General features: G+C 68.7%; 96 protein-coding genes and 6 pseudogenes (1 of these 102 running past the window's edge). 58 read left to right on the top strand and 44 right to left on the bottom strand.

Annotation, left to right across the window (positions count from 1 at the left end; all coding sequences use genetic code 11):
* The 5 genes from ACWC09_RS11630 to ACWC09_RS11610 all read left to right on the top strand — a co-directional run.
* A protein-coding gene (locus ACWC09_RS11630) for a 2-keto-4-pentenoate hydratase (RefSeq protein WP_450850325.1) crosses the window boundary here: on the top strand, positions 1-86 show its 3' portion. The gene continues 703 nt to the left of window position 1, outside the view; 86 of the gene's 789 nt are visible here — the last part of the coding sequence; the start codon falls outside the window, past its left edge; its stop codon occupies positions 84-86.
* Positions 87-127: 41 nt separating this feature from the next.
* A complete protein-coding gene (locus ACWC09_RS11625) occupies positions 128-1,096 on the top strand; it encodes an acetaldehyde dehydrogenase (acetylating) (RefSeq protein WP_450850324.1) in 969 nt (322 codons plus the stop codon).
* Complete coding sequence (gene dmpG / locus ACWC09_RS11620; RefSeq protein ID WP_450850323.1) at positions 1,093-2,121, top strand: 4-hydroxy-2-oxovalerate aldolase; 1,029 nt, start codon at positions 1,093-1,095, stop codon at positions 2,119-2,121. The genes ACWC09_RS11625 and dmpG overlap by 4 nt, the downstream gene beginning before the upstream one ends.
* Positions 2,118-2,462 (top strand): HNH endonuclease, encoded by a 345-nt coding sequence (locus tag ACWC09_RS11615; protein ID WP_450850322.1) that lies wholly within the window; start codon positions 2,118-2,120, stop codon positions 2,460-2,462. The genes dmpG and ACWC09_RS11615 overlap by 4 nt, the downstream gene beginning before the upstream one ends.
* Before the next feature lie 282 nt (positions 2,463-2,744).
* The gene (locus tag ACWC09_RS11610) at positions 2,745-3,374 is read left to right on the top strand and encodes a TetR/AcrR family transcriptional regulator (protein ID WP_450850364.1); all 630 of its coding nucleotides are present in this window, start codon (positions 2,745-2,747) and stop codon (positions 3,372-3,374) included.
* A gap of 13 nt (positions 3,375-3,387) precedes the next feature.
* On the opposite strand, the gene ACWC09_RS11605 is transcribed toward ACWC09_RS11610, so the two are convergent.
* Positions 3,388-3,717, bottom strand: a complete 330-nt coding sequence (locus tag ACWC09_RS11605; protein ID WP_450850321.1) for a hypothetical protein — start codon at positions 3,715-3,717, stop codon at positions 3,388-3,390.
* 130 nt (positions 3,718-3,847) lie between these two features.
* Between ACWC09_RS11605 and ACWC09_RS11600 the strand changes: the two are divergent.
* Positions 3,848-4,012: pseudogene (locus ACWC09_RS11600) on the top strand (response regulator transcription factor); the annotation flags it as partial.
* A gap of 22 nt (positions 4,013-4,034) precedes the next feature.
* Here ACWC09_RS11600 and ACWC09_RS11595 read toward each other — a convergent pair.
* Positions 4,035-4,700 (bottom strand): TetR/AcrR family transcriptional regulator, encoded by a 666-nt coding sequence (locus tag ACWC09_RS11595; RefSeq protein ID WP_450850320.1) that lies wholly within the window; start codon positions 4,698-4,700, stop codon positions 4,035-4,037.
* A 176-nt stretch (positions 4,701-4,876) separates the two neighbouring features.
* Here ACWC09_RS11595 and ACWC09_RS11590 point away from each other — a divergent pair, with 176 nt between their 5' ends.
* Positions 4,877-6,385, top strand: coding sequence for an MFS transporter (locus ACWC09_RS11590; RefSeq protein WP_450850319.1), 1,509 nt, complete (start codon positions 4,877-4,879; stop codon positions 6,383-6,385).
* Positions 6,386-6,664: 279 nt separating this feature from the next.
* On the opposite strand, the gene ACWC09_RS11585 is transcribed toward ACWC09_RS11590, so the two are convergent.
* Genes ACWC09_RS11585 through ACWC09_RS11570 form a run of 4 tightly spaced genes read right to left on the bottom strand, consistent with a single transcriptional unit; the run spans position 6,665 to position 11,333 of the window.
* Positions 6,665-7,990 (bottom strand): amidohydrolase family protein, encoded by a 1,326-nt coding sequence (locus tag ACWC09_RS11585; protein ID WP_450850318.1) that lies wholly within the window; start codon positions 7,988-7,990, stop codon positions 6,665-6,667.
* 58 nt (positions 7,991-8,048) lie between these two features.
* Positions 8,049-9,578, bottom strand: a complete 1,530-nt coding sequence (locus tag ACWC09_RS11580; protein WP_450850317.1) for an FAD-dependent oxidoreductase — start codon at positions 9,576-9,578, stop codon at positions 8,049-8,051.
* A complete protein-coding gene (locus ACWC09_RS11575; RefSeq protein ID WP_450850316.1) occupies positions 9,575-10,480 on the bottom strand; it encodes an alpha/beta fold hydrolase in 906 nt (301 codons plus the stop codon). The genes ACWC09_RS11580 and ACWC09_RS11575 overlap by 4 nt, the downstream gene beginning before the upstream one ends.
* Positions 10,481-10,499: 19 nt before the next feature.
* Entirely contained in the window at positions 10,500-11,333 is an 834-nt protein-coding gene (locus tag ACWC09_RS11570) for an alpha/beta fold hydrolase (protein ID WP_450850315.1), read from the bottom strand.
* A gap of 381 nt (positions 11,334-11,714) precedes the next feature.
* On the opposite strand from ACWC09_RS11570, the gene ACWC09_RS11565 reads away from it, so the two are divergent.
* Entirely contained in the window at positions 11,715-13,874 is a 2,160-nt protein-coding gene (locus tag ACWC09_RS11565) for an ATP-binding SpoIIE family protein phosphatase (RefSeq protein ID WP_450850314.1), read from the top strand.
* A 172-nt stretch (positions 13,875-14,046) separates the two neighbouring features.
* Positions 14,047-14,259 (top strand): annotated as a pseudogene (locus ACWC09_RS11560) (glycosyltransferase family 1 protein); the annotation flags it as partial.
* On the opposite strand, the gene ACWC09_RS11555 reads toward ACWC09_RS11560, so the two are convergent.
* Positions 14,247-15,053 (bottom strand): IclR family transcriptional regulator, encoded by an 807-nt coding sequence (locus ACWC09_RS11555; RefSeq protein ID WP_450850313.1) that lies wholly within the window; start codon positions 15,051-15,053, stop codon positions 14,247-14,249. The pseudogene ACWC09_RS11560 and the gene ACWC09_RS11555 overlap by 13 nt on opposite strands.
* Before the next feature lie 170 nt (positions 15,054-15,223).
* Between ACWC09_RS11555 and ACWC09_RS11550 the strand changes: the two genes are divergently transcribed.
* From ACWC09_RS11550 to ACWC09_RS11485, 14 genes are all read left to right on the top strand, one after another.
* Positions 15,224-15,769 (top strand): quercetin 2,3-dioxygenase, encoded by a 546-nt coding sequence (locus ACWC09_RS11550; RefSeq protein WP_450850312.1) that lies wholly within the window; start codon positions 15,224-15,226, stop codon positions 15,767-15,769.
* A 1-nt stretch (position 15,770) separates the two neighbouring features.
* Entirely contained in the window at positions 15,771-16,718 is a 948-nt protein-coding gene (locus ACWC09_RS11545; RefSeq protein ID WP_450850311.1) for an alpha/beta hydrolase fold domain-containing protein, read from the top strand.
* Positions 16,719-16,831: 113 nt separating this feature from the next.
* Positions 16,832-18,355 (top strand): ABC transporter substrate-binding protein, encoded by a 1,524-nt coding sequence (locus tag ACWC09_RS11540; RefSeq protein WP_450850310.1) that lies wholly within the window; start codon positions 16,832-16,834, stop codon positions 18,353-18,355.
* A 52-nt stretch (positions 18,356-18,407) separates the two neighbouring features.
* Positions 18,408-19,349 carry an ABC transporter permease gene (locus tag ACWC09_RS11535; protein WP_232032781.1) on the top strand — a complete coding sequence of 314 codons (942 nt, stop codon included), beginning with the start codon at positions 18,408-18,410 and terminating at the stop codon, positions 19,347-19,349.
* On the top strand, positions 19,346-21,313 hold the full coding sequence (locus tag ACWC09_RS11530; protein WP_450850309.1) for a dipeptide/oligopeptide/nickel ABC transporter permease/ATP-binding protein: 1,968 nt from the start codon (positions 19,346-19,348) through the stop codon (positions 21,311-21,313). Before ACWC09_RS11535 ends, ACWC09_RS11530 begins: the two co-directional genes overlap by 4 nt.
* On the top strand, positions 21,310-22,308 hold the full coding sequence (locus ACWC09_RS11525; protein ID WP_232032783.1) for an oligopeptide/dipeptide ABC transporter ATP-binding protein: 999 nt from the start codon (positions 21,310-21,312) through the stop codon (positions 22,306-22,308). The genes ACWC09_RS11530 and ACWC09_RS11525 overlap by 4 nt, the downstream gene beginning before the upstream one ends.
* 50 nt (positions 22,309-22,358) lie before the next feature.
* Complete coding sequence (locus ACWC09_RS11520; RefSeq protein WP_450850308.1) at positions 22,359-24,788, top strand: beta-glucosidase; 2,430 nt, start codon at positions 22,359-22,361, stop codon at positions 24,786-24,788.
* Positions 24,785-27,460 carry a family 78 glycoside hydrolase catalytic domain gene (locus tag ACWC09_RS11515; protein WP_450850307.1) on the top strand — a complete coding sequence of 892 codons (2,676 nt, stop codon included), beginning with the start codon at positions 24,785-24,787 and terminating at the stop codon, positions 27,458-27,460. The genes ACWC09_RS11520 and ACWC09_RS11515 overlap by 4 nt, the downstream gene beginning before the upstream one ends.
* Positions 27,457-28,380 carry an alpha/beta hydrolase gene (locus ACWC09_RS11510; RefSeq protein ID WP_232032786.1) on the top strand — a complete coding sequence of 308 codons (924 nt, stop codon included), beginning with the start codon at positions 27,457-27,459 and terminating at the stop codon, positions 28,378-28,380. The genes ACWC09_RS11515 and ACWC09_RS11510 overlap by 4 nt, the downstream gene beginning before the upstream one ends.
* A 5-nt stretch (positions 28,381-28,385) precedes the next feature.
* Complete coding sequence (locus ACWC09_RS11505) at positions 28,386-29,315, top strand: alpha/beta hydrolase fold domain-containing protein (RefSeq protein WP_450850306.1); 930 nt, start codon at positions 28,386-28,388, stop codon at positions 29,313-29,315.
* The gene (locus ACWC09_RS11500) at positions 29,312-30,205 is read left to right on the top strand and encodes a dioxygenase family protein (RefSeq protein WP_450850305.1); all 894 of its coding nucleotides are present in this window, start codon (positions 29,312-29,314) and stop codon (positions 30,203-30,205) included. The genes ACWC09_RS11505 and ACWC09_RS11500 overlap by 4 nt, the downstream gene beginning before the upstream one ends.
* A complete protein-coding gene (locus tag ACWC09_RS11495) occupies positions 30,202-31,059 on the top strand; it encodes a fumarylacetoacetate hydrolase family protein (protein ID WP_450850304.1) in 858 nt (285 codons plus the stop codon). Before ACWC09_RS11500 ends, ACWC09_RS11495 begins: the two co-directional genes overlap by 4 nt.
* On the top strand, positions 31,056-32,648 hold the full coding sequence (locus tag ACWC09_RS11490) for an FAD-dependent monooxygenase (protein ID WP_450850303.1): 1,593 nt from the start codon (positions 31,056-31,058) through the stop codon (positions 32,646-32,648). The genes ACWC09_RS11495 and ACWC09_RS11490 overlap by 4 nt, the downstream gene beginning before the upstream one ends.
* 559 nt (positions 32,649-33,207) lie before the next feature.
* The gene (locus tag ACWC09_RS11485; protein ID WP_450850302.1) at positions 33,208-34,716 is read left to right on the top strand and encodes a family 43 glycosylhydrolase; all 1,509 of its coding nucleotides are present in this window, start codon (positions 33,208-33,210) and stop codon (positions 34,714-34,716) included.
* 207 nt (positions 34,717-34,923) lie between these two features.
* Here the strand turns inward: ACWC09_RS11485 and ACWC09_RS11480 are convergent, their stop codons facing one another.
* The 5 genes and pseudogenes from ACWC09_RS11480 to ACWC09_RS11460 all read right to left on the bottom strand — a co-directional run.
* A complete protein-coding gene (locus tag ACWC09_RS11480) occupies positions 34,924-35,592 on the bottom strand; it encodes a response regulator transcription factor (protein ID WP_330262894.1) in 669 nt (222 codons plus the stop codon).
* On the bottom strand, positions 35,589-36,950 hold the full coding sequence (locus tag ACWC09_RS11475; RefSeq protein WP_381334161.1) for a sensor histidine kinase: 1,362 nt from the start codon (positions 36,948-36,950) through the stop codon (positions 35,589-35,591). The genes ACWC09_RS11480 and ACWC09_RS11475 overlap by 4 nt, the downstream gene beginning before the upstream one ends.
* A 25-nt stretch (positions 36,951-36,975) precedes the next feature.
* On the bottom strand, positions 36,976-37,851 hold the full coding sequence (locus ACWC09_RS11470; RefSeq protein WP_387136959.1) for an ABC transporter permease: 876 nt from the start codon (positions 37,849-37,851) through the stop codon (positions 36,976-36,978).
* Positions 37,851-38,780, bottom strand: a complete 930-nt coding sequence (locus ACWC09_RS11465) for an ABC transporter ATP-binding protein (RefSeq protein ID WP_450850301.1) — start codon at positions 38,778-38,780, stop codon at positions 37,851-37,853. Before ACWC09_RS11465 ends, ACWC09_RS11470 begins: the two co-directional genes overlap by 1 nt.
* Positions 38,781-39,035: 255 nt before the next feature.
* A pseudogene (locus ACWC09_RS11460) lies at positions 39,036-39,460 on the bottom strand (TetR/AcrR family transcriptional regulator); the annotation flags it as partial.
* A 307-nt stretch (positions 39,461-39,767) separates the two neighbouring features.
* On the opposite strand from ACWC09_RS11460, the gene ACWC09_RS11455 reads away from it, so the two are divergent.
* Both ACWC09_RS11455 and ACWC09_RS11450 read left to right on the top strand, forming a co-directional pair.
* Positions 39,768-39,917, top strand: coding sequence for a hypothetical protein (locus ACWC09_RS11455; RefSeq protein ID WP_450850300.1), 150 nt, complete (start codon positions 39,768-39,770; stop codon positions 39,915-39,917).
* Positions 39,918-39,924: 7 nt separating this feature from the next.
* The gene (locus ACWC09_RS11450) at positions 39,925-41,274 is read left to right on the top strand and encodes a ferredoxin reductase family protein (protein ID WP_450850299.1); all 1,350 of its coding nucleotides are present in this window, start codon (positions 39,925-39,927) and stop codon (positions 41,272-41,274) included.
* 441 nt (positions 41,275-41,715) lie between these two features.
* Here ACWC09_RS11450 and ACWC09_RS11445 read toward each other — a convergent pair whose 3' ends face one another.
* The 6 genes from ACWC09_RS11445 to ACWC09_RS11420 all read right to left on the bottom strand — a co-directional run bounded on the left by ACWC09_RS11445 (position 41,716) and on the right by ACWC09_RS11420 (position 49,631).
* Positions 41,716-43,275 (bottom strand): carotenoid oxygenase family protein, encoded by a 1,560-nt coding sequence (locus ACWC09_RS11445; protein WP_450850298.1) that lies wholly within the window; start codon positions 43,273-43,275, stop codon positions 41,716-41,718.
* Positions 43,276-43,370: 95 nt separating this feature from the next.
* Complete coding sequence (locus ACWC09_RS11440) at positions 43,371-44,834, bottom strand: aldehyde dehydrogenase family protein (protein ID WP_450850297.1); 1,464 nt, start codon at positions 44,832-44,834, stop codon at positions 43,371-43,373.
* 814 nt (positions 44,835-45,648) lie between these two features.
* Complete coding sequence (locus ACWC09_RS11435; protein ID WP_232032798.1) at positions 45,649-46,437, bottom strand: IclR family transcriptional regulator; 789 nt, start codon at positions 46,435-46,437, stop codon at positions 45,649-45,651.
* Positions 46,438-46,481: 44 nt separating this feature from the next.
* Entirely contained in the window at positions 46,482-47,324 is an 843-nt protein-coding gene (locus ACWC09_RS11430) for a fumarylacetoacetate hydrolase family protein (RefSeq protein WP_450850296.1), read from the bottom strand.
* Positions 47,321-49,093 carry a bifunctional 3-(3-hydroxy-phenyl)propionate/3-hydroxycinnamic acid hydroxylase gene (locus ACWC09_RS11425; RefSeq protein WP_450850295.1) on the bottom strand — a complete coding sequence of 591 codons (1,773 nt, stop codon included), beginning with the start codon at positions 49,091-49,093 and terminating at the stop codon, positions 47,321-47,323. Before ACWC09_RS11425 ends, ACWC09_RS11430 begins: the two co-directional genes overlap by 4 nt.
* A 43-nt stretch (positions 49,094-49,136) precedes the next feature.
* On the bottom strand, positions 49,137-49,631 hold the full coding sequence (locus tag ACWC09_RS11420; RefSeq protein ID WP_398096643.1) for a VOC family protein: 495 nt from the start codon (positions 49,629-49,631) through the stop codon (positions 49,137-49,139).
* 111 nt (positions 49,632-49,742) lie between these two features.
* On the opposite strand from ACWC09_RS11420, the gene ACWC09_RS11415 reads away from it, so the two are divergent.
* The 12 genes and pseudogenes from ACWC09_RS11415 (at position 49,743) to ACWC09_RS11360 (ending at position 59,415) form a co-directional block, all read left to right on the top strand.
* Entirely contained in the window at positions 49,743-49,955 is a 213-nt protein-coding gene (locus ACWC09_RS11415; protein ID WP_450850368.1) for an MMPL family transporter, read from the top strand.
* 733 nt (positions 49,956-50,688) lie between these two features.
* Complete coding sequence (locus ACWC09_RS11410; RefSeq protein WP_450850294.1) at positions 50,689-50,883, top strand: hypothetical protein; 195 nt, start codon at positions 50,689-50,691, stop codon at positions 50,881-50,883.
* A complete protein-coding gene (locus ACWC09_RS11405; RefSeq protein ID WP_232032802.1) occupies positions 50,880-51,083 on the top strand; it encodes a hypothetical protein in 204 nt (67 codons plus the stop codon). Before ACWC09_RS11410 ends, ACWC09_RS11405 begins: the two co-directional genes overlap by 4 nt.
* 17 nt (positions 51,084-51,100) lie before the next feature.
* Positions 51,101-51,325: an aldehyde dehydrogenase family protein gene (locus tag ACWC09_RS11400; RefSeq protein WP_450850293.1), complete on the top strand. Its 225-nt coding sequence runs from the start codon at positions 51,101-51,103 to the stop codon at positions 51,323-51,325.
* Positions 51,222-51,437, top strand: coding sequence for an aldehyde dehydrogenase family protein (locus ACWC09_RS11395; protein ID WP_450850292.1), 216 nt, complete (start codon positions 51,222-51,224; stop codon positions 51,435-51,437). Before ACWC09_RS11400 ends, ACWC09_RS11395 begins: the two co-directional genes overlap by 104 nt.
* A gap of 170 nt (positions 51,438-51,607) precedes the next feature.
* Positions 51,608-51,868: a hypothetical protein gene (locus ACWC09_RS11390; RefSeq protein ID WP_450850291.1), complete on the top strand. Its 261-nt coding sequence runs from the start codon at positions 51,608-51,610 to the stop codon at positions 51,866-51,868.
* 330 nt (positions 51,869-52,198) lie between these two features.
* Positions 52,199-53,033 (top strand): annotated as a pseudogene (locus tag ACWC09_RS11385) (IS5 family transposase).
* A gap of 382 nt (positions 53,034-53,415) precedes the next feature.
* Positions 53,416-54,858: a carotenoid oxygenase family protein gene (locus ACWC09_RS11380; protein WP_450850290.1), complete on the top strand. Its 1,443-nt coding sequence runs from the start codon at positions 53,416-53,418 to the stop codon at positions 54,856-54,858.
* Positions 54,859-55,247: 389 nt separating this feature from the next.
* Complete coding sequence (locus tag ACWC09_RS11375; RefSeq protein ID WP_450850363.1) at positions 55,248-55,868, top strand: TetR/AcrR family transcriptional regulator; 621 nt, start codon at positions 55,248-55,250, stop codon at positions 55,866-55,868.
* Positions 55,869-55,988: 120 nt separating this feature from the next.
* Positions 55,989-58,175 (top strand): annotated as a pseudogene (locus ACWC09_RS11370) (MMPL family transporter); the annotation flags it as partial.
* A 48-nt stretch (positions 58,176-58,223) separates the two neighbouring features.
* Positions 58,224-58,610, top strand: coding sequence for a carboxypeptidase-like regulatory domain-containing protein (locus ACWC09_RS11365; protein ID WP_450850362.1), 387 nt, complete (start codon positions 58,224-58,226; stop codon positions 58,608-58,610).
* 346 nt (positions 58,611-58,956) lie between these two features.
* On the top strand, positions 58,957-59,415 hold the full coding sequence (locus tag ACWC09_RS11360; protein WP_450850289.1) for a hypothetical protein: 459 nt from the start codon (positions 58,957-58,959) through the stop codon (positions 59,413-59,415).
* Between the two features lie 254 nt (positions 59,416-59,669).
* On the opposite strand, the gene ACWC09_RS11355 is transcribed toward ACWC09_RS11360, so the two are convergent.
* The 9 genes from ACWC09_RS11355 to ACWC09_RS11315 all read right to left on the bottom strand — a co-directional run bounded on the left by ACWC09_RS11355 (position 59,670) and on the right by ACWC09_RS11315 (position 69,151).
* The gene (locus ACWC09_RS11355; protein WP_450850288.1) at positions 59,670-59,870 is read right to left on the bottom strand and encodes a hypothetical protein; all 201 of its coding nucleotides are present in this window, start codon (positions 59,868-59,870) and stop codon (positions 59,670-59,672) included.
* 122 nt (positions 59,871-59,992) lie between these two features.
* On the bottom strand, positions 59,993-60,820 hold the full coding sequence (locus ACWC09_RS11350; RefSeq protein WP_450850287.1) for an IclR family transcriptional regulator: 828 nt from the start codon (positions 60,818-60,820) through the stop codon (positions 59,993-59,995).
* Between the two features lie 365 nt (positions 60,821-61,185).
* A complete protein-coding gene (locus ACWC09_RS11345) occupies positions 61,186-62,388 on the bottom strand; it encodes an MFS transporter (protein ID WP_450850286.1) in 1,203 nt (400 codons plus the stop codon).
* A gap of 308 nt (positions 62,389-62,696) precedes the next feature.
* Positions 62,697-63,164 (bottom strand): DUF6069 family protein, encoded by a 468-nt coding sequence (locus ACWC09_RS11340; protein WP_232032810.1) that lies wholly within the window; start codon positions 63,162-63,164, stop codon positions 62,697-62,699.
* Between the two features lie 265 nt (positions 63,165-63,429).
* Complete coding sequence (locus ACWC09_RS11335; protein ID WP_450850361.1) at positions 63,430-64,821, bottom strand: aldehyde dehydrogenase family protein; 1,392 nt, start codon at positions 64,819-64,821, stop codon at positions 63,430-63,432.
* Between the two features lie 121 nt (positions 64,822-64,942).
* Positions 64,943-66,178 (bottom strand): M24 family metallopeptidase, encoded by a 1,236-nt coding sequence (locus tag ACWC09_RS11330; RefSeq protein ID WP_450850285.1) that lies wholly within the window; start codon positions 66,176-66,178, stop codon positions 64,943-64,945.
* Positions 66,175-67,524, bottom strand: a complete 1,350-nt coding sequence (locus ACWC09_RS11325; protein ID WP_232032812.1) for a Rieske 2Fe-2S domain-containing protein — start codon at positions 67,522-67,524, stop codon at positions 66,175-66,177. The genes ACWC09_RS11330 and ACWC09_RS11325 overlap by 4 nt, the downstream gene beginning before the upstream one ends.
* Positions 67,525-67,565: 41 nt before the next feature.
* Positions 67,566-67,919, bottom strand: a complete 354-nt coding sequence (locus tag ACWC09_RS11320; protein WP_232032813.1) for a hypothetical protein — start codon at positions 67,917-67,919, stop codon at positions 67,566-67,568.
* A complete protein-coding gene (locus tag ACWC09_RS11315; RefSeq protein WP_232032814.1) occupies positions 67,919-69,151 on the bottom strand; it encodes an aromatic ring-hydroxylating oxygenase subunit alpha in 1,233 nt (410 codons plus the stop codon). The genes ACWC09_RS11320 and ACWC09_RS11315 overlap by 1 nt, the downstream gene beginning before the upstream one ends.
* Positions 69,152-69,403: 252 nt before the next feature.
* Between ACWC09_RS11315 and ACWC09_RS11310 the strand changes: the two genes are divergently transcribed.
* Complete coding sequence (locus tag ACWC09_RS11310) at positions 69,404-70,843, top strand: carotenoid oxygenase family protein (protein WP_232032815.1); 1,440 nt, start codon at positions 69,404-69,406, stop codon at positions 70,841-70,843.
* A 583-nt stretch (positions 70,844-71,426) separates the two neighbouring features.
* Here ACWC09_RS11310 and ACWC09_RS11305 read toward each other — a convergent pair.
* Positions 71,427-72,134: a streptophobe family protein gene (locus ACWC09_RS11305; protein WP_450850284.1), complete on the bottom strand. Its 708-nt coding sequence runs from the start codon at positions 72,132-72,134 to the stop codon at positions 71,427-71,429.
* 562 nt (positions 72,135-72,696) lie between these two features.
* Between ACWC09_RS11305 and ACWC09_RS11300 the strand changes: the two genes are divergently transcribed.
* From ACWC09_RS11300 to ACWC09_RS11285, 4 genes are all read left to right on the top strand, one after another.
* On the top strand, positions 72,697-73,980 hold the full coding sequence (locus ACWC09_RS11300) for a bifunctional glycosyltransferase family 2/GtrA family protein (RefSeq protein ID WP_232033570.1): 1,284 nt from the start codon (positions 72,697-72,699) through the stop codon (positions 73,978-73,980).
* A gap of 151 nt (positions 73,981-74,131) precedes the next feature.
* Positions 74,132-76,294, top strand: a complete 2,163-nt coding sequence (locus ACWC09_RS11295; protein ID WP_450850283.1) for an ArnT family glycosyltransferase — start codon at positions 74,132-74,134, stop codon at positions 76,292-76,294.
* A 28-nt stretch (positions 76,295-76,322) separates the two neighbouring features.
* On the top strand, positions 76,323-77,066 hold the full coding sequence (locus tag ACWC09_RS11290) for a response regulator transcription factor (protein WP_232033572.1): 744 nt from the start codon (positions 76,323-76,325) through the stop codon (positions 77,064-77,066).
* Complete coding sequence (locus ACWC09_RS11285) at positions 77,063-78,598, top strand: sensor histidine kinase (RefSeq protein ID WP_450850282.1); 1,536 nt, start codon at positions 77,063-77,065, stop codon at positions 78,596-78,598. The genes ACWC09_RS11290 and ACWC09_RS11285 overlap by 4 nt, the downstream gene beginning before the upstream one ends.
* A 78-nt stretch (positions 78,599-78,676) precedes the next feature.
* Here the strand turns inward: ACWC09_RS11285 and ACWC09_RS11280 are convergent, their stop codons facing one another.
* Together ACWC09_RS11280 and ACWC09_RS11275 are read right to left on the bottom strand one after the other, a co-directional pair.
* Entirely contained in the window at positions 78,677-80,356 is a 1,680-nt protein-coding gene (locus tag ACWC09_RS11280; protein ID WP_232033574.1) for a sodium:solute symporter family transporter, read from the bottom strand.
* Entirely contained in the window at positions 80,353-80,628 is a 276-nt protein-coding gene (locus ACWC09_RS11275; protein ID WP_450850281.1) for a hypothetical protein, read from the bottom strand. The genes ACWC09_RS11280 and ACWC09_RS11275 overlap by 4 nt, the downstream gene beginning before the upstream one ends.
* A gap of 744 nt (positions 80,629-81,372) precedes the next feature.
* On the opposite strand from ACWC09_RS11275, the gene ACWC09_RS11270 reads away from it, so the two are divergent.
* From ACWC09_RS11270 to ACWC09_RS11240, 7 genes are all read left to right on the top strand, one after another.
* Positions 81,373-82,437 carry an alpha/beta hydrolase family protein gene (locus ACWC09_RS11270; RefSeq protein ID WP_232033576.1) on the top strand — a complete coding sequence of 355 codons (1,065 nt, stop codon included), beginning with the start codon at positions 81,373-81,375 and terminating at the stop codon, positions 82,435-82,437.
* 170 nt (positions 82,438-82,607) lie between these two features.
* Positions 82,608-83,279 carry an alpha/beta hydrolase gene (locus tag ACWC09_RS11265; protein WP_450850280.1) on the top strand — a complete coding sequence of 224 codons (672 nt, stop codon included), beginning with the start codon at positions 82,608-82,610 and terminating at the stop codon, positions 83,277-83,279.
* A 987-nt stretch (positions 83,280-84,266) separates the two neighbouring features.
* Positions 84,267-85,169, top strand: a complete 903-nt coding sequence (locus ACWC09_RS11260; RefSeq protein WP_450850279.1) for an SDR family NAD(P)-dependent oxidoreductase — start codon at positions 84,267-84,269, stop codon at positions 85,167-85,169.
* Between the two features lies 1 nt (position 85,170).
* Positions 85,171-86,067, top strand: coding sequence for an SDR family NAD(P)-dependent oxidoreductase (locus ACWC09_RS11255; protein ID WP_381334195.1), 897 nt, complete (start codon positions 85,171-85,173; stop codon positions 86,065-86,067).
* A gap of 94 nt (positions 86,068-86,161) precedes the next feature.
* Positions 86,162-87,292, top strand: a complete 1,131-nt coding sequence (locus tag ACWC09_RS11250; protein WP_450850278.1) for an LLM class flavin-dependent oxidoreductase — start codon at positions 86,162-86,164, stop codon at positions 87,290-87,292.
* 20 nt (positions 87,293-87,312) lie between these two features.
* Positions 87,313-88,272, top strand: coding sequence for an alpha/beta hydrolase (locus ACWC09_RS11245; protein ID WP_450850277.1), 960 nt, complete (start codon positions 87,313-87,315; stop codon positions 88,270-88,272).
* Between the two features lie 220 nt (positions 88,273-88,492).
* Positions 88,493-89,026, top strand: coding sequence for a flavin reductase family protein (locus ACWC09_RS11240; RefSeq protein WP_232033582.1), 534 nt, complete (start codon positions 88,493-88,495; stop codon positions 89,024-89,026).
* 672 nt (positions 89,027-89,698) lie between these two features.
* Here ACWC09_RS11240 and ACWC09_RS11235 read toward each other — a convergent pair.
* The 3 genes from ACWC09_RS11235 to ACWC09_RS11225 all read right to left on the bottom strand — a co-directional run bounded on the left by ACWC09_RS11235 (position 89,699) and on the right by ACWC09_RS11225 (position 93,435).
* Complete coding sequence (locus tag ACWC09_RS11235) at positions 89,699-91,027, bottom strand: DUF3500 domain-containing protein (RefSeq protein ID WP_450850276.1); 1,329 nt, start codon at positions 91,025-91,027, stop codon at positions 89,699-89,701.
* A gap of 165 nt (positions 91,028-91,192) precedes the next feature.
* Complete coding sequence (locus ACWC09_RS11230) at positions 91,193-92,710, bottom strand: sensor histidine kinase (protein WP_450850275.1); 1,518 nt, start codon at positions 92,708-92,710, stop codon at positions 91,193-91,195.
* On the bottom strand, positions 92,707-93,435 hold the full coding sequence (locus ACWC09_RS11225; protein ID WP_232033585.1) for a response regulator transcription factor: 729 nt from the start codon (positions 93,433-93,435) through the stop codon (positions 92,707-92,709). Before ACWC09_RS11225 ends, ACWC09_RS11230 begins: the two co-directional genes overlap by 4 nt.
* 59 nt (positions 93,436-93,494) lie before the next feature.
* Here ACWC09_RS11225 and ACWC09_RS11220 point away from each other — a divergent pair, with 59 nt between their 5' ends.
* Both ACWC09_RS11220 and ACWC09_RS11215 read left to right on the top strand, forming a co-directional pair.
* Positions 93,495-93,707 (top strand): RHS repeat-associated core domain-containing protein, encoded by a 213-nt coding sequence (locus ACWC09_RS11220; protein WP_450850360.1) that lies wholly within the window; start codon positions 93,495-93,497, stop codon positions 93,705-93,707.
* A gap of 29 nt (positions 93,708-93,736) precedes the next feature.
* Positions 93,737-93,970, top strand: coding sequence for a hypothetical protein (locus ACWC09_RS11215; protein WP_232033602.1), 234 nt, complete (start codon positions 93,737-93,739; stop codon positions 93,968-93,970).
* Between the two features lie 128 nt (positions 93,971-94,098).
* Here the strand turns inward: ACWC09_RS11215 and ACWC09_RS11210 are convergent, their stop codons facing one another.
* From ACWC09_RS11210 to ACWC09_RS11190, 5 genes are all read right to left on the bottom strand, one after another.
* Positions 94,099-94,959: a fumarylacetoacetate hydrolase family protein gene (locus ACWC09_RS11210; protein WP_232033586.1), complete on the bottom strand. Its 861-nt coding sequence runs from the start codon at positions 94,957-94,959 to the stop codon at positions 94,099-94,101.
* A gap of 127 nt (positions 94,960-95,086) precedes the next feature.
* Positions 95,087-96,724, bottom strand: coding sequence for a bifunctional 3-(3-hydroxy-phenyl)propionate/3-hydroxycinnamic acid hydroxylase MhpA (mhpA, locus tag ACWC09_RS11205; RefSeq protein ID WP_450850274.1), 1,638 nt, complete (start codon positions 96,722-96,724; stop codon positions 95,087-95,089).
* Positions 96,725-96,747: 23 nt separating this feature from the next.
* Positions 96,748-97,095, bottom strand: a complete 348-nt coding sequence (locus tag ACWC09_RS11200; RefSeq protein ID WP_361559661.1) for a hypothetical protein — start codon at positions 97,093-97,095, stop codon at positions 96,748-96,750.
* Complete coding sequence (locus ACWC09_RS11195) at positions 97,095-98,306, bottom strand: aromatic ring-hydroxylating oxygenase subunit alpha (protein WP_232033589.1); 1,212 nt, start codon at positions 98,304-98,306, stop codon at positions 97,095-97,097. Before ACWC09_RS11195 ends, ACWC09_RS11200 begins: the two co-directional genes overlap by 1 nt.
* 123 nt (positions 98,307-98,429) lie before the next feature.
* Entirely contained in the window at positions 98,430-99,353 is a 924-nt protein-coding gene (locus ACWC09_RS11190; RefSeq protein ID WP_450850273.1) for a VOC family protein, read from the bottom strand.
* 457 nt (positions 99,354-99,810) lie between these two features.
* Between ACWC09_RS11190 and ACWC09_RS11185 the strand changes: the two genes are divergently transcribed.
* From ACWC09_RS11185 to ACWC09_RS11160, 6 genes and pseudogenes are all read left to right on the top strand, one after another.
* A complete protein-coding gene (locus ACWC09_RS11185) occupies positions 99,811-100,599 on the top strand; it encodes a GntR family transcriptional regulator (protein ID WP_232033591.1) in 789 nt (262 codons plus the stop codon).
* A gap of 210 nt (positions 100,600-100,809) precedes the next feature.
* Positions 100,810-101,265, top strand: a pseudogene (locus ACWC09_RS11180) (fumarylacetoacetate hydrolase family protein); the annotation flags it as partial.
* A gap of 28 nt (positions 101,266-101,293) precedes the next feature.
* On the top strand, positions 101,294-101,836 hold the full coding sequence (locus ACWC09_RS11175) for a fumarylacetoacetate hydrolase family protein (RefSeq protein WP_361559751.1): 543 nt from the start codon (positions 101,294-101,296) through the stop codon (positions 101,834-101,836).
* A gap of 5 nt (positions 101,837-101,841) precedes the next feature.
* Positions 101,842-103,098: an FAD-dependent monooxygenase gene (locus ACWC09_RS11170; protein WP_450850359.1), complete on the top strand. Its 1,257-nt coding sequence runs from the start codon at positions 101,842-101,844 to the stop codon at positions 103,096-103,098.
* Complete coding sequence (locus ACWC09_RS11165) at positions 103,092-103,361, top strand: hypothetical protein (protein WP_450850272.1); 270 nt, start codon at positions 103,092-103,094, stop codon at positions 103,359-103,361. The genes ACWC09_RS11170 and ACWC09_RS11165 overlap by 7 nt, the downstream gene beginning before the upstream one ends.
* Complete coding sequence (locus tag ACWC09_RS11160; protein ID WP_232033593.1) at positions 103,346-103,753, top strand: lipocalin-like domain-containing protein; 408 nt, start codon at positions 103,346-103,348, stop codon at positions 103,751-103,753. The genes ACWC09_RS11165 and ACWC09_RS11160 overlap by 16 nt, the downstream gene beginning before the upstream one ends.
* Here the strand turns inward: ACWC09_RS11160 and ACWC09_RS11155 are convergent.
* The 4 genes from ACWC09_RS11155 to ACWC09_RS11140 form a co-directional block, all read right to left on the bottom strand.
* Positions 103,695-105,101, bottom strand: coding sequence for a tetratricopeptide repeat protein (locus ACWC09_RS11155; RefSeq protein WP_450850271.1), 1,407 nt, complete (start codon positions 105,099-105,101; stop codon positions 103,695-103,697). The two genes, ACWC09_RS11160 and ACWC09_RS11155, sit on opposite strands and share 59 nt — an antisense overlap.
* A 283-nt stretch (positions 105,102-105,384) precedes the next feature.
* Positions 105,385-106,602 carry a cytochrome P450 gene (locus ACWC09_RS11150; RefSeq protein WP_450850270.1) on the bottom strand — a complete coding sequence of 406 codons (1,218 nt, stop codon included), beginning with the start codon at positions 106,600-106,602 and terminating at the stop codon, positions 105,385-105,387.
* Between the two features lie 102 nt (positions 106,603-106,704).
* Entirely contained in the window at positions 106,705-107,661 is a 957-nt protein-coding gene (locus ACWC09_RS11145; protein WP_232033601.1) for a PDR/VanB family oxidoreductase, read from the bottom strand.
* Positions 107,662-107,799: 138 nt separating this feature from the next.
* Entirely contained in the window at positions 107,800-108,570 is a 771-nt protein-coding gene (locus ACWC09_RS11140; protein WP_450850269.1) for an IclR family transcriptional regulator, read from the bottom strand.
* 730 nt (positions 108,571-109,300) lie between these two features.
* Here ACWC09_RS11140 and ACWC09_RS11135 point away from each other — a divergent pair.
* Complete coding sequence (locus ACWC09_RS11135; RefSeq protein WP_450850268.1) at positions 109,301-111,613, top strand: tetratricopeptide repeat protein; 2,313 nt, start codon at positions 109,301-109,303, stop codon at positions 111,611-111,613.
* A 302-nt stretch (positions 111,614-111,915) separates the two neighbouring features.
* Here ACWC09_RS11135 and ACWC09_RS11130 read toward each other — a convergent pair whose 3' ends face one another.
* Positions 111,916-114,336, bottom strand: coding sequence for a Helicase associated domain protein (locus ACWC09_RS11130; RefSeq protein ID WP_450850267.1), 2,421 nt, complete (start codon positions 114,334-114,336; stop codon positions 111,916-111,918).
* A gap of 264 nt (positions 114,337-114,600) precedes the next feature.
* On the bottom strand, positions 114,601-115,044 hold the full coding sequence (locus tag ACWC09_RS11125) for a hypothetical protein (protein ID WP_232033599.1): 444 nt from the start codon (positions 115,042-115,044) through the stop codon (positions 114,601-114,603).
* Positions 115,045-115,343 lie beyond the last annotated feature (299 nt).

Raw genomic sequence — 115,343 nt, 5'->3', positions numbered from 1 at the left:
TGACCACCGCCCCCTTCGTCAGCGCCGGTCAGAAGATCGAGGCACGCTTCAGCAGCCTCGGCCCGGTGTCGGTGACCTTCGCCTGAGGTACTGCCCGCCCTAACCACATTCACTCGAGGACTCCTTCATGCCTGCTGCCCCCGCCCCGTGGCCGGTCGCCGTCATCGGCTCCGGCAACATCGGCACCGACTTGATGATCAAGATCCTGCGTGGCTCCGGCACGCTCACGATGGGAGCGATGGTCGGCATCGACCCCACCTCCGACGGCCTTGCCCGCGCCCGCCGTCTGGGCATCGCCACCACCGCCGACGGCGTGGACGGACTCCTGGCACTGCCCGAGTTCGCCGACATCAAGCTGGTCTTCGACGCCACCTCCGCCACCGCCCACCAGGCGAACTGGGCCAGGCTGGAGCCCACCGGCGTCCGCATCCTCGACCTCACGCCGGCCGCCGTCGGGCCGTACTGCGTGCCCGTGGTCAACCTCGACACCCACCTCGACGCCCCGAACCTCAACATGGTCACCTGCGGCGGCCAGGCCACCGTCCCGATCGCCGCCGCGGTCGCGCAGGTCGCCCCCGTCGCCTACGCCGAGATCGTCTCCTCCATAGCCGCCCGGTCGGCCGGACCGGGCACCCGCGCCAATATCGACGAGTTCACCGAGACCACCTCCCGCGCCCTGCGCGAGGTCGCCGGCGCGCAGCGCAGCAAGGCCGTGATCGTCCTCAACCCGGCCGAGCCGCCGCTGCTGATGCGCAACACCGTGTACTGCCTCATCGAGGGCGACTGCGACCACGCCGCCATCGAGACCAGCATCGTGGCCATGGCCGAGAAGGTGCACGCCTACGTGCCCGGCTACCGGCTCAAGCAGAAGGTCCAGTTCGACATGTACGGCCCGGAAAACCCCCTGCACATCCCGCACACGGGCAAGTTCACCGGCACCAAGGTGACGGTGATGCTCGAAGTCACCGGCGCCGCCGACTACCTGCCCGCATACGCCGGAAACCTCGACATCATGACCTCCGCGGCCGTCGCCGCCGCAGAGCGCATCGCCCAGCACGCCCAGTACGCGCAGACCCCCGCGGGAGCCGCCCGATGAGCCGCCTCTACATCAGCGACGTCACCCTGCGGGACGGCATGCACGCCATCCGCCACCAGTACACGGTCGACCAGGCGGTCACCATAGCCACCGCCCTGGACGCGGCCGGCGTGGACTCCATCGAGGTCGCGCACGGCGACGGCCTGGCCGGCTCCTCCTGCGTGTACGGCTTCGGCGCCCACACCGACCTGGAATGGATCGAGGCCGTCGCCGACGCCGTCACCCACGCCCAGGTCGCCACGCTCCTCCTGCCCGGCATCGGCAGCGTCCACGACCTGCGTGACGCCCACCGCGCAGGAGCCTCCGTCGTCCGCGTGGCCACGCATTGCACCGAGGCCGACATCTCCGCCCAGCACATCGCGGCCGCACGGGAGTTGGGCATGGACACCGTCGGCTTCCTGATGATGAGCCACATGACCGACCCGGCACACCTCGCACGTCAGGCGAAGCTCATGGAGAGTTATGGTGCCACCTGCGTCTACGTCGTCGACTCCGGCGGCGCCCTGACCATGCACGGGGTCGCCGAACGCGTCGACGCCTTGCGCCAGACCCTCGATGCGGTCACCGAGACCGGCATCCACGCCCACCACAACCTCTCCCTCGGCGTGGCCAACTCCCTCACCGCCGTCGAACACGGCGCTCACCGCGTCGACGCCAGCCTCGCGGGCATGGGCGCCGGAGCCGGCAACGCCCCGCTCGAGGTGTTCATCGCCGCCGCCGACAAATTCGGACACGCCCACGGCTGCGACCTGTTCGCCCTGCAGGACGCAGCCGACGACCTCGTACGACCGCTGCAGGACCGCCCTGTCCAGGTTGACCGCGAAACCCTCACCCTCGGCTACGCCGGCGTGTACTCCAGCTTCCTGCGCCACGCCGAGACCACCTCTGCCCGCTACGGCATCGACGCGCGTGCCCTGCTCCTCGAGGTCGGACGGCGCGGCATGGTCGGCGGCCAGGAAGACATGCTCACCGACGTGGCGCTCGACCTGCTCACCGCCCAGAAGGCCCAGGAGGACGCCTCATGACCGGAGCAGCGGCCCGGGTCGATGTCCACCAGCACATCGTCCGGCCAGGAGCCCAGTGCGTTCCGGTCCATACCGTGGCCACCTCGCCCAGCGCGGTGTGGCAGCCCCGGTCCGGCCGGGACCCGTGGGACCGGTCGGAGAACTGCGAGATCTTCAGCGCAAGAAGGGGACTTCAAGTCCACCATCTGCGGAAACTTGCCGACCTCAACAGGCCCGGTCGGCCAGATCGGCCGCCATGGATGACCCAGATGGCATCACGGCGACGCAAGACCCTGGTGGTCTGCTCAGCCTGCCACCACAACATCCATGCGGGACCGGGCTCAGCTCTTCCCCAGAGATAATCACTGGAGAGCCGTGTGCGGTCAAAGCCGCCTGCACGCTTCGGGGGGCGACGGAAAAGGACCCGATCCACGGGCACCTCGCCGACGGCCTACCTCACCCTCAACACTAACTTACAGTCCCGTGCTGGGAGAACGATCAGGCTCCTCGTCGGATCGCTGGGCTTCATATCGGTTACGGTGTTGCTGTTATGGCTGTTTGAGGAGGTGGGACGTTCCGTGGCAGAACCTGTTCCTGCGCGGGCGGGCGCTGCGTCGGCTCGGCGTTCTCCTGGGCGGCCGCCGGTGCCGTTGGAGCGCATCGTCGCTTCAGCACTGCGGATCGTGGACGAGGACGGATCCGACGCTCTGTCGATGCGGACGCTGGCTCAGCGTCTGGGCTCGGGCACGGCGACGCTGTATCGGCACTTCGACAACCGGGCGGCCCTGATCGCTCATGTCGTGGACCGCATGTTCGGCGTCGTGGAGCTGAACGGCGACGAGCTCCTCGCGATGGGCTGGGAGCGGGCGCTGCGGACGGTCGCGCACACCATGTTCGACGCCTTGGCCCGGCACCGGAACGCGGCGCGCTTGATGGTCGAGCAGATTCCGCTGGGGCCGAACGCCATGGCGCTGCGGGAGAGCTGTGTCGCGGTGTTGCTCGACAGTGGTTTCCCGCCGCGAGTTGCCGCGTACGCGTACGCGACTCTGGCCCGCTACGTCCTTGGGTTCGCCGTACAGGTCAACGGGCATGGCGGCGGCGCAGGACGACCCGACGACACACAGACGGAGGCCGCCTTTCGGAGCGTGGATCCGGACCTGTTCCCGGCCACCGTCGCCGTTGCCGGGGTGATGCCGGTTCCGATCGAGGACGAGTTCTCATTCGGCCTCGACCTGCTTCTCAGCGGGCTTGCCCGCCTGCGCGATGAGGTCTGACCGAGCGACGTGATCACTCGGACGAGTTCTGGAAACGGACCGCTCCTTCGGGCAGATCGCGCTCCGCGGTCAGTGGTAGCTCCACGGAGGTGAGCATGTCCCGGTAATGTTCCGCCAGTTGGGAAGGGAGCTTTCTGCTGAAAACCACCAAGTCCCGGAAGTAGCCGGACCCGATCCGCCGTGCATGGTGCGACCAGCGCAGCGGTACCGCGTTCTCCGGTGCCACCGTCACCCCGATCCCTTCGACCGCGAACAGAAGCGCGGCCGACACCGGGCCCGTGCGCGCCACGGCACGCGGAGTGAACCCGAAGTGGCTCGCCAGGCGGTCCACCACTTCGCTCATGCGGGGACGGTTCGAAGATCCCGACTTGGACCGGCTCGTCACCGACATCGACCATGCGCGCGTGGCCATCACGATCCCTCCCAAAGGCATCAGCGGCCGCCACCTCGACGAAGGGTGCAGCGGCACCTGCTGCGCGTCGGGCTGGACCAATGGCGAGATCGCCGCATGGCTGTCCATCGCTCCGACCACCGTGAAGTCGCACGTGAGCCACACCCTCGCCAAGATCGGAGTCCGGGCCCGCGTCCAAGCGGTGACGTTCGCCTACGAGTCCGGGCGGGTCCGGCCAGCCGCCTGACGAGCGCGGTGCCGTGTCACCCTCAGGAGGGGGCCGCCGTCCCCGTCGCGAGCAGGCCGTTGACCACTAGGGTCGCCAACGACTCCGCCGTTGCCATGAGTTGCTCCGGCGAGGCGGATTCCGGTCTGCCGAGGCGCCTCGCCAGCGGGGTGTCGAGCATGCCCGAGACGGGCGGGACGACGGCGAAGAACAGCACGTCCATCGGGACGGGTGCCATACGCCCGGCGGCCACGAGCCGCTCGATGCTGGGGGTCATGAGCCGCAGGGTCGGAGTGAAGTAGTGCTCGTACAGGTAGTCAAGCCGCTCGGTGTCCTGGGCGAACTCGACGACGACGACCCGTCCGATCAGGGGGGTGTCCACGGCGGACCGGTAGAAGCCGGTGATGACTCGCCGCAGGTACTCGGCGTCGTCGACCGATGTGTCCACCTGAGGCATGCTCGCCAGCTGCGCCCCCAGGGCGGTGTCCATCACCGCCCGCCAGAACGCGGCCTTGGACCCGTACCGGTCGTTGATGAAGTTATGGCTCACGCCCAGGCGGCGGGCCAACTCGCGCGCGGAGGCGCGGTCGTACCCGAGCTCCGCGAAGGCCTCCAAGCCGCGCAGCAGGATGCTCTCCTCGTCGGGTACCGCGGGAGTGTCCGCGCCGGGGCGGCCCGGGCGTCGAGTGGATTCGGCTCTTACGCCCACCCCTGCCTCCGATTCCTTCTGTGGACCCGGACTGTGAAAGGCCATCTTAGGGGGTCTCGGATCAGTATTTGACACCTGTCAGAATATCTGTAATCTGACAGGTGTCAAGATGTGTGTCGGCCCAGTGCGCCGAGCACGTAAGGCACTCCCCTCGCCCACGCTTCGGAGTTCTCGCCATGCCCAGGAAGCCCACTGACACGGCCGCCGGTCCGGCCGTCACCGCCTTGTCGTCAGGTCATCCGTCCTACCGCCACCGCTGGTGGATCCTTGCCGTCATCGGCGTCGCCCAGCTGATGGTCGTGCTGGACGCGACGATCGTGAACATCGCTCTGCCGTCCGCTCAGAAGGACCTGGGATTCTCCGACGGGGACCGGCAGTGGGTCGTCACCGCCTACGCGCTCGCCTTCGGCAGCCTTCTGCTGCTCGGCGGTCGGATTGCCGACCTCTTCGGCCGCAAGGTGACCTTCCTGGTCGGCCTTGTGGGCTTTGCCGGTGCCTCCGCGCTCGGCGGGGCCGCGAGCAGCTTCGAGATGCTCATCGTCGCCCGGGCCGCGCAGGGTCTGTTCGGCGCGCTGCTCGCCCCGGCCGCCCTGTCCCTGTTGACCACGACCTTCACCGACGCCAAGGAACGCGCCAAGGCCTTCGGCGTCTACGGTGCCATCGCCGGTGCGGGCGGTGCCATCGGGCTGCTCCTCGGCGGCGTGCTGACCGAGTACCTCGACTGGCGCTGGACCCTCTACGTCAACCTCGCCTTCGCAGGGGTCGCCTTCGTCGGCGGTGCGCTGCTGCTCCAGCGTGCCCGGCGCGACAAGAGCGTGACGATTGACGTCCCTGGTGCCGTTCTGGTCTCCGGCGGTCTGTTCTGCCTGGTCTACGGCTTCTCCAACGCAGAGAGCCACGACTGGGACTCCTCGGCCACCTGGGGCTTCCTGCTCGCCGGAGCCGCGCTGCTCTCCGCCTTCACCTGGTGGCAGACGCGCTCGGCCCACCCGCTGCTGCCGTTGCGGATCCTGCTCGACCGTAACCGGGGCGCCTCGTTCATCTCCGTGCTCATCACCGGCGCCGGCATGTTCGGTGTCTTCCTCTTCCTCACCTACTACCTCCAGCAGAGCCTGGCCTACACCCCCGTCAAGACCGGGCTGGCCTTCCTGCCGATGGTCGCCGGGCTCATGCTCGCTTCCACCCTCGCCTCCACCGCGCTGATTCCCCGGTTCGGGCCCAAGCCGGTGGTGCCGCTGGGGATGGGTATGGCCGCGGCCGCCATGGTCTGGCTCACCGCGCTGGATCTGGGCAGCGGCTACGCCACGGACGTCATGCCCCCGCTCGTCGTGGCGGGCCTCGGACTCGGTCTGGTGATGGCCCCGTCCATGAGCCTGGCCACGGCAGGCGTGGGCGCGGAGGACGCCGGTGTCGCCTCGGCGGCCGTCAACACCATGCAGCAAGTGGGCGGCTCCCTCGGTACCGCCCTGCTGAACACCCTCTCCACCAGCGCGGCCACGGACTATCTGGCCGGCAGGAACCCCAAGGACCCCGCTGTCGTCGCCCAGGCCAGTCTGGAGGCCTACTCCACTGCCTACTGGTGGTCGGCCGCGTTCTTCGTGGCGGGACTGGTTGTCAGCGTGCTGCTGTACCGGCGTGGGGCGCCCGCCGTGGACGCCAATGCCGCACCCGTGGTGCACATGTGAGGTCCCCTCACCGTGCGGAGCGGCTCGCCGGACCTCCGGCGAGCCGCTTTCCGACACCGGTGCGGTGGGCTCGTCGCTGAGCCGGGGGAGCAGGATCCGGAAGGTGGTGCCCTGGCGAGGGGCCGAGTCGACCTCGACGTGGCCATCGTGGGCGGCGACCAGGGAATGGACGATGGTCAGGCCGAGATCCGAGGGCTGGGGACGGCGGCCGTCGTGCCGGCGAGGACGGAGTGCTGTGCCCGCCATCACGCGGTTCCTGCTTTGAGCATGTTGGGGGTGTCAGGCCTGAGGGCCTGCGGGCCCGATGCTGCGCAGCAGCCGCTCTCCGGACTCGCGGAGCTTCTCCTTGACCTCGTCCAGGCCGGAGGTGAGCAGGGCATGGTCGCGTTTGCGCCAGGTGCCGGCGACCATCACCGCTTCGATGTTGGCGATGTCGGCGTGCAGGACCGTGGCGACGGGGTCGTGCGCCGGCCACAGGTTGAATGCCCGGGCATCGACGGCGACGAGGTCGGCTTGCATGCCCGCCTCGATCCGGCCCACCCGGTCGGCCAGGCCCAGTGCCTTGGCCCCTTCGACCGTGGCCCAGGCCAGTGCCTGCTTGGCGGTGATCGAGGCGGTGTCGGCGTGCATGCCGGTCGTCTGCCGGTGTCGGGCGTGGTCCAGGCCGCGTTGATGGGCCAGGGCGATGCGGGCTGCGGTGAGGAGCTTGCCGGGTACGGCTGTGTCGATGTCGGTGCCGAGGGAGGGGGCCGCCTGCAGGCGCAGCAGGGACCCGGTGATGGGTGTGCCGTGTCCTTGGCCCAGTTCGTTCTCCGGGGTGGTGGTGAAGGTGACGCCCGCTTCGAGGAGCATCCCCAGCCAGTCGTCGGGCAGGTCGATCCCGTGCGCGACGTTGGTCAGAGGGCTGAACAGCCCGGCGGCGCGCACGGCTTCCCAGCCGGGTGAGGGTTCGCCGCCGCTCTGGTGCATCGAGACGACGAGGCCGCGTTCCGCGCCGGCTCGGAAATCGGCTACGGCGGTGTCGGGCGAGGAGTACTGCGGCCCTTGCAGTGCCATGCCCAGGGTGAGGAGGGCGTGATCGCGCACGGGCCCGTCGAGCAGCCGGTCGATCTCGGCGAGGGGGTGGGCTGTGTCCGGCGAGCGGTAGGGCGTGCCGTGCAGGAACACGGCCCGGATGCCGGCCTGAACCAGGCCTTCGACGGCTGCGTCGGCGTGTTCGGGCGACAGGACGTTGTGACACCAGTCGCCGAGGGTGGTCGTACCGCAGTTGATCTGGTTCAGGGCGCCGGCGAGATTGCTGATGTGCATGTCGGCCGGGGTGTAGTGCCCGACGCACTCGCCGTGGAGGTGGGTGAGGTACTCCATCAGTGTCCAGTCGGCGCCCACGGAGCGCAGCGCGGTCTGCCAGGTGTGCAGGTGGGCGTTGACCAGGCCGGGGATGACGATGCGGCCGGAGAAGTCGACGATTTCGGTGTCGGGTGCCTCGATGTTCTCGCCGACGGCGGCGATACGGTCACCGTCGACGAGGACATCGGCGTGCTCGGCGTCCGGACGGCCCGGCACCATCGTGATGACCTGCGCCCCGCGCAGCAGTACGCGGCTCATGCGGTGGACCTCCAGCCGGGGGAGGTGTGGCTCTGCTGGGACATGGTGCGGCTCCTGCTCATGGCGTCATTGCCCGCGCGGCGGATTGTGTGGTGGTGAGGAAGTCCCGGGTGGCGATGTGCCCGATGTAGCCGTCGGGACGGATCAGCACCAGCGTGTCGCCGTCCAGGCCGTAAGCGTCCTTCAGCGTGTTCTCAGGGTCGGAAAGGGGGAGGTTGTCGGCGGCACGCGCCCCGACCGCCAGCCGCTTCAGCTGAGCGCCGGCTGTCGGCCAGGCGAGCACCGGGAGGTCGCGGGCGGCACCCGCGCCGTAGGCGATGGCGGTGAAGTGCGGCCCGCGGCAGACGTCGAACAGCCGGGTTCCTGTCCCGTCGGCGCGGAGCAGCTCGGCGTCCGGGGCGCGGTCGCCCACGCGCAGCGTCGAGGTACGCACTCCGTCGGCCGGGGCGAGCAGACCGCCGTAGTAAGTAAGGGCGAGCTGCTGCTCGTCCTTGCCTCGCTTCATGCTCGACGGGTCGAGCTTGGCGATGCCTCCCCACTTCTCCGCGGACAGCCCCAGGACCCCGGCGGCGACCGGCTGCCGCTCGGCCTCGTAGGTGTCCAGCAACGCCGGGTCCGCTCCGGCGAGGACCTGGCCCAGCTTCCAACCGAGGTTGTACCCGTCCTGCATGCCGGTGTTCAGACCCTGGGCACCGGCCGGGGTGTGGACGTGCGCGGCGTCACCGACGAGGAAGACGCGTCCTCGGCCATAGTTCTCCGCCAGGCGGATGTTCGGTCGGAACACCGACGTCCAGTGGATGCCGTGCAGCTGAATGCGCCGGTCGCGGGTGTGGGAGTGGATCCGCCGGAGGATGTCGTCCTTGTCCGAGGGCGGTTCCTCGTCGGGCCCGAGGCTGATCATCCACTGGAACATGTCGCTGCCGGGGAGCGGACAGGCGCCGATGCGCTTGCCGCCGCGGCCGAGCCACATGTGCCACCGGTTGCGGGCCAGCCCGGTCACGGTGGCATCGACGATGAGCATCCGGTCGCTCTCGTGCGTCGTCCCGACGAACCCGATGCCGAGTTGCTTGCGCACCGCGCTGGAACCGCCGTCAGCGCCTACGACGTACCGGGCGACGATCTCCTTGATGCCGTCCGCGCCCGCCACCTTGGCAACCACCGTGTCCTCGTCCTGCGTCAGCTCGGTCAGTTCCCTGCCGAACTCGATCTCACGGCCGAGTCCGCTGAGCCGGGCGTGCAGTGCGCGGTCCGTGCGGAACTGAGGGATCAGCCAGGTGTTCGGGTAGGGGACGTCTGGGGCCGCCTCCCTGTGGGTGAACATCTTCCAGGGCACGGCGAAGGGGCCCGCATGGATCCCGAGCTTGGGATAGGTGCTGCCGCCGGCCAGCACCTCGTCGAGGGCACCGAGGTCTTCTAGGATTTCGAGGCTGCGGGGCTGGACGCCCTTGGCCCGGGACCCCTCGAAGGCATGGGGAGACCTGTCGATGATCCGTACGTCGAGTCCCCGCCGTACGAGATCGATCGCCACAGCAGAGCCCGAAGGGCCCGCACCGACGACCAGGACGTCGATGACCTGCGGGTTGTTCACGAGTCGAGCCTCTCGGCGCGTGCGGCCACGAACGGGACGATCTGATCGGCGACGTGGCGCGGGCGTTCAAATGGGGCCATGTGCCCACACTTGGGAATGACATGACGATGCTGGGGCTTCAGCAGGGCGCGAGCCGTGTCGAGGTGGGCCAGGGGCGTGACGTCGTCCTCGGCGCCCCACAGGAGCAGCGTGGGAATGCCCAGCGCGCCCGTCTGCCGGAAGAGGTCGTCACGGCCGGAGACCGGCAGGTGTTGCAGCGTGTCGAAGACCGCGTACAGCGAACCCTCGAAGCGAAAGGCGTCGAGGACCATGTCCGTCAGTTTCGAGCCGATCTCAGGGTCGCGGACGTTGTGCCCGAGGTGCCCCTGGAGTATCCGGCGGCCGCGCCGCCGGGCGACGATACCGGCCAGCAGATCGTTGCCCAGTATCCGGTGAGGGGAGGTCGGCCGCGGTTTCGCGAGACCGGCGGGGCCGACGATGGTCAGGGTGGACACCGACGAGTGGTGCCGGGCGGCGTAGTTCATGGCGACCAACGCGCCCATGGAGGTTCCCACGAGATGCAGCGGGCGCGTGGTCAGGCCGAGCCGTTCGGTCAACTCGGTCAGCTGTCGCGCGAAGAGGGTTTCGTCGTATCGCGCCCGCACCCGGTCCGAGTAGCCGCGGCCGTACGCGCTGCAGGTCAGAGTCCGCAGCCCGCGGGCGTTCAGCTCGGTGACGAGGCCGTCCCAGTAGAAGAGCGGGATGGTCAGGCCGCCCGCCATCACGACCATCTCGCCGTCCTCGGGGCCCTTCAGTTCGTAGTGCGTGACGCCGTCGGAGAGTTCGACGAAACTGCCGCGCAGAGCTTGCCGCGATTCGGCGGTGAGCCGTCGGTCCTCGCCCTGTGCGACGAAGTACTTCATGGAACGGGCCTCCTTGGCCTCAGTGCGTGGGGGTGTCGGTGGAGGAGCGCAGGAACTTCGCGATCGCGTCCGAGACCCAGTGGGGCTCCTCTTCGGGCAGCAGGTGTCCGCCGTGGGGGTGCACCAGCTCTGCGGCGCCGGGGATGTCACGGGTGAAGTGCTGGCCGTCGATGCCCGCGCTGCGCAGTACGAGCGTGGGTGTCGTGATGCGGGGGATGTGCGCGCTGCGGTCGGGCTGGTCCGTGTTGCAGAAGTCGACGAAGGCCGAGCGGTTCCCGGGCCGGTTCATGAGCTGGTGGGCGCGGTCCACCATGGCGTCGTCCACGATCGTCGAGTGCGAGCCGACGTTCGAGCGCAGGTTGCGCCCGATGGCGCCGCGCGGCATCACCCGCCGCAACAGGGGGCGCAGTAGTGGGTTGCGTGTCAGGCGCATGCCTGCCGGTATCTCTTTCTCCGGGTATCCGGTGGCATTGACGAGCACCAGGCCGGTCAGCCGCTCCGGGTGGTCCAGCGCGAGGTTCCAGGCGATGTTGCCGCCCAGTGAATTGCCCGCCGCCGCGTAGCGCGGCACGCCCAACGTCTCCAGGAAGTCCGCCACCGTCGCGGCATAGGCCGGGATGCGGTAGTCGCGGTCCATGCGAGGGCCTGTCAGGCCGAACCCCGGCAGGTCGGGGCGGATGACGTCGAACGACTCCGACAGCAGGTCTGCCGCGCGGTCGAAGTGCTGAAGCGACGACGCGCTGCCGTGCAGCAGGACGAGTGCCGGGCCGCCGCCAGCGCGTTTGTAGTGGATCCGCAATCCACCCACCACGACGAAGCGGGAATCGGGCTGCGGCTCAGACCAGGTGCTCATAATGGATACACTGTTACCGATAAGGTAGTCGTGTCAAGCGCAGGCTCCCGGAAGTCACGGCCTTGCGGCCTGCGACATCGAGCGCGCTGCGGTAGCGGCTCACCTGGGTGGCGCCCGGAGCCACGTGGGACGGTCATCCCGGCATGGCCTCGGGCGGCGTCCGCCTGCGGTCTGCTCATGGTGGCTGGCACGGTGGTGCACCTGCGCCATGGCGACCCGCTCGCGCAGGCCCTGCCCGCCGTCGTGCTGCCCTGGCGGCGGTGGCGTACACCGGGGTGGCGATCGCCGAAGGCGGACGGACCGGGACGGGCGCCGCCTGGAGAGCGAAGCTGTCGATGCCCGACAGCTCACGGGCCTCTTGTGGGGCGTACCGTCGACAGTGTGCAGTACACGGCCGCACACCTCGTGTCCCGTGTCGCCGGCGACCTCAGGCCGAAGGCGGACGAGGTGATCGCCGACGTGTTGCGGTGCCTGCGGAGTGAGGTTCCTGAACTGTGGAGTAATCCGGATCTCGTCCGCATGACGTCTGAGAACGTCGCCGAGCATGTCGCCGGCGTGCTGGCCGGCCTGGAAAACGGCATCGACCCGCGCGAGATAGATCGGCCGGCCGCCGAGCTGGAACGCGCACGTCGACTGGCCCATTACGGCACGCCCGTCACAGCGCTGCTGCGGGCCTTCCGGCTCGGTCAGGGCATAGTCCTGGACAAAATGCTTGCCGAAATCGCGCGGGTGACGAAGGATGCGGAGTTGGTCAGCGAGGCATCGCGTCTCCTGCTCGTGATGGCGAACGGATACGTGGACGACGCGTCCGAGCAGGGTGTCACGGCGTTCCAGGAGGAGCGGGAACGGCGACTGCAGCGGCGTCTGTCCTTGGTGAACGAGGCCGGTCTGCGCATCGGGACCACCCTGGACATCGCTCGCACCACCCAGGAACTGGCAGACCTCGCCCTCGAGCACTTCGCCGAGCTGGTCACCGTCGACCTGCTCGACTCCGTGGTCCACGAGCACGGCACTCCGGCACCGGATCCCCTCGTACTGCACCGGGCCGCGCAGGCGTCGAGGGTGCAAGGAGGCCAGGAGCCGACGATTCGGGTGGGGGAGTGCCACACCTACCCGGACGGATCGGTCATGGCCCGCGCCCTGACCACCGGCCGGCCCTCCCGTCACCCGGCGACACCGACGGATCCGGCCGACGACTTCGGCACTCGCCCTGCATGCTCGACGCTGGTGGTGCCGCTGAGCGCACGCGGCGTCACTCTTGGCGTCGCGAGGTTCTGCCGTCAGAGCAACCCGGTCGCTTTCGACGATGAGGATCTGTTCCTCGCCCAGGAGATCGCGGCCAGGGCGGCCGTGGCCATCGACAACGCCCGCCGCTACACACACGCCCGTGCCACGGCCCTCACTCTCCAGCGCAGTCTGCTGCCACGGCGTACGGCGGAGCAGGCTGCCGTCGAAGTCGCCTGCCGCTACCTGCCGGCCGGTGCCCAGGCCGGTGTGGGCGGCGACTGGTACGACGTGATCCCGCTGTCCGGAGCCCGGGTTGCCCTGGTGGTGGGCGACGTGGTCGGCCACGGCATTCACGCCGCCGCCACGATGGGGCGCCTGCGGACCGCGGTCCGTACCCTCGCCGACATCGACCTGCCTCCCGAGGAACTGCTGACACACCTGGACGACGTCGTCATCCGCCTGTCCGCTGAAGCCTCGGCCGACCCGGACGCCGAAACGGCCGGGGACATCGGCGCCACATGCCTGTACGCCGTCTACGACCCTGTCGACGGCCGTTGCTCGCTGGCCCGCGCGGGGCACGTGCCGCCCGCCGTAGTGCACAGAGACGGAACCGTCGATCTCCTGACCATGCCGCACGGCCCGCCGCTGGGCCTGGGTGGCCTGCCGTTCGAGGCGACGGAGGTCGACCTTCCCGAAGGCAGCCTCCTCGCTCTGTACACCGACGGCCTGGTCGAAGCCCGCGACCACGATATCGAGGCGGGCCTCACCCTCCTTTGCCACGCCCTCGCACAACCCTCCGCATCCCTGGAGGCCGCCTGCGACAGCGTGCTCCAGGCCTTGCTGCCCGCAGCAGGTCTGCCTCGCGACGACATCGCCCTGCTGCTGACCCGCACCCGCGCCCTCGGGGACGGCCAGGTCGCAGCCTGGGACGTGGACGCCGACCCGGCAGCCGTCACCCAGGTCCGTAGGAGCGCAGCCCGGCAACTGGCCGCCTGGGGACTGGAGGACCTCGATTTCGTCACCGAACTGGTGATCAGCGAACTGGTCACCAACGCCATCCGCTACGGCCAGCCCCCCATCCGCCTGCGTCTCATCCGGGACTGCTCCCTACTGGTCGAGGTGTCCGACACCGGCAGTACCACCCCCCACCTGCGCCGTGCCCGCGCCTTCGATGAAGGCGGACGCGGCCTGCTGCTCGTCGCCCAGCTCACCGAACGTTGGGGAACGCGTCATGCCCGGCAGGGCAAGACGGTCTGGGCCGAGCTGGGCGAGGAGAATCACGCCGAGCCCTCGGAGCTGGCCTTCCGCCTGTAGCCGGCGCCGAGTGGGGCGAGCTGCGAGACCAGCAAATGGCCACGGCATGCATTATGGCGTTGCTGCGCTGACGGCGCCCGTTTGCGCGACGGGATGAGGAGCGGGTTCTCACCGAGGCTGTGCTCTCGTCAGCAGTCCACGGACACGCTCTGCTGGGAGTTGGCGTCTTCCTCGGGTCGATCCCCTGCTGCGGCTGTGGGAACGAGTCCGCCCGGTCACCGGCGGCCGGCTGGTCATCGTGGGTCACGGTCCCGAACGGCAGAGACTCCAGGCGCAGGCCGGGCCCGGCGTGGTCATCACCGGACGGGTGTCGGAAGAGCAGAAGCACCAACTGATTTCCAGCCGAGGTTTAGCCGTCCTGCATGCCGGTGTTCAGGCTCTGGGCGACGGCGCGGCGGGGACGGGGGCACCGAGGCCCCGTGACAGGGCGCGGGCTGTGGCCCGCAGAGCGGGAGAGATGAACCGTGGCTCTGTGTGGCCCGCCGGTACGACAACCGAGAGTGCCGCGACGACGTCTCCGGTCGCGCCGCGCACCGGCACTGCGGCAGCGAGCAGCGGGCGAGGTTCCTGTCGGTTGACGACGGCGATCCCGTTGCGGCGTACCTCGGCGAGGGCGCGGCGCAACGCGGCCGAGGAGAGGGGCACGCCTTCCGGTTCGTGGACCAGTGGTTGGGCGAGATAGGTCTCCTGGAAGTCCGGGTCGGCATGGGCAAGGAGAACGAGACCGACCCCGGTGGAATGCAGCGGCAGACGGCCGCCCACGCGGTACAGCACATCGATGGCCTCACGCGCCGACAAACGTTCGACCAGGAGAGCTTCCATGCCGTCCAGGACGGCGAACAGGACGTGCTGGTGCGTCGCCTCGTACAGGTCCTCCATGAACGGGAGCGCCACCGTGCGCAGGCCGTGGGCGCGCGGGGCGAGCGAGGCTACCTCCCACAGACGCAGGCCGACCACGAAACGGCCGTCGGGGTCCCGTTCCAGAGCCCCCCAGTGAAGCAGGCGCCGGGCGAGCCGGAGTGTCGTACTGGGCGGGGTGTCCGTGACCCGGCTCAGTTCGGCGAGAGTCATGGCGCGGCGGGTCTCCTTGAAGGCCGTGAGCAGAGCGAACGCCCGGTCGATCACCGGATCGCCCTGGGCTGGCCGGCGACCCCGAGAGACGCTGGGGGGGTTCGTCATGCCTGCAGTCTCACTCTTCGGGCCGCTCCTCGTACATTGCGGCAAGGTTTCGATCGCATGCCATTCAATGGAATTGCTGCTGGTGCCGATCTGGTCGATCTCCCACTGTTACCCCACACGTCGACGAGACGCCTCTCAGGTTCCGAGCCGAGCCGATTCCGAGGAGACCCATGACTGCGGAGTTCACCCAGAGCGGTGTGGTGCAATTCTCCCTTCCGGGCAAGCCTGTGCCCTTCTTCCTGGAGGCAGGTGAGGGGGAGCGGGCGCACCTGTACGACTCGCTGATCACCGTGCTGCTCAGCAAAGACGAGACCGACGGACAGTTCGGCGTGTTCACCTACTCCGCTCCCAAGGGCGACGCGATCCCCACACATGCGCACGCCGATGTCCACGAGACGTTCTTTATGCTCTCTGGGCGGGCTCGCGTGTGGATCCAGGACGCGCAAGGTGAGCGACACGAGAAGTTGCTGGGGACCGGCGACTTCGGCTACGTCCCGGCGGGCTGCCTGCACACCTTCCGTGTGGAGGCCGACGACACCCGGATCATGGGCGTGTCCAGTGGCGGTTTCGAGCGCTTCTTCGCCGCGTCCGGCACCCGTACAGACTCCCTGGAACTGCCGCAGCCGCCGTACGTCCCCTCGCCGGAGCAGATCGGCCGCGCGGCGCGCGAGTACGGCAACGACTTCCGGTTCGACCTGCGTCCCTTGGACGGCTGACGTGGCCGGACGCGCGACGCCGCTGCCCACCGAGGAAATCACGCCGGCGGGCACCCGGCTGTTGCGAGGGGTCGAGTACGCGACACCGGACGGTTTCCGCCCGCTCCTGCTCGATCTCCACCTCCCCGCCGCGCACCCTGCCGGAGGCCCCGTGCCGGTCGTTGTCTTCCTGCACGGTGGGGGCTGGCGGACCGGGAGTCGCGCTCGGTTCGGGTCGGCCTTCGAGGCGTGGGAGGTCAGTCCGTTCGACCTGCTCGCGGCGGCCGGCTTCGCGGTCGTCTCGATCGACTACCGGCTCAGCGCGGAGGCCGTCTTCCCCGCTCAACTGCACGACGGCAAAGCCGCCTTGCGCTGGGTGCGCGAGCACGCCGAGGAGCTGGGGCTCGACGCCGAACGGGTCGTGCTGTGGGGCGAGTCGGCCGGCGGCCATCTCGCCGCGCTGCTCGGACTGACGGTCTGCCGACCGGAGCCGGAAACCGACCACGTGGTGGCTGGTCCGTACGCCGGCGTCGTCGGTGTCGTGGACTGGTACGGGCCCGCCGACTTACGGACCATGCAAAGCCAGTCCCGCCCCGACGCCGTGACCGTGCCCGACGCGGCGGATTCCCGGGAGGCCCAGTTGATCGGGGCGCCCGTACCCGAGGCGCCCCGGCTTGCTGCGGAGGCGAGCCCGGTCACCTACGTCTGCTCTGCCGCTCCGCCGTTCCTGCTCGCCCACGGCACGGCCGACCGGTTCGTCCCGAGCGCCCAGAGTGAACAGCTCGCCCAGGCGCTGCGGGCCAGCGGCAGCGAGGTGACCTTGCGGCTCATCGACTCCGCGGACCACCTGTGGGCCGGTCTGCCCGATCCACGGACCGTCTTCGACGAGGCCCTGGACTTCGCCCTGCGCGTCTGCGCCCCGATCGCGGCACGCACCCCCCGCCGGCCCGCCGCCGTGCGCGCCTTCTGACTCCACCCCCCGTCCCCACCCCCGTCCCCGCACGCCGGCATCGACCCGCCCAGGTCGTAGGCAAAGGAGCCTCGGTAATGAATCGTTTCAAATTCTCCTCGGCAAGAAACAGCGTGCTCTTGGCAACCGCCGTCGCCCTCGCCTCCGCCGGTGTCACGGCCTGCAGCTCGTCCTCCGCGAGCGGGTCCTCGGCGTCCGCGTCGGATGCCCTCACAATCGGTATGGACGGCGACTCGGCCGCGAATGGCTACGACCCCGCGAAGTACACGGAGATGCGGCAGTTCTTCGAGAGCGTGTACGACTCGCTCTTCGTCAAGACCGCCGACGGCGGCGTCAAGCCGAGCCTGGCCACCAAGTTCGCGTACAACAAGGACAAGACGCAGCTGACCCTCACACTGCGCAAGGGAGTGACGTTCGCGGACGGCAGCACGCTCACCGCCGCCGTGGTCAAGAAGAACCTCGACCGGCGCAATGACGCCGCCCTGGTCGCGTACGGGAACATGGCCAAGGGCGGACAGGCCGAGATCAAGCAGGTCACCGCACCCGACGATCAGACCGTCGTCCTCACCTTCGCCAAGGCCCAGCCGACCTTCCAGGAACAGCTCGCCTCCGACGCCGGAATGATCGTCAGCGCCAAGGGACTCGCCGACAGCAAGGCCCTCGGCGTCGCACCCTACGGCTCGGGCCCCTACACCCTCGACAAGTCGGGATCGGTCAAGGGCAGCAAGTACACGATGGTGCGCCGGAAGGGTTACTGGAACTCCGCGGCCTTCGCCTACGACACCGTCGTCTACCGTGCCCTGCCGGACCCGCAGGCCAGAGCCAACGCCTTGGTGTCCGGTCAGGTGGACGTCGCCGCGGTCGCCGGATCGACCTCTTCGTTCGTCAAGTCGCGCGGCACGGGGCTGTCCTCCCTGGGCGGCACGGTGGTGACCCTGCCGGTCTTCGACAAGAAGGGCACGGTCTCCAAGCCGTTCGGCGACGAGAGGGTTCGCCAGGCCATCCAGGTCGCCGTCAACCGCCAGGACCTGGTGAGCGGTCTCCACAAGGGCGACAAGCCGACCTCCAACGCCTTCCCGTCCTCCTTCGACGGCTACGACGCCTCGCTCAACACCACCTGGGGCTACAACCCGGTCAAGGCCAAGAAGCTGCTCTCCGAGGCCGGATACGCCAAGGGCTTCTCCTTCACGGTGATCACCAGCCAGGCCAATCAGACCGACCTGGAAGCGATCCAGAAGCAGCTCAAGGCAGTCGGGATCGACATGAAGCTCAAGGCCGCCGCCTCCACCGAAGAGGCCTTCGCGGCCGTGAACACCACCCCGCTCGGCTACCTCGCGTTCAACTGGCCGGAACCGGTGGTAGCCATGCAGGCCGTCGTCCTCGGGGGGTTCCTGAACACCCAGAAGGCGACCGACAAGCAGCTCACGGAGTACACGGACGCCGCCGCGGGCGCCACCGGCGCGAAGCGGACAGAGGCTCTCACCAAGCTCAACACCCGTCTGGTGGAAGCGGGCTGGCTGATCCCGCTGTACGAGAGCTACTCCTACGCCGGTTACAACACCAAGAAGGTCAAGCCCCTCACCTTCGCGGGCAACGACGCATACCCGCTGCTGTCCTCGATCAAGCCGGCCTCCTGACGACCGGCCCGGTCGGGGACCACTCGAAGAAGAAGAGGAAGGAGGAGGCTCCGTGACCAGATTCCTCGCCCGGCGGGCCGCGATGGCGGTCCTGACGCTGCTGGCGGTGATCGTCCTGACCTTCGCACTCGTTCACTCCATTCCGGGCAGCCCGGGCGCGGTGATGCTCGGCCCGGGAGCCTCCGCGCAGGAGATCCACGCCCAGAACGAACTGCTCGGCTGGAACCAGCCGCTGGCCGTCCAGTTCTGGGACTGGATCACCCACGCGGTCCGCGGAGACCTCGGCACCTCCCTCACCGGCGGCAACGAGGTCGGCCCGGACCTGGCGTCCCGGCTCCCGGTGACCGCGGCCATCGCATTCGGCGCCACTGCCCTGAGCGGTGTGCTCGGCATTGTCTCGGGAGTGGTGGCGGCGGTCCGCGGCGGTCTCGTTGATCGGTTCATCACCGCTTTCTCCGGGATCGTGGTGTCCCTGCCGACCTTCTGGCTGGGCATCCTGTTGGTCTACATCGCCTCCATCCGGCTCGGCTGGCTCCCGGCGACCGGCTACACCCCCTTCACGGACTCTCCCGTCGACTGGGCCAAGAGCCTGGCCCTTCCGGTGCTCAGCCTGGCGATCGGCGGGGCTGCCCTCGTGGCGCGGCAGGCACGCGCCTCCATGGTCGAGGCCCTGGGGCAGGAACACATCAGGACCCTGCGCGCGACGGGGATTCCGCCCTGGCGGCTGCTGTACGTGCACGCGTTGCGCAACGCGAGTGTGCCCGTGGTGGCGGGGCTGGGCATGCAGTTCGTCGGGCTGTTCGGCAGCACCGTCATCGTCGAGCAGATCTTCGCTCTGCCGGGTCTGGGACAGGTCGCCCAGGCCGCGGTCACCTCCCACGACTTCCCGTCCGTGCAGGGAGTCGTGATCATCGCGACGGTCGTCGTCGTGGTCACCAACGTCGCGCTCGATGTGCTGATCAGCGCGCTGAACCCGAAGTTGCGTGCGGCATGAGCGAATACCTTCAGGCGAAGCCGGCACAACAACTGCTTGAACAACCCGAGCACACCGCCACCGAGGCGTCGCAGCCCGCCCGGCACCAGCTGCCCCGGCTGCTGCGCAGGCCGGGCGGCATCTTCGGACTCGGCTGGCTGGCACTGCTGGTGGTGCTCTCGCTCACGGCGTCCTGGTGGATCCCGTACGGGACGAACGACCAGCAACTGTCGGCCGCGTTGCAGGGCCCCAGTGCCCAACACTGGCTCGGTACCGACGAGTTGGGGCGCGATCTGCTCAGCCGGATCTTCGCAGCCGGGGCGAGCACCTTGGGGGCCTCCCTGCTGACCGTGGCGGTGGCCTACGCCATCGCCGTCCCCCTGGCGCTCGTCGCCGCCGAGCGCGGCGGGCACACGGAGACGGTCATCAGCCGCACCACCGAGATCATGATGGCCCTGCCGGGCACGGTGATCATCCTCGCGTTCATCGGGGTGTTCGGTGTGGACACCGTGCTCATCATGACCGTGCTGGGCGTGTTGATCTCCTCCGGGATGTACCGGGTGCTGCTGGGGGTGGCGCGCTCCCTGCGGGAGCAGTTGTACGTGGACGCGGCACGGGTCAACGGCCTCGGCTCCTGGCGGGTCAACCTCCGCCACGTGCTGCCGGGCATGCGGACGGTCCTGGCCGTGCAGGCGGCCCTGCTGTTCGGCATCGGCCTGTTGATCCAGTCCGGCCTCGCCTTCATGGGCTTCGGCCCGAAGCCGCCCGCGCCCAGCTGGGGCGCCATGATCGGTACGGCCTCACAGCACATCTACGACGCACCCTGGCTGATGGTGCCCTCCGGACTGGTGCTGTCCCTGACCGTGATCGCCGCCAACCTGGTGGCCGACGCCCTGACCGACCCGGAGGAAGCACCCCGGACCGCCCGGCGGGCCGGGAAGCGGGCCGGCGGGGCCGCCGCAGGGCCGGCCGAGCCCGATGGATCGGGAGTACTGGACGTACGCGACCTGACGGTGGCCGTCGACGACGGACCGGTGCTGGTCAGCGGTGTCTCCTTCCGGGTCGAGCCCGGCCGGGTGCTCGGCCTGGTCGGCGAGTCCGGCTGTGGCAAGACCATGACCGCGCTGGCCGCACTCGGACTGCTGCCCGCCGGAGTCGCGGTCACCGGCGGCGCGCTGCACTGGCAGGGCCGCGACCTGGCATACCTCGACGAGCGACACCTGCGCCCGGTCCGCGGACGCGAGATCGCCTACGTCTCGCAAGAGCCGATGGTCGCCCTCGACCCCATGTTCTCCGTCGCCTACCAGCTCACCGGACCACTGCGGCGACTTCGCGGGCTGTCCCGCGCGGAGGCGAGGGACGGCGCGGTGAGCCTGCTGAAACGGGTGGGAATCGTCGACCCCCAGGCCGTCATGCGCAGTTACCCCCACCAGTTGTCCGGCGGCATGGCCCAGCGAGTGGCGATCGCCCTCGCCTTGACCGGCGGCCCGAAACTGCTGGTGGCCGACGAGCCGACCACGGCCCTCGACGTGACCGTGCAGGCGGAGATCCTCAGCCTGCTGCGCTCACTCGTCAGCCAGTCGGGCACCTCGGTCGTGATCGTCACCCACGACCTCGGTGTCGTCGCCGACCTCTGCGACGACGTTGCGGTGATGTACGCCGGCGAGATCGTCGAATCCGGAACGGTGACCGAGGTACTGGACGCCCCCCGTCATCCGTACACCAAGGCGCTCCTCGGGGCGAACCCGCACGCGGGTGAGGCCGTGACGCCCTCGCACCGGCTGACGGCCATCCCCGGCCAGGTGCCAGCGCCCGGCAGCTGGCCGCAGGGATGCCGCTTCCGTGACCGCTGCCTCTACGCGGCAGACGCCTGTGGGCAGCCCGTGGCACTGGAAGCGGCCGACCGGGGCGGCACCGTTCGCTGTGTCAGGGCCACCGAACTCGCGGTGGCCGCCGCCCACCCGGACGAGAGGACCCCGGCATGAGCACCACCACGGCCCCGGCCGACACCCAGCAGGCCCTCGCCCTGGACGTGCGGGACCTGACCGTCCACTACGGCCGCCGCTCCCGGCGCAAGCCGGTGCCTCCGGCCGTCGACGGCGTGTCGTTCTCCATCGCCCCCGGCGAGACCATCGGCCTGGTCGGCGAGTCGGGCTCGGGCAAGTCGACCATCGGCAAGGCGGTCCTGGGCCTCCAGTCCGCGACCGGTGGATCGATCTCCTTCTTCGGAGACGACATCACCCATGCCGCCCCGGCCCGGCGGCGGGCCCTCGCGGCCCAGCTGCGGGTGGTGTTCCAGGACCCGTACTCCTCCCTCAACCCCGCCATGACCATCGGCGAGACCCTCGCCGAACCGCTGCGCCTGATGGGCGTCGGCAAGGCGGAGGCGGCCCGGCGGGCGCGCACCGCCCTGGAGCGCGTGGGGCTGCCCGCTTCCGCCGCCGAGCGTCGGCCCCGCCAGTTCTCCGGCGGCCAACGGCAGCGCATCGCGGTGGCCCGTGCCCTGGTGTGCGACCCGAAGGTCGTGGTGTGCGACGAGCCGGTGAGCGCACTGGACCTGTCAACCCAGGCGCAGGTGCTCAACCTGCTCGCCGACCTGCGTGACGAGCGGGGTCTGTCGTACCTGTTCGTCGCCCACGACCTCGCGGTGGTCCGTTTCCTCGCTCAGCGGGTGGTTGTCCTTTACCGCGGCCAGGTGATGGAGACCGGTGCCGCGGCGGCCGTGGTCGAACAACCCCGCCACCCCTACACACGGGCCCTCACCGCCGCCGCCCCGGTGCCCCGCCCCGCCGAACAGGCGGCCCGGCGCGCCGCGCGTGAGGCGATGGGCATCGGAGCGGCCGGACTCGGAACTCCCTCCGCCGCCGGCTGCCCGTTCGCGTCGCGTTGTCCCCTCGCCACCGACGTGTGCCGCGCCGAGCGGCCCGCACTGCGCAGGGTCGGTGACAGCGATGTCGCCTGCCATCACGCCACCGACTGACCTCCCTCCTCGACGACTGCCCCACGCTCACGACCCCAGGAGCTCTTCCCATGGACCCCACACTCGACGATCTCGTACGCAAGCTCGACCTGGAGACCAAGCTCCGGCTGATCTCCGGCGCGGGCGCTTGGGCCACTCAGGCCTGCGAGGAGATCGGTCTGCGGCCGATCAGCGTCTCCGACGGGCCGGTCGGCGTCCGCGGCCCGGTCGAGGACGAGCGGGACTGGTCGGCCAACCTGCCCTCCTCCAGTGCGCTGGCCGCCACCTGGGACGAGGAACTGCTCCACCGGGTGGGCGCCTTGCTCGCCGCGGAAGCGGTACGCAAGGACGTCGACGTGGCGCTCGGCCCCACGGTCAACCTGCACCGTTCCCCGCTGGGCGGCCGGCACTTCGAGTGCTTCTCGGAGGACCCGCTCCTGACCGGCCGGATGGCGGCCGCATATGTCCGCGGCCTCCAGGACAACGGGGTCGGCGCCTGCCCGAAGCACTTCGTCGCCAACGACTCCGAGACCGACCGCACCACGGTCGACATCCGGGTGGACGAACGTACCTTGCGCGAGCTCTACCTCGCCCCCTTCGACCACCTCGTCACCGAGGCGGACCCCTGGACCGTGATGGCCGCCTACAACGGCGTCGACGGCGCGCCCATGACGGAGAGCCCACTGCTGCGTGACGTCCTGAAGGACGAGTGGGGCTGGGACGGTCTGGTCGTCTCCGACTGGGGCGCCGTCTACGGCACCGAGGAGTCCGCCTCCGCCGCGCTCGACCTGGCCATGCCGGGACCGTCGGAGCACTGGGGCGAGCCGCTGCTCGCCGCGGTACGCGAGGGCCGTGTCCCAGAGGCCGCCATCGACGACAAGGTGCGCAGGCTGCTACGGCTGGCGGCCCGCGTCGGCGCTCTCGACGGACACCCCGCCGCCGCCGGACGCCCCGGTCCCGGCACGGTCGCGCAGGGCGGGGCACTGGCGCGTGAGGCCGCGACCGCCGCCATGGTGCTCGTCCGCAATCACGGGGACCTGCTGCCTCTCGCGACCGACAGGCTGTCCCGCGTCGCCCTGCTGGGCCCCGGAGCGCTGGACGCCCGGCCGCTGGGCGGGGGCAGCGCGACCGTCTTCCCGCCGTATGTCGTCAGCCCGCTGGAAGGACTGCGCTCGGCACTTGGCGACCGCGTCGAACTGGTCACCGCGCCGGGGGCTTCCCTCAGCGACGACCTGCGCACCCCCCGCCCCGGAGAACTCTCCCAACCCGGCACCCTCCGGTGGCTCGACGCGACCGGAGCGTGCCTCAAAGAGGAGCCGACGGCGGGCACGTGCTTCGTGCGCGACCTGAAATCTGTCGAGGAGGGCACCGTCTCGTTCGAACTGCGCACCGTCTTCACCGCCGACACCACCGGCGACTGGCAGCTCGGCATCAGGGGCGTCGGCGCGTTCGTCCTCGACCTCGACGGTGAGACGGTCATCGACACACACATCGTCCGCGACCCACTCGACATCGGCTCGGTGGTCGGCGCCGCGCCGCAGGAGTACATCACCCGGCGGCTGAGGGAAGGCCAGAAGGTCGACGTGCGGCTGCGGTTCACCTGGGGCCAGGACATCATGCTGTTCTGGGTCGGCCTGGTGGTCGGCGAACCCAGGTTGCCCGCCGACCAGCAGCTCGCCCGCGCCGTCGAACTCGCCGCCGCCTCCGACGTCGCCGTCGTCGTCGTGGGCACCACCGAGGCCGTCGAGAGCGAGGGCTTCGACCGTACGACCCTGCGGCTGCCCGGTGACCAGGACGCCCTGGTACACGCCGTGGCCGCCGCCAACCCGCGCACCGTCGTCGTGGTCAACTCCGGTGCTCCCGTGGAGATGCCCTGGCGGGATGAGGTCGCCGCCGTGCTGCTGGCCTGGTTCCCAGGCATGGAACTGGGCAACGCGCTGGCGGACGTACTGCTCGGCGTCGCGGAGCCCGGCGGCCGCCTGCCCACCACCTGGCCGACCCGCGACGAGGACGTCCCGGTGTGGAACACCACCCCCCGGGACGGAGTGCTGGAGTACACCGAGGGCCTGCACATCGGCCACCGCGCCTACCTGCGCGCGGGCACCGAACCCGCGTACTGGTTCGGCCACGGCCTGGGCTACACCACCTGGGATTACGAGGCCTTCGACGTACCCGCCCACGTGCACCCCGGCGAGGACCTGACCGTCACCGTGCGCCTGCGCAACAGCGGGGAGCGGCGCGGCAAGGAGGTCGTACAGGTCTACGCCGCCCGACCAGACTCGGCCGTCGAACGCCCCGAACTGTGGCTGGCCGGCTTCGCCGTCGCCGAGGCCGGCCCGGGCGAGGCCATGGACGTCCCCATACGCATCACCGCGCGAGCCCTCCAACACTGGTCGGTGACCCGTCGTCAGTGGCGGACCGAGAGCGGCGCGTTCCTTCTCTCCGCCAGTCGATCAGCCGGCCGGCCGATCCTCACGGACGAAACGGTGGTCTCAGAATGAACTCGCCCACCTGTCTGCGTGCCGAACAGTTGGAACACGCCCTGGGCATCGGCACGCGACGGCCCCGGCTCTCCTGGCGGCTTCCGGCCGACTCCCGCGTGCAGCTGGCCCATCGGATCAGAACCTGCGAGGGCTGGGACTCCGGCCGCGTCGAGGGGGCCGACAGTGTCCATGTGCCGTACGGCGGCCCTCCGCCGGGCTCCGGCGAACGGATCACCTGGCAGGTCAAGGTCTGGACCGACGTCGGCGAGAGCGACTGGTCCGAGTGGGCCTGGTTCGAGACCGGGCTGCTGGACCCCTCCGACTGGCAGGCCCTGTGGATCGAGCCCGTCGAGACCGAGGTGCCGCCCGCCGGACACCGCCCGGCCCATGTGTTGCGTACCCCCTTCTCGACGACGTCCCCGGTCCGCCAGGCCCGCCTCTACGCCACCGCGCAGGGGCTGTACGAGGCGTTCCTCAACGGCGAGAGGATCGGGGACGCCGAACTGACGCCGGGCTTCACGCAGTACGACGTACGGCTTCAGGTCCAGACGTACGACGTCACCGCACTGGTGCGGGAGGGCGACAACGTCCTCGGGGCACTCCTGTCCGATGGCTGGTTCCGCGGCCAGATCGGCATCACCCGCGCCCACGACCAGTGGGGGAAGCGGGTGTCATTCCTGGCGCAGCTGCATCTGGAACATGAAGACGGCACCACGACCGTCGTGTGCACCGGGAAGCACTGGCGCTCGGCCACCGCGCACATCGTCGAAACCGACCTCATCACCGGCCAGTTCAGCGATCTGCGCCGGACACGCACGGGATGGGACGTACCCGGGTACGACGGCCAAGAGTGGGGACCGGTCGACGTCGCCGACCACGGCTACGCCGGACTGGTCACCTCACCGGCCCCGCCCGTGCGACGCGTCGAGGAACTCGCCCCCGTCTCGGTGACCCGGCCGCGTCCCGACCGGCAGGTCTTCGATCTCGGCCAGAACATCAACGGCTGGGTAAGGCTGCGCGACCTCGGCCCCAAAGACACCCGCCTCACCCTCACGCACGGCGAATCACTCGACCACGACGGTGACGTGACGACGGACCACCTCCGCGTCGACCTGTCCTTCCTGCCCGAGCCCCTCCCGGCCGGCCAGGTCGACCACGTCGTCTCGGCGGGCCGCCCGGGCGAGACTTTCGAGCCCCGGCACACCACACACGGCTTCCGCTATGTCCGCATCGAAGGCCACCCCGGCGAGCTGACCACTGACGACCTGCGGGGCGTAGTGGTCCACACCGACCTGCGGCGCACCGGCTGGTTCGACTGCGGAGACGAGCGGATCAACCGGCTGCACGAAGCCGCCGTGTGGAGCATGCGCGGCAACGTCTGCGACATCCCCACGGACTGCCCCACCCGCGAACGCGCCGGCTGGACCGGGGACTGGCAGGTGTTCGCCCCCACCGCAGCCTTCCTCTACGACGTCGCCGGGTTCTCGGCCAAGTGGCTGCGCGACGTCGCAGCCGACCAGTGGCCGGACGGCACGGTCTCCAACATCTCGCCCGCCTGCCGCACCGAAGGCCCGAACGGCCCCGTGGCCCACCTCAACGGCTCGGCCGGCTGGGGCGACGCCGCGATCATCGTGCCCTGGCAGATGTACCGCGCCTACGGAGACCGGGCCGTGCTGGAGGAGCTGTGGCCGACCATGACCGCATGGCTCGGGCGGACCGAACGCGTGGCACGCGAAGCACGCCACCCGGACCGGGTCCTGCGCTCCGCCGAACCCGCCCCGCACGAGCGGTATCTGTGGGACACCGGGTTCCACTGGGGCGAATGGCTCGTGCCCGGCGAGCACATCGGCGATGACCTGCCCCAGTACGCGCAGCGCGACAAGGCCGACATCGCCACCGCGTACTACGCCCACTCCACCCGGCTGGCAGCGCGCATCGCCCGGGTGATCGGCCGAGACGAAGAGGCGGCGGCCTACGAAGAGTTGAGCGAGCGGATACGCGAGGCCTGGCGAACCGAGTTCATCACGCCCGACGGCTCACTGCGCCCGGACACCCAGGCCAACCACGTGCGCGCCCTCGCCTTCGACCTGGTGCCGAAAGAACTGCGAGCCCGGACCGCGGAGCGGCTCGCCGAGCTCGTACGGGACGCCGGCACGCATCTGGGCACCGGCTTCCTCGCGACCCCGGACCTGCTCCCTGTGCTTGCCGACACCGGGCACCTCGACGTGGCGTACGAGCTGCTGCTCCAGGACAGCGCACCGTCCTGGCTGCACATGATCGACCGAGGCGCGACCACGATCTGGGAGAGCTGGGAGGGTGTGGCCGACGACGGCACACCACGCGACTCCCTCAACCACTACTCCAAGGGCGCTGTCGTCTCCTTCCTGCATCGCTACACCGCCGGAATCGAGCCGGACGCGGACTTCCCGGGCTATCAGCGATTCACCGTGGCACCGCGCCCGGGCGGCGGCCTTGCTTGGGCACGAGCTGAACACCACTGCCCGTACGGACAGATTGAATCCGCCTGGGAAGTCGACGGCGACCGTTTCCGGCTCGACGTCACCGTGCCACCGGGCACCACCGCCGAGGTCGTCCTGCCTGACGGCACGCGGCGCACCGCCATTCCGGGCACGCATACCTACCATTGTGCTGCGCCCGCCGCCCTGACGACGACGGGAGCCTCCCGATGACCCACAGCACCGAGCGGGAACGAACCGATTCCGAGCCTCCTGAGTGGACTCCACCCGGCTTCCTGCCACCTGCCGGCCCCGTTGCGCGCGAGGACGGCTCGCTGCACTATTCCGGGATCAGCTATGCCCTCCCGCCCGGCTTCCGCCCCCTCCAGTTGGACCTGTGGGTACCGGCGGGAGGGGGCAGGCATCCGGTGGTGGTGTGGATCCACGGCGGAGCGTGGCAGTTCGGTGATCGCCGCTATCTGCCACCGACCCTTGAGACCGACGCCGTCTACCACGCGCTGCTGGAGGCCGGGATCGCGGTCGCCTCGATCGACTACCGCCTCGCGGGCGAGGCCGTCTTCCCTGCACAACTGCAGGATGCCAAGTCCGCCGTCCGCTATCTGCGCCGGCACGCCGCTCAACTCGGTCTGGACGCCGAGCGGTTCGGTGTGTGGGGCGAATCGGCCGGTGGACACCTCGCGGCACTTCTCGCCCTCACCGCGGGTCGCACCGCACAGGAGGGAGACCCCGTCGTCGCCGAGCCTCTCGACTCGGTGCGGGCCGTCGTGGACTGGTACGGAGTCAGCGACCTGGCCACCATGCCCAAGCTGGAGGTTCCCCCGGACCTGCCGCCGGGTACAGCCGATCCGATCGAGCAACTGCTGGGCGGCACCACCCCGGAGCGGGCCAGATCAGCGAGCCCCATCACCCACGTGAGCGCCGACGCACCGCCCTTCCTGCTCATCCACGGCACCGACGACATTCCCGTACCACTGGAACAAAGCAGCCTTCTGCACGCGGCGCTGCTCGCGGCGGGGGCGCAATCCGAACTGGTGACGGTCGAGGGCGCCGGTCACATCTTCGTCGGCGCAACCGACATCCCCGCTCTGATCGCCCGCTCGGTCGCCTTCCTGACCAAGCACCTGCAGGAGTGACCGCGATGACAGAACAGCACCAGGACCAGCCACAAGCGTGGACCCCACCTCGCTTCCTGCCTCCGGCCGAACCCCTCCGCCGCGCGGACGGCTCGCGGCACTATCCAGGGATCAGTTACGCCACCCTGCCCGGCTACCGCCCCCTCAAGCTCGACCTGTGGGTGCCCGAGGGCGAGGGACCTCACCCGGTTGTCGTCTTCGTCCACGGTGGTGCCTGGGCGCTCGGCGACCGCGGCGACCTGCTGCCCGCACAGGACACCTCCGCCGTGATCGACCTGCTGCTGGCAGCCGATTTGGCTGTCGCGTCCCTCGACTACCGGCTCTCGCGCGAGGCGACCTTCCCCGCGCAGCTCCACGACACCAAGTCCGCAGTGCGCTACCTGCGCCGCCACGCGGATCAACTCGGCCTGGACAGCAGGCGGACAGCCGTGTGGGGAGAGTCGGCCGGCGCGCACCTCGCCGCGCTTCTCGCCCTCACCGCAGACCGTGTGGAACTGGCGGGCAACATCGGTGTCACCGGGCCCGACAGCACGGTCGTGGCCGCCGTCGGCTGGTACGGCATCTACGATCTCGCCGCCCTGCCCACGTTTGTGCTCCCCCTGGACATCACCCTGCCCGCGGACACGGCACAGGACTTGATCGAGCAACTGCTCGGCGGAGTCGCCGATCGGGAACTGGCCATGCCGGCGAGCCCTGTCACCTATGTCACCGCCGCCGCGCCGCCCTTCCTGCTGATCCACGGCACAGCCGACAGGCTGGTGCCGTTCGAGCAGAGTCTTCTCCTGGAAAAGTCCCTGCTGGCCCACAGTGCCGAAGTCCAGTTGGTACCCGTCGACGACGCCGACCACGGACTGTTCGGGGCACCGGAACTCGCCACGCTGCTCCAGCAGACCGTCGCCTTCCTCAGCACGCACCTACGGGAGGAAAACCGATGACGACCACTTCCCCCGACCGGCAGCTCGACGAGCTGCTGGGCCAGGTACTCGGATCCCTCCAGGGCGAGGACCCACGGCTGCGCGAGCTGGCCGGTGGCCTGGTCACTCACCTGCACGCCTTCGTACGGGAAGCCCGGCCCACCGAAGTCGAGTGGCAGCGGGCCATGGACTTCCTGGTCCGCACCGGAGCCGCCTGCACCGACCGCCGCAACGAGTTCATCCTGCTCTCCGACATGCTGGGCCTCACCTCCGCGGTGGACGAGGTCAACCATGCCGGGCCGCCCACGATGACACCCAGCTCCGTCGAGGGGCCCTTCCATTCACCCGCACCGCCGCGCCCCATGGGCGCCTGGATCGCGGAAGGTCCTGAGCGGGAACGCGGCGAGGCCGCGGTCGTGCACGGCAGGGTCACCGACTGCGACGGAGTGCCCCTCGCCGACGCTGTGCTGGACATCTGGCAGGCCAACGACACCGGCCTGTACGACAGCCAGGACGACGGGCAACCCGACGGCAATCTGCGGGCCTTGCTCACCACCGGCCCTGACGGCGCCTACTGGTTCCGTACGGTCAGACCCAGCAGCTACCCGGTGCCGACCGACGGCCCGGTCGGCGAGCTGCTCCGTGCCCTGGGCCGGCACCCGATGCGCCCCGCCCACGTCCATCTCAGGGTCGAGGCGCCCGGCCACCGGCCGCTCACCACCCACGTCTTCGTCGACGCGGACCCCTATCTCGGCTCCGACGCGGCCTTCGCCGTCAAGGACGCCCTCGTTGTGCCCTTCGTACCGTGCACCGACCCGGAGACGGCCCACCGGTTCGGCATGAGCGGCCAAGGTGCGTTCCTGCAGGCCCGGTTCGATATCCGGCTCGCGGCGGAAGGACCCGTCCAGTGAAGCTCATCGGATTGCGTCCGCCGTCGGCACGGCGCGGCAGACAGCAGGTCATGGTCGGTGTCGTCGTGGACGACCGGGTGACTCCCCTCGTGGAGGCCGTCGACTTCTACGAGGACCTGCCGCGATGGCTGGAGCGGGCGCGCAAGGTCCGTCGTGGCTCGGTCCGGCTCGCGGATGTGATGCCGGAGCCGCCGGTACCGCCGTCGGCACGGGTCCTGTGCATCGGGCTCAACTACCGTGCGCACGCTGCCGAGGGCGCCTTCCAGGTGCCCGAGCATCCGACCGTCTTCGGACGTTGGACGGCCTCGCTCTCGGTGGGCGGACGTCCGGTGCCGGTACCCGCCAACGAACCGGGGCTGGACTGGGAGGGCGAAGTCGCGGCCGTTGTCGGCGCCCGGCTCAGCGATGCGGACGAGAGCGAAGCGGAGGCAGGAGTGCTGGGGTACGCCGCCTTCAACGACCTCACCGCCCGTACGGCGCAGAAGCTCACCGCCCAGTGGACTCTCGGCAAGAACGCCGACCTCAGCGGCCCGCTCGGCCCCATCGTCACGATCGACGAGACGGGCAGTCTCACCGACGGTCTGCGCCTGGTCACCCGGGTCAACGGCGAGGTCATGCAGGACGGGAACACCCGCGACATGATCTTCGCCGTGCCGGAGCTGCTTTCCCGGATCAGCCGCACCATGACACTCCATCCCGGCGACATCATCGCCACGGGCACACCGGAAGGAGTCGGCTACGTCCGCAGGCCACCGCGTCTACTGACCCCTGGCGACGTCGTCGAGGTCGAGGTCGACCGGCTCGGCCTGCTGCGAACCCCGATCACCGACGCCTCGGCGAGGTCCAGCGCGTGACGGACACGAGAGCACAGGTGCTGATAGCGGGTGGCGGGCCGGCCGGACTCGCGGCCGCCATCGAACTCGGCCGGCGCGGGGTGCGCACCTGCCTGGTGGAACCCCGCCTCACCGTCGACGACGGCAGGCCCCGTGCCAAGACGACCAGCATCCGGACCATGGAGCATCTGCGCCGGTGGGGCCTGGCCGACCGGCTGCGTGCAGCAGCGCCGATGCCCGTCGCATGGTCCCAGGACGTCATCTTCTGCACAGCCCTGCTCGGCACCGAACTCACCCGCTTCCGCAACGCCTTCGGGCTCCATGAGGGCCGCAGCGAACACTGGGCAGAAGCCGGTCAGCAGGTGCCCCAGCCGATCGTCGAGCGAGTGTTGCGCAAGGCGGTCTCCGAACTCGCCGCAGTGGACGTGCTCATCGGTCACACCGTCACCTCCGTCGATCACGACGCGGCCGGGGTGCGCGCCACCGTTACCTCGGGTGACGGATCGTCCAGCGTCGTCGAAGCCGACTACCTGCTGGGGTGCGACGGCTCGGGCGGGATCAGCCGTGCGGCGATCGGCGCCACGTACACCGGGACGTCCGGTGAACGCCCGAACCTCAACATCGTCTTCCGCGCACCCGGACTGGCCCGGCGGATCACTCTGGATCGGGCCGTGCAGTACTGGATCGTCAGCCCCGAGGCCTCCGGGCTGATGGGCCGACTCGATCTGGAGGACCAATGGTGGGCGATCGTCCAACACGCCGACACGCGGGCGTCCGGACCTGCCCCCGAGGCGCTGGTGCGTTCGCTCATCGGAGGCCCCGCTGACGATCTGGATGTACAGGTCGTCGCCACTGACCGCTGGGTCGCCCGGATGATGCTCGTCGACCGTTACCAGTGCGGGCGGGTCTTCCTTGTCGGCGACGCGGCCCATCTCAACCCGCCATGGGGCGGTCACGGCTACAACACCTGCGTGGGCGACGCGGTGAACATCGCCTGGAAACTCGCCGCCGTCATCCATGGCTGGGGCGGCCCGGGGCTCCTGCAGAGTTACGAGCCCGAGCGTCGGCCGGTCGCCGCGCAGACCATCGCCGACAGCGCGGCCCAGGAGCGGCTGCTCGCCCCGTCCTTCACAGACGCCGACGACGCTCAGTTGGCCACCGCACTTCAGGCCAAGCGCAGTGAATTCCACAGCGAAGGCCTGGTACTCGGTTACCACTACGCCGGTTCACCTGTCATCGTCGACGACGGCTCACCGACACCGGCCCACCAGCTCACCACTTACCACCCCTCATCACGCCCCGGCACCCGCCTGCCCCACACCTGGCTCCCCGACGGACGCTCCCTCTACGACCTGCTCGGCGAGGGCTTCACCCTGCTGCGCCTGTCCGAGACTGCCGATCCTGCTCCGCTGCAACAGGCGGCCCGTACCCGGGGGGTACCGCTCACCACCGTCGACCTCTCGGCACTCGAGCTGGCCGAGCGGTACGGCGCACCACTGCTCCTGATCCGGCCCGACCAGCACATCGCCTGGCGCGGCGCTACTGCGGCGCACGCCGGACGACTGATCGACACCGCACGTGGAGCACTTGTCGACGTCCTGACAGAGTGAAAGTTCTTCAGCCGCCAGCCGGCGAATGATGCCGCAGGCCAAGCTGAGGCTGGCGTCGCAGCCGACCTCGGGAGAAGGCTCCCAGCCGCCCTTCCGCAGGGCTCAGTCCGCAACGGGGCGCGATGTCGAAGCACCGGCTGCCCGACTACCGCGCTGCGAACACGACCGTCGCGTCGAAGACCGGCGTGACCCGGCAGAGGTTACGGATGACCGACGTGCCCAAGCCCAAGTCGGTGATGGGAAGGCGGCGGCCGTCATCGCCGGGTCTTCGCAGCGGGAGAGTCCCGTGCCCGTGTCGGTCAGGAGCAAGTACCGACAGCAGGATTGGAGCGCCTGGAGCGATGACCGCGCGCGACCTCCTCACGAGCAAGCAAGAGGGCACGCTCGTACGAGTGCAAGACCTCGGGCGGCCAGGCGTCACCGCTGTAGGCGTCGATGTGGGCTGCGTCGGCTGGTCCGCCGTTCCTGGCTGCGCCTCTGCCCGCGCGTGGTCGGTCCAGGAGCGTGCATGGCGGCCCGAAGCCATGGGTGATTTCCCGAACAACACCAAGGAGAAGCAATGGTCGGTTCCCATGTGCACCTCGCACAGCGTCCAGTCATTCCCGGCTTTCACCCCGACCCGAGCGTCTGCCGAGTCGGCGACATCTACTACCTCGCAACGTCGTCGTTCGAGTACGCTCCCGGCGTCCCGATCTTCACCTCAACCGATTTGCGGTCGTGGACCCAGGCGGGGAACGTGCTGAGCCGGCCCGCGCAGCTGGCGGTGTCCGGAGCCGAGGCATCGCGTGGCATCTTCGCCCCCACGCTGCGGCACCACGACGGCCGGTTCTGGATGATCACCACAAACCTCTCTGACGGTGACGGTCACCTTCTGGTCACCGCCGACGATGCGGCAGGCTCCTGGAGCGATCCCGTACGCGTCACTGGTGCTCCGGGCATCGACCCGGACCTTGCGTGGGACGACGACGGCACCTGCTTCCTGACCTGGTCCCAGTACGGACGTATCACGCAGGCTGTGCTTGACCCGGAGACAGGGAAACTGCTCACCGAGCCGCGCGCACTGTGGCAGGGCACCGGCGGCCAGTTCCCCGAGGGACCGCACCTGTACCGCGTCGGCGAGCACTGGTACCTGCTGATCGCGGAGGGAGGCACCGGACAGGGACACGCGGTCACCATCGCTCGCGGCCCCGGCCCTTGGGGGCCGTTCGAGCCCTGCCCGCACAACCCGGTGCTCACCGCCCGGGGCACTTCGGCCGCCGTGCAGAACACCGGCCACGCCGACCTCGTGCAGCGCCCCGACGGATCCTGGGCGATGGTGCATCTCGGAGTGCGCGCGCGGGGTGCCTTTCCCAGCTGGCACGTCGTGGGCCGGGAGACCTTCGCCGTCGAGATCGACTGGGACGCCGGGTGGCCGTATGTCACAGGCCCCATCGAACCGGCAGAGTCGCCTTCGGCTGTGGTCGTTGAGAACATCTCCGCCGGCGACACTGCGGCGCTGCCGCCGACTTGGGTGCGCCCAGGCGGCTTTCCCGGGGAAGTTCTGAGCAGCGGTCAGGGGTGGCTGCTGCGAGCGCTGGCGGACGGTTTGAAGTCGCGTCAGGACGATGTCGCCTTCATCGGCCGTCGACAGCAGCACATGCTAAGCAGGTTTCGCGCCGTCGTGTCCGCTCCGCAGGGCACCATCGGCGGCATCAGCATCCGCATCGACGCGCGGCACCACTTCGATCTGGAGGTCGAGGGTGACGAGGTGCGGGCCGTGGTCCGGATCGGTCCGGCCCGTTCGGTTCTCGGCCGGTGCCCCGTCTACCCAGGTCAGGACGTGACACTCGAGCTGCGAACTGAGCCTGCCCGAGGTGAGATTCTGAGCTCCGAGCGCGGCCCGGACCGCGTCGTGGCGGCGCTTGTGCAGGGCGCCGAGGTCCTGAATCTGGGGGACATCGACGGCCGCTACTTGTCCACAGAGCTTACCGGGGGCTTCACGGGGCGCCTCTACGGGATCTGGTGCGCGCGCGGCGAACTCGTCATGTCCAGCACCCGCTACAAGGGTACGGACGAGACGGAGGCGTGACACCAGCCGGTCGGTGCCCACGGCTAGTCAGCCGGTCACGCGGATGTGTTCCGGCCCTGCAGCGGATATCGACGAGGACAATCATGGTCGGTGCTGGATGCCGTCGCGGTACACGGTTCAGGGGGCTGGCCAGCGTGGAGAACGGCGAAGTCCGCGTGGGCCCGTTCCACTGGCAGGGTGCTGCGCGTGAAAGTGGCCCTCCTCAAGCTATTGCTTGGCCCTGACCAGCCCGATGTCGTACGCCGCGATCACGGCCTGGATGCGGTCGCGGGCCCCGATCTTGGTGAGGACGCGGCCGACGTGCTTCTTCACGGTGGACTCGGTGAGGACGAGTCGTTGGGCGATCTCGGTGTTCGTCCAGCCCCGGCCGATGGCGACGAAGACCTCACGTTCGCGGTCGCTGAGAGTCTGCAACCGGGGGTCCTCGGCGGTGGGGGCTTCGGCCGGGGCGAGGACGTGGTGGGCGTAGGCGTCCAGTAGACGGCGGGTCAGGCGGGGGGCCACCACGGCGTCGCCCGTCGCGACCGCACGGATACCCGCGACGAGTTCCTCGGGGCGGGCGTCTTTGAGCAGGAATCCGCTGGCGCCGGCCCGCAGGCCCTCGTAGGCGTACTCGTCGAGGTCGAAGGTGGTGACGATGAGGACGCGGGTGCGACCGCCGGTGGCGATGATGCGGCGAGTGGCCTCGATGCCGTCCGTTCCGGGCATACGGATGTCCATGAGAAGGACGTCGGGGCGCAACTCCGCGGCCAGGCGGACGGCCTCCGCACCGTGCTCGGCCTCGCCGACCACGTGCAGGCCCGGGGTGCCCTCAAGGAGCATGCGCACGCCCATGCGCTGCAGGGGCTGGTCGTCGGCGATCAGCACGGTGGTCATCGCGGGAGTTCTCCCGATGCTTCCGGCGCGGGCGTCGCCTCAAGTACGACGTCAACGACCCAGCCGTGGCCGGTGTCGCGCGGTCCGATGATCACCGTGCCGCGGTACATGGCGGCTCGCTGGCGGATCCCGACCAGGCCGTGGCCGGGTGCGTGTTCATGTGCGGCCGGCTTCGGTGGCGGGGGAGACCCGGGGGGTCTGCCGGTGTCGGCGACTCGGATCCGTACCTCTCCCGCCTCTGCGGTGATGTCGACCTCGGCGGTCGTGGCGGTCCCCGCGTGCCTGAGCGTGTTGGTCAGCGACTCCTGCACGATGCGGTACACGGTGAGCTGTACGCCGCTGCCCAGCGAGTCGAGATCGCCCACCGTCCGGTAGGCCGCGCGCAGGCCTGCTGCGCGCACCCGTGCCAGTAGGGGGTCCAGATCCCGGATGCCGGGCTGAGGGCTGAGCGTCCTTTCACCGTCCCGTTCCTCACGCAGGACCCCTAGGACCCGGCGCAGTTCGCTCATGGCCTGGCGGCCGGTGTCGGCGAGGATGCGCAGGGCGTCGGTGGAGTGCTCGTTCCGGTTGGCGGCGAGGGTCGCGGCGCCGTCTGCGAGGCTGACCATGACGGAGAGGTTGTGGCCGACGATGTCGTGCATCTCGCGGGCGACTCGGGAGCGTTCGGCGGCCGCGGTGAGTTGCATGCGTTGGTGCTGCTCGATCTCCAGCCGTCGGGCGCGGTCCTCCAGCGCAGCCAGGTACATCCGTCGGATGCGGAGTGTCAGGCCGACGGCGATGGCCGCCGTGACCGTGGCCAGCAGGAAGAAGCTGCCGACGAATGGATGTTCGGTCGACGCCAGGAAGAAGACAACCAGGATCCCCTCGACGACGGTCAGAGCGGCTGCCCAGCCCAGCGCCCGCAACGAACCGTTCCGGGCCAGGGTGTACAGAGCGATGAGTGCGCTGGCGCTCGTCGGCAGCCAGAGACCCATCGTCCATTGGGCGAGGGAGACCGCCGCGATCACGAAGTACGTGAGCGCCGGGGCCTTGCGGCGCCACCACAGCGGAACGATGAGAGCGGCGTGGCAGCCGAACAGGGCGCCGGAGGTCAGTTGGTCACGGGTGGTGGTGTCCCCGAAAGGGGCGTTGCCGTCGCCCCGGAGCAGGACCGGCAGGCTGAACAGGACGACGGCCAGCACCACTGTGGTGTCGAGCAGCCACGGATGCCGGCGGTCCAGCCGCTGTCGGCGACCCTGGTCGCGCAGCAGCCTGCCGAGCAGCGGATGCGCCCAGGCGGCACCGAACCCGAGGGACGGCGTGACCGCTGCCGTCCCCCGGGTGCCGGCCCCGGCGGCTGCCGAACGATGCGAACTCATGGACACCAGTGCCTCCGTCGCCGGATCAGGCGTCGGACTTGACGAGGCGGTAACCTGCCCCGGCGAGTGTCAGGGCCACCCAGCCGGCGAAGACCGCGAGGCCCGTTGCTGGTGAGAGGGAGCCCGAGGCCTCGTGCAGGGCGTAGACGGCCGAGCCCGCGTTGCTGGGGAAGTAGGGGTTGATGTTGTCGTACAGCGAGTCCGGCAGGAGCGAGGCCAGGCCGGGCAGGATGAGCAGGATACCGACCAGGACTGCGATGGCTCCGGCAGAAGAGCGGATCAGAACGCCCAGGGCCACGCCGAACACGGCGACCAGGCCGAGGTAGACACCGGCGCCGGCCAGACTGCGCAGGACGCCGTCGTCCCCCAGGGACAGAGCGATGTTCTCGCCGTCCAGCCCCGGGGTGCCCAGCAGGAACGCGGCCAGGGCGCCGATGCTGGTGAGGACCAGGGCGATCGGGCCGATCACGGCGGCCTTCGACCACAGGACGGGCAGCCGGCGTGGTACCGCGGCCAGGGTGGAGCGGATCATGCCGGTGCTGTACTCACCCGCGGACAGCAGCACCCCGAGTACGCCGACGGCCAGCGAGGCGAACGTGACACCAGTCAGGGCCAGGCTCACCGCGGTGCTGTCGACGCTGGCCCCACCCGGCGGCCCGCCGGTCGCTGCGCCCGGACTGTAGGTGTAGGAGGCGATCGTCCCGAAGAGGACCAGCAGGAACACGGCGACACCCAGGGTGATCCAACTGGAGCGCAGTGACCAGAACTTGGCCCACTCCGAGCGCAGCACCCGCAGACCGGTCACCTTGTAGGCAGTAGCGGACGTGGGGGCGTCGGGCGCCGTGGAGAGTTGGGTGTGCCTGCCAGGGCGCCGATTGGGACGGAGTGAGGTGGTGGGCATCAGGCGGCCTCTCGTTCGGTGTCGGCCGGAGCACTCTGGTACTCCACGGCGTCGCGGGTGAGTTCCATGAACGCCGCCTCCAACGAGACGGACTGCGGGGTGAGTTCGTACAGCGCCACCCCGTGCCGGGCGGCGATCGCTCCGATCTCACGGGCGTCGTGACCCAGCACCAGCAGCTCCTCGGTGGAGGAGGAGGTGATCGTGACATCCGGGCCGGACAGCAGCGAGCGCAGCTTCGCGGTCTCGGCGGTGGCGACCTTCACACCGCCGCCGCTCGCCTCCCGGGTGAAGTCGTCGACGGTGGTGTCGGCGAGCAGCCGACCGCGTCCGATGATCACCAGGTGGTCGGCGATCAGCGCGGTCTCGCTCATCAGGTGCGAAGAGAGCATCACCGCCCGGCCCTCGTCGGCCAGCGAGCGCAGCAGGTTGCGCACCCACAGCACGCCCTCGGGGTCGAGGCCGTTGACCGGTTCGTCGAGCATGACGATCGCGGGGTCGCCGAGCAGGGCCGCCGCGATGCCGAGCCGCTGGCCCATGCCGAGCGAGAAGGCCCCCACCCGCTTGCCGGCCACGCTGGTCAGGCCGGCCAGCTCGATGACCTCGTCCACCCGGCTGCGCGAAATGCCGTGGGTGTACGCGAGCGCCATCAGGTGGTTGAACGCACTGCGCCCGGGGTGGACGGACTTGGCCTCCAGCAGGGTGCCGATCTCGTGCAGCGGTGCGGACTGCATGGCGTAGGGCCGACCGCCCACGGTGACCGAGCCTTTGGTGGGGGAGTCCAGGCCGACGATCATGCGCATGGTCGTGGACTTGCCCGCGCCGTTGGGGCCCAGGAAGCCGGTCACCTCCCCGGGCTTGACGGTGAAGCTCAGGTTGTCGACGACCGTCTTGTCGCCGTACCGCTTCGTCAGCTCGTGTACGTCGATCATGGGGGTGGGCCTTTCCTGCCGTGGAATCGGCCGCGGATGCGCCGCGGTGTCTGCATTCGAAGGTACGAGCGCGGCAGGGCCGGACCATGGGCCCAGGGGGGAATCTTCGGCGTCCCTGTGGTACCCCGGTACCACAGGGACCGCTCGCGCCGACGGCTCTCAGCGAGGCCTCCGCGGACTCCGCGCGAAATCCCGGCCTGGTGTCGAGAAGTTCCCGCTCGGGGCGCGAAGGTTCTGTACATCTCGGTCTCGGTCGGCGAGACCACGTACCGCGGGTCGCACAGGGCGCCAGGAGCGACGTCGCGCTCCGGGTGCATGCAGGCCGCGGTGGCTGAGGATCTGCACCGGCTTCGGGTGCGAGTCGGCCATGCGCGCCATGAGGCGGAAGCCCGCCGCCACCAACTCCGCGGGGTCATCGACAAACCCCCGCGGACGCTCGTCGATGGCCCGGCTGAACTCGTCCAGCGCGTCCGCCACCGCCGCGTCGAACAACTCCGTCTTGGTCCGGCGGTGGTTCTGGAAGGACCCGAAGCCGACGTCGGCGCGGTCGGCGATGGCTTGGATGCTCGCGCCGGTGTCCCCATGCTCGGTTGGAGCTCGCGGGCCGCGCGGATCAGAGCCTTGCGGGTCCCGGCATGTCGCCATTCGGAGCGGTTGCGCGGCGGGGCGGGCGTCGGCATGGGAAGAGCACAGCAATGATCACCACTTCTGATGGATCAGTCAATTTTCCGCAAGTCGACTATTGACGATCTGACGAGCGGAGTTGATGATACCGTCACTGATCGCAGTGTTTGTGGGAGCACATCATGGTCCGGAACTTGGGCCGATGAGGTCGACCGCGCGGACCTCGCAACACCTCATCAAGACCTTCGCAGCGAGCAGAGCAGCCTAGCTCTCGGCCTTCCGCGCGCGGGACCGCCGTACGACGACTACTTCTGGACCGAGATTGCCGGGCTCGCCCGCGAAGTGGTCGGTCCCTTGCCGCCCGTGGGTGAACCCACCGCCGTGGAGGGCGGCGTGGCGGAGGGACGCGCCCTGCTCTCCTGGACACCCCCCGACGGCCGTTCGGCGATCGTCGCGTACGGCATGCCCAAGCCGGCACTCCGAGCCCTGGCAGAAGCCGCCTCGAGTCAGTGAGGTCACCATGCCCTTTCTAGTGCTGATCGCCATTTACGCGGCCCGGATCATGCGCAGCCCGCTGGACACCCGACTGAAGAAGAGCCATGTCGGACCCCTGACGGTGGCCGCTCTCTTCGTCGTGCTGTCCCTGGCCTGGGACTGGCTCAGGCCGGACGGCATCGGCACCGTCTACTTCCTCGGTGAATTCTGCGGCGTGAGCGCGCTCTACCTGATGACTTGGGCCTTGGTGCTGGCCACGAGGCTGCGGTGGCTAGAGCAGTGGTTCGGCGGTCTGGACCGCATGTATCGCTGCCACAAGAACTACGCCCTGTGGTCCATTCTGCTGCTCGTTCCCCACAGCGTGTTCGCTGACACCGAAGCGGGAAGGACGGTGAGGGAGTCCCCACAGGCGGTCGGCCTCGGGCGCGCGCTGGGCCTCGCCACCGCTCTCGGCCTGCTCGTGCTCGTCGTCGTGTCCCTCGCCCGCGTCGGCCGTATTCTGCGTCTGCCCCACGAGCGCTGGCTTGTCGTCCATCGCCTCATCGGACTCCTGGTCGTCTCCTCGCTGGTGCACGGCTGGGTGCTGGACCACATCATCGGCCGGTCCAGCGTCCTCAAGATCGTGTACGTCGTCATGGGCGTCGTCGGAACGGCCGCCTACGCCTACGACGAACTCGTCATGCGACGCAGGGCCCCGCGTGCCGACTACACCGTCCACGCCGTCAAACGTCCGGCGCCCGACATCGTCGACCTCACCCTCGCACCGGCCGGACACGCGCCGCTGCAAGTGAAGGGCGGTCAGTTCGTCTACCTGCGCGTCGGCGGTCACCGCGCCTGGCGCGAACATCCCCTGAGCGTAGCCGGAGTCCAGCACGACGGTTGCGTTCGTCTCACCGTCCGCGCCGTCGGCCGAGGCACCCGCAGGCTCTACGCCGACCTGCGCGAAGGCGCCCCGGCCACACTGAGCGGTCCGTACGGCATGTTCGACCACACGGTCGGCGGGCAGCGCCAGATATGGATCGCGGGCGGGATCGGCATCGCCCCCTTCCTGGGCTGGATCACCCACGAAGACGCAGAGGCCCTGCCCAGCGCGGACCTCTTCTACTGCACCAGTACCGCCACTGACGCGCCATTCCTACCAGAGCTCACCGAGGCAGCCCGACGCCACCCGGCTCTCAGACTCCACTCCGTGTACAGCCGCCGCCAAGGCCGACTCACCGTCGACAAGATCCTGGCCGCCACCGGGCCCCTCACCCCGGACACCCATGTCTTCCTCTGCGGACCCGCCTCGATGGTCGAAAACCTCACCATCGCCCTCCGCGGCCGGGGAATCTCCCGGCACCACCTGCACGCCGAGCACTTCGCCTTCCGCTGACCTTCGGCTTGTCGTCGACCAGGCCGTGCAAAGCCCGGCTTTCACCATGGGTGTACGTGACAAAGGACGCTCAAGGACTACCCCCCACAGAGGACTCCCCGCACAGCCTCGTCACACGCACGCTCCGCTTCCATCCTCGGCTCAGCCCGCCGCACCCACTCGTCGGTGGCCCGCGGGATCGCGCCCGAGCACGCTCTCGACGCGTACTCTCCGCCCGGCCGTACAACGCCGCCCGAACGGCAGCTCCCAGAGATCGGCATCGTCCCCAAAACCTCAGCTCGGCATGTCAGCGGCCGAACCCGTCGACGCCGAGGGGTTCGGCCGGGACCGACATCACCGTGATGGCTGCCGGAGGCCGGGGTGACGGAACTGCTTCCGGCGATGGAAGTGCTCACCTGCTGGTGGCTACGGCACCGAGGCCGTCCGATCCGGCAGCTTCCATCAGGCGGCGCCGCCGCGCGAGGCCGAGACGGCACGGTCCAGGGTTGCGTGATCGGCCCAGTTGCCATGGAAGCCGAACGGGACGCGGCTCGGGAGTTTGACCCGGGCGAGCGGGGTGCGGCGCAGGTCGGCGGCGTCATGGACGAGCAGCTCGGACAACCCGGTGAGGCGGTTCCACCACAGGGTCAGCAGGTAACCATCGTCCTCCGAGGTGGCGTTCTGGCGGGCCACAAAGACGGGTTCACCAGGGCTGGTCAGCGCATCGGGCCCCTCGACCACGGTCGTGGCGTCGCTCAGGAAGTCGTGCTTGGCCAGGCCGTCGCTCATGGTGTCCTCGGCCAGCGCGCGCGTGGTGACGAAGTAGCCGTAGCGGTGCTCCCGGCCGGTGTACGCGTCGTTGATCCGCGGAAACTCACCGGCGACACCGCTGGTCATCTCCTCCGTCGCCGATCCGGTGGCCAGGTCGACGCGCCAGCGGTGGGGCAGGGACGGCGGGAACCAGGAGTGGGAGGTGACGGGGGTGTCGAGCCGGCCGGCAGGAGTGCCCAGGCGGGTGATGCGGTGCCCGTCGACGATGACCTGCCCATTGCACTCGTAGGCGTTGTAGAAGTGGGTGTTGGCCCAGTGGCCGCCCACCTCGTGCCAGGTGACGGTGTGGGTGCGGCGGTCCATGAGCACGATCTGTACGCCGTGCGGGAGCGATGCCTCGTCCCAGACGACTCCCGGCTTTCCCTGCATGATGTGGTCCAGCCGGAACTGGGCCGGGGTGACGAAGAAAATCGCGTAATGGTCGCTGACGGCGAAGTCGTGCATCAGCACGGGCACTTTGATGTCGAGACTGTGGCTTTCCACGATGTGCCCGGTCTTCATGTCCGCCCGATACCAGGTGATGACCGGCCCGGTCGCGGCGAAGAAGAGCATGTCGCCGCTGTCTGGGTCGATCTTGTAGTGGGCGGTGCACAGTACGTCGATGCCACCGTGGAAATCGTGGGTGCCGTACGTCTCCAGGGTCTCGGGGTGCATCGCGTACGGCAGACCGCCCTCGTAATAGACGAGCAGGTGGTCACCGAAGACGCCGACGTTGGTGTTCGCCACGTTCTTCGCGGGTGGAGCGCCCTGGGGGAGTGGACCGGGTGTGCCGCCGTTGGCGAATCCGCTGTAGACGGCCATGCCCTGCTCGACCTCGAACTTCATGGAATCGGTCATCACCCAGCGGGTGCGGAACGCGGCCCGGCCCTCGCGCAGATAGATTCCGCACACCATGCCGTCGCCCTCCCACCAGTGATAGCGACCGGGATCGCGAGGCTGGAAACGGGGGTTGGACGAGACCCGGAACAGAGCCCCTGCGAGGTCGGCCGGGATCTCCCCGTCCACCTCCAAGTCGTAGGCCTCGGTCTCCTCCGTCCAGGGGGTGAAGGGGCCGTCGAGGAACTTGTTGTGGTGCGCCCAGCCGGCGGCGTCCTGTGCGAGCCGTGGGACCGACGGCCGGAGCGCGGCACGCGGCGCGATCGTCATCGGGTCGGGTGGAATCAGACCCGGGCCGGAGGTGACTGAGGTCATCGGAGTGCTCCAGGTGCGGGTGGGAGAGAGAGTCGGTCTGCGGGAGCGGGAGCGGGAGCGGCCCTGGCCGGGCCGCCCTGTCTGGGAGGCCATGGTCAGAACGGGTAGAAGGGGATCTCCTGGCGGACGGTGACCCACTGCTGCTCGGTGAATGCCTCGAGGTTGGCGGCAGCGCCTCCGTGGCGGGAGCCGTTGCCGGAGTCGCCGACGCCGCCGAACGGGATGGTCGACTCGTCGTTCACTGTTTGGTCGTTGATGTGCACAAGGCCGGTCGGGATGCGCTCGGCCAGCGCCAAGCCCTTGGCAACATCGCGCGTCAGGATGCCGAGAGAGAGCCCGTACTCGCTGTCGGAGGCCAGCCGGGCGGCCTCGTCGAGATCCTGGAAGGTCACTACGGGCGCGACAGGGCCGAAGATCTCCTCCGCGTAGGCGCGGGCGGTGAGCGGGACGTCAGCCAGGACGGTGGGCCGGTAGAACAGGCCTTCATGGGTACCACCGGCAGCGAGCCGTGCTCCCGCGGTGACACTGTCGGAGACCACGGCGTGGGCGGCCCGCAGCTGACCCTCGTCGATCATGGGGCCCATGAGGACCGTGCCGGTCATCGGATCACCCACGGGTGTGGCGTCGGCGTGCTCGGCGAGGCGGGCTGTGTACTCCTCGGCGATCGAGGAGTGCACGAGATGACGGCTGGCGGCCATGCAGACCTGCCCGGCGTTGAAGAAGGAGCCGAAAGCGCCCGCGGACACGGCCTTGTCGAGGTCGGCGTCGTCCAGGACGACCAGCGCCGAGTTGCCGCCCAGCTCCAGGTGGACCCGCTTGAGCCGCTGCGCGGCTGCCGCCGCGATGGCCTTCCCGGCCCGGGTGGACCCGGTGAAGGCGATGACGGGCACGCGCGGGTGCTCCACCAGCGCCGCGCCGACGGCGGCGCCACCGGGCAGGACGTGCAGGACGCCCTCGGGAAGCCCTGCCTCCTCGAAGACCCGCGCGATGGTGACACCGCCGCAGATCGCGGTGCGCGGATCGGGCTTGAGGACGACCGCGTTGCCCAGGGCCAGCGCCGGGGCCACCGCACGCATGGCCAGCAGCATCGGCGCGTTGAACGGGGAGATGACACCGACTACGCCCACCGGGCGCCGCCGCGAGAACGACAGACGGTCCTGGGCTGACCGGAGCACTTCACCAAAGGGAGCCGCAGCGAGTGCGCCGGCCTCGTAGCACTCCTCGGCCCCACCATCAGTCGCCTGGGTGTCCGCGAACAGCCGTGGGGCGCCCGACTCGCGCACGATCCACTCCGCTATCTCCGCCTGGTGCCGCTCGAAGAGGGCCGCGGCGCGCCGCAGCACCCGTGCACGCTCCAGGTACGGCACCGCCGCCCATGCGCGTTGGGCCTGCTGCGCGTGCGCCACGGCTCGGTCCAGATCGGCGGGAGATGCTGCGCCAACGCGGCCCAGCGTCTTTCCGGTCGCCGGCTCGGTGGAGTCGTACGGCTCACCCGAGCCCTTGACCCATCCGCCCGAGAAGATCCGCTCCTGCCAGTCGGCTGCATCGAGAAGGGTCATGGTGTTCCGTTCTGCGTAGATGACACAGGAAGGCGCACCGTCTGCGCCGCCCCTCGGTCCCGGAGGCATCGCGCCAGGTGGCGCTGGTCACTCGGTCGGAACCCGGCCTCGGCCCCGCTCGGGAATAGTGAGATGTCCCGTCGGGCAGGACTCGCATCTTGATTAACAGGACATTGCTGTTGAATGTCAAGCGGTATGTCCAAGGTGGCGGCGACAGGTCGTCGTGCCGGCATGCCCAGGGTGGTGCTGCAGTGTCGGCTCTGGAGGAGCGCCGGGACGCGGCAAGCTTGCAGAAAGCACAGTATTTGCATGAAATATGGCGAATTGCACGATGATGAAGGTGAGTCAGGGACAGGTCTCATCCGCTGATCCACAGATCGAGGGAGGACGGCCCTGGGGTGCCAATGGGCAACGACGCATTGGACCCACGCTTCGGGGCGCTCAACTGTCACACCGGCGTGTCCAGTGGATCGAGGCGTCCGACGGCCTCGCCCCGACTCACTTCTTCAACGCCTACCAGGGACGACAGGGCGCCCGGCGCCATGGGATGGCGGCCTGCGACTGCGGCCTGGACGGGGCCTCTCCGGTGGCGTGGCCACAGTCGGCGCCTCGGCCCGGAGACAACCGCCGGATGCCGGGACCGCTGCCAGCGGCCCCGGCATCCGCCATGGGCGGGACACTTGCTTCAGCAAGGGTAGGAGGCCGCCACGCCTGGGAAGGAGTGCAGCGCCACGGGGGAAAGACCCCCGTTGGCCCTTAGTTCGAGCCCGAACCGCCACAGCGTCCGTACACCTCGTTCGGCACCGCCCGGGTGTCAGCCCCCGACGGCTGTCAGTCGCTCACCGATCTCCCGTGCCGTCTCCTGAACCTTCCGGGCCAGCTCCGCCTCCGCCTCGGGGAACACACGAGAGGCCAAGGCCGCGATGCTCACCGCTGCCACTACCTGCTGCTGCTCGTCACGGACGGGAGCGGCGACCCCCATCACGTCGGCGTCGAGTTCGCCACGAGTGACCGAGTAGCCGCCGCGCCGGATATGGGCCAGCCTCTGCATGAGAGTGTCGACGTCCGTGAGGGTAGCGGGAGTGAAACGGCGCAGGTCTGCTGATTCAAGAAGCTGGCGGGCTTCCTCGTCGGGGATCCAGGCCAGCAGGACGAGTGCCGCCGCACCCGCGTTGAGGGGGAGAGTGCTGCCCCTCTCGTAGGAGATGCGCACGGCGCCCGTCCCTGCTTCGGCCCGATCGACGCACACGACCAGCTCTCCGGTCCGCCTGGTGAGCAGGACCGTCTCCCGCACGTCCTCGGCGAGCGCCGTCATCGCCGGGAGGGCGACTTCGGACAGGCCGTAGCTGCGGCGTGCCAGCCGTGCGATCTCCATGACGCGCAGCCCCAGCCGGAAGCCCCCACCCGGCGCCTCCTCGAGGAAGCGGCTGCTCACGAGGCTCTGGAGGTACCGGTACGCGGTCGAGCGAGCCACGCCGAGTCGCTCGGCCACAGCGGTGCCGGAGACGACGAGGTGGGTGTCGGTGAACATGAGCAGGATGTCCAGGGCCCGGTCGGCCGTGGAGTTACGCTCGCGATAGCTGGTGGACGCTGTTCCTGACATGCGAGACATCGTAACGGGTGTCGCGGCGTCTCGGGCACCGGGCGTCACAATCGGTCCTTGACCACTGTATTGCGCAGTTCGCCGATCCCCTCGACGACCGTGACGAGTTCCTGCCCCGGCCGGAGAAAGACCTTGGGGTCGCAGCCGGCACCCACGCCCCCCGGGGTACCCGTGGCGATGAGGTCGCCCGGCAGCAGCGTGATGATGGTGCTGACGTACGCGATGATCGTGGCGACGTCGAAGAGCAGGTCCGCCGTGTTGGACTTCTGCATCGTGGTGCCGTCCACGAGGCAGCTGATCGTCAGTCCGGACGCACCGCGCGGCAGTTCGTCCGGTGTGACGAGCGAGGGTCCTACCGGGGTGGTGGCCTCGAAGGTCTTGCCGGACAGGAACTCACGGGTGCGATGCTGCCAGTCCCGGACGGTGACGTCGTTGAGGACGGTGTAGCCCGCGACCTGCGCCAGCGCCTGGTCCGGCGACACGTGACGTGCGCAGTGTCCGATCACCACACCGAGCTCAGCCTCCCAGTCCATGTCGTCGCTCACCGGCGGAATGTGCACGTCGTCGTAGGGTCCGATCAAGGAGCCGTCGTACTTGGCGAACAGCGTCGGATGGGCCGGGGTCGCCCGGCCCATCTCCTTGATGTGCGTGGCGTAGTTGAGGCCCAGACACACGATCTTGTTCGGGTGAGGGACGACGGGAGCGAGGGACGCGGTCGACAGGGAGATGCGGTCGCCGCCCTCGGCGGCCGCGCGTTCAGGCCAGTCGTCGCCGCTCGACAGCAGTTCGCCGACGTCGGAGTAGGGCAGCAGAACGAACTCGTCCCCTTCCTGGCGGGCAGCGGCTGTGCCGCGCTCGTCGTGCAGCCGGACGGTGCTGAGCCTCATCGGGGCCCTCCTTGGGGCTTGGAAACACTCTTGGTGACGGGGTGTGCGGTCGGTGCGGGCCGCGGCCGGACGACCCCGTGACTGATCTCCGCCGGACCGTCTGACGCGGCAAGGGAGAGATCGCGCCCTGGAGCGGGCGCGAAACGACGCAGGCTCTGCGAGACACGCTCTGCCTGGTCGGCTGGGAACACGGCCGCGATCAGCCGGTCAGGGCGCACCAGCAGGAAGTGTCCCGTGAGCCCGCCGAACAGCGCCTGAAGTCGGCCGTCGGCGTCGGCTACGGCAGTGCGCCCCGGGCGGTCGCGGGGGTAGCGGTCATCGAGGACGACCGACACCCGTGTGCCTGCGGGAAGACCGGCGTGCGCGGCAGTGTTCCAGTCGGCGTCGGTGAGGCCTACGCCCAGCAGGCTCCAGCCGCGGCCGAGCACGTTGTCGAGCCGGGTCACCTGGAGCTGCGGACCGTGCAGGACGCGTGGCTGCGGAAGAAACGTGCCCACCGGTGACCCTTTCTTGCCGTCGAAGGGGACGACGGCGCCCGAACGAACGCGGGTGTTCGGCCGGTACCGCATCTCGGTGAGGTACCGGCGCCCCTGCGGGGTGTGCATGGCGATGCGCACCAACAGGTCGCGCAGCCGCGCGCGGCTGCGGCTGGTCGTCATGACGATGCGGCCGAGCCGGACCGAGAGGTCGATGACGGCCTGAGCGTGTGGGCGGCGTTCGGTGTCATAGGTGTCGAGGAGGGTGTCTGCCGAGCGTCCGGCCAGGACGTCGGCGAGCTTCCAGCAGAGGTTGGCCGCGTCTCGCACGCCGGAGTTGAGTCCCTGGCCCGCGAAGGGCGGCATCATGTGGGCGGCGTCGCCCAGAAGAAAGCAGCGTCCGTCGCGCAGGCGGTCGGCCAGCAGTGCGTGGAACGTGTACGACACGGCGCGCTCGACCTGGTCCGGGGTGATCTCGCGGTACGGCCGCAACAGACCGCGTACCAGCTCGAACGGTGGAGGATCGCCGGGCAGGCCCTCCCCGGGGTGCAGCAGGAACTCGTAGCGGCACCGGCCGTCGCGCCCCGGAACGATGACCGTGGGGCGGCTGGGGTCTCCCATGTGCATGCCGTAGCGCTGGTCGTGGGGATCTTCCACTGTGTCGGCGACCAGCCACACGTCGGGAAAGCTGCGCCCCTGCATGGGGATGGACAGCAGTTCCCGGACGGTGCTGCGTCCGCCGTCGCATCCGAGGACGTACGAGACGTCGAAGTGCTCGGCCGGTTCCGTGCCATCGCTCGGCCCGACTCCGACCCGTACCCGGTCGGAGTGCTGTTCTAGCGAGAACAGCCGTGTGTGGAAACGGGTTTCGACATCGGGGCTGTGGCGCAACTCTTCGACCAGTACCCGCTCCAGGTCGGGTTGGGCGAAGGGGTTCTTGAACGGGTGCCCGAACCGCTGGTCGCCGAGGCCGCGGGCGTGCACGAGGGGTCGGCCACCGACGTCGAAGTACTTCGTTCCCGTGCCGGGCACGATGATCGGGTAGACCGCCCCGTCGATGCCGGCCGACTGCAGCGTGCGCAGCGACTCGTCGTCCAGACTGATCGCCTTGGCGTCGTCGCTCGTTGTCGGATTGCGCTCGACGAGCAGGACGCGTATGCCGAGTGAGCCGAGCAAATGGGCGGCCGTGAGCCCCGTCGGACCGGCGCCGACCACGAGCACGTCGGCTTGCACCGGGGCTGCCGAAGCGAATCTTCGCCGCGGTTCCGGATGCGGTGGCTGGGGGTTGCTCATGGGTGGGACTCCATCGGTCGGCGGCGTGTGAGGGCGCGGTGTGCTACTGGACCGGCTGATAGGCGGGACCGCCCTCGGTCAGCAGCCGCTCCACGTCGGCCATGACGTCGGCGGGCTCCTGGTCGAGGTTGAGGGTCTTGCGGAACGGCTGTCGCACGTCGCGCTCCACCCGCAGATACACCTCGTTGCGGTTGCCCTCAGGATCGAAGAAGTAGATACCGATCGCGTTGCCGTGGGTGACTTCCTGCTGTACCTCGATGCCCTCGGCGCGGAACCGGTGGTGGAACTCGATGACCGACTCCAGAGAGTCCACCCGCCAGGACACCTGATGCGTGAGCTTGGCGCCGTCGTGGGCGGTCCGTCCGCGCTGCAGGACGAACTCGTGGTGCTCCTCCTCAGGGCAGGAGGAGAGGAAGACGATGCCCAGCTCCTCGTCCTCGTCGGTCACGGTCAGGCCGAGGACCCGCGTGTAGAAGTCGCGCATCGCGTCGAGGTCGTGAACCCAGAAACCGGTGTGACCGAGACCAGTAATCGCCATAGCGTGTCTCCTTTTTCAGGATTAGAGTCTTGTTTTACAGGACGATAGGTGGATGCCGAGCTAGACGTCAACTGTTGACTGTGGGACGTGCGCGGCGCGTGGCCTGATGTCATGGCGAGGAGCGGACCGGCCGAGCGCGTGGCGGTCGAGGAATCCGGCATCGGCCTGGCCGCCGCAGTGGCCCTCGACGCGTTCATCGTGCGCACGGTGCTGGTGCCCGCGTGTATGCAGATGCTCGGCCGTGCCAATTGGTGGATCCCAGGCTGGCTAGACCGCGTCCTGCCGCACCTGTCCGCCGGACTCAGGCCAGGGACACGGCCATGATTCCGAGTCGGCTCAGACGGCCGCACTCGTCAGCGAGGCCGACCCCGGATCGCATGACCGCGCCGCGCAGACTGCTGTCTCGGGCGACATGTCGCGCTGACACGCGAACTCCTGACGAATCGGGGCCCGGACGCTTTGTCCGGGCCCCGATCATTCCGTCGCATTTTCCGCCGGCGACCTCGATCCCGCCGGATGGCGATCATGACTCCGCCCGTGCGATGCGCTCAACGATCTCGCGCTGCGCGGCAGCGAAGTCGTCGGCCGCACGCACTGTGACCTCTTGCAGCCGGCTCCAGGGGAGCGCGCGCCAAGCGCAGCTGCATCTCCGCGCCGGATCCGATCCCGCTCTTGGCCCCGAGCTTCGCGCAGGTGCGCCCGACGAGCGCCGACCCAGTTCGCGCCCGATTGCGCTGTGAGCACGGGTATCTGCCCGGCGCAGATCGCGACTGGGCAGGCCCGATCGATACAGCAGTACCGGCGCGCGGCGACCTCGGTCAGGGAGCGCGACACGCGATCGGCGGGCTGCCGTCCGCGGACCCGCTTCGAGCGGGCCGCCTACTCGGTCCTGGTCCCAGGGGCAGCGGTTGAGCTGCAGGGCGGCTTGTTGACCTCGATACCGCAGGAGCGTTAGTGTCCTCTTTAGCAAGACGGTAGTCCTGCTTTGCGGAAATTGAGTATGGGTCCACGTCGGGTTGCTCGCGGGTCTGACCGGAACGCCGACGAGGCCTGCCCTGTGCAGCTTGGCGTAGTCCCCTTCGGCCGCTGCGGCCTGCTCCAGCTCATGCAGGACCCAGGAACGGTCCGGGCCGCAGCGACACGGACGGGCCCCATCCACAGCAGCCACGGAGGCACCATGGCGATCACCGGACTCGGCCACACCGGTTTCTGGGTCAACGGCCTGGAGAAGATGCGTGAGTTCGGCCCGTGACCGACGAGGACGAGGAACTCGGCATCGTCTTCCCGTCCGCGCAGCCCGAGCAGGAGCACCATGAATTCGTGCCGCAGCGCGGCCGGACCGCGTCCGACGGAGGCAAACTCACCCCCCAAGTCTGCTGGCGGGTCGACTCGCTGGAGACAGGTGGCCGACGCATGGATGGCGACGGCTACTTCTTCGCACCACCATCCTGACGGACCTCGATGAACGGATGCGGGTCGTCGCTGAGGAACAGTTCGGGCCTGTACTGCCGGTCATGGCGTACGGCGATGTCGAGGACGCGCTCGCGCGGGCCAATGACACCCACTTCGGGCTGAACGGCTCGGTGTGCGGTGTGGAGCGCGGATCCGGAACGGGCCGCGGCGCTCGCTACCCGGCTGGAATGCGGTACGTCCTGGGTCAACACCCACGCCGTGCCTACACCGGGCGGGAGTAAGTGGAGTGGGCTAGGCGGGGAGGGTGGAATGCCGGGCTTGTTGTCGTTCACCAACACCAAGGTCCTGCACACCATCCGGGGAGGGGCACCGAACGAAACCACGCTTCGTTAAAGCTGAGTGTGCATGCCGACTGAACCAGACGGCTTCGAACACCAGCCACGGCAAGCCGTGAATCTGAGTGCTCATTTGCGAACCTTCGTTCGCGTCATCCAGTGAAGATTGAGAAAGGTTGCCAGACATTGAGCGTCAACGGAAGCTGGGACATTACTATGAAGACCCCGATGGGAACCCAGGTGCTGCAGCTGGAACTGCGGTCTGACGGGCAAACGTTGACCGGCACACAGTCGTCCATGGGCGAGACCACCGAGATCCAGGACGGCTCGGTCAACGGCGACGAGGCGACGTGGAAGGTCGACGCGACCAAGCCGGTGGCCGTGAAAGTCACGTTCACCGCCAAGGTCGACGGAGACGATATATCCGGCCACGCCAAGGCCGGATTCTTTCCCAAAACGCCGTTCAGCGGCCGTCGGGCGGCCGCGTAGCGGCATACAGCAATCCGATCGGCGGCTACCGCCCGGTTCGTAGCGGTGGCCGTCAAAAGATCTGCTGCTGTAGTACTGGACGGCCTACGGGCCGAGCTCAAGCAGGGCTCGTTCCGGCCGTTACCTGTGCGGGAGCGCAAGATTCCCAAACCGGGTGGGGCGGGAAAGGTTCGGCGGCTGGGGATTCCCGTGATCGCCGACCGGGTCGTCCAGGCCGCGCTGAAGCTGGTTCTGGAGCCGGTCTCCGGGGTCGACTTCAGGCCGGAATCCTACCGGTTCCGGCCTAAGAGGTCCTAACAGAAGTTGTTGATCATGTGACTTTCGGTGTGGATGGTCGTTGGTGTGGTCGTGGGGAAACGACAGTCGCGGCCGTGGATCGTGTCGGATGAACTGTGGTCGCTGATCGAGCCGTTGCTGCCCGAGCCGGGGCCGAAGCTGGTGGAGGGCCGACCCGGGTGCCGGACCGGCAGGCGCTGTGCGGGATCTTGTTCGTGCTGCACACCGGCATCCAGTGGGAGTACCTGCCCCAGGAGCTGGGCTTCGGCTCGGGGATGACGTGCTGGCGGCGGCTGGCCGCGTGGAACGAGGCCGGCGTGTGGGACCAGCTGCATCTGGTGCTGCTGAAGAAGCTGCGGGCGGCGAAGAGGCTGGACTGGTCGCGGGCGGTGATCGACTCCTCCCACGTGCGGGCGGCACGCAGGGGCCCAAAAGCGGTCCCAGCCCGGTCGACCGCGCACGCCCGGGCAGCAAGCACCACGTCCTCACCGACGGCCAGGGCATCCCGCTCGCGGTGTCGCTGACCGGCGGCAACCGCAACGACGTCACCCAGCTGCTGCCGCTGCTGGACAAGGTCCCGGCCGTGGCAGGAGTGGTCGGCCGGCCCCGCAGACGGCCGGACACGCTGTTCGCCGACCGCGGCTACGACCACGACAAGTACCGGCGACTGCTGTGGCAACGCGGCATCCGCCCGGCCATCGCCGAACGCGGCCAGCCCCACGGCTCCGGCCTGGGCATCTTCCGCTATGTCGTGGAGAGAACCATCGCCTGGCTGCACGGCTTTCGCCGCCTGCGCATCCGCTGGGAACGACGCGACGACATCCACGAGGCCTTCCTCGGACTCGCCACCTGTCTGATCACCCACCGCCACGTCCAACGCCTTTGTTAGGACCTCTAAGCGGCGGGCTCGGGACGCACTTGCTACCCGCAGGCCGGCGAACGAAGTGGGCCACGACAAGGTCTTGCCGGGGGTGCGGAAGCGGCGCTGACAGTGGCATCGGTCATAGGGAATCCACAGATGAGGACGATGGCCTTGCCGAGAGGGACGGTAGGCCCAGAAAACGGCACCTGGCAATAGACGTGGCTACTGGATTCACATTCACAGGAATCACTCGGGAATTACTCAGGAATTACTCACTCCACCTCGAACCTTGCGGCTGTGAAGGGATTGACCCTTTCGAGCTACCGGCTATACGGTCACTACCAGTCCCAAATATTGGGATGATGTTCTGACATTCAGGATCGCATGGTCATGACAAGGAGGGGTGTCCATGTGGGACTCCAACAACATGTTTCTCAACGGGCCTTACGCACCCTGGCGAGAAGAGGGTGAGGCATTCGATCTGGAGATCGATGGCCAGCTCCCGGACGAGCTGAACGGTGCGCTGTTCCGGGTGGGCGCGAACCCTATGTACCGGCCTAAGGATCCGAGCCGCTACCACTGGTTCGAGGGTGACGGCATGGTCCACGCCCTCTTCCTGCGCGACGGCAGGGCGAGCTACCGCAACCGCTACGTGGAGACCGTCGGCCTGCAGCGGGAGAGGCAGGAGGGCCGGTCCCTCTACGGCGGTTTCATGAACCCCAGTGAATTCCCCCTGCCGCCCGGTACCTTTCCGAAAAACCTCGCCAACACGCACGTGAGCCTCTTCGATAACCGCCTGCTGGTCTTCTGCGAGGCTGACGTTCCGCACGAGCTGCGGCCGGACACGTTGGAGACGGTCAGTCAGCGCTACGACTTCCACGGCGGGTTCAGCGGACCCCCCTTGACGGCCCACCACAAGATCGATCCGGCCAACGGTGACATCCTCACCTTCGGCAACAGGGGGGGCACGGTCACCTGGTTCCGGGCCGACCGCCACGGGCGGGTCCTCGACCTTCACACGGTCGATCTGGGCGTCCCCACCTTCACCCATGACTACGCTGTCACCACCGACTACGCGATCTTCCTGGTGAATCCGGCGATGGTCCGCTTCGAGCACTATCTCAAGGGTGTCCCGTCCACGGTTTGGGAGCCGGAAACGCTGGACACGTGCCGCTGGGCTGTCCTGCATCGCAGGACAGGCGAGGTGACGTGGGTCGAGGCGCCCGACGCCTTCACGGAGACCCACTTCCTCAATGCCTACCAGGACGGCTCCAAGATCGTCGTCGACGGGCACCGCACCCCCCGTTTCGGCCCCACCTGGAAGGAGCTCGAGTCACCGCCGCCGGGCGGCGACTGGAACTGGTGGTTCAAGAACATTGTCGCCACCCCCTGGCGCTGGGAACTCGACCTTGCCACAGGGAAGGCGACGGACAGTCAGGTCAACGACGTCCTCGGTGAGTTCCCCCGGATCAACGATCAGCGCACCGGCCAGCGCCACCGATACGGCTACTACGCGACGACGCGGGGAACCGGCGACTGGTTCATCGACGGCCTGGCCAAGCACGACTACCTCACGGGCGAGACGTCGATGCAGACAGCCGACGGTGTGCTGACCTCCCCCAGCGAACCTGAGTTCGTGCCCCGCCCCGGAGCCACGGCCGAGGACGACGGCTGGCTGCTGTCGACTTGGTGGGACCCCACCACTGACCGCAGCGAGGTCATCGTTCAGGAGGCCCAGGACTTCACAGCCGCGCCCATCGCCCGGATCAAGCTCAACCACCGAGTTCCCCTGACAACCCACGGCAGTTGGTCGGACGCCGCTGATCTCGACGCCGCCATATGCGGCTCCTGAGCCCCCGGCATCCCGCTGGCCGGCGGGGCGACGACGCTTCCCGCCGGCCAGCGGATGCCCCACCCACGGCCGTCCCGGTGCCTGACATCTACGACCCCCCAGGGCCGGGGAAGTGCTGTTCGCGTTCTTCGCGGCGATGTAAGTCCGCGGCATCGTCCCACTGGCGGCATGCTGCGTCCCACGTCAGACCCGATACGGCAAGGTGCTGAGGTTCGAGTCCGCTCGGGCGCGGCGAAGCCTTGGCCCCGCGGTCCATCGGGAGGGGCGCCATGGCTCACGTAGGCCTGAACGCGTTTCGCGTACGAAACGGTTTCGTTTTCATCGGATGGGCGGTATGGTCATGGCTGTGCGGTGATCCGTACGAAACCGTTTCGTTCCTAGGGGGTGTGATGGTCGAGGTTGCAATGTCGCGTCGCGGTCGGATCACGCCCGAGCGCGAGGCCGAGCTGTACGTGGCTGTGCTCGATCTGCTTCGTGAGGTCGGCTATGGCTCGCTGACCATGGACGCCGTGGCCGCACGCACCCGCTGCAGCAAGGCGACGCTCTACCGTCAGTGGGGTGGCAAGGCCGAGCTGGTCGTCAAGGCGATGCGTCACAACAAGCGCGCCAGCGTCAGGGGTGTCGACACCGGATCGCTGCGGGGAGACTTTCTGGCTGCGCTGTCCATCGAGGACGACTCCGGCATGGAACGGAACTCCGCGCTGATGCGTGGCCTGATCATGGAGATGCACCACAACCCTGACCTCGGGCGGGCGTTCCGGGAACTGCTCATCGAACCGGAACGGGCCGAATTCAACCGGGTGTTGCAGCGTGCCGTTGACCGAGGCGAGATCCGTGCGGACAACCCTGCGTTGGATTATGTGCCGCACGTACTCATCGGCGGCTACTTCGTCCGCACTCTGATCGACGATCGCCCGCCGACGCGGGCGTTCCTGGCTGCGTATGCCGACGCCGTGCTTTTCCCCGCCCTCGGCGTCCGGCTCTCCTCTTCTTCCAGTCCCCAGCAGTAGGCCGCTCTCCAGCCGTACTTGGCGCAACCTCCCCCCTGCCTCCAGGGCATGTGGGGCCCCCATCGTTGTCGGGCCTGCTCGCTGCCCTGAACCATCCACGACTGACCCGGAGCACGTCCCGTGGCTACCTTCCTGTACAAACTCGGCCGATTCGCCTTCCGGCGACGGCACTACATCGCCCTGTTCTGGGCCGCCCTGCTGGCCGCCGCCTGCGTCGCGGCCTTCAACGCGCCCGCCGCAGGCTCATCGTCCTACTCGATCCCCGGCATCGAGTCCCAGAAGGCCTACGACCTGCTGGCGCAGCGTTCGCCTGGCTCGAGCGCCGACGGAGGGAACGCGAACGTCGTCTTCAAGGCTCCCGCGGGCGAGAAGATGACAGACGCCGACAACAAGGCCCTCGTCGAGCAGACCGTCAAGGACCTCGGCAAGGGGCCCGAGGTCGATTCCGTCACCGACCCGTTCACACAGCACAACGCGGTGAGCAAGGACGGGACGATCGCCTACACGCAGGTGAAGTACACCGCCCCGGCCAAGGAACTGAAGGACTCCACCAAGGACTTCCTGAAGAAGACGGTGGAAAAGGCCCGGCACTCCGGGGTGACCGTCGAGATCGGCGGTGACGTGCTCGACGACTCGCCCTCGTCGGGTGCCGGAGAGCTCATCGGTGTCGCCGTCGCCGCGGTCGTCCTCGTCGTCACGCTGGGCTCGCTCGTCGCGGCCGGGCTGCCGCTGCTGACCGCCCTCATCGGGGTGGGTATCGGCTTCGCCGGCATCACGGCCCTCGCCAACGCGCTCGACCTCGGCGACACCACCTCCATCCTGGCCATGATGATCGGCCTCGCCGTCGGTATCGACTACGCCCTGTTCATCCTCTCCCGCTACCGGTCCGAACTGGCCGAGGGCCGCGAACGCGAGGACGCGGTCGGACGGGCCACGGGCACGGCGGGCTCGGCAGTGGTCTTCGCCGGGCTGACGGTCGTGATCGCACTCGTCGGCCTCTCGGTCGTCGACGTCCCGGTGCTGACCAAGATGGGTCTCGCGGCGGCGTGCACGGTCGTGCTCGCGGTGCTGATCGCCCTCACGATGATCCCCGCGATGATCGGCTACGTGGGCCGGAAGATCCAGCCGACAGGCAAGAAGAGCAAGCGGTCCGTTGGCAGGAAGGCGCAGGAGAACACCGAGGGCAAGCCCAACATGGGTACCCGCTGGGGAAGCTTCGTCGTCCGCCGTCCCGTCGCCGTCCTGGTGCTGGGCGTGGTCGCCCTGGGGGCCATGGCCCTCCCGGTGACCCAGCTGCAACTCGGGCTGGGCGACGACAGCACGAAGCCGGCGTCCACGACTCAGCGAAAGGCCTACGACCTCCTCTCGGAAGGCTTCGGCCCCGGCTTCAACGGCCCGCTGATGATCGTCGTCGACACGAAGGACAGCAGCGACCCGAAGGCGGCCGCCAGCTCGGTGACCGACGAAGTCGAGGGTCTGAAGGACGTCGCGACGGTCACCCCCGCGATGTTCAACAAGGCTGGCGACACGGCGACGATCACCGTCATCCCGGACTCCAAGCCGTCCTCGACGCAGACCGAGGACCTGGTGCACGCCATCCGTGACAAGGCCGACGGCATCAAGGCCGACACGGACGCCCGGGTGCTGGTCACCGGCACGACGGCGATGAACATCGACTTCTCGCAGAAGCTGACCAACGCGCTGATCCCCTACCTGGCGCTGGTGGTCGGCCTCGCCTTCCTGCTCCTGATGGTGGTCTTCCGCTCGATCCTCGTCCCGCTGAAGGCGGCCCTCGGCTTCCTGCTGTCGGTGCTGGCGGCGCTGGGCGCCGTGGTCGCGGTCTTCCAGTGGGGCTGGCTGGCCGGTCTGCTCGGTGTCGAGGAATCCGGCCCGATCATGTCGCTGGTGCCGATCTTCATGATCGGCGTGGTCTTCGGCCTGGCGATGGACTACGAGGTGTTCCTCGTGACCCGGATGCGTGAGGCCTACGTCCACGGCGAGGAGCCCAAGGAGGCGGTGGTGACCGGCTTCAAGCACAGCGCACGCGTGGTCACGGCCGCCGCGATCATCATGATGTGCGTCTTCGCCGGCTTCATCAGCTCCAGCGAGTCCATGATCAAAATGATGGGCGTCGGGCTGGCGGCCGCGGTCTTCTTCGACGCGTTCATCGTCCGCATGGCCATCGTCCCGGCCGTCCTCGCACTGCTCGGAAAGAGCGCCTGGTGGCTCCCCAAGTGGCTGGACCGCGCCCTGCCCAATGTGGACGTCGAGGGCGAGCGGCTCCGCGCACAGGACCAGCACCAGAGCGGGAACACGCAGGCCCCGCCCACGGAGCCGCAGACGGAGCGGCAGCCGGTGCTAGTGGGTGCTCTGCGGAAGTCGACGGAGGCCGAGCCACAGGCGGCGTACGCCTCCACCGAGAGCGCGCCTGCCTCCGTTCCCGCGACGAGCGGGCCGTCCATCGAGGGCCAGGTGCGCGACGCGGAGGGTACGTGCGTCGAAGGCGCCACGCTGACACTGACCTCCCTGACTGGGCGTCAGCTCGGCAGTACCGTCACCCGGCTCGACGGCCGGTACTCGATGCCGACGCCGGCCTCCGGCTCGTACGTCCTGACCGCGGCGGCCGACGGCCATCAACGGCGGGCCGCCACCTTGGAGGTGGGCGAGGAGCCGCTGGCGTACGACGTGCTGCTAGCCGGGACCGGCGGGCCGGACGACGCGGGCCTGCCGAGGGCGCGTTGATTGTTGTCACCGATGTGCACGGAGATGTGCCGGCGACGGTCAGGTCCGTTCCTCAGCTTGTCTGCTCCGTCGGCGAACCGTCGACAGTGACCCCACCGCGCGCCACTTGCTGATCGTCAAACAGCCACTTCACCCGGGGACCGGTCCCCGGGTGAAGTGGCTTACCCGGTGCACCTGGCTGCATCACTGGGATTGCGAGCATGATGAGGAAGAACCTGCTCGTCGGCATCGTGCTCTTCAGCTCGGTGGCGCTTTAGTGGGGCGACGAAGCCAGCTGAGCTCGCCGACCAAACTGTCGACAGGGCCGAATCAGAGCCGATCAGTTCTGTGTCTCAACGCGTGGTCGATGCTCTATCTGGCCAGGCAGACGAAGGTGGCCATCGGGCAGGCCAAGGTGAGCAATGCCGTGGCGGCTGCGTCGGCGAACGACACGGTACTTGGGTCCCTGCGCGAGGTGCACATCCTCATGCTGGAGCGGGAGGGTATGCGGGAGCACTTCTACGGCGGTGAGCCGCTCCCCGAGGCCGGCCCCCAACGTGAGGCCGTCATCACCCTTGCGGAACTGCTCGCTGACGTGATGACCAGCGGAGTGCATGTGCACCAGTTGATCCCCGAAAGCGGCAGCGCCGGCCCGTGGGCGGACTACTGCCGCCATACCGTTGAGAACAGCCCCGCTCTCCGCCATCTGCTCCGAGCGCATCCCACGTGGTGGCCACCCCTGCTGTCGGTACTGCCCGACCCTCTCCTGCGCGCCGACGACCATGTCCGCGTGCCCGCACATGGCAGCGGTCGGGCAGACGCTTGAGCTCTCGCTGACGTCACTGTCATATCAGTCGTTGCGTTCGTGGAACGGTCACCGCGACCGTTCCACGAACGCTTCCATGAAGCTCTCGTTTCGGGCCTGCGGTCTCTGGTCTGCTGATACGAGGTTCAGAAATAGGTTCTCATGGGACTGGCGGCCAGCGGCACGGCGCCAAAAAAACCGGCGACCCCAACGCGACCTGGCAGGACGTCACTTCGACTCTGCGAGCGGGCCTCTCGCTCTCCTTCCTTCTGGAGTCACGACATCGGCGGTTTCCACGGCATGACGTCCCGGCTGCCCTGGGACTTCGGCGAGGAGGAGTACGCGGCCGTCCTGCGCCCCGGCTGCGCACCGGCCTGTTGCTGTACGTCCACCGGGCCGCCGCCGACGCGGTCCGCACCGGCGAGCCGCTCGCCCGACCCGTGGCCCTGGGCCAACCGGGCTGCCCGGACGCCCACGCACCCGCGTCGTCGAATGTGCGGTCGCTCGACCTCGGCGAGCTGCGGAAGCCTGCGAGTTCACCCAGGCGCGGATCGCTGTGCCGGCTGTTGACTGCTGGGCCGGTAGGCGCTGTTCGCAGTCATGAGGGAGGCGATGCGTCGTATGTGTCGGATCCGGGCAGCGTGTCGGACTGCACCGACGAGACCTGCTCCCGTGCCGTGTTGAGTGCAGCGACGATGTCTTGCTCGCGGCCATGAAAGCGAATGGCGGGGATCGGCACGGAGAGCGCCGCCAGTCTGCCGTAGGTGTCCTGGGCGGCGATGGCGACGGCACACACGCCGGGAGTGCTCTCCTCCAAATCGAAGGCCATGCCTGTTCGCCGAACCTGCGTGAGTTCCTCCACGAGGGCGGCCCGTCGCGTGATCGTGGAGGGGGTGAGCCGAGTCAGTCGTGCCGGGAGCAGGCGCGCGATCTCGGCGTCGCTCAACTTCGCGAGGACGGCTTTGCCGTTGGCGGTGCAGTGCAGCGGCAAGCTGCTTCCCACCACCGATACGGCACGCAATGTGTGCTGCCCCTGTATCGAATCGGTGATTCTCAGTCGGCCCGATTCCAGGACCGCGAGGTCGACGGTTTCCTCCAGGGTCTGGGCGAGGTGCTCCATCGTCGGCCGGAGCAGGGCGCGAATCTCCGGTCGGCCGGCCTCGGCCAATCGCACCAATTCGGGACCGATGCGGACGCGGCCCGTAGCAGAGGCTGCGACCAGCACGCCCTCGACCTCCAGGGCAGAGACCAGCCGGTGAATCGTCGAGCGCGGGAGCCCGGTGCGTTCAGCGAGCTGGGAGAGGCTGAGTCCCTCCCGCTCGCCGGCGAGGGCGCGGAGCACCGCGACAGCCCGCCCGATGATCTTGATTCCGGCTTCGCCGCCGTCCTGCGCGGCGGCTTCCTTGTGCGTAGCGTCAGGTGTCACTCGCCCAGTATGCGACTGCCGGGCGGGACAACGGCGTCTCGCGTAGCGGGCATTGCTGGTTGACGGGCTAGGCCTTCTTCGTTCACCTGTAGTGTTCGGGCATGCCCACGTCCTGGCGAACAACGCGGGATCAGGACCGTACGACGATCAGCACGTTCTCGTCTCTGACCGGATGAGCGACCTGTTGAGCGACTGGGGCCGACCCGCTACGGTGCTGCCTCGCGCAAGAGGGCCAGGAGGGTGTGCGGCTGCGGGGCGCCCGCGTCCAAGAACTGCGTGGCCAGTGCGGGTGGCACGGCGGTTCCATGCATGCGGACTTCGTGGCAGCTGAAGCAGAACGCCGCCTCGAACAGCGCCAGGTCGAACTACGGCAGGTTCGGGCGGGGTGGTGTCGTGAACTCACCGTCACATTTCGGGCCCGGGTGAAACGGTGACGGCAGCGGGGTGATGTGCCCGGCGTCCGCGATGGTGCCGACGTGCTCCTGAAGGGCGGGGTGAGGACGGCCGTCGAGCACGCGCGGTGCCGTACAGAGCGTCAGCGACCGAAGGTAGCCGTCGGCTATCCACACACCGATCAGCGGCATGACGAAGGAGAGGGGCTGGCCTGCGAGGAGGCTCAGCACCACAGCAGCGGTCAGTACCGTGACCGGCGGATAGAGCAGGATGAAAGCCATGGTGGCCCGGGCGGTCTCCGAGCGGGAGGTGGACGTCCCGTTCCGATGGATCGCCATGCACGCCACGACGAAGATCGCCACAACCGGGCCCGCGCTCAGCGCGGCGTTGAAGCGCAGGTCGACGGAGGCGAGTCCCGTCAGGCCTGACCAGGCGATCAGGTTCGCTCCGATCACGAGGGCGCCCGTCCACACGATGACCCGCCGGCCCGGCTCGCGGTGTCCGTCCTGGCCAGGGGCCAGGACGGACACGTCGGTACCGCGCGGCAGTAGCCACAGGCACAGGGCAACGGCGATGATTCCCAGGCCCGCTCCCATGGCCGTGATCAGGCGCCACGCGTTCTCGACCGGCAGCGCGCCCGCCGTGTTCTGGGCGACGAATCCCGCGATGGGTATTCCTAGCGGAACTATTGCGAGTGAACGCCTGGCGCGGGTGGCCGCGTCCGCGCGGGCGCGCCTGCCTTTGGGGGCGGCGTTTTGGCGCGCGGTCCCGATCCTGGTGGCGGAGTCCTTGACGAGACTCAGGGTCAGGGGAAACGCGACGCCTGTGCCGATTCCGGCGAGCATGCTGAAGAGTCCCAGTTGCCAAGGGGCGGTTGCGAGTGCGCAAGCCCCGGACCAGAGCGTGAGCCACAGGAGTGCGGCGAGCGTCGCCTGCCGGAGCCCGAGGCGCCGGGCCAGCGCCACTGCGGCGTGGACGCCTGCCAGAACGCCCAGAAAAGCCGTGCTCCCGATCAGTCCCGCAGTGCTCGGTGACAGGTGCCAGCCGGGCTCGGTCTGCAGGGAATCGAGGAAGTTGGGGAACGCGACGAGCTGGTAACTCTGTGCGGCCAGGAGGAACAGTCCGAGTGGAACCAGACTGCGGCCAACAGGGGGTGTGACGGTATCGGACGGCATGCCGGCCTCCAGATGGGGAACGGAAGGAAGGGACCAGCGCCCGGGATGGAACCGGGGCCGCGGTTGCGGGGATCTCGCGGTCGGATGTCTTCTGCCGAACGCGGGGAGCGCGCCGGCCATGATTCGGCGGCGTCGAATCATGCGAGTTATTGCATGAGCAGAGCGCGCCGCCGGGGAACCTTCACGCCCCACCAGCGAATGTCCTGATAGGCGGGACATTATTCTGTTAATTGGGACTATGTTGGACCGTATGGCCGCACCCTGAAGAGGTCAAGTGGTGTGTGGGGTGATGGATGGGCGGCTGTGAGTCAGCTTCGGGGCGTGTCGTTCAGGGGCAGGGCGCGGTGGTAGGCGGCGACGGCCACCGCGGCGACCGCGACGTGCATGAGCACCAGTCCGATGATCCCGGCGGCATCGGCGTGCGGAATGTAGTCGCTGACGAGCATCAGCAGGTCGGGGACGAAGGAGATGACCACGACCGCGGGTACCAGCCAGGACAGCAGGGCGCGCGGCCGGGCCGACCACCTGCGGATCACCGCCCATCCGACTGCGCCGATGATGACGCCCAGGACAGTGAAGGTGACGTATGGCCCGGGCTGGAGGGGCTCGAAGTCGTCGGAGGCTCCGGCCGCCCGGGAGACAAGGGCGATCAGCGCGTCGGCGATGATCGCGGCCACGGTGCCCGCGATCAGCCATCCCGCGGCGGCGGCCCGGCTGGGCGCGGAGCGTATGGACCGCGCCGGTGCAGGGGTGGCGGAGGAAGGCGTGGTGGACATGGGAAGACTCCTTCGGTGACGGGCGGTCGGCCGCTTGGGGCCCTGTGTTCCGCCCGGGCGTCAGGCGGTTTTCGGAAGCGGCTGTCTGCACCACCCGCCACCTACAGAGCATGTGCGGGTTCAAGAGCCGGATCGACTACGGGAACGAGTACTGGGCCGGACCCACCGTGGGACTGGCCGCACAGGATGGGCTCCACACTTCGAGAGGATTGACAGGCGCCGGCTGCTCATGGGCATCGGGCATGCACGCGGACGCCGGTGCTCATCAACTGCGCACGACGTGCAGCACCTTGGTCTCGGTGTAGGACAGCAGGCCGGCCAGTCCGCCGGCCACGCCGAGGCCACTCCACTTGTGCCCGCTGAAAGACACGCCCGGTGCTGGCATGCCGTGCGTGTTGACCCAGGAGGTTCCGCATTCCAGCCGGGCCGCCACCGCCGCGGCCCGCTCCGCGTCCGCGCTCCACACCGAGCCGTCGAGCCCGAAGTGCGTACTGTTGGCCCGGGCCACCGCCTCTTCGACGTCGTCGTACGGGATCACCGGCAGAACGGGCCCGAACTGTTCCTCGTCGACGACGCGCACGCCGTCCTCGAGATCCCTCAGGATGGTCGGCGCGAAGAAGTGGCCGTCACCGTCCAGGCGCCGGCCTCCGGCGACCGCGGTGGCACCGCCGGCCAGCGCGTCCGACACCAGCTCCTGGACCCTGGCGAACTGCGGCGCGGTGGCGAGCGGGCCCATCTGGACGCCGGGGAGCATGCCGTCACCCACTTGGACCGACCGTGCCCGGTCCGCCAGGGCGTCGACCACCTCGGTGTACCGGGCGCGTGGTACGTAGAGACGTTTCAGCGCCATGCAGATCTGCCCGCAGTTGACGAACGCGCCCCAGAACAGCTTGTCGGCCATGGCGTCGAGGTCGACGTCGTCGAGGAGGATGCCCGCGTCGTTGCCGCCCAGCTCCAGGGTGATGCGCTTGAGGTCGGGCGCAGCCGACGCCGCCACGTGCTTTCCGGTGGCGACCGAACCCGTGAACGTCACCTTGCGGACCAGGGGGTGTTCGGCGAGCTGTGCACCCAGCGGGTCCCGGCCGCTGATGACGTTCAGCACTCCCGGCGGCAGTACGTCACGCAGAACGACTCCGAGTGCGAGCGAGGAGAGCGGCGTGAAAGGAGACGGTTTCAGTACCACGGTGTTGCCCGCCAGCAGGGCCGGCGCGAATTTCATCGCGGCCTGGATCAGTGGGACATTCCACGGGGTGATCGCCGCGACCACGCCCATGGGCTGGTGCAGCACCTCGATCCGCTCCTCGTCGTCGTCCCGGATCACCTCCCGGGGCACGTCGAGGGCGGCCGTGCCCCGCAGGGTCATCGCGGTCACCATGACCTCGAATTGGGCGTCGGCCAGGGGCTTGCCCTGCTCCAGCGTGAGCAAGGTGGCGAGCTCCTCGGCGCTCTCCTCGATGCGTGCAGCCGCGGCCAGCAGCGCGCTGCGGCGAGCGTCCATGTTGTCGCGCCAGAGCGGGAAGGCGTCGGCGGCGGCTTGCGTCGCGTCGTTCAGCTGGGCTGGCGAGCAGTCGGGCGCCTGGGCGAACACCCGGCCGGTGGCGGGGTTGTGCACCCCGAAGGTATCGACAGTGTGGACGTCCTTGCCGCCCACTGTCATCGGGTGGTTGTGCTCGGACACGGTGTCTCCTGGAGTGAGGGGCGGCCGGTGCCGTCAGGAAGGTGAGGAACGGGGCGGTGAGATCAGCGAGTACCGCGGGCGGAACGGGCCCGGAGTTCCGTCAGGACACGACGTGCATGCGGCAGGGAACGGTGTTGAGCTCGTCCGGTCCGTTCTCGCCCACGACGACGGTGCCGCCGATGTTGACGCGGTGCTGTCCTGTACAGGCGTTGGGTTCGAAAGCGAACGCCATGCCGGGGACGAGTTCCAGGTCGGAGATCGGCTCGACGGTACGGAAGACACGGCGGCTGTCCTGGCCGGGGATCTGTTCGGCGTTCAGCGCTATGTGCCCCGCGAAGGCCGCGGGAGTGAGACTGTGCACCAGGGGGGTCATGTTGTAGTGGCCGGCCTTCAGGAGGGGCTCGCTCATGGCCCGGGCGACGTCGAGGAAGGCGGCTCCCGGACGAAGGGCCCGGAGGCCGGCGTCGTAGCAGTCACGGGCGACGTCATGGAGCGTGTGCAGCACCTTCGGTACCGGCTCGACCGCGACGGACATCTGGACCTGTGTCTCGAATCCGCCGTAGCAGGACATGATCTCGGCCTGGACCAGGTCGCCGGGCTGGACTGTCCGGGAGGCGCCGCCGGCGTAGGTCCAGTAGGGCGGCGCCCAACCCGGGTCGTCCGCGCCGACACTCATGATGACGTGGGGATAGGTGGTGGTGCACGAGTTGCGGTGGAGGACCTCCACGGCTGCCGCGTAGATCTCGGCCTCGCGCACGCCGGGCCGGATCATCTCCAGCATGGTCTGGCAGGCTTCCTCGGCCGCCTGGGCGGCGAAGCGGACCAGTTCCAGTTCCTGCGGCGTCTTGGGCAGCATCGTCTGAGCGAAGTCGAGGGACATGTCCTCGAATTCGGCCTCAGGCAGGTTGTTGAGGACGTAGTCCCACATCATGTGGGTGATGAGGCCCTCCATTTCCCCCGCCGAGCTCCCGGTCATGCCGACCACACCGATACGACTGGACGTCAGTCCCTCTTCGGTGAGTGCCTGGACCACCCCGCGGCCGAACGGACCGATGCGTACATCGTCGATCCAGAAGCGCACGTCCCGCATGTTCGCGGCCAGGCGGCGGGTGTAGCGGTGGTGGGTCCAGGTGAGGTGGACGGGGTCGCGTTCGGCGAAGAAGACGACGACGCCGTCGAGGACCTCGTTGGCGAGGTAACCCTCGTACCGTTCGCGGCCCTTGAGGCCGAAGACGAGCAGACAGTCGAGGTCCTTGTCCCGCATGAAGTCACGCGTGCGCTGCCAGCGCAGTTCGCGGGCGGCGAAGGGAAGGACGGGATACTGTTTCGCGGTCATGCCCCTACCCCCTCGGTCGCCTCGACGAGATCGCTCTCCAGGATCCGCGGATCGGCGCCCGCCGCCTCTGCCACGTCCCGGTAGTACTGCAGCCAGTCGGTGCCCTCGGGGACATGACCGCCGCCGGCCATGAGGCCGCGGGTGAGCTCGGTGTCGTCCAGGGTGGCCGGGAGGTCCCCGGTTGTTGCGTACGCGTCGACGGCCTTCAGGAGGCGCCGCCGTGTCCGGCTGACCATCAGGTCCGAGGCGGACAGGTGCTCGTGGGTTCGGTCCACGACTGGTCCCATGCTTTCAGTGATCATCTTGTCCTGGATCTGGATGCCTTGCACTCCGGTGTAGTTGCCCTTCGCCTGGGCGTCCCGGTCGAGGAAGTAGTTGTTCTCCTCGGAGGGAGTGAGCCGCCACCTGCCGTACCAGTCCTGGTCGTTGTTGGGCTGGAGCAGGTCTGCCATGCGGACCTTGACGCCCGGCAGCTCCGCGACGCCGGCGTGGAACGCCGACCTGCCGTCCACCAGCGCTCGAGGCCGGCTGAGCTGGAAGATCATGGAGTGGGTGTCGTCCATCGGCAGCCAGAACCGCACGACGGGCTCTTCGACCTCGAAGGGGTTCTGGCCGGGGATGGTCCAGGACGGCAGCAGCTGCTGGGTGTAGTGCCAGTAGTCGGGGGCGAAGCTCTTCGGCCTGCGGTGGCCCTCCATGGTGCCCCCGGCCGTGTTGACGACCTTGGTCTCCACGGCCCTGCCACTGGTGACCCACTTGAGGACGAAGTGCTCGCCGACGTCCTCGGGGTCATGGCCGCCGTGGTGGAGGAAGGCGAGATGGGCCGCGTCGATGTCCCCCTCCATGCCCTGGAGCCAGTTGCACTCGCGCAGCCACATCTGGATCTCCAGCTCCTCGTCGTCGGCGACCACGCCGATCACGGGCAGCGGCGGCGGGGTCTCGCGCGACCCCATGTAGATCCAGACGAGGCCGTTGCGTTCCCGCACCGAGTAGGCCCTGGCGCGCACGCGGGTGGGCACGCGTCCTCCCGCACTGCTGGGAATGTCGGTGACGCGGCCCTCCACGTCGAACATCCAGCCGTGGTAGGAGCAGCGCAGCCCGCCGTTCTCGTTGCGGCCGAAGAACAGGGAGGCGCAGCGGTGCGGACAGCGGTGGTCGAAGATGCCCATCCGGCCGCCGCTGTCGCGGAAGCCGACGAGGCGCTCGCCCAGGGCCATCAGGCGGATCGGGGCACCATCGGCCTCGAACTCGGAGGACCGGGCTATCGGCAGCCAGAACTGGCGGAAGAACTCTCCGGTCGGACTGCCGGGGCCGACGTGTGTCAGCTTGGCGAAGGGGTCGGTCATGGAGCGATCCATCTCTGTACGAGGTCGATGGTTCATCCGGATCACCAGGCGCGTGCGGGCCCGACCAGGTTCATCCCGTCCAGCGGATACAGGTCGCTGACCTCTGGTGTGGCCCATCCGAGGTCGACCGGGTGAGTGACCTCGGCGAAGGTCAGAGCGAGCTCGAAGAGGGCCTGCTCCCGCGGGGGCATGTCGTCGAGGGGGAAGGCGTTCAGATGGTTCACGACCGCTTCGATACGGGGGAGTATGGCGGCGCACAGGTCACGCAGCTCCTCGATGTCGGCAGCGACCATCGCCTCCATCCGCTCCTGTGCGTCGCGCAGGCGCCACCGCTCCAGGAAGCGCTCCAGGTCGGCAAATCCTTCGGGAAGTCCGGCTTCTGCGGAGAGCTCCATCACTTGGCTCCGATCAGTTCGTCGACGAGTCCGTAGCGGTGCTGGAGCGCGAACTCCTGCAGGGAGAGGTACAGGTCGCTGATGGCACCCGACTCGAGGCCGCGCTGCACGTCCTCCATGGCGGCCAGGTCCTCCCGGGACACCGTGTACTGCAGGGCCCGGCTGTACGCCTGGGCCAGGCGGTCGCCGGCGTGCCGGGCCTTGCGGCCATAGACGTCGAAGACGACGCGGGAGTGGTTGCGGTCGATCGGCCAGACGGTGACGGTGCTGTACCAGTGCGAGCCGTTGAGGACGGCCACGTTGGGGAACTGCCACACGATGTCGAAGAACCAGGGGTGGTAGCGGGTGCGGTTCACCGCAGGCGGCAGCATGGAGAAGTCGGTCTCGACCGCCGGTGTCTGCTTGTACCCGAGGCCGTACAGGGCACCCTCGACGGGCGGGCTGACGTAGTCGGGGTTGGAGGGGTTGCTGGAGCGGATGTGGCGGTCGTACATGTCGACCACGGGCTTGTGCCGCATCGGGTTGCTCTTGCCGGCCAGCTTCGGCTGGGTGCGCCGATGCAGGAAGACGGTGTGGTACCCCTCCGAGAAGGCGTCCATGGCGATGTTCCAGTTGGCCCGGACGTCGATGGACCAGCAGCTGACCTTCTCCATCTCGCTGTAGTAGCCGTCGAAGCCCTCGGCGAGCTCCCCCAGCCAGTCGTCGAGCGGCTCTGGGTTGTCGCTGAAGTTGGCGTAGATGAGGCCGGACCGGACCTCGACGCGGATCGGCACCAGCCCGAGGCGGGACTTGTCGACGGAGCGGAACTGCTTCTCGTCCGGCACCGAGCGCAGCTTCCCGTCGCCGGTGTACGACCAGCCGTGGAGCCAGCAGGTGTGCGCGGACGACGTCCCCTCGGCGAAACCGCAGTCCGTGGGGATCACCTTCTTGCCGCGGTGGCGGCACACGTTGTGGAACGCACGCACCTCCCCGTCCCGGCCCCGCTGGACCAGCACCGAGATGTTGAAGGTGGGCACGTCCAGGACGTAGTAACTCCCCGGCTTGGGAAGGTCGTTGACGTTTCCGACCAGGAACCAGGACGGACGGAAGACCTTCTCGACGACTGCGTCGTGATACTCCTGCGTCAATTTGTCCTTGACGGACACGACGTCACGCAGGCCGGCGAACGGGTTGGGCGGGGGCGGGGTCCCGCCGGTGAGTGGGGAAGCAGGGCTGACAGCGGCTTCAGACATATGAACTCCATAAGTTAGGACGCTAGTCCTGTCACATGGGACCGTATGGGAAAGGGGCTCGCCTGGCAAGCGGAGTGGCCCGGGACGCCTTTTCCTGCAGGAAGGTTGACTGTGCCTGGCGTCCGGACTGCACTCAAGTCCGACTTGACCTCTGCTTGGTGCGGCTATACGGTCCCCATAGTGTCCCAATAATGCAGGTTTAATTCCTGACTATCAGGACACGCTCAGGTACATGGCAAGGAGGAGGCGTCCATGTGGGACCCCAGCAACATGTTTCTCAACGGGCCGTACGCACCCTGGCGAGAGGAGGGCGAGGCCTTCGACCTGGAGATCGAGGGCCGGCTCCCCGACGGGCTGAGCGGTGCCCTGTTCCGGGTCGGCCCCAGCCCGCTCCACCGCCCGCAGAACCCGAGCAGGTATCACTGGTTCGACGGCGACGGCATGGTCCACGCCATCTTCCTGCGTGACGGCCGTGCGACCTACCGCAACCGCTACGTGCAGACCGCGGGCCTGAAGGAAGAGATGGAGCTGGGGCGGGCGATCTACGGCGGTTTCATGAACGGCAGGGACACCCCCCTGCCGCCCGGCAAGTTCCCGAACAACCCCGCCAACACGCACGTGCAGCTGTACGGCAGCCGTCTGCTGGCCTTCTGTGAGGGCTACCCTCCGCGCGAGTTGCGACCGGACACCCTGGAGACGGTCAGCGAGCAGTACAACTTCCGCGGCGGACTCGTCGGTCCCCTGACCGCGCACCACAAGGTCGATCCGACGAACGGCGACTTCCTCACCTTCGGCAACATGGACGGCGCGATCACGTGGTACCGAGCCGACTGCGACGGGAACATCCTCGACCGTCACTCGGTCGACCTGGGGTTCCCCGCCCTCACGCATGACTACGCCGTCACCACCGATTACGCGATCTGGCTGGTCAGCCCGGCGACGGCACGCTTCGAGCGCATCATCAACGGTCAGCCTTCGACGGTCTGGGAGCCGGAGAAGCTGGACACATGCCGCTGGGCCATCCTGCATCGCAGGACAGGCGAGGTGACGTGGGTAGAAGCCTCCGACGCCTTCTCCACGTCACACTTCCTCAACGCCTACCAGGACGGCACGAAGATCATCGTCGACGGGCACCGCGTCGGCCAGTTCGGTCCCACCCTCAAGGACCTGGAGTCACCGCCGCCCGGCGGGGACTGGAACTGGTGGTTCAAGGAGATCATCACCACCCCCTGGCGCTGGGAACTCGACCTCGCCACGGGGAAGAGCAGGGACATCGAGGTCACCGATATCCAGGGAGAGTTCCCCCGGATCAACGATCAGCGAACCGGGCTGTCCCACCAGTACGGCTACTACACGACGACACGCGGAGCCGGCGACTGGTTCACCGACGGCCTGGCCAAGCACGACTACCGCACGGGCGAGACGTCGATCCAGGCACTCGACGGTGTCCTGACCTCCCCGGGCGAGCCCGTCTTCGTGCCCCGCCCCGGCGCCCAGGCCGAGGACGACGGCTGGCTGCTGTCGGTCTGGTGGGACCCGACCACCGACCGCAGCGAGGTCATCGTCCAGGAAGCCCAGGACTTCACCGGCACGCCCATCGCCCGGATCAAGCTCAACCACCGGGTCCCCCTGGGCTTCCACGGCAGCTGGTCCGACGCAGCCGAGCTCGACGCCGCGGTGCGCGGCGCCTGAGTCATCGGTGGTCCCTGGTCGGCGGGGTGCTACGGCTCCCCGTCGGTCATCGCATGCCCGCACTCGGCCCAGCGACTCACCCGCAGGACTATCTGAAGGCTCGGCATGTCGTCCGGCACGCGCTCCAGTCCGGAAGGGGCACGGCTCGACGGGCTGCTTCACGCATTCCTGACCCCCCTGCCGAGTACCGCGGTCCCTGTCCGGTGCGGCCGGAGTGGCGGAGCTGCACGCCTGCGGGGGAGCGGTTTGTGCCTGCTTGCCGGGGAATTCACCGGGTTTCGGCTCGCCGGACGCGGCCGGCCCTGAGTGCAAGGGGCCCGACCGGGGCGCGGCGTGAGGCGCGCAGCGCGTGCAGGCGGCTGCCGCCGTACGCGCACACGCCAGCCACTACGAATCCGCTGAGTCCGAACAGACGGACCGCCGAGTGGAGCCCGGCCGTCATGCCTCCCATCTCGCTGCCCCCCCATGCTCATTCCGATCTGAGCGGATGCCTGTGCCGTCATGCAGAGGAGCATCGTCGCCATGCCGACCGCGATACCCGAACGCAGTGCGAGCTCCACATGGCTGCCCAGCAGTGCGTCCGCTACGAAGGCGGCTGAGGGCAAGAGGGCGAGGAAGCGTCGTTCGCCGGGCCGCGAGACAGTCGATCCCGACGACGAACCACCCACAGAAGTGCGAAGAACGCAGTGGAGACGACATCGGTACGGAACCCCACCGAGGACAGACCGTTTCCGGGGATGCCACCGTTCCCGCCGCCCGAACCACCCGTTCCCGTCCCCATGCTCTGCATCAAGCCCTTGGGTAGACGTACGGTGCCGTGGCCGAGCAGCGCCGATGCCGTGAACAGGACCAGGGTGGCGGCGAGTGCCCCGCCGAACCGCGCCCAGAGCAGATCGGGTGTCGGGCGGGCCCGGCGACGCAAAGGCCGGAGGAAGCCGACCGCGAGCACTATGGTCTCCAGGAACGTCAGGGGCAGTGGTAGCGCGGACACCTGCCCGCCCAGTTCGAGGGTGAGACCATCACCTGGCATATCGCCCGGCGTCCCGGTCTGACCTCCGCTGGTCGCGGCCGAGCCGGAGTCGAGTGTGAGGTGACCGCCGACGGCCATGCTCAAAAGGGCCGGCACCAGCCGGGACAGCGCAATGCTGTTCTGGGCACCGAGCGCGAGTGCCGCGGTGACGCCGCAGGCCGACATCATCGCGGCCGCGGCGGTGACGGCGGCGCCGCCCTCCAGGGCGTGGCGACCGACGCTGCCGCGTGGTGCGGGGACAGGCGAGGACGAAGCGGGCATCGGAAGGCTCCTCCGAGGACGGGGGACCGGCTCATGGCCATGCCGAACGGCGCTTGACGGGCCGGAATTCATAGAGGTCGTGCAGGGCACCCTCGTCCGGATGGACGAGGCGGTACCGGAGTGACAGCCGACAGTGGCAGTTGCTGCTGGTTGTTCACCGGGAGATCTGTGGGAGTTGGCCGAGAGGCGGAACGGCGGCGGTGTCGGATTCGTGCCGAGACGAGGGCTGGCGTGGTCCGGGATCCGCTGCCGCCTCCAGCTGAGGTTCGCCGGCTGCCGCGACATTCCCAGGGCAATGATCAGCAGAACATTCCAGCCACTGGCGGTCAGGCACCGTGCCCTGGGTTGCGACGGACCCTGTATGGCAGCAAGGGGGGTAGAGGCAGCGCCGACCGAGGCTGCGAAGCCTGCCGTAGCGCTGTGATCAGGCCACCGTCACCTGACTCTCTGTCAGTTCTCGCATTTCTCTCCCGGGTCTCCCAGTGGAGTGGGTGAGAGTCGGGCTCTGCTCGCGTCCCCCTATGGAGCCGCACCCCATGTCCCGTCTCCGCCTGAGGAAGCCATGTCACCCACCCCGCACGGCACGGCTTTCACGCACAGCCCCGGCCGGACCGTCGCCTTCCAATCCCCTGGCGGGACCGCCCACGCCGGCTCCGGGAAGGCGAGCGTGGAGATCGTCGTGCCCGTCTACAACGAGGAACGCGCTCTGCCCGGCTGCCTGCGTACCCTGCACGCCCGGCTGACCGAGGGCTTTCCGTTCCCCTGGCGCATCACCGTCGCCGACAACGCCAGCACAGACGGCACGCTCACCGTCGCCCGCCGCCTCGCGGAGGAACTGCCTGGCGTTGATGCCGTGCACCTGGAACGCAAAGGCCGGGGCCTCGCCCTGCGCATCGTGTGGGGGTGCAGCGACGCGGACATCGTGGCCTACATGGACGTGGACCTGTCCACCGGTCTCGACGGGCTGCTGCCGCTCGTCGCCCCGCTCGCCACGGGGCACTCCGACATCGCGATCGGCAGTCGGCTGGCCCCGGGTGCGCGTACCGTGCGCGGGCCGCGCCGCGAGTTCGTCTCCCGCTGCTACAACGGAATCATCCGGCTCACCCACGGCGTCCGCTTCACTGACGCCCAGTGCGGCTTCAAGGCCGCCCGTACGGAGGTGCTGCGCCCTCTGCTGAAGGTGACCCGGGACGACGCCTGGTTCTTCGACACCGAACTCCTGCTGCTCGCCGAGCACAACGGGCTGCGCGTCCACGAGGTGCCGGTCGACTGGGTGGAGGACGTCGACACCAGGGTCGACGTGGTGAGCACGGCTACCGATGACCTCAAGGGCCTGTGGCGGATGGCGCGGCTCAAGGCCTCCGGCGCCGCCCGTGTCGAACTGCCCCGCCGCCCCGCACCGGCCGCCGAGCACCCGGACGCCGTTCTCGCGCCGCCCACGGGGCGGGGCGTGCTGTCGTGGGAGGTCGGCTGCTTCATCGCGATCGGCATCGCCTCCACCATCGGGCAGGCGCTGCTGTACTGGTTGCTGCGCGGCTGGTGGCAGCCCGCTGCCGCCAACCTGGTGTCGCTGCTGATCCTGACGGTGCTGAACACCGAGGCGAACCGCCGTCTCACCTTCCGGAAGGCCGCAACCCGGCCCGCGCGGGCGCATCTGGGCGCGGGCGCCCTGTTCGTACTCGGCTACCTGGTCACCTCCGGAGCGGTGCTGTGGTTCAAGCACACCGACCCCGGGGCCTCGGCGGCCGCCGAGACCGCCGTCCTGGCCGCCGCGTCCGTCGCGGTCACCGCCGTCCGCTTCGCCGTGCTGCGGCTCGCTGTCTTCCGCCGCAAGACCACCGCCTGACCCAAGCTGCGCCATCGAGACTTCTGACGAGAGCTGATTCCCTTCCATGAACGAGTCCCACCGGGCCCTGTCCGTCACCCCAGTGTCTGACGGTCTCTCGGAAACTCCTCCTCGCTCCCTGCCCGCCTGGGCGGCGCCGGCCGCTCTCGGCGTGATCCTGCTCGTCGCAGCCGTGCTGTACGGCTGGGCGCTCGGCTCGTTGGGCTGGGGCAACAGCTACTACTCCGCGGCCGTGAAGTCGATGGGGAAGAGCTGGACCTACTTCCTCTTCGGCTCCTACGACCCGGCCGGGGTCGTCACTGTCGACAAGCCACCGGCCGCGCTGTGGCCCCAGGTCATCAGCAGCAAGATCTTCGGGCTGCACGGGTGGGCGCTGATCCTTCCGCAGGTGATCGAGGGCGTGGCCGGCGTGTTCGTGCTGCACCGCACCGTGCGCCGCTGGGCAGGGGAGCAGGCCGCACTGCTCGCCGCCCTGGTGATGACCCTCACCCCCATCACCGTGGCCATCAACCGGGACAACAACCCCGACACGCTGCTCGTCCTGCTGCTGGTGTCGGCGGCGTACGCGCTCACCCGTGCCCTGCAGGCAGAGGGCCGGGCGGCGACCTGGTGGCTGTGCGCGAGCGGGTTCCTGATCGGGTGCGGCTTCCTCACCAAGATGCTCGCGGCCTGGATGGTGGTGCCCTCGTTCGCCCTCGCCTGGCTGGTGGCGGGGAGCGGTGCCTGGGCCGCGAGGGTCGGGCGGCTGCTGGGCGCGGGAGCCGTCCTGGTGGCGTCGTCCCTGTGGTGGGTTGCGATGGTGGCGCTCTGGCCGGGGGACCGGCCCTACATCGGTGGCAGCGAGAACGGGTCGGCCTGGGACCTGGTGGTCGGCTACAACGGACTCGGCCGGGTCTTCGGCTCCAGCGACGGCTCGTCGCAGGCCATGGCTGGCATGGGTGGGGGATTCGGCGGCGAGGCGGGTCTCGGCCGCATGTTCAACACCCAGGTCGGCGGGCAGATCAGCTGGCTGCTGCCGACCTGCGCCGTAGCCTTGGCGCTCGCGGTGGTGTGCACAGTCCTGTACCGCCGCGGGCGACTGGACCAGTCCGGCGTGCTGCCCGCCTCGGGTTGGCTGCTGTGGGGGAGCTGGCTGATCGTGTGCGTGGCCGTGTTCTCCACGCAGAAGGGCATCTTCCACCCGTACTACACCACCCAGTTGGCCCCGGCGATCGCCGCCCTGTGCGGTGGGATGCTGGCCACCCTGATCCGTGTTCACCGGGCCGGTGTGGCGTGGGCTGTCTGGGCCGGCGCGGCGGCCGTGGCGGTGACGGTCGGCTGGGCGATGGTTCTCGTCCGCCGTACGCCGGACTGGAACGGGTGGCTGATCTGGCCCGTGCTGCTGATCGGCTGCGCGGCGATCGCACTCCTTCTGTCCCGGCGCGGTGGCAACCTGCTCCTGGCCGGGGCGGCTGCCGCGGTGGTGTCCATGCTCGTGGCACCTGGGGCGTGGGCGGCGAGCGTGTCGGCTTCGTCGGGTTCGTCGAATCTCATGGGCGGCGCCAACCCGACAGCGGGACCGAGGAGTTCGCTGTCGGCCTTCGGATTGTCTGGCATACCTGGGCAGGGCTCGTCTGGGAATCAGGGGTCGTCGGGAATGCCTTCCGGGATGCCCTCGGGTATGGAGGGTTTCCCGGGCGGGGGTTCCGACTCGGGGCAGCAGAACGGGCAGCCGTCCGGGGGGATGCCGTCGGGGATGCCCGGTGGTGACCAGGGCGGTATGCCGAGCGGCCTCCCCAGCGGCATGCCCGGTGTGTCCGATGGCTCAGGATCGGCTTCTGGCGGTCTTCCCGCTTTCCCCGGCGGATCCGGCGCGATGTCCGGCGGATTCGGTGGTTCCAGCGGCTCGGCACTCACCTCCGACCAGCGCAAGATGCTCGACTACGCCGTGAAGCACTCACCGAAGGCCCGGATCAAGCTCGCTGTGTCAGGCGGCGCCAACGCCACCAGCGCGTTCATCCTGAACAGTGACGAGACGGTGATCGGCATGGGCGGCTTCATGGGCTCCGACGACGCGCCCTCGGTCGCCCAGCTGAAGAAATGGACCGGGAACGGTGAGCTGCGCTACATCGTTGGATCGGACAACGCCGGCGGTGGAGCGATGACGAGGCCCGGCATGTCACAGGAGAACGCCACTGGCCGCTCGGAGTGGATCTCCAAGAACTGCACCAAGGTCTCGGCGTCGGCGTACGGAGGCAGCACGACGTCTCAGCAGGAGACGGGTAGTGAGGTGCTCTTCGGTGCCTCGGTGCTCTACGACTGCGCCGCTCGGTGAACGGCAACAGAACGGACCGCACAGCACGATGACAGAGCAGCCCGGGGACAGGGCGCGATACAGGCTCCTCGTGGTCGAGGACGAACCCAGCATCCGCACCCTGTTGGAGTCCACCCTCCGGCTCACCGGATACGAGGTGAGCGCCGCGGAGAACGGCCAGTCCGCCCTCGTCGAGATCCAACGGCGGGAGCCGCACCTGGTGCTGCTCGACGTGATGCTCCCCGACCTGGACGGCTTCGAGGTCACACAACGATTGCGGGCGGCCGGAAACGACGTACCCGTGCTGTTCCTCACCGCCCGCATCGACGTCGACGACCGCATCACGGGGCTGAGCTCCGGCGGCGACGACTATGTCACGAAGCCGTTCCACATCGACGAAGTGCTGCTCCGCATCGAGGCCATCCTGCGCCGCACGGTCGTCCAGGGTTCGGAGCCGCTCATTGCGGAGACCGTGCTGCGTTACGCCGACCTTGAGCTCGACGAGGGCGCTCACGAGGTGCACCGCGCCGGGCACTACGTTCCGTTGTCGCCGACCGAGTTCAAGCTGCTCGCCTATCTGATGGCCAACCCGGGCCGGGTCCTGACCAAGGCTCAGATTCTCGATCACGTGTGGAGCTACGACTTCGCCGGAGATGCCCGGATCGTCGAGACGTACGTGAGGTACGTGCGCAAGAAGGTCGACCGCCTCGGGCCGCCACTCATCCACACGGTGCGCGGCATCGGCTACTGCCTGCGGCTGCCGCGCGAGCCGGGTGGGACGGCGGAGCCGTGAGCCGGCTGCTGCCCCGAATCCCCGGGTCCCTGCGGCGGCGCCTGATCCTGGCGGCGGCGCTGCTGGCGACGGTCGCCGTCGCCGTCTCCCAGCTCATCGGGTTCTTGGTGCTGCGCTCATGGCTGTTGGACCGGGTCGACCAGCAACTGGCCGACTTCCACCCACCCGGACCGGCTTACTTCGAGGCTCTCAAGGACAACAACCCCGGGGACCGTCCCGACGTCCTGCCCTCGGACTTCCGTGTCTACTTCTACGACGGCTCCGGTCGGCGGATGGCCGTGTCGCTCGGTGCCGACGGCAAGCCAGGTCCACGGATCGGGGATTCGGTGGCGCAGCTCGGTCTGCACGTCGGCCGTCCAGGGACGGTGGCATCCGTCAGCGGCGACAGCCGGTGGAGAGTTCTGCTGAGTTCCGGTCCGCAGGACATGCACGCCGTGGTGGCTCTGCCGCTGGACACCGTCGACGCCACCACGTCCAAGATTCTCTGGCTGAACGCGGTGTTGCTGGTGCTCACCGTCGCCGCCCTGCTCGCGCTGGGCCGCTGGGTGGTACGGCTGGGCCTGCTCCCGCTGACTCGTATGGAGCACACCGCCGAGCGCATCGGAGCGGGGCAACTGGATCTGCGACTCCCCGACATCGATGGGCGCACCGAGATCGGCCGGCTCGGCCGGGTGCTGAACTCCATGCTGGAGAGGCTGCAGTTGGCGCTTCGTGAACGGGAGACATCCGAGGCGCGCATGCGACGTTTCGTCGCCGACGCCGGCCACGAACTGCGCACTCCACTCACCGCCATCCAGGGCTACGCACAGCTCGCACTCCTCCGGGAGCGCCTGTCGGCCCATGAGCAGACCGAGACCCACCAGTTGATCGCCCAGAACGCGGAGCGGATGGGTCTCCTCGTCGACGACCTCCAACTTCTCGCCCAGTTGGACAGGGAACCGTCGTACGACAAAAATCCGGTGGACCTGCTCTCCCTGGCGGCGGACGCCGTGCGGACCGCCGCCCTGCACGGGGCGAGCCATCCGGTCGATCTGGGCCCCCTGTCGGACCCGGCGGGCAACGGCGAACTGGATGTGGTCGAGGCCGTCGGCGACCCCCATCGGCTGAGACAGATCGTCGACAATCTGCTGTCCAACGCCCGTGTCCACACCCCGGCCGGCACTGCGGTCCACGTCAGGGTGGGTGAGACCCGGGTGGGCGTGGACACCTGCGGATCCGACCGCCCGGGGGTCGTTGGCGCGTCACCGCCCCTGCCGGACGGTACGCTTGCCGGCGTGGTGGAAGTGGCGGACGAAGGGCCCGGGCTCACGGCCCAGGACGCCAAGCACGTCTTCGAGCGCTTCTACCGTGCTGACCCTTCCCGCTCCCGCACCCACGGTGGTAGTGGCCTGGGCCTCTCGATTGCCGCCGCGGTCGCGGAAGGCCACGGTGGCCGCCTCGAACTCGACACCGCGCCGGGCAGAGGATGCACCTTCCGCCTTGTCCTCCCCGCGGGGCGTTCGGACGGGCGATCCAGCGGCGTCTCCGGCTGATCGCCGCCGGTCCTGCCACTGTGCGCCGGCCCGCCGGTGGGTGGCGAAGAGGGGGACCCTGATGTACCCAGGCCCTGCTCAGTCACTTCGCTCGGGTCGCCGCCCAGCCGTGCGTCCAGTTGCTACCGCTGTGGCGGCCGTCCGCCCGACGAGCAGGACAGCGCTGGTGACCGATGCGTCCTCTGCCTGGTGTCTGTGGGCTCGACGGTGCCCCACGAGGCTGCCCGCCCATCCCAGCAGGAAGGCGGCCGGGACGGAGACCAGAACCGGGGTGCTGTGGTCGAACCAGGCGAAGTCCGCGTTCGGCAAGAAGGCCTGAGAGCTGCCTGAGGCGGAGGGCGAGGACACGGCAAGGCCGCCACTCAGGATGATTCCGCCGTACACGGCCCACAGCAGCCCCGTTCGGTTGAAGCGGTCCCAGTAGAACGTGTAGAGCAGAACGGGGGCCACGGTCGATGCGGCCACTGCCATGGCGAGCTGAGCCAGGAAAGCGGTTGAGCGTCCCTGCGCCAGTACGGCGAGCAGGATGCCGAGGACGCCGAAGAGCAGGACGGCTATGCGCGCCACCATCAGTTCACGCGTGGGGTCGGACTGCCTGCGCTGAACGAGATGGTGGTACGTGTCCCGGGCCAGGGCGGCGGCCGCTGCCAGCGTGGTGGCGCCCACGACGGCGAGCACGCTGAGAAAGATCGCGCAGGCGAGCGCGGTGAAAAGCAGACGGCTCATGCCACTTCCCAGCCGGTCGTCCAGACTGCTGGCCACGAGCATCAGGGAGTCGTCCGCATTGGACTGCCCGGAGAGAATGGTGTCAGCACCGACTCGGGCCGATGCCCCCATGCCCAGAATGACCACGGTGACGCACACGAGCGCGACGACACCGGTCGCGTACCGGACGGAGCGGCGTGCTGTGGCGGTGTCCCTTGCCGCAGAGACGCGGCTGAGGACGTGAGGCATGCAGACGCCGCCCAGGACGGTCATGACCTGGCCCGCGGCAATGTCCAGACGTGGTGTCGGTCCGACGTTGATGAGGCCACCGGTACTCAGATACCGGCCGGGACGGATGCTGTGCGCGTCCGCGGCGGTGAGCAGGGAGCCGACATCTCCGTGGAAGAGGCGGAGCACGGCCAAGGACGCGAAGATCATGGCCGCGAGCGTGACGGCAGCGGCGATCACCTGTATGACGGTGAGCCCCTTGGCGCCGCTGAGCATGCCGCAGGTGACCACCAGGCCTCCGATGAGCACGGTGCACATCTGCTGCACCCCGATGCCGGAAAACCCGAGGAATGCCGCGGTGACGTTTCCGGCGGCCATGAGCTGAGCCACGAGGTACGGAGCGGTGACCGCGAGGGTGACCACCGCGGCGGCCACCCGAGGCGCGGTGCCCGGCGCCCGGAGCGAGAAGAGGTCGCCGAGGGTGAGGGAGCCGCTGAGCTGCAGAGGGCGTGCCAGCAGAAGGAGGACACCCATCGACAGAAGCACGCTGGTCGCGGCGGTGATGCCGTCGAAGCCGACGGTTGCCACCACACCGGTCACGCTGAGCAGCAAAGATGTCGAGACATAGCATCCCGCCAAGGCCAGGCCGTTCTTCAACGCCGAACCCTGCCGGTCACCGATGTAGAACTCCGACGGAGAGTCTCCGCGCAGGCCCGCGAAGACCGAGCCGAAGAGGGCGAGGACCATGAAGAGCATGAAGGAGCTGAGGACCAAGGCGTAGGGATCATCGGCCGCCGCCGCGAGGAAGGTGCTGCTGTGATTCATCTGAACCCTCCGATCTGCTGGACGGGCACGGCGGTTGCGTTCGCCTCGGCCGGTGCGTGCTGCAGCGGGTCCAGCAGGCGTGCACTGCGATGGTCGAAGCGGCGGGCCGTTGCCAGCAGGGCCACTGCCTGGAGCAGATACAGCGACAGGCCCGCAGACATGTCGGTGCTGAACAGTCGCGTGGCGAGCAGATCGCCAGGGAGCGCGATCAGGGTGACCGCGGTGCCGAAGCACAGGGCGTTGGGTACGAGGTAGGCCAAGTCCAGGTGCACTGCCCGTCGACGCGCTTGGGACAGCGGCGACTGGGCGGCGTGATCGGGGAACCTGTGGTGCTTTGGTGGCTGAGCTGAGAGTCGCATCGCTACCTTCACGTGCTGGTCGGGTGTGGGTCGGTCGGCGGCCGCTCTGGGAGCCGACCCCGAGCCGCAGGGCAGCGCTTGGATAACGGGCGGCAGCGCCTTGCGGCCCGGACGTGGGGGAGGGCTGTCGTCGTCGAGCGGCCGGGGCAGCGGCAACCGCGGCGGAGAGCCGCCGGCGAGGCGTCGACGCAGGCGCAGACGATACCGGAAGCGTTCGTGAATGTCCTCTGATGTGAAACTTGAGTTCTGTCAAGCGGGACAATAGTGTCGGTGGCGTGGAGTGGTTGTATCGCCAGCGCTGAGAGCTGAGCACTCCTGTCGAGGACCGGTGAGCCGGTCGGATGTGTGGAACCAGCCTTTGGTCGGGGTGAGGAGGACCTGTGTGACAGAGCGGCAGCTTTCGTCCGAGCCGCAACCTCGGGTTCCTGCTTGCCTCACCGTGCTGACCCCTTCCGCTCCCGTGTCCGCGGCGACGATGACCTCTTCGGCATGGGCGGAGCGGAGGCACTTCCTGCTGACGCCGGGTGTCGCGGAGGCGGTCCGCTTTCGCTGAGGCGGGGGAAGCAGGCCGCGCCCGGTCAAGGGCCAGGGGCGTGCTCCCTGCGGTATCCAAAGCAAAAGTCCTGTATCAGCGCTGTTTGGGAAGTAGGTTTCCGCATGCCTTACCGGTGGAAGGTCGCCCCCGAGGACCTGTTCGTCGAGCGGTACTGGCAGATGGTGAACAACGGTTTGCCTTCCGCGGACGTCGACACCGTCCGATCGACGGTCACTGACATGTGGCTCGACGAGCCGGGCGGCTGGGTGTACGAGTGGTCGCGACTGGCCGCCGGATATGCGGAGCTTGGTGAGCATCAGCTTGCGGCGCTGGCCTACGGATGGGCGAAGTTTCCCACGCTGGCCGACGACGCCAAGCGTACGGCGCTGGAGCGCCAGCTCAAGCAATACCTGCTTGCCGCTCCCGGTTTCAAGGTCGGGTTTCAGCGCCGGGCCGTCCAGGTGCCCTGCGGCGAGGGGGTCACCGCTGTACCCGCGCACTTTCTCACTCCGCCGGGCTGGTCAGGCAACGCCCCCGTCCTGCTCGCCAGCGGCGGAGTGGACACCTGGAAAATGGATCTGCACGGGCTCTTCGAGGCGGTCGCCCTGCGAACCGGTATGGGCGTGCTGGCCTTCGACATACCGGGCACGGGTGAATGCGCTGGCCCCATGGACTCGGAGGACGGCGCTGACCTGGTGCGCGCCCTGGCCATCGAGGCGCGGGCGCTGGGCAACGGGCGCGTCCTGCATCTCGGCATATCGATGGGCGGTCACTTCTCGGCCTGCTCGGGCCTGGCGGGGGATGTCGACGCGGCGATCGTCATCGGCGGTCCCATCGAAGCGGCATTCGCCCGGGATCGGACCTTCGCGTATGGCATGGAAGGCAGCGTCGGCAATGCGTTGGGGTTCGACCATGAACCGAATGATGCGCAACTGGCCCGGATCTGGCCGCCGTTCGACCTGCGTCCACTGCTCAACCTGAACACGAACGTGCCGATGCTGGTCATCAATGGTGCCGGTGATGTCCATGTTCCACAGCAGGACACCCTTGTCTTCGTCGGCCGCCGGGACACGGAAGTCCACTTGCTTCCAGACACCGGACACTGCGCCGCTTCCAAGATGCCCCAGGTGCTTGAGTTGATGTTCGAATGGATCGACCGCCACCAGCTGTCGTCTGCGGGCAGGTGACGTGTTGGACATCGACCTGGCCGTGCGTCCATAACCCCTGTTAGCGGTTGCCCGCAGTGTTGCGAGTAATTGCCCTTCTTCATGACGGCGCGGAGCGGGGCTCCAAGTCAGCTTGTCGGCTGAGTTGTGACAGATGGCCTCGCCGGCCCCTAGATGGAACGAGTTGCACAGTGACAAAGGTTGTACTGATCCATGGAGCTTGGCACGGAGCTTGGTGCTGGGACGGCGTCGTCGCCGAGTTGCAGCATCGCGGTGTCGAGGCGACAGCCGTCGAACTGCCACTGACCGGCTTTGCCGAGGATGTTGCCGCAGCTCGCTCAGCGATCCAGGCTGCGGGAGGCGACGCGATCGTCGTCGGGCACTCCTACGGTGGGCGGGTGATCACCCAGGCTGCGACCGGCCTTCCTGTGACCCGGCTCGTCTATGTCGCGGCGTTTCTCGGTGATCCGCGCGATGAGGACGTGCCGGCGACAAGCAGCCTCCTCAGCGCGTCACTCCTCATCGACGGACTGGAGCTGAGGGTGGATCCCCAGGCGGCCGCCGCCGTGTTTTACGGCGACGCCGACGCGCAGGCGGCCACCGCCTGGGTCGCGCGCCTGCGCCCCATGCCGCTGGAGGGCCCCAGCGTGTCGGACGCCGAAGCTGCGTGGCGCTCGATTCCGAGCATCTACCTCGTGTGCACGAACGACCAGGCTCTGCCGCCGGTGTCGCAGCGCAAGATGGCAGCGAACGCATCCGAGGTCATCGAGTGGCCCACGGACCACGCGCCGTTCCTGACGCGTCCGGCTGAACTCGCGGAACTGATCGTCGGAGGTACGCCTGACGGTCGCGGCCGCCGCTGAAAGCAGCGTGGTGGCACAACGAACGCAGTGGTGGGGGCGATTGCCGACGTAGCGACTTCTGCGCAGTTGTGGCCACACGAACGTCCCCGGCTGTCCGGCGGCTTCGGCCTCCCACTAGAGGCCAACTCCGTTCCCGGCACGCGTCGTGGTGTGCTTCGTGCTCGCCCTGGCCTTCTTAGCTGGCACTTTCGTAAACACAGCGGCAGCGTCTGCACGTTCGATCGCCCCTTGGTTCGCACGGCGGCCCTCGTGGAGTGCGGGCACACGGGCTCTGGTGGGCTCGGTCTTCGGAGCCGATGACGTCGATGAACTCACTTACGCGTTAGGCCTGTTGGTACACCTGCATGCATCGATGACGCTCCTGCCGACCGACGCCGACTACTACGCGCCCAACTTCTTTCGGGCAGTGCAGGACACTGGGGCCCGTTCCGTGCCGCGCTCCAGCCGCAAGTGGCGCCCGACTGTACGCCGCCGCTGCCCGGCAGCTCCTACTTCACCGCGATCCTGCCGCGCCGCCACCGAGCCAGGGACGACGGGTACGGTCGGCGCCCACGCGGACAACGCGGCCTGTGAAAGATCCACGCGTCCCTGTAACGCGAGACGCTCCCGGGCACCCGTGCCTACGGCGAAGCCGACACAAGAAGCGAACGCCGACGCCCGCCTCCCCAGCCCCACACGGTGACGCACTGTGCACTTCCAGCGGTGCTGCTCTTGTGTGTGGGCGGCTGCGGCGAGGGACCGGAGCGTCGCGGTGGCCCACTCGGTGATCTATTCGGCGTCGCCGCCAGCTTGTGAGGCGGGTTCCGTGTGCGCGGCGCTGGGGGCCCTCTTCAACAGAATGACCGCAGTGCGGGACACGCCTGTCCCGTTTAGCGGTCATCCACCCTTGACTTGCTGGACCCCCTCGGCTTCACTTGTCCTATCGAGCGACATTGCAGTCCTATTATTCAGGACATAACAGCGGGCTTGGTGAGGAGGTCATGCACGATGAGAGACGTTGCAGGCAAGGTCGCGTTCGTTACCGGAGCGGCCAGTGGCATCGGTCTGGGAATAGCCCGAGCCTTCGCGGAAAGCGGTATGAAGGTCATCGTCACTGACGTCAGTGAGGACCACCTGGCCAAGGCCCGCGACCTGTTGACGCAGGCTGGCGGCTCCTTCCACTTCATCCCTCTGGACGTAACCGATCGCATCGATTGGCAGCGGGCGGCGGATGAGGCTGAGCATGTGTTCGGGTACGTCCATGTCCTGGTGAACAACGCGGGGATCAGTTCGCTCGGGCGGATCGCGGAAGCGGGCTACGACGACTGGGACCGGATTCTCGGGGTCGACCTCGGTGGGGTCGTGAACGGCGTGCAGGCTTTCCTGGGCAGGATGCTCGCGCACGGCCAAGGCGGCCACATCATCTCCACGGCGTCCATGGCGGCGCTGACGCCCTTGAACATCTCCGGGATCTACTCGGTGGCCAAGCGCGGAGTGCTGGGCATGATGGAGGCCCTGCGCGCCGAACTGCTCGATTCAGACATAGGCGTATCGGTTCTCTGTCCGGGCCTGACACGCAACAACACCTGGGGGGACCGCTCCCCCCTGCCGTCAAACAGCCCAGGTGGCCCGCCGCTGCCGTCGCGGGGCTCGCCGATGGATGCGGGGATGGAGGCCGTCGAGGTCGGGCGCCGAGTGCTCGAGGGAATGCGTCGGAACGACATGTACGTACTCACCCACGCCGAGTTCCGCGAGGATATCGCGCGGTATTTCGATCCTCTGCTGACGGCCTGTGAGGCAGCGCCCGACCGCGCGCTGCCGGGCGGCGGTCCGCCGCCTGACCTGTGGGGCGCTGTCTACACAGCGCAGGGGCGGACCGGAAACCGCGGTCCGGTCGGGGAGGGAGACTGAGATGCGGGACCTTTCGGGAAAGGTCGCGTTCATCACCGGGGGCGCCTCCGGTATCGGGCTCGGCATGGCGAAGGCGTTATCCCGAGCCGGCATGAAAGTGGTCGTCGTCGATATCAGGGACGACCATCTGGCGGCGGCCGAAGAGACTCTGGCGCGAGGTGGAGCGGAGTTCCACCTCATCAAATTGGACGTGGCCGACCGTGAGGCCTGGTCCAGGGCGGCCGATGAGGCCGAGCGGGTCTTCTCCCGTATCCACGTGTTGTGCAACAACGCGGGAATCGGCGTCCTCACTCCCATCGCACAGGCCACCTGGGAGGACTGGGACTGGTTGCTGGGGGTCAATCTCGGCGGCGTCATCAATGGTGTCACCACTGTTCTGCCGCGAATTCGTGCGCACGGGGAAGGCGGCCATGTGATGGCAACGGCCTCGCTCGGCGGTATCACGGTCGCCGGTGACGGCGGAGTCTATTCCACCGCCAAATTCGGTGTCGTCGCGATGATGGAGTGCCTGCGCGAGGACTTGGCGGCCGAGGACATCGGGGTCACGGTCCTCTGCCCTTCGGCGGTCAACACGAACATCCACGATCACGGCGACATGCGCCCGGAGCGATACCGGGTCGACAGTTCCGACCTCGGGCCGCACGACGCCGGCCCGGACCCTGAGATGTTGAAGGGCATGCTCGCGTCGTTCGGCAGCGATCCGTTGGAGGTTGGCCGTCAGGTACTACACGCCATCCGCCACGACGAGCCCTACGTGTTCACCGAACGCATGGCCAAGGGCCTGATCGAACTCCGGCGGGAGGCGCTCCTCGCCCTGATACCGGATGAAGAACCCGATCTCGAACGCCTCGCGGCCGACAGGGCGATGCGCCGCGCCCTCACCGAATTGTTTGGCTGAAGCACCGGTCCGTTCTCGCCGACCCTGCTCTCGGTCTTCTCGTGTCGGGCTTACACGCGCGACAACCAGTAATCGATTTCTCGGAGGCAGCAGCATGCACATAGGAATAGCCACAGGTCTTCAGCACTATGGTCCGGACGGCGAGGAGGCCGACTACCCGGACGGCCAGTTCATACGCGAGGAGGTGGAACGGTGGGTGCTCGCGGAGGAGTTGGGTCTGGACTCGGTCTGGCTCACTGAGCACCACTTCACCCGCCACTCCCTCGCTCCGGACCCTCTGATGTTCCTGTCCTATCTCGCCGGCCGCACGCGGCGGATCCGGTTGGGTACCCAGGTGCTCGTCCTGCCCTGGCACGACCCGGTCCGTCTGGCCGAACAGATCATCACCCTCGACGAGGTGTCCGACGGCCGGGCGATCATCGGACTCGGGCGTGGCATGGCGCCGCGCGAGTACAAGGGCCTGCGCATTGACCCGGAGGCAGCGCGACAGCGCTACGACGAGATGCTGCAGCTCCTCGTGGACGGACTGGAGACGGGCGTGATGGAGGGCGGCGAGTTCTTCCAGCAGCCGCGGGTGGAGCTGCGCCCGCGACCGGGCCGTTCGTTCAAGGGGCGGTTGTTCGCGGCCCTCGGCTCTCCCGACAGCCAGCGCCAGGCCGGCCGGCTGGGACTGGGGCAGCTGACGACCACCACACTTCCGTTCAAGGTGCCCGAAGGCGGGCTGCCGATCGACAGTTACCTGAACGCATGGCGGGAAGCGCACGCCCCCGACAACAAGCCTCCGGCGCCTTTCGCCTCAAGCATCATCGTGGTGGACGAGAGCGCGGACCGTGCGCAGGAGATCGCCCGCCTGTACGGGGGCAACGCGCAGCGCGTCGGCATCTGGCACTACCAGATGCGTGGCCGTCCGGCCTACGGGCCCATCCCGGCGATCGAGACCGACGAGGACGTGGAGCGCATGGTGGACGGCTTCGTCTCGCAGATCATCGCGGGTACCCCGGACCAGGTGCTGAAACGACTGGAGGAGACGCGCGACCAGATCCATCCGCAGGGAATGTTCCCGCAGCTGTTCTTCGGCGGGATGCCTCACGATGAGGCGGTGCGTAACATGCGGTGCTTCGCCGAGCACTGCGTGCCGGAGATCAAGAGCTGGCCGGCGTGCAGCAGCATCGACGGGGATGCCACGGAATCCGCGGCGGTCGCCAGTGAGGCCGGTGTGCGATGACTACATCCGAACCGGTCCAGGTGAGCGGGCTTGACGGGACGTTGTTCCGAGCGGAAGCCATCGCGCCCGAAACAGCCGAGTTCAACCTGCGACTTCGCGAGCTGGTGAAGGGCGGGCCCGGTCCCGAGGCGGGGGGCGGCATTCCGATGCCTCCCACACAGCCTTCGGAGCGGGCACGCACCATCCGGATAGCGGGGCGGGGCGGTCACGAACTGGCTTTGCGGGTCATCGCTCCGGACCGCCCCAAGGGCGTCTACCTGAACTTCCACGGCGGCGGGTTCGTCAGTGGCAGCGCGGCGCAGTCGGATCAGGAGCTGGAGCGGATCGCGCGGAACACCGGGCTCGCCTGCATCGATGTGGACTACCGGCTGGCGCCCGCGCACCCTCACCCCGCGGCATGGGATGACGCCGAGTCCGCGGCGCTGTGGCTGATCGAGAATGCGAAGTCGGAGTTCGGCACCGATGCGCTCGCGATCGGTGGCCTGTCGGCGGGCGCGACACTCGCGGCCTCCGTCCTGGTCCGGCTGCGCGAGCGCCTTGGGTCCACCGGGTTCCAGGCGGCGAACCTGGTCTTCGGGAATTTCGACCTCTCGATGACCCCGAGCCAGACCCTGCTCGGCGCCAACGCGCTGCCGGTTTCGGTGGACATGATCCGAGCGTGCACGAACGCGGTCGCGCCCCTGAGCGAACAACGCCAGGATCCGGATCTGTCGCCTCTGTTCGCGGACCTGCGGGATCTTCCGATGGCGTTGTTCACGGTAGGCACTCTGGATCCGTTCCTGGACGACTCGTTGTTCATGCACGCCCGCTGGATCGCGGCCGGCAACGAGGCCGAAATAGCTGTCTATCCCGGCGGCGGGCATGTCTTCACCGCAGCCCCCATCCCTCTCGCGGACCAGGCGAACGACCGCATCGATGCCTTTCTCCGCCAGGTCGGGCGCGGGCCGGAGGCGCCTGCCCCCGAAGTCCGTCGGCAGTGACCACATCGCTGTTGACGAGCCCAGGGCAGCCAACGACGAGCGCCCTGGGCAGGCTGTCCGGGCGAAGTCACCCTTCTGCTCATCGAAGTGAGCGTGGAGAGCGGCAGTGGCTGCCTGGCCCGGCTGCTGACGCGGGGACCGGTCCCGCGCTCAGTAGCAGGGCCAGGCCCTCATGGGCGCCCGCGACAGGGCGGGGAAACGAGCACTCGGAGGTGTAGTGATGACGGCGATTTCCACGACGAGCAGCTCTGAGAGCAGCTTTGATTCGGGCTACCTGTCACGGATGTTCCGCGACGCGATGGCCCAAGTCGTCACGCCGGTAACGGTCGTGACGGGAATCCAGGAGGGAGTTCCGCACGGTACAACGGTCAGCGCGTTCGCGTCCCTGTCGCTTTCCCCTCCGATGGTTCTCGTCTCCCTGGACCGGACGAGTGAGCTGTTGAGCATCGTGGGTCGGTCCGGCCGGTTCGGCGTCAACGTGCTGGGCTCGGCGCACTCGGATGTCGCCCTGCGCTTCGCCCGCAAGGGCGGGGCCGCCAAGTTCGCGGACACCCGATGGCTGCTCGACCATGGACTGCCGCGACTACCGAACGCGCTCGGCTGGCTGGCGTGTGAGACCGAGTCGATGGCCGACGGCGGGGACCATATGGTGCTGCTGGGCAAGGTCCTGCACGCCGACCATCGCGACGGCGCGCCCTTGACTTACTACGCGCGAAGGTTCGGCACCCACACGGTGCTGGACGGCGACCCGTGATCGTGGAGGAACCGGAGTGAACTCCGCCCAGATGGCGCCGAAGGTGGCTCGGCTCGTCGCGGAACGTAGTGGTGTCGCGCTGACCCGACGGGCGAGTGAGCTTCAGGCGGCTCGGCCGATCGCACATCGCGTCCTGGCCAACTGCGTAGCCATCCGCTATGCACGCCACGGGAACGTCGGTAGCCGCTGTGCCGCGGGCCCGGCGCTGTACGAGGTGCCGCTGTGGATGGCCTCGGCGTGGCCGTCCACCGATACCGCCCTGCACGGCAGATGGCCACAGCGCATGACCTGGGCCCGACTCCACGCACGGGGCCTTCTGCGCACCGTTGAACGCGTCTCCTGCAGGGCACGCGGCGTTCTGCCTGTGGGTCAATGAAGTGATCGGCAGGCCTGCCCCTCGGGACTGGTACGCCCGCACGTTCAGCCAGCCCTGGTGCTCACCCGTGGCCGTCGGGATATGGGTTGACAGGCCGGTCAAAAGTTGAGGCTGAGGCGGGGTCAGGTCAATGGTTCTGTCGTTTCCCCTTGGGTTCTGTGTGACTGGAGGAGTCGTGACGTGGGCAGGCCGGGCATGGGTCTGCGCCGGGTCGTATCCCGGGGTGGATGCGACCCGGCGCGGTGACGGGAGCCGAGCTGTATGACGGGAGGTCGGTTCCGGTCACGTCAGGGGTGTCACCGGTGGTGAGGTGACGTCAGGTAGTGCTGCCTGAGGAGTTCCCTGCCGTAGTCGTTGCCGTTGGGGGTGCGGATGATGGAGTGGACGTGCTTCTGCGTCGCGCCGCTGCCCTGCGTGGCGCCGTAGGCGCCGGCCAGCGGGCCCGGAGCTTGGCAGTCGACCTCGACCCAGACGACGGGGCTGTGGACGCGGACGTAGAAGGCGGAGTCGTCGGCGATGCCGCCGGCCCAGGTGACGTAGGTGTCGGAGATGTGCTGGGCGACCTCCGACATCCGTACCTTCGCGGTGTCCGCCTTGGCGCGGCCCACGAACGCCTCGACGATGCCGAGGAGCTTCTTGCGCTGGGCGGCGGTCAGCTTGCTGCCCTTCAGGCCCGTGTACTCCTGGACGGTGTTGTCGGAGAAGGCGCCGGCCTTCATCGATTCGTTGGACTTGGTCGTCGACTCGATCGCGACAGTCTGCTGGTCCGCGGTGAGGGAGTTGATGAAGGCCAGTGACGCGACGACCTCCTCGTGGCAGACGGTGACCGTCTCGCCGTCGATCTCCATCGAGGTCGGTTCCGAGCCCCAGAAGCAGGGGCTCATGACGACCTGGCTGCCGAGGACGAAGTAGTTGATGACGAGGTGGTGGCCGTCGAACTGGAAGCCCCAGGGCTCGGTCGCCGACGGGGTGCCCATCACGGTCCAGTAGTAGGCGTCCTCGTTGAAGGAGTTCGTGTTGCCGATCGCCTCCCCGGCCGCCTGGTTGATCTTCCGGATCTTCTCGGTGGTCTCGAGGCCGTCGGCGCTGAGCGCGGCCTTCAGCAGGGCGGTGCCGAGGGCCTTCTGGTCGTCGCTGAGGTCGGCGAGGGACACGCCCTGGCGCTCGTAGGAGTCGATGTTGCTCCACAGCCGCCACTCGGTGGAGTGGATGGTGAACTGCGTGGACGTCTTCTGGTCGTCGGTGAGGCCGGCCAGGAAGGCGTTCGCGGCCGCGATGACGGGGGCGGTGGCGACCTTCGTGGAGTGGATCGTGAACAGGTCGTCGATCCGCTTGCCGTCGGTGGTGAGGCCGAAGAAGTCCTCGGTGATCGTCTGGTTGCCGGGGCCTCCGGCACCGCTGCCCGGTCCGCCGCTGGGGGCACCGCTCGGGGCCGCGGAGGCGTCGGTGGTGACGTCGTCGGCCATCGCGGCCCAGGCGCCGGCGCCACCCATGGTCACGACGGCTGTGGCACCGCTGGCGAAGAAGACCTTCCGCATGAAGTTACGGCGGCTCGCGTGAGCGCGGCGGCCGGACTCGGACTGCGGCTCCTCGGCGGTCGGCTCCCCGGTGTCGAGCTCGGTCATCGTCGCTCGTTCCCTTCGTCATGGGCGCGTCCACGCTGGACGGCCGTCGGCGATCACTGTGGAGGACCGAACTGAGGCTCACCTGAAGCGGTGGGCGACATCGTCGGCGGAGCACCTGAGCGGACGGCTGGAGAGTGGCTCTGAGCTGGGTTTCTGTGGAACCGCTTAGAGTCCTTGACCGGGACGGGAACCGCCCTCGGGAGCGGCGTCGGCGCGAGGCAGAGTCACCGTGAACTCCGTGTCTCCCGGTTCGCTCTCGACGTGGATGCGGCCTCCGTGTGCCTCCGAGACAGCCGCTGCGATGGCCAGGCCCAACCCCGAGCCGCTCTCCGAGCCGAGCGCGCGGGAACGGGAGGCGTCACCCCGGGAGAAGCGATCGAAAACCGAGGGGAGGAGGTCCGGTGGGATGCCGGGACCGTTGTCCTGGACGCGGATGACGCATTCTTCCTCGGTCGTTTCCACGCTGACGGTGATCTTCGTGCCTGCGGGCGTGTGCAGGCGGGCGTTGGCCAGGAGGTTGGCCACCACTTGGTGGAGCCGGGACTGATCGCCGATGACCGAGGCGTGGCCGTCCGGTAGGCGTAGCGCGAGGCGCCAGTCGTGGTCGGCTCCGGCCGCCCGCGCGTCCCACACCGCCTCGGCGACCAGGGTTGCGAGGTTCACCTCGGTCGACAGCAGCGGTCGCCCCTCGTCGAGGCGGGCGAGCAGCAGAAGGTCCTCGACCAGTCCCGTCATGCGCGCCGACTGGGCGGTGACACGCTGCCAGGCGAGTTCAGGGGGGATCTGCTGGTCTCCGTGGTTCATGAGCTCGGCGTATCCGGCGATCGAGGCGAGCGGGGTGCGCAGTTCGTGACTGGCGTCGGCGAGGAGACGCCGCATGCGTTCCTCGGTGCGCTGACGCTCGCCGAGCGAGGACTCGACATGGTCGATGAGACGGTTGAGCACCACGCCGACCTGGCCGGCCTCGGTACCGGGGTCGGTGTCCGACGTCGGGACACGGGTGAGCCCGGCGACTTCGCCGCGGTCCAGCGGCACCCGGGCGACTTCGGCGGCGGTGGCGGCGACCCGGCCGAGAGGGCGCAGCTGGCGTCGGATGACTGTCGTGGTGGTGGCGGCCGCGGCCGCCAGGCCGATGGAGGCGATGACGGTTTCGACGATGACCAGACGGTCCAGGACGCGCTGTATGCCGGCGGTCGGGAGCCCGGCCAGAACGGGTTCGCCGTCCCCGCCGATGGCGGTCACTCGGTAGGTGCCGAGGCCGGGGATGGTGCGGGTGTGCAGTGATCCGTTCGGGAGGATCCCGTCCAGGGCCGCACGCTGGGCCGCGGTGAGCATCCGCTGGTGTCCGTCCTCGGTCACCCGCTCGGCGGCGACGATCCGATCGTCGACGAACCGGGCCGCGACGGTACCCGTGGGCTGTCCGCGCTCGTTGAGGAAACCCAGGTCCGTGGCGTCGCCCGGCCGGTGCTGCAACCCGCCCTGGCTTCGCTCGGCGGCGTCCGTGACGCGCTGGTCCAGATCTTCGTAGAGATAGACCTGCTGGACGGCCACCGTGGTGAGTGCCATGGCCCCGCAGACGACGGCCATGGTCACGGACACGAAGAGCACCAGGCGGAACCGCAACGAGTGCCTTCCCAGGCCGGGGCGGGACCGGCCACCCGTGCGGCGCAGGAGGCTTCTCATGCTCTGTTGTCCGCGGCTCTGATCGAGTAACCGACGCCGCGCACGGTGCGGATCATCGGGGCCCGCCCTTTGTCGATCTTCGAGCGGAGCCCGTAGATGTACACCTCGACCAGGTTTCCCTCGCCGTCGAAGGAGGCGTTCCAGACGTGGTCGAGGATCTGTGTCTTGCTGAGCACCTGGTGGGGGTGGTCCATGAGGAAGCGGAGCAGGTCGAACTCCTTGGCGGTGAGCGGGATCGGTGTGCCGCCCCGCTGTACCTCGTGGGTCTTCTCGGCCAGTACGAGGTCGCCCAGCACCCGTACGGACTCGTCATGCTCGGACGTTTCGGGGTGTCCCGCACGACGGAGCAGCCCGCGCAGGCGGAGCATGACCTCCTCCAGTGAGAACGGTTTGGTCACATAGTCGTCCGCGCCCGTGGACAGTCCGTCGAGCCGGTGTTCGAGCGCGTCCCGGGCGGTGAGCATCAGCACGGGCAGTCGGTGGTGCTCGCTCCGGAGATGGCGCAGGACCTGAAGGCCGTCCATGCCGGGCAGCATTCCGTCGAGGATGACGATGTCAGGGGCGCAGTCCCGTGCGATGCGCAGCGCGCTGTGCCCGTCCCGCGCAGGGAAGGGTCGCCATCCGGCCGCGGTCACGGCCGCGGACAGCAACTCGGTCAGTTCGGGCTCGTCGTCGACGATCAGCACGCGAACCGTGCCCTCGCGGGTTCCTGAGGTGCCAGACATGGTTCGACATTGTGGCAGCACTCGGTCGATCGGCCGGCGGCCGGTGAGCCGGACCACGCCTGCTCGCGCCGCTGCGCTACCCCGGCCAGTACGTCGATGCGGAAACGGGGCTGCACTACAACAACCGCTACTACGACCCCGACCTCGGCCGCTACACCACACCCGATCCTCTGGGACTGGCCCCAGCCGTCAACCACTACACCTACGTCCCCAACCCCTTCACCCTCGCCGGCTGCACGGCCGATCCGACCTGGGCGGGCGGGTCACCTTAACCCGCGACGAGCACGGGCGCCCCTACGAGATGAACGCCGTCATCACCAGGGACATGCTCGACGAGGGCACCCACGCCAGGAACTCGCTGGAGCCGCCCGGCTTCCTCGGCGGCGACTACAACCAGGCCCGCGGCCACCTGCTGGCCCGGATGCTCGGCGGATCCGGCGACACCCTTGTCAACACCCGAACCAAGAAGATCATGCGGCAGATGCACGGCCGAGCAGGATTCGACCTCCTCCGTCACCGCATCCTCCTGCAATAAGGAGAACGCACCGTCACCACCCACTACGGAACAGAGCCGAACGTCTTACAGTCCCCCCTGGCTGCGTCCAGCCCTGGTGAGGCACGTATCGGCTGAGCCGAACCCGCCCTGCGCCGCTTGAGGAAGCGTCAGGGCGCGGTGCAGGTGTTGGTCATGGTGCCGAGTCCCTCGATGGTGGAGCACAGCACCCCGCCGGGGGCCATGAACCGGGGAGGCTTACAGGCGAGGCCGACACCTGAGGGGGTGCCGGTGAAGATCAGGTCCGCCGGCAGTAGTTCGCACACGCCGGACAGGTAGCTGATCAGGGTAGGGATGTCGAAGATCAGATCGCGAGTGCGGCCTTTCTGGACGGTGTCACCGTCATAGGTGGAGGACAGCGCGAGATCGGATGGGTCATCGAGTTCGTCGAGAGTGGTCAGCCAGGGGCCGATCGGGCTGAACGCCTTGTGGCTCTTGCCGAGACCGAACTGCGGAGGGGTTCCGCTCAGCTGCTTGGTGCGCTCGGAGATGTCCTGCCCGACACAGAACCCGGCGACATGGTCGAAGGCCTTGTCAGCGGGGATGTCGCGGCCGCCTTCGCCGATGACGACGACGAGTTCGAGCTCCCAGTCACAGGTATCGGTAGGCAGCGGTATCTTCGCGGCGGGCCCGGCCAGGCTGGAGGGGAACTTGGTGAAGACCAGCGGTGCCTCGGGGACGGGCGTGTCGGTCTCGGCGGTGTGGTCGACATAGTTCAGGCCGATTGCGAAGATCTGCCGCGGGTCGGTGACGGGAGGGCCGAGCCTGCTGGCGTCGGCTTTCAGCGTGGCCAGTGTCGTCCTGGTGTCCGGCTCAGGGCGGGTGGCGGCGAGCCAGCGGCGGATCTCCCTGATCCGGGAGACGACCGCGTCCGGCGAGGCAGAGAAGTGGCCGCCGGAGGCGGTGTGCAGGTCGATGACGCCTTCGGGCGTGACAACCACGGCGCGCCCGTCCAGGTTGGCGAGTTTCATGGGGGCCTTTCGGAAGAGGAGGGCCGGCGGCGTGGACCTGCCGCGGCCCTGGAGTGGGCAACGAGATCTACGACTTGGTTCGCGGCAGGAGCTCCTGCCGCGAACCAAGTTCCGGATCACGCCGAGGTCAGAGGGACCGGACCGTGCTGGGTGCGGAGTCGGCGAGGCTCATCCGTAGACCGGCGACGAGTTCGCGGACCAGGGACTCGACACCGTCGGAGGAAGCGGTGCCGAACACGTGGAAGTCGGGGCGGACCAGGATCACGTCACGGTCCCACTCGTCGAACCACTCGCCGTACACGTCCTCCACGTCGGTCACCGGTGCGTCCGGCCCGATGTGAACGGCGACGCCCCCGAGCCGTTCCCAGGCCTCGCGGGTCATGGGCGACAGCGATTCCATGGGGTCCCCGGCACGGCTGAGCAGCACATGCGCGCCCGCGCCGAACACGTCGTCGAAGCGGCCTTCGCGACCCTTGGTCCGCACGAGTCCCTGACGGCCCAGCCATCCAGCGTGCGGGTCGTCCGCGGCCAGCGACTCCGTGCCCATTCGCCACCCCGTCATCTCCGGCGCCTCGACGCGCTTCTCCCTGAGCAGCGCGTCCCGCTCGGCGCACGCCTCGGGGTCGATCAGGCAGAGGAAGCCGCCGACCATGACGGCGTCCGAGATGAGCCGGCTCACATGGGGAATGCGCTCGCGGGCGTAGTCGTCGAGGGTGTCCGCGGGCGCCAGCCCGCGCAGGACCAGGTCCAGACGCCAGGAGAGGGTCGCGACGTCGCGGATCCCGGAGTTCATGCCCTGCCCCAGGAACGGTGGCGTCAGATGGGCGGCGTCGCCGGCCAGCAGGACCCGTCCCTGCCGCCATTGCTGCGCCCAGCAGGCACGGAAGGTGTACGCCGCGTAACGCACCAGGTCCGCGTTCGTCTGATCCACGCCGCGCTCGGCGAGGAGTCGCCACACCGTCTCATCGGTGGCCATCTCCTCCTTCCGCTCCCCGGGCAGCAGCATGAACTCGAGACGGCGTCGTCCCGGCCCGGACGGCACCGAGGTCGTGGGACGCGGCGGGCCGAGTACCTGCCCCATGTACGGGATCCAGTCCCGTTCCACCGTGGGCTTGAGGTCGACCACCAGCCAGTCGGAGGAGAACTGGAGGTCGCCGTCCAGTGGGATGTCCATCAAATTCCGGACGGTACTCTGCGCTCCGTCGCAGCCGACGACGAACCGGGCGGTGTGCGTGACGTGGTCCGCCCCGGTGCGGGGGCCGCCGAGCTCGTCGGACGGGGCGAAGCGAACCCCTACGGCGTCCTCGATCTCCTCCAGCCCGGTCACCACCTGGCCCCTGACCAGCTGGATCCGCGGATGCGCTCTAACCTGTTCCTCCAGGACCGCCTCGAGATCCGGCTGGTTGAACGTTGCGTCGGGCCCCTCCGAGCGTCGGGGAAGCGGGACGGTCTGTGAGAGGAGGACCTCTCCCTCGGCGGTGACGTAGTCCAAGCTGTGGTTCTGCCCGTTCCATTCGAGGTGGGGCTTCAGCGGCTCGGAGGCCCCGGCCATGTGCAGCACGCGCAGCGACTCACGGCTGATGCCCACGGCCCGGGGGAGCGGGTAGGCGGAGGGCCGTCGCTCCACCACGAGAACCCGATGCCGATTGCGGGCCAGTAGCAGGCTGAGGGTGAGCCCCGTGGGCCCCGCGCCCACCACGATCACGTCGGCAGACTCCGCTACCGAGTCGGCGAGCAACCCCAGTTGTCCGTTGTTCTTTTCCATGGCGACTCCAATGGGTCGGTTGGTCACCAGGCTTGAGACGGCCCGACCAGGTCGATCCGCTCGGCCGGGAACAGGTCGCTCACGTCAGACGACCGCCAGTCCAGGTCCACCGGGTGGGCGACCTCGGCGAAGGTCAGGGCGAGGTCGAACAGCGCCCGCTCCTGGGGGGGCAGGTCGTCCACCGGAAACTGGTTCAGATGGGCGACGATCGCGTCGATGCGCGGCAGCAAGGCGTCGTAGAAGGTCCGCAGCTCCGGCATGTCGGCGGCGGCCATCGCACGCATCCTGGACTGCTGGCCGGTCAGCCGCCACCGGTCCAGGAACGGCGCGAGGTCGGAGAATCCGTCGGGAAGCTCGTTGTGGAGTTCCATCACCGCGCTCCGATCAGCTCGTCGATGATGGCGTAGCGGTGCTGCAGGGCGAACTCCTGCAGGGAGAGGTTGATGCTGTCGATGGCGCCCGACTCCAGGCCGCGCTGTACGTCCTCCATGGCCGACAGGTCCTCACGGGCGACGGTGTACTGCAACCCGCGCGTGTAGGCCTGGGCCAGCCGGTCTCCCGCATGCCGGGCCGTGCGGGCATAGAGATCGAAGATCAACCGCGTGTTCTCCCGGTCGATGGGCCAGACGGTGACCACGCTGTACCAGTGCGGGCCGTTGAGGATGGCGACGTTGGGGAAGTACTGGACAATGTCGAAGAACCACGGCTGACTGCGCGTCCGGTTCACCCCGGGCGGCAGCAGGCTGAAGTCGGTCTCCACCGCGGGCGTGAGCTTGCGGCCCTGCGCGAACAGGGCTCGTTCGGCAGGCGGCCCCAGGTACTCGGGATTGGCCGGGGTGACGACGCGGATGTGCCGGTCGTAGACGTCGATAAGGGGCGTATGGCGCATCGGGTTGTCCTTGCCGGCCAGCTTGGGCTGGGTGCGCCGGTGCAGGAAGACTGTGTGATAGCCCTCCGAGAAGGAGTCCATCGCGATGTTCCAGTTGGCCCGGACGTCGGCGGAGAAGGTGCCGATCTTCTCCATCTCGGTGTAGTAGCCCTCGAATCCGTCGGCGAGTTCGCCCAGCCACTCGGTGAGCCCGACCCCGTCCTCGCCGCCGAAGTACATGAAGATCAGTCCCGCCCACACCTCGGTCCGTACCGGGACCAGCCCCGTCTTCGCCTTGTCCACGCTGAGGAACTGACCCTCGTCGGGAACCGACCGCAACGAGCCGTCGGCGCTGTAGGACCAGCCGTGCAACCAGCAGGTGTGCGAGCTTGAGGTGCCGGCGGCCCACCCGCACTCGGTGGGCACGACCTTCTTGCCGCGATGACGGCACACGTTGTGGAAGCCCCGGATCACCCCGTCCTTGCCGCGCTTGACCAGCACAGAGGTTCGGAAGGTGGGGATATCCCGGACGAGGAAGCTTCCCGGCCTCGGCAGCTCGTTGGCGTTGCCGATCAGGAACCAGGACGGCCGGAAGACCTTCTCCAGTACCGCGTCGTAGTAGCCCTGCGTCAGCTTGTCCCGGACCGTCACCACGTCACGGAGCCGCGGGGGCGGCGCAGCCCCGGGGACGGAGCTGACGACAACATCGGACATGTTCACTCCCGTGAAATAGGATTCAAATCTCGTTTAACAGGACACTACTTATGAGGCGTCGGCCCTGGCGCCCTGGGCTTGCGGTCCCCGCCCTCGCGCGGCAACCACTGCCGACAGGTCGGGTCAAGCCGCCGCGGTCTCAGGCTGCGGCGGGTCGCCGGCCGGGCCGTGGTGCCCCCAGGCGCTGATGCGGTCGTAGGTCAGGACCTTCCAGGTGTCGTCCACCTCGGCCCCGCCGAACCCGAACTCCATGTGGAAGCCGGCCGGAGTGACGCTGTAGAAGCCGAAGGTCCGGTCGTTGGCATGCTTGCCCAGCTCCATGGCGATCGGTACCCCGGCAGCCTTCGCGCGGTCGTAGGCGAGACCGACGTTGTCCTGGGAGACGGTCTCGACCATGATGTGATTGAGGGTCTGCGGAAGCGTGACCGGCAACTCGATCAGGGCCAGCGAGTGGTGGCGGCGGTTGCAGTGGTAGAAGCTGCCCCGGACGACCATGCCGTGCTGCTCGACCACAAGGGTGTCGCTGAGGGTCAGGCCGAGGGCTTCGGCCGCGAACTTGTCGGCGGCATCGAGGCCTCCGTTCGCGGCGGACACGAAGTACACGACGTGCCCGAGTCCCTTGTTCTCGGTGACGAACCCGCCGGGCACCAGCTCCGACTCGAACGGGGTCTTCGCGTCGGCGAGGCCCCAGGCGAACTCCAGCACCGCTCCCCACGGCGCGCGGGTGCGGACGAGACCTCGCACCCGGCGGGACTCCCGCTCTTCGTCCGTGCCCTGGATCACCTCCGCGCCGGAGGCCGTGAGCGTCTCCACCGCCTCGTCGAAGTCGGCCTCGCTGTGGGCCACGAATCCGGCGTATGCGGCGTCGTCGGCAGGGCCTTCGTGCACGATCAGCCGATGCGCCTTTCCGTCGAGGCGCCAGGTGGGGGCTCCCTCGGTGGTCGGCTCGCCCGACTTCAGGCCGAGGATCGAGCTGAGGTAACGGCCGAGCCCGGCCGGGTCCTTGACCTCCACCCCGACGTATCCCAGTTCCAGCGACTTCTCCATCGGTCCTCCTTGAAACCTCTCGGAGCCTCTCAAGTGATGTGGCGCCGCGCGTGAGCTTGCGAAGGAGCAAGCCCTGTATGCAGATATCTCTCCTCAGGATGCACCAGTGGGTCAATCGGGCAGCTAAAGACTGCAATGTTCCGGTAGCGCGGCACGGCCCGCTGGCACCATCAGGTATATCTGCATACAGTTATGCCGTCAACACTTCACCAAATGCTTATGCGCGAAGAATGTGGAGATGGCATGCCTAAGCACACAAAACGCGCAGGCGGGATATCTAGCACCCAGTAGGCCGCCTGGGGGTTCCACGCGACCGCCCGAAAGACTGCGAGCGCATCGCCGCGTAACCTGCATACAGATTCTGGCTTCATCCCAGCAAGCGCACGAGAACTGCCCGCCTTCCGGGCTAAGCTACATACACAAGTGTGGAGACAGAGGTTGAGAAGAAGGTGGGATCATGAGTCCGTCCGACGGTGGGTCGACGGCGGCGCCGGGCGTGGACGATGAACCCACTCAAGGCCACATCAACAACACGGCACAGGCCTACGCGCAGGTGCGGCGGGCCATCATGACGTCCGAGCTGCGTCCGGGCCAGATCATTTCGCAGGTCCGGCTGGCCGCACAGCTCAACATCAGCCGTACCCCACTGCGTGAGGCCCTCCGGCAGCTCCAGACCGAAGGGCTCCTCGAAGGGGACTTCAACCGGCGGGTCCGGGTCGCGCCCATGAGTATCGACGACCTGGAGCAGATCGCGGCAATGCGGATCACCTTGGAGTCTCTCGGCGTACGGTCCAGTGTTCCCCGCCTCACCCACGCGGACCTCGCGCGCGCGGAGGCGGCCTGCCAGGCCATGGACGAGTGCTACGCTGCCCGTTTCAGCGAGGGCCGGAACTTCCGCGACCCCCACCGCGTCTTCCACACCACGCTCTTCGGCCAGGTCGGATCCCGGATGCGCGCGCAGTTGGAGGATCTGTGGGACCACGCCGAGCGCTACCGGACCTTCTACTTCGAAACCGCCCCGAGCGTGGACACGATCGCCCACATCGGCCATGACGAGCATGCCGCCATCCTCGCCGCCGCTCAGCGCCGAGATGGGCAGGAGTGCGGCATCCTCATCGCCCGGCACCTCGCGCGGACGGCGCTGACCAGCCTCGCCAGAATCGACGCCGCTCATGATCCGTGGCTCGTCCGTGATGCCGTCCGCCTCGCCACCAGCGGCACGGCCACGAGTACGAAGGCGAACTGAGCGCCCTTAAGGTCAGCCGCAGTTCGGCGCGGCGCCGGTCTCCGTGTCCCCTCGCCCGTGATCTGCGTCTTCAAGGCGCCGACCACGCCGCGGGACGGCCTCGATCCCAGGCATCTCCGTCTGCTGCACCGAACCTGAGCCTGATCTTCCGCGTATGCGGCGCGCACCGCTCAGTGTGCGCCACCCCGATACGAGCCAGGAGGCCCGGCCATGCGCCTGGCGAACTACGACAATGGCTCTGTCCCGCGTGCCGCACTGCAAGTCGGCATAGGCACCGACCTGATCGACCTCGAGCGGGCAGCACTGTTGTACGGACGTGACGCGGCCTTCGCAGCGACACTGCGCGACGTGCACACGGCCCTGCGCGAGGGACTTGCCCTCAAGCCGGTCGCCGAGAACGCCGTGGACCGGATCGAGCAGTTGAGGGAGTTCGGCGCCCTGCACGCGCCGAACTCCGTAAGGCTGCCGGCGCCGGTTCCGGTCCCGCAGAAGTTCATCTGCCTGGGCCTCAACTACCACGACCATGCGGCCGAGGTGGGCGCTCCGATCCTCAAGGAGCCAATATTCTTCGCGAAGTTCGCCAACTCCCTGATCGGGCACCGCGAGACTGTGGTGCCGCCAAGGATCGCGACCTCGCTGGACTACGAGGCCGAGCCGGCCGTCGTCATCGGCCGGCCCCAGGCCTGGCGTCCCCGTGGAGCAGGCCCTGGACCACGTGGTCGGCGTCATGGTGCTGAACGACGTCACCGCCCGCGACCTCCGGTTCGCCAACCCCTTCGACACCCAGCAGCTCGCCATCCGGACCCGCGTCAACGGCGAGACGGTCCAGGGCTCCAGCACCAGTTCCATGATCTTCTCGGTGGCCGGGACCGTGTCGTTCCTCTCGCGGACCATGACCCTGGAGACCGGCGGCATCATCGCCACCGGCACCCCCGCCCGTGTCGGCGTCGCCCGCAAACCACAGCGGTTCCTCCAGACCGGGGACGTCATGGAAATCGACATCGAAGGTGTCGGAGTGCTGGCGAACCCCATCGGCGAGCCCGTCCAGCCCGTCGCGACCATCAGCCCGAGGTTTCAGGAGAGGCCAGCGCCCCCGGTCGCCGCGCCGATACCGAGGTCGACAACGTCCGGGGGTGGGCACCGGTTCGGCGTCTGGAAACACCACAACGACGTGGAGTCACGACGACACCTTCAACGGGCATCGCTTACAACGGAAGTGAGATCGAGTACGACGTAGCCATCGTGGGCTTCGGCCCCGTCGGCCAGCTGCTGAGTGCTCTCCTGGGACATGCGGGCCATCGTGTGGTGGTCTTTGAACAGCATCAGGAAATCTACAGTCCGCCCAGGGCGGTGCGCTTCGACGGCGAGGCCATGCGGACCTTCCAGTGGCTCGGCATCGTCGGGGAGGTCGAGCACGAGATTCTCCGAGTCGCACACGCGCAAATGTGGGGTACGGACGGGAAGCCCGTGATCGATCTCGCGGGCGTTCCCGGCGACGGTGGTGGGCACCAGTCCGGCTGGGCCAGGTCCTACGCCTTCTACCAGCCCGTCCTGGACGGCGCCCTCGACCGTGCGGCCCGGGCCGCGGCCTCCGTGACCGTGGAACGCGGATGGGCCGCCGAGGCACTGGTGCTGCACGACGGGTGGGCCGAGCTCGTGGCGCGCCGCCGGCCGGGCGAGGGCAAGGCCCCCGACCCCGCTGATCAGCCCAGGTCGGTCTCCGCGCGCTATGTCGTGGGAACCGACGGCGCCAACTTCTTCGTCCGGCGGACCTGTGGGATCGAACGCGTCGACCTCGGCTTCTCCGAGAGATGGATCGTCGCCGACGTGCGTCCGCACGACATGTCGGAGTTCGAGCAGCTGCAGATGGTCCAGTACTGCGACTGCACCCGTCCCACGACCATCGCACCCAACGGGTGCACCCACCGGCGCTGGGAGTTCGTGCTCCTGGAAGACGAGCGTGCCGAGGACTTCGTCGGCAACGAGGACCGGATCTGGGCGCTTCTCGCTCCGCACTGTCGCCGGGACCAGGGCATTCTGATCTGGCACACCGCCTACGCGTTCCGCTTGCTGCTCGCCGCTACCATGCGCGAGGGACGAGTACTGCTGGCCGGTGACGCGGCACACCAGATGCCCCCGTTCATCGGCGAAGGCATGTGCAGCGGTCTGCGGGACGCGGCGAACCTCTCCTGGAAGCTCGAGGTCGTCCTGCGTGGCCGTGCGTCCGACGCGCTGCTGGACACCTACCACTCCGAGTGTTTCACCCAGAACATGGCCGTCGTCGAGTCGGCCATGGCGATGGCGATGGGCAGGGTGTGCTGTCTGCTCGACCCGGGGGCGGCCGCGGCACGCGACGGATGCCGGGTATCGGAGCAGGCCTCTGCCACAGCTCCGACGACGCCCGACTCGCGGGCTCTCCGGCGGTGCAGGCCCGTCTCGACGGGCCGTGGGGAACGGCTTTGGCGGACGAGGCCCTGGGGACGGGCTTCGGTGTGCTGACAACAGTGGGCGACCCGGAGGCGATCCTGCCGACAGATCAGCTGGCCTTTCCGAAGTGGATCGGCGGGTACGCGGTGCCTCTCGACGGGGCTGCGCCGGGAGCGCCCCGGGACTCGGACGGACGGCTTGCCAACTGGCTCGCCGGCGCCGAGGCCGTGGCCACCCGACCGCACGGCTACACCTTCAGCAGCGTCCCGACGGTCGATCAACTGCCGTCACTGGTCGCGGAACTCCAGGGGGCAGAGGATTGGACGAGACAGTGAATGACGAATTGGATCATCTGGTCGGTACCTGGACCCTCGCGGGAGTCACCGAGTACAGCAGCGAGGGAACATCCAGAGAGCCGTACGGACAGCAGCCCAACGGGCAGTTGATCTACACCGCGGAAGGCTTCATGGCGGTCGTCATTCTGGCCGGCGGCGATGCCCCCGCGGTGAACTACGCTGGCGAGGTGAGCACCGACGGCATCGTCGTGTGTCATCACGTAAGAGTCGGCGCCCCGCCCTTCACCGGGGATCAGGTTCGCTTCGTGCGCTTTGACGGAAGTGATCGACTCGTGCTGGCCAGCGATCAGCCAGGCCGACCCCGTATCGAGCTCAGGTGGGTGCGGTCGCGAGCAGGGCGGCTGACAAGGGCTGTGGCGCAATCGAGATGACCTCTCGCCTCACCGAACCTGTGCTCCTGGGCCTGGCAGTCCTCGCCGTCGCAGCCGCGTCAAACCCTGACAGCCCTGCCCTGGCCAAGCGTGGCCCTGTGAACGAGACGACCGACCCAGTTCGTGGACATGCCGACCAGCGCCTGACGCGAGTCCGTCCAGGAAGTGTTTCGATCGGCAGCAGGGACCGCCTCACCAGCCGGGTCCGTTCCGCCGACCGCGGGGGGTTCCTCATGCGGATCGTCAACCCGCAGGGATCACTGATGGCGGCGGAAGCGATGGGCGCGGGGCGCGCGGCGGTTGAGTGTCCTGCAGAGCTCGGTGTCGGCAAGATCGGGGAAGGGCATGCCGGCGGCGCGGTAATGGGTTCGGGACTCCTGGAGGGTGTGGGGACGTCCTGCTGCCGGCCGGCGGCGCTGTAGAGGCGGGCAAGGAGGAAGCTGGTCTGAGCGGCGCCGACGTGGTCGCGAGGGCCGGTGAGGGCTTGTTCTGCCAGCGTGATGGCGTCGCTGAGGCGATGTGCCTCGGCGTATAGCAGGGCTTGCAGGGTCAGTGCCCTGCTGTGGCCTCGGTGGTCGCCGCAGGCGTCGGTCTCCTGGAGCGCGCGGCTGATCAGTTCGGCGGCGGTGGGGTCGCCCTCGTGGAGCGCCATGTCGGCCAGCCCCAGGGTGGTCCAGGTGTGCCCGCGGTGGTCCTGGACGGCGTGCAGGAGTTGGGCAGCGTGCTCGTAGTGGGTGTGGGCCGCGGCCCACCGGGGATCCTGTGCGGGACGGCTTGTGATGGGGCGCCCGGGCCAGGGGCCTGTGTACCAGCGGCGGGGGAGCGGGCAACCGCCCACCGTGCTCTCTTTCTCGGTGTCGGCGCGGGTGCGCAGGGTCCAGCCGACACCGCGGGTTTCCTCGTTGGCGGCGAACAGGGCCTGTGACTGGTCGAGTTGGGCGAGGGCTTCGCTGTAGTGAGCGTGATGCCGGCTGATCACCGCCTTTTCCCGCAGGGTCCAGGCCAGTCCGCGTTCCAGCGGCAGGGCCCTGAAGAGACTCTCGGCCGCGGTGAGCGTTCGCGCCGCTTTCTGCAGCTCGCCCTGCTGGCGTTGCAGGATTCCCAGGTTGCCCAGGGCGTCGCTTTCGCCGTGTGCGTCGCCCGAGCTGTGGAAGAGAGCGATCGATTCGCTGAAGCACTCTGCGGCCCTGCCCACGTCACTGCCGCCGTCACGTAAGGCTTCGCCGAGGTTGCGCAGCAGCGCGGCACGGGCCCCGCCATCCCCCAGGCGGTCGGCCGCGTCCAGAGCCAGCTCATGGAGCTGGCAGCTGATGTCCCAGCGCCACTGATGCTCCAGAGCGATACTCATCGCGTCGGTGAGCTCCCAGCACAGCTCCCACCACCTGCGGGCGTGACCTGCTCCGAGAGGTAGTCCGGAAAGGCGGTCCCCTGGCCGGACGGGCTGACCGGATGGTCCGCGAGATCTCCGCTCGTGTCCCCTCGCAGGATTAGCCCCATCGTCCTTGGGGCGACTGGCAACCAGATCAGATGCGTGGCCCATAGGTGAGATGGACGGCAGGGCAACCTTCCCGCGCTCGGCGAGACTGATCCGGTTATCCGCCTACGCCCCGGGGCGGGGGCCGGAGTCGGGGTCAGCTGGCTGGCAGGACGCGCACTGGCAGCGAAGACCACGAGCGCAGGGTGTTGTTGAGGTGCCGCCTCGGCTCGCCGGCCAGCTCCAGCTGTCCGACGCGGCGGGCGAGGGCGGTCAGCAGGGCCTCCGCTTCAAGGCGGGCGACGTGCTGGCCGACGCACTGGTGGATACCCATGCCGAAACCGACGTGGCCGGAGGGATCGCGGGTGAGGTCGAAGCGGTCGGGGTCGGCCCAGCGATCTGGGTCGCGGTTGGCGGAGCCGAGGAACATGAGGATCTTGCCGCCTGCGGAGATGCGGGTACCCGCGATGTCGACATCGGTCGTGGCGGTACGGAAGAACGTCTGCACCGGCGACTGCCAGCGCACCGCCTCGTCGAACGCCACCCGCGCCAGCTCGGGGCGCTCACGCAGCCGCTGCCACTCCTGCGGGTGCGTGGCGAAGGCGTACAGCGCGGCAGCCAGTCCGTGCACGGTGGTGTCGACACCGGCGGTGAGCAGCGACCGCACGACCAGGGGCGCCTGCGCATGGGTGAGGTCACCGCGCTCGGCAGCGGCCCAGATCCGGGCGCCGAAGCCGTCCTCGCTCAGCGCCTCACGGGCGCACTGGGCGTTCACCCAGTCCGACAGCGCGCCGACGCGGTGCGCGTCGGCCTCGACAAGGGCGTTGCGCGGCCCGAAGGCGTTGAAGGCCATGTTGCCGTAGGGCAGCAGGTTCTCCCGCCCGTGCGGACCGAGGCCGACGGCGTCGGGGAAGACACGCAAGGGGAACGCCGCCGCCAGCATCTCGAAGGCATCGAACTCCCTCCCGTGCTCGGCCAGTACGGTCGCGACGAGTTCCTCGGCCACCGCCTCCCACGTTTCCCGCAGCCGGCGCAGGGTGAGCGGGGCGAGGATGTCGCGCAGCACGCGGCGCGGCGCGTCGTGGTGGGGCGGGTCGGCCTCCAGCAGCAAACTCGGCGGGCGCCATGGCCTTTCATGCCGGAAGTTGGCCAGTCCCACTCCGGCGCCGGACTGAAAGGTCTGCCAGTTGACGAGGGCGGCGTACACCTCTTGGTAGCGGGCCAGGGCGTGGACGCCGTAACGCGACAGGCGGACGACGGGGCCGGCTTGGCGCAGCTGCCGGTGCAGGGGCTCGGGGTGTTCCAGGTGCTCGGGAGCGAACGGGTCTGCGTCGCTGATCGGCGGCGACGTGGGAACGGCGGCTGTCTCGGTCATGGCGGCTCCACGAGATGTGGCTGAGGCGAGGGGGTTCAAGGCGACGTGGCTCGGAAGTCCGACGGCGCGGCGCGGCGCGGTTCGGTACCGGTCACCGGACGGTCAGAGGTCCAGGACCAGACGGTCGGAGTGCGAGCGGGACACGCAAGGCAGCATGCAGTCGCCCGCCGCACGTTCGTGGTCGGCCAGCACCGCGTCCCGGTGGTCGGGCGCGCCCTCCAGCACCGGGACGAGGCAGGTGCCGCACGTGCCCTGCTCGCAGGAGGACAGCACCTCGGCACCGGCCCGGCGCACGGCGTGCAGCACGGACACGTCCGGGGCGACGGTCACCTTACGGCCGGTGCGCCGCAGTTCCACCTCGAAGGGCGTGCTGCGCGCGGGCTCGGACTGGTCGGCGGCGGTGAAGCGCTCGGTACGCAGGCTGTGGTCGGGCCAGTGGGCGCACGCCTGCTGGACGGCCGCCAGGAGAGGAGCCGGTCCGCAGCAGTACACCTTGGTACCGGGCAGCGGCTCGCCCAGCCACGCGGCCAGATCGAGCAGGCCGCACTCGTCCTGGGGCCTGATGTGCACCCGCTCGCCGTAGGCGTGCGTGAGGTCCGCGCGGAACGCCATCGAGGCGCGGGCACGGCCCCCATAGAGCAACTCCCACTCCGCGCCGACCAGTTCTGCCTGCTGGATCATCGGCAGCAGCGGGGTGATCCCGATGCCGCCCGCGATGAACAGGTAGCGGTCGGCCGGCACCAGGGGGAAGTGGTTGTGCACCCCGCCGACGCTCACCCCGTCACCGGGCATGAGCCGGTCGTGCACATACGCCGACCCTCCGCGCCCGGCGGACTCACGCAGGACGGCAATGCGGAAACTGTGCGGGTCCCACCGGTCGCCGCACAGGGAGTACTGCCGGGTCGTCCCGTCCGGCAGCACGAGATCGATGTGCGCCCCCGGCGTCCAGTCCGGCAGGCGGACACCGTCGGGATGGTCGAGCGCGAGGGACACGACGCCGTCCGCGACGACGTCCTTGGCGCGGACCCGCAAGGAGAGGGTGGGGCTGGATCGAGGCATTGCGGGCAGCAGGTTGTGTACGACCACGTTGTCGCCTCCCGTCTGGGGAATGCAGGAAGGATGCCCGTGGCCGCCGGCACGGCGCGACGGCATTCTCACTGGGTGAGAGACGCTTTTCGCACCGATGTCACATTGCCGTCACACAGCGGGCCCCTCTCGTCCGGTGGGCGCGCCGAGCGCACGGGCCACGCCTCGCGCGGCCGTCCGCACGACGGGAACGACCGCCTGGGCGCCCGCGTCATTGGGGACGATGACCGACAGCGCCGCCAGCACCCTGCCGTCCGCACCACGCACCGGGGCGGCCACACCGAGGGCGTCCTCGTGGACATAGCCGGGGCAGTAGGCGTACCCCTGCTTCCGGACGTCGGCCAGGACCGCCCGCAGCCGGCTCGGCGTGGCCGGGGTCGTCGGCGTGTAGGCGGTGAGCGGGCCTGCCAGCAGCCGTTCCCTCAGGTCTGCCGGGCCGTGGGCCAGAAGGACGAGGCCGCTGGAGGAGGCGTACAGCGGTAGACGCCCGGCGATCCGTGTGTAGTTGACCACCGCGTTCGGCGCCGAGAGGCGTTCGAGGAACAGCACCTCGTCACCGTCGAGGACACTCAGCTGCACATGGTGGCCCACCACGTCGTGCGCGCCCTCCATGAACGGCATCGCAACCTCCCGCAGGGACAGCACGGGCGAAGCCCGGACGGCGAGTTCCCAGAGCCGGACACCGATCCGCACCCGGCGATCGTCGTCGCGGCCCAGGAAGCCGTGGGCGACCAGCTCGCCCACGAGCCGGGAGGCCGTGGCCACGTGCAGCCCCGTACGGCGCGCGATCTCGGAGACGGTCAGCGCCGGCTCCTCCTGGCTGAACGCCTCCAGGATCCGCGCGGCACGGGACAGGACTGACTCCTGGTGAGGTGCCTTCATCCTGTAACTCCTCGCTTGTACGGGGCGGCCGTGCCCCGACCCGCGTGGCCCTCACTCAGCCGCATGTGCGCCGTGTCATGGGCATGGACCGGATGCCATGACAGCGCCTCCCGTCGCGGCACCGCATCGTACGGTGGCTCCACCACCCGCACCGCAGCGATGGTTGCCAGCATCCGCGCAGGACGCGCCAGGATCAAGGCGATGCGGCGGTGCCGCGGATTCGAACCGGCTATAACACAGATGAACCATCGGCGGGAGCACGGGAGCACGGGAGCACGGGAGCACGGGACTCCGGCCCGGACCGTGAGAAACGGTCGGGGTGCATCGACGAGTGAGTTATCAGGACACTGGTGGCTCAGGCGGGAAGGGGCTGGTCGAGGTCTTCCCCGATCTGATCGAGGGCGCCCGACCCACGGCGTCCTCTGCCTGGGCCACCACATCGGCGCGGCAGAGTGCCGTGCGGGGGTAGGAACCCTCCTGCGAATCCCGGCAGTTGGCGGCTCACTGGGGCGTGACCTGTACGTTCCCGACCTCTACGCTGGACATTTCAGTACACAGGGGGTTCGAGGTGACACGGTCGGTTCCATCCCTGCAGTACATCGCTCGCACTCGTGAACACGCGCGGTTCGTCGGCCGACAGGCGCAGACCGCTCAGTTCCGCCGCAACCTCTCACTGCCTCTGGATCACCCAGAGCGGCGTTTCGTCTTCAGCCTCCATGGTGACGCAGGCGTGGGGAAGACCTACCTGGTACGCCACCTGCGCAGACTCGCCGACGCAGAAGGAGCAGCCACTTCCCGCGTCGACGAGACCTCACGCGACGTCCTCGCGGTGATGAGCCGCATCGCCACCGACCTGGCACACGCCAACAGCCCCTTGCGTGCTTTTGAGAAACGCCACGCACACTACGAAGAACGCCGCAACGAACTCGAGAGCGACCCCCAGGCACCCGAAGGGGCCCCGACCTTCCTCACCCGTACCGCCGTGGGCATTGGCCTGGGAGCCGCCAAAAGCATCCCGGTTGCCGGAGACCTCATCCAGCAGGTAGACCCGGCTGCTCTCGCGGAGCAGGCAGAACGAATCCGCAAGTACCTCAGCAAGCGGATGCGCAGCAACGACGTACGCCTGCTGATGTCGCCGGTGGAGGAACTCTCCCCGCTCTTCGCCCAAGGCCTCGCCGAAGTCGCCCAGGATCGCCAACTTGCGCTGTTCTTCGACTCCTACGAACAAAGCCGCAACCTTGTGGAGGACTGGCTGCTCGACCTCTTCGACGGCAAATACGGAGAGCTGACCAGCGCCCTGACCATCACCATTGCCGGCCAACGCCCCCTCGATCTGGCCCGCTGGTCCCCTTACTTGGACCTGATCGAGGAATTTTCCCTGGCCCCCTTCACTGAAACGGAAGCGCGCCAGCTCCTGCTGCACAATGGCGTGCACGACGAGTCACTCCTGGCCGTGATCATCGCGCTGACCGGCAGACTGCCGCTGCTCCTTGCGATGCTGGCCCAGAACAAACCGCTCAATCCCCAGGACATCGGTGACCCCACAGGCAGCGCAGTCGACCGCTTCCTCAGATGGGAGCAAGATCCCGACCGGCGTGCTCTGGCCAAGGCCGCGGCCCTGCCCCGCAGCCTCAACATGGACGCCCTACGGGTCATCACCGGCGACACGGACGTTGAGGACAGCTACGCCTGGCTGGGCCGACAGCCCTTTGTCACAGACGACTCGGGGCGCTTCGTCTTCCACGACATCGTGCGCACCTCCATGCTGCGAGTCCTACGGCGCGAGTCCCCGCAGGACTGGCGCACCCGGCATCGGGCGCTGGCCGCCTGGCACCGTGACACTCGCGAAGACCTGGGACTGAACGAACAGGCCGCTTGGAGCGACACTGTCTGCAGTCAGCATCTGATCGAAGAGACATATCACTGCCTCTGCGCAGAGCCGAGCACAGCCCTGCCGCAGGCCCTCAGCCTGGCCGTGCACGCCTGCCGGGCAGGAGACACTATGGCCCAGCTATGGGCGGAGATGATCGAACAGGCCGGTACCGATGCGGACGTCGTGAAAGCCCGCGACTGGGGACAGCAGCTGCAGGCCGCGTTGGCCGTACCAGGAAGTCACGGCGCCGAGTACCTGACCCTGCTCATCAGACAGGGAGACCTGGAACGCACCGCCCGCACTGCCGCCCTCGTGGCCCGCGCCGGCACGTACCAACTGATGCGTCGTTACGAAGCGGCCATCGCCGACTTCAATGAAGCACTCGACCTTAATCCGAAGCTCTCCTGGACGCTCGCCGCGCGCGGCGAAACCTACCGCCTCATGAAGCAACACAGTCACGCACTGCGCGACCTCGACCGCGCTGTAGAACTTGATCCAGACCTGGCCTGGGCCGTCAGCAGCCGCGGCGTCGTCTACCGAGAACTGGTCCGCTACGACGATGCCCTCGCTGACTTCAACCGTGCTCTCAGCATCGACCGCGGCTACGCGTGGGCGATCGCAGGACGGGGCGAGACCTACCGGCTCATGGGCCGCCTCGATGCCGCAGTAGCCGACTTCGACCATGCCATCGACCTCGATCCGGACTACGCCTGGGCCATCGCCAGCCGTGGGCGAGTCCACCTGAAACGAGAAGAGTCTCAGAGTGCTGTCGCAGATTTCGACCGGGCACTCAGCCTCGACTCCGCACTCGACTGGGTCCTTCTCCTGCGGGCTCGAGCACACCGAAAATGCCGACGGTACGCTGACGCGCTCGCAGACTTCGACCGACTGGTGCGCAAGCACCCAGACAACGCCGAATACGTCGCCAAGCGAGGTCGGATCCTCCTGGCGATGAGCTCCCTCCACGAAGCCCAGGCGGACTTCGACCGTGCTGTCGACCTCGTCCCCTCCCTGGACTGGGCCATCGCGGGACAGGGCGAGGTTCAGCTGCGTCTGGGGAACTTCTCTCAAGCCGTGGCCTACTTCGACCAAGCCCTGGCTGTCGACGGGACCAACGAGTGGGTTGCCCATCTGCGACGTGAGGCGCTCAGCCTGCTCGCCGGCGCCTGACTGGCGTTGCGAGGCCAGTTCGGCACAGACAGCAGCGGATGCCACGGCCGCTCTCTGCTTGAGGTGCCTTCGTGAGCTAAGGAGAAGCCCGATCGGCCCCGGACGCCGATGTTCCCGTTGGCACTCCTATGCCGTCAGGCTTGCCTGGAGCCGTCGAGCGAGGGCTGCGGGATGGGAACTGGCAGCACGGTCCGCGATGCGTGCACGGCCCGGACGGCCTCAACGGCCTGCCCTCGCTGGTCAGAGCCTGCCCGCGTGCCGGGCCCTGCCCACCACAGACCAACCGCCCCCTCACCGGCTCACTACCAGCGCATCCCAACTGCTGACAGCTCCTCCACTCGTTCGGGGGCAAGACTGGCCTTACGAGCACGGCAGTTGGCGATGAACACACCCAGCGCCAGCTCGGCTCCTTCCACGGTTTCAGTGTGCGATCGGGGTACGTTCAGGTGCCCTTCCCGGGTGCGGTACTGGCGGGCCGCCTCCAGGTTCGCCTCCCATTTCTGCGCCCGGCTGCGCCGAGGGACAACCGTCGGCGGAGTCAGTTCTTCCGCGCGAGGTTCGATGCCCAGCACCTCGCCGAGCAGCCACTGCTGCACGCCACTCAGCGCATCCCACTCCTGCCGCTGTACCTGTACCCAGCGTCCGAGGTCCTCGCCCTGCACCAGCAGCACGCCCTCCCTCTCCGGCAGTGAACCCCCGGTCTGGCGGTGCATGCGGGCAAGGTGGAAGCAGCGCTGCCATGCCACCGGCCACGCCGGACACCACGCGGGATCGATCTCCTCCAGCGCCCGGCGACGCTCCCGGCTCAGCCCACCCGCCCCAGCGGCCGCCTGCGGCCCCTCCGCCCGGTGGTCCTCGGCGCGTCGGGCAGCGGCACGCTGGTTCTTCAGCCAGATCCCGACCGGGTAGTTCTCCCAGGTGGCCTCGGTGGGGGCCAGCAGGTGGCCGTGCTCGGCGGCCCAGCCGCGGGCCGCGGCCAGGCCCTCGTCGAAGGCGACCGTGAAGTGGGACCACACCATCCCCAGTTCGTCCAACTGCGCCACCCGCTCCGGGTCGAGCCTGCCCTGGCAATTAAGGCGCCGCTGGTTGGAGATCCACACCCCCAGCGGGAACCCGTCAGGAGCGGTGTGCCCGTAGGGAACGCGCAGATGCCCCTGGTCACTGTGAAACGCGAGTGCCGCCTGCAGGCCCCGCCGCCAGAACTCGCCCTCCGGCCGCAGCACCCGCGCACTGATGAACGCCGCCAACTGGGCCGGATCCCGCCGCGACGAGAACGACAGCAGCCCCTGCGCCGCACCGCCAACCCCGCCTCCCACGCCCGATCCGCCAGAGGTCGCCTCGGACCGGCTGGCTGCCTGCGGGACAGCGAGCTGCTCAACCGCCTCCGCATCGTGCGCCCGCAGCGCGGTCAGCAGCTTCGCCAGATCCTCATACGCCTTCGAGGCGAGCATCTCGTCCGGCTCTTCACCCGGCCCCAGGAATACCGGCACCACCAGCGAGGCGATCTTGCCCTCACCCGGCTGCATCCGCAGCGCACGGCCCACCGCCTGGACCACGTCGGGCACCGAACCCCGCACGTCCGCGAAGACCACCGCGTCACAGCCCGGCGTGTCCACCCCCTCGCCCAGCACCCGCACCGACGACAGCACACACCGCTCCCACACCACACCGTCCGCACCACACCCCGACGAGAACTCCTCCAACACCTCCCGCCGGTACGCCACCTTGTGCTCCCCACAAAGCCACCGCGCCCACACCGCCCCCGGCTCCGTATAGCCTCCCTCGCCGCTCTCCCACAGCGCCTTCGCCACCGCGCCCAGCCCACTCGCGAAGGCCTCCGCCTCACTCGTACGCGAGTGGAACGTCAACAACCGCCTCAACTTCTGCTCGGCCGCCGTCTTCAGCACCGCCGTCTGCAGCGCACCCAACCGCAGCCCCCGTACCGCGTCACTGCGCGCATCCGACCCCACCAGCTGCATCGCCTGCACCTGCGGATCAGCGATGTCCACACACACCACCTGATACCGCGCGACCAGCCCCCGCTCGATCGCCTCCGACAGCGGCAACCGGTACACCACCGGCCCGAACACGCTCTCGTCATCCATCGACGCCACCAGCGCCGCCGACCCACCCTCACCCCCCGAAGAGGCATCCCACAACCGCGGCGTCGCCGTCATATACAGACGCCGCGCCGCCGGCACCTTCCCCTGGTCATGCACCGCCGCCCACGGCTTGCCCAGCACACCCGACGTCCGGTGCGCCTCGTCCACCACCACCAGGTCCCACCGGCCCAGACCACCTGCATGCGCCCGCTCCAACACCCCCAAACCCAGCGCCGCATACGTGGCGAACACCGTCACCCGCTCACGGCCGGACAGCCATACCACCAACTGCTCGGCATCGGTCGTGCACGGCACTTCCAACGCCCCACCCTCGCGCGGCGAGCACACCCCAAACATCGGCCCCGTACGCCCTGCCGCCCGCCATACCCCCACCATCTGCCCCAGCAGATCGAGCGTGGGCACCAGCACCAACACCCGCCCTGCACGCAGCTCCAGCGCCGCGTGCACCCCCACCAGACTCTTGCCCGCACCCGTGGCAGCAACCACCTGAGCCCGCAGCCCGTTCTCAGGCCACACCCCACCCGGCGGCTGAGCCAACGCCCGCACCACCGCATCCACGGCCTCAATCTGATGGGGACGAAGCCGATGCCGACCCGACACGATCTTCCGCCTTCCACGCCGCACCAACAGGGGCAGTAGCCCCTCACTACAGACTCTATCCCGAGTCACTTTGATGCAATCGCCCTATCGAGCGACAACAGTGCCTTGCCCTCGAAGGCCGCACCCATCACCGTCCCACCCAGACCTCGCCCCTCGCGGGAACTGCCCCGGTCTTCCGCGCACGGCGGGTGCGGAGTGGGAGAATGCCCACCCCGCACCCGCCGTGCCTCAACCGCCCGCAAGCGGCAACAGGCTGAAGAGCCGTCAGGACGGGGGAGAGGCAGGTGCCTCCGGAAGCCCCTCCATCCCGAGCTTCGCCAGACGCGACCGGATCGCACTCGGCTGCCGAGCAAACCGTTCAGTCAGCTCGTCAACACCACTCCCAGAAGTGTGGAGCCGCAGCAGCAACTGGTCATCCTCCGGCGTCCACCGCTCGTAGGCCTTCGGATACTGCTTGCGCACCTCGTCCACCGAGTACACCCGCGAAGCCGGCTCCAACCCCACCGGCAGCTCCACCCCGTCCAACACGGAAGAGGGGAAACTACACACTTCAACACCCCGCAACCAGAAGGTGATTGAACCGCCCTCGAACGTCAGCAGATCCGCCTCAACATCCAGCACCCGCCGCATGACATCCGCATCCGAAGGATCAACCACGAACTCCGAGAAACGTAACCGGATCTTCCCCTGAGAAACAGCACCAGACATGCCAACCACCCTGCCCAACACGGCGCCTCAGCAAGCCCGGCACCACTCCTTGCAGTCAGCCAGGCCCGCAACGCGGGCCCAAGGCAGGGGAGCGAAGCGGACCTGCCTCGAGCCGCGGAGCGGATCGATCCCTGGGCGTTCACGCCCGGGCACTTCCTTGGGTCCGCAACGCGGACCCTGCCGGCGGGCTTGCCCGCCGGCAGGCCGCGCAACGCGCGGCCCCGAGCCGCAACGCGGCTCGGTTCGGGGGCGCCGCAACGCGGCGCCGTTCACTTTGGGGGGGTGCGCAGCACCCCCCC

This window comes from Streptomyces sp. NPDC001617 (assembly GCF_053596855.1).
The sequence above is the reverse complement of the archived record's forward strand: the minus strand, read 5'-3'. Positions and strand labels throughout refer to the sequence as shown.

Coding starts and splice junctions, on each gene's coding strand:
- ACWC09_RS11625 (WP_450850324.1), top strand. CDS start 128: ATGCCTGCTGCCCCCGCCCCGTGGCCGGTCGCCGTCATCGGCTCCGGC.
- dmpG (WP_450850323.1), top strand. CDS start 1,093: ATGAGCCGCCTCTACATCAGCGACGTCACCCTGCGGGACGGCATGCAC.
- ACWC09_RS11615 (WP_450850322.1), top strand. CDS start 2,118: ATGACCGGAGCAGCGGCCCGGGTCGATGTCCACCAGCACATCGTCCGG.
- ACWC09_RS11605 (WP_450850321.1), bottom strand. CDS start 3,717: ATGAGCGAAGTGGTGGACCGCCTGGCGAGCCACTTCGGGTTCACTCCG.
- ACWC09_RS11590 (WP_450850319.1), top strand. CDS start 4,877: ATGCCCAGGAAGCCCACTGACACGGCCGCCGGTCCGGCCGTCACCGCC.
- ACWC09_RS11585 (WP_450850318.1), bottom strand. CDS start 7,990: ATGAGCCGCGTACTGCTGCGCGGGGCGCAGGTCATCACGATGGTGCCG.
- ACWC09_RS11575 (WP_450850316.1), bottom strand. CDS start 10,480: ATGAAGTACTTCGTCGCACAGGGCGAGGACCGACGGCTCACCGCCGAA.
- ACWC09_RS11570 (WP_450850315.1), bottom strand. CDS start 11,333: ATGAGCACCTGGTCTGAGCCGCAGCCCGATTCCCGCTTCGTCGTGGTG.
- ACWC09_RS11555 (WP_450850313.1), bottom strand. CDS start 15,053: ATGACGAACCCCCCCAGCGTCTCTCGGGGTCGCCGGCCAGCCCAGGGC.
- ACWC09_RS11550 (WP_450850312.1), top strand. CDS start 15,224: ATGACTGCGGAGTTCACCCAGAGCGGTGTGGTGCAATTCTCCCTTCCG.
- ACWC09_RS11530 (WP_450850309.1), top strand. CDS start 19,346: ATGAGCGAATACCTTCAGGCGAAGCCGGCACAACAACTGCTTGAACAA.
- ACWC09_RS11525 (WP_232032783.1), top strand. CDS start 21,310: ATGAGCACCACCACGGCCCCGGCCGACACCCAGCAGGCCCTCGCCCTG.
- ACWC09_RS11520 (WP_450850308.1), top strand. CDS start 22,359: ATGGACCCCACACTCGACGATCTCGTACGCAAGCTCGACCTGGAGACC.
- ACWC09_RS11515 (WP_450850307.1), top strand. CDS start 24,785: ATGAACTCGCCCACCTGTCTGCGTGCCGAACAGTTGGAACACGCCCTG.
- ACWC09_RS11510 (WP_232032786.1), top strand. CDS start 27,457: ATGACCCACAGCACCGAGCGGGAACGAACCGATTCCGAGCCTCCTGAG.
- ACWC09_RS11505 (WP_450850306.1), top strand. CDS start 28,386: ATGACAGAACAGCACCAGGACCAGCCACAAGCGTGGACCCCACCTCGC.
- ACWC09_RS11500 (WP_450850305.1), top strand. CDS start 29,312: ATGACGACCACTTCCCCCGACCGGCAGCTCGACGAGCTGCTGGGCCAG.
- ACWC09_RS11485 (WP_450850302.1), top strand. CDS start 33,208: ATGGTCGGTTCCCATGTGCACCTCGCACAGCGTCCAGTCATTCCCGGC.
- ACWC09_RS11480 (WP_330262894.1), bottom strand. CDS start 35,592: ATGACCACCGTGCTGATCGCCGACGACCAGCCCCTGCAGCGCATGGGC.
- ACWC09_RS11475 (WP_381334161.1), bottom strand. CDS start 36,950: ATGAGTTCGCATCGTTCGGCAGCCGCCGGGGCCGGCACCCGGGGGACG.
- ACWC09_RS11470 (WP_387136959.1), bottom strand. CDS start 37,851: ATGCCCACCACCTCACTCCGTCCCAATCGGCGCCCTGGCAGGCACACC.
- ACWC09_RS11465 (WP_450850301.1), bottom strand. CDS start 38,780: ATGATCGACGTACACGAGCTGACGAAGCGGTACGGCGACAAGACGGTC.
- ACWC09_RS11450 (WP_450850299.1), top strand. CDS start 39,925: ATGCCCTTTCTAGTGCTGATCGCCATTTACGCGGCCCGGATCATGCGC.
- ACWC09_RS11445 (WP_450850298.1), bottom strand. CDS start 43,275: ATGACCTCAGTCACCTCCGGCCCGGGTCTGATTCCACCCGACCCGATG.
- ACWC09_RS11440 (WP_450850297.1), bottom strand. CDS start 44,834: ATGACCCTTCTCGATGCAGCCGACTGGCAGGAGCGGATCTTCTCGGGC.
- ACWC09_RS11435 (WP_232032798.1), bottom strand. CDS start 46,437: ATGTCAGGAACAGCGTCCACCAGCTATCGCGAGCGTAACTCCACGGCC.
- ACWC09_RS11430 (WP_450850296.1), bottom strand. CDS start 47,324: ATGAGGCTCAGCACCGTCCGGCTGCACGACGAGCGCGGCACAGCCGCT.
- ACWC09_RS11425 (WP_450850295.1), bottom strand. CDS start 49,093: ATGAGCAACCCCCAGCCACCGCATCCGGAACCGCGGCGAAGATTCGCT.
- ACWC09_RS11420 (WP_398096643.1), bottom strand. CDS start 49,631: ATGGCGATTACTGGTCTCGGTCACACCGGTTTCTGGGTTCACGACCTC.
- ACWC09_RS11415 (WP_450850368.1), top strand. CDS start 49,743: ATGGCGAGGAGCGGACCGGCCGAGCGCGTGGCGGTCGAGGAATCCGGC.
- ACWC09_RS11400 (WP_450850293.1), top strand. CDS start 51,101: ATGCGGGTCGTCGCTGAGGAACAGTTCGGGCCTGTACTGCCGGTCATG.
- ACWC09_RS11390 (WP_450850291.1), top strand. CDS start 51,608: ATGGGAACCCAGGTGCTGCAGCTGGAACTGCGGTCTGACGGGCAAACG.
- ACWC09_RS11380 (WP_450850290.1), top strand. CDS start 53,416: ATGTGGGACTCCAACAACATGTTTCTCAACGGGCCTTACGCACCCTGG.
- ACWC09_RS11375 (WP_450850363.1), top strand. CDS start 55,248: ATGGTCGAGGTTGCAATGTCGCGTCGCGGTCGGATCACGCCCGAGCGC.
- ACWC09_RS11360 (WP_450850289.1), top strand. CDS start 58,957: ATGCTCTATCTGGCCAGGCAGACGAAGGTGGCCATCGGGCAGGCCAAG.
- ACWC09_RS11345 (WP_450850286.1), bottom strand. CDS start 62,388: ATGCCGTCCGATACCGTCACACCCCCTGTTGGCCGCAGTCTGGTTCCA.
- ACWC09_RS11340 (WP_232032810.1), bottom strand. CDS start 63,164: ATGTCCACCACGCCTTCCTCCGCCACCCCTGCACCGGCGCGGTCCATA.
- ACWC09_RS11335 (WP_450850361.1), bottom strand. CDS start 64,821: ATGACAGTGGGCGGCAAGGACGTCCACACTGTCGATACCTTCGGGGTG.
- ACWC09_RS11330 (WP_450850285.1), bottom strand. CDS start 66,178: ATGACCGCGAAACAGTATCCCGTCCTTCCCTTCGCCGCCCGCGAACTG.
- ACWC09_RS11325 (WP_232032812.1), bottom strand. CDS start 67,524: ATGACCGACCCCTTCGCCAAGCTGACACACGTCGGCCCCGGCAGTCCG.
- ACWC09_RS11320 (WP_232032813.1), bottom strand. CDS start 67,919: ATGGAGCTCTCCGCAGAAGCCGGACTTCCCGAAGGATTTGCCGACCTG.
- ACWC09_RS11315 (WP_232032814.1), bottom strand. CDS start 69,151: ATGTCTGAAGCCGCTGTCAGCCCTGCTTCCCCACTCACCGGCGGGACC.
- ACWC09_RS11310 (WP_232032815.1), top strand. CDS start 69,404: ATGTGGGACCCCAGCAACATGTTTCTCAACGGGCCGTACGCACCCTGG.
- ACWC09_RS11305 (WP_450850284.1), bottom strand. CDS start 72,134: ATGCCCGCTTCGTCCTCGCCTGTCCCCGCACCACGCGGCAGCGTCGGT.
- ACWC09_RS11300 (WP_232033570.1), top strand. CDS start 72,697: ATGTCACCCACCCCGCACGGCACGGCTTTCACGCACAGCCCCGGCCGG.
- ACWC09_RS11290 (WP_232033572.1), top strand. CDS start 76,323: ATGACAGAGCAGCCCGGGGACAGGGCGCGATACAGGCTCCTCGTGGTC.
- ACWC09_RS11280 (WP_232033574.1), bottom strand. CDS start 80,356: ATGAATCACAGCAGCACCTTCCTCGCGGCGGCGGCCGATGATCCCTAC.
- ACWC09_RS11270 (WP_232033576.1), top strand. CDS start 81,373: ATGCCTTACCGGTGGAAGGTCGCCCCCGAGGACCTGTTCGTCGAGCGG.
- ACWC09_RS11260 (WP_450850279.1), top strand. CDS start 84,267: ATGAGAGACGTTGCAGGCAAGGTCGCGTTCGTTACCGGAGCGGCCAGT.
- ACWC09_RS11255 (WP_381334195.1), top strand. CDS start 85,171: ATGCGGGACCTTTCGGGAAAGGTCGCGTTCATCACCGGGGGCGCCTCC.
- ACWC09_RS11250 (WP_450850278.1), top strand. CDS start 86,162: ATGCACATAGGAATAGCCACAGGTCTTCAGCACTATGGTCCGGACGGC.
- ACWC09_RS11240 (WP_232033582.1), top strand. CDS start 88,493: ATGACGGCGATTTCCACGACGAGCAGCTCTGAGAGCAGCTTTGATTCG.
- ACWC09_RS11235 (WP_450850276.1), bottom strand. CDS start 91,027: ATGACCGAGCTCGACACCGGGGAGCCGACCGCCGAGGAGCCGCAGTCC.
- ACWC09_RS11230 (WP_450850275.1), bottom strand. CDS start 92,710: ATGAGAAGCCTCCTGCGCCGCACGGGTGGCCGGTCCCGCCCCGGCCTG.
- ACWC09_RS11225 (WP_232033585.1), bottom strand. CDS start 93,435: ATGTCTGGCACCTCAGGAACCCGCGAGGGCACGGTTCGCGTGCTGATC.
- ACWC09_RS11215 (WP_232033602.1), top strand. CDS start 93,737: ATGAACGCCGTCATCACCAGGGACATGCTCGACGAGGGCACCCACGCC.
- ACWC09_RS11210 (WP_232033586.1), bottom strand. CDS start 94,959: ATGAAACTCGCCAACCTGGACGGGCGCGCCGTGGTTGTCACGCCCGAA.
- mhpA (WP_450850274.1), bottom strand. CDS start 96,724: ATGGAAAAGAACAACGGACAACTGGGGTTGCTCGCCGACTCGGTAGCG.
- ACWC09_RS11200 (WP_361559661.1), bottom strand. CDS start 97,095: ATGGAACTCCACAACGAGCTTCCCGACGGATTCTCCGACCTCGCGCCG.
- ACWC09_RS11195 (WP_232033589.1), bottom strand. CDS start 98,306: ATGTCCGATGTTGTCGTCAGCTCCGTCCCCGGGGCTGCGCCGCCCCCG.
- ACWC09_RS11190 (WP_450850273.1), bottom strand. CDS start 99,353: ATGGAGAAGTCGCTGGAACTGGGATACGTCGGGGTGGAGGTCAAGGAC.
- ACWC09_RS11185 (WP_232033591.1), top strand. CDS start 99,811: ATGAGTCCGTCCGACGGTGGGTCGACGGCGGCGCCGGGCGTGGACGAT.
- ACWC09_RS11155 (WP_450850271.1), bottom strand. CDS start 105,101: ATGAGTATCGCTCTGGAGCATCAGTGGCGCTGGGACATCAGCTGCCAG.
- ACWC09_RS11150 (WP_450850270.1), bottom strand. CDS start 106,602: ATGACCGAGACAGCCGCCGTTCCCACGTCGCCGCCGATCAGCGACGCA.
- ACWC09_RS11145 (WP_232033601.1), bottom strand. CDS start 107,661: ATGCCTCGATCCAGCCCCACCCTCTCCTTGCGGGTCCGCGCCAAGGAC.
- ACWC09_RS11140 (WP_450850269.1), bottom strand. CDS start 108,570: ATGAAGGCACCTCACCAGGAGTCAGTCCTGTCCCGTGCCGCGCGGATC.
- ACWC09_RS11125 (WP_232033599.1), bottom strand. CDS start 115,044: ATGTCTGGTGCTGTTTCTCAGGGGAAGATCCGGTTACGTTTCTCGGAG.